The organism is Pseudomonas sp. 1928-m (assembly GCF_029269135.1).
Lineage (GTDB): Bacteria > Pseudomonadota > Gammaproteobacteria > Pseudomonadales > Pseudomonadaceae > Aquipseudomonas.
This window is the reverse complement of sequence record NZ_JARIXO010000006.1, coordinates 1-114,168: the sequence shown is the minus strand read 5'-3', so window position 1 is coordinate 114,168 and position 114,168 is coordinate 1. Positions and strand designations below refer to the sequence as shown.

General features: G+C 60.8%; 113 protein-coding genes and 6 tRNA genes (1 of these 119 only partly in view). 37 read left to right on the top strand and 82 right to left on the bottom strand.

Translation table 11 applies throughout. From position 1 onward, the window contains the following. Positions 1–1,616: the 5' portion of a phosphogluconate dehydratase gene (gene edd / locus P3C18_RS17445; RefSeq protein WP_275963221.1), read on the bottom strand. The gene continues 193 nt to the left of window position 1, outside the view; 1,616 of the gene's 1,809 nt are visible here — the first part of the coding sequence; it begins with the start codon at positions 1,614–1,616; its stop codon lies beyond the left edge, outside the window. Between the two features lie 102 nt (positions 1,617–1,718). Next, a complete protein-coding gene (locus tag P3C18_RS17440) occupies positions 1,719–2,399 on the bottom strand; it encodes a 6-phosphogluconolactonase (RefSeq protein ID WP_275963082.1) in 681 nt (226 codons plus the stop codon). Positions 2,400–2,499: 100 nt separating this feature from the next. Here P3C18_RS17440 and P3C18_RS17435 point away from each other — a divergent pair, with 100 nt between their 5' ends. Next, a complete protein-coding gene (locus P3C18_RS17435) occupies positions 2,500–4,356 on the top strand; it encodes a diguanylate cyclase (RefSeq protein ID WP_275963220.1) in 1,857 nt (618 codons plus the stop codon). Here P3C18_RS17435 and P3C18_RS17430 read toward each other — a convergent pair. The 7 genes from P3C18_RS17430 to gltX all read right to left on the bottom strand — a co-directional run bounded on the left by P3C18_RS17430 (position 4,326) and on the right by gltX (position 8,067). Beyond that, positions 4,326–5,165, bottom strand: coding sequence for an alpha/beta fold hydrolase (locus P3C18_RS17430; protein WP_275963081.1), 840 nt, complete (start codon positions 5,163–5,165; stop codon positions 4,326–4,328). The genes P3C18_RS17435 and P3C18_RS17430 overlap by 31 nt on opposite strands. Positions 5,166–5,175: 10 nt before the next feature. Then, on the bottom strand, positions 5,176–5,715 hold the full coding sequence (locus P3C18_RS17425) for a TetR/AcrR family transcriptional regulator (protein ID WP_275963080.1): 540 nt from the start codon (positions 5,713–5,715) through the stop codon (positions 5,176–5,178). Positions 5,716–5,957: 242 nt separating this feature from the next. Next, positions 5,958–6,033: transfer RNA gene (locus P3C18_RS17420), tRNA-Glu, on the bottom strand. Between the two features lie 64 nt (positions 6,034–6,097). After that, positions 6,098–6,173, bottom strand: a tRNA-Ala gene (locus P3C18_RS17415). A gap of 51 nt (positions 6,174–6,224) precedes the next feature. Beyond that, positions 6,225–6,300, bottom strand: a tRNA-Glu gene (locus P3C18_RS17410). Positions 6,301–6,363: 63 nt separating this feature from the next. Continuing rightward, a tRNA-Ala gene (locus P3C18_RS17405) sits at positions 6,364–6,439 on the bottom strand. Positions 6,440–6,585: 146 nt separating this feature from the next. Beyond that, positions 6,586–8,067, bottom strand: coding sequence for a glutamate--tRNA ligase (gene gltX / locus P3C18_RS17400; protein ID WP_275963079.1), 1,482 nt, complete (start codon positions 8,065–8,067; stop codon positions 6,586–6,588). A gap of 243 nt (positions 8,068–8,310) precedes the next feature. Between gltX and P3C18_RS17395 the strand changes: the two genes are divergently transcribed. Further along, positions 8,311–9,207: an EamA family transporter gene (locus tag P3C18_RS17395; protein WP_275963078.1), complete on the top strand. Its 897-nt coding sequence runs from the start codon at positions 8,311–8,313 to the stop codon at positions 9,205–9,207. A gap of 94 nt (positions 9,208–9,301) precedes the next feature. On the opposite strand, the gene uvrB is transcribed toward P3C18_RS17395, so the two are convergent. After that, positions 9,302–11,317 carry an excinuclease ABC subunit UvrB gene (gene uvrB / locus P3C18_RS17390; protein WP_275963077.1) on the bottom strand — a complete coding sequence of 672 codons (2,016 nt, stop codon included), beginning with the start codon at positions 11,315–11,317 and terminating at the stop codon, positions 9,302–9,304. Between the two features lie 176 nt (positions 11,318–11,493). Between uvrB and P3C18_RS17385 the strand changes: the two genes are divergently transcribed. From P3C18_RS17385 to P3C18_RS17365, 5 genes are all read left to right on the top strand, one after another. Beyond that, positions 11,494–12,690 (top strand): amino acid aminotransferase, encoded by a 1,197-nt coding sequence (locus tag P3C18_RS17385; protein ID WP_275963076.1) that lies wholly within the window; start codon positions 11,494–11,496, stop codon positions 12,688–12,690. A gap of 64 nt (positions 12,691–12,754) precedes the next feature. Continuing rightward, positions 12,755–12,830 (top strand) — tRNA-Asn (locus P3C18_RS17380). 9 nt (positions 12,831–12,839) lie between these two features. Beyond that, positions 12,840–12,916: transfer RNA gene (locus P3C18_RS17375), tRNA-Pro, on the top strand. A 189-nt stretch (positions 12,917–13,105) separates the two neighbouring features. Further along, on the top strand, positions 13,106–13,330 hold the full coding sequence (locus P3C18_RS17370; RefSeq protein WP_275963075.1) for a DUF2061 domain-containing protein: 225 nt from the start codon (positions 13,106–13,108) through the stop codon (positions 13,328–13,330). 105 nt (positions 13,331–13,435) lie between these two features. Continuing rightward, the gene (locus P3C18_RS17365; protein WP_275963074.1) at positions 13,436–14,995 is read left to right on the top strand and encodes a beta (1-6) glucans synthase; all 1,560 of its coding nucleotides are present in this window, start codon (positions 13,436–13,438) and stop codon (positions 14,993–14,995) included. On the opposite strand, the gene P3C18_RS17360 is transcribed toward P3C18_RS17365, so the two are convergent. Continuing rightward, the gene (locus P3C18_RS17360; RefSeq protein WP_275963073.1) at positions 14,996–15,364 is read right to left on the bottom strand and encodes a hypothetical protein; all 369 of its coding nucleotides are present in this window, start codon (positions 15,362–15,364) and stop codon (positions 14,996–14,998) included. Between the two features lie 104 nt (positions 15,365–15,468). Here P3C18_RS17360 and P3C18_RS17355 point away from each other — a divergent pair, with 104 nt between their 5' ends. From P3C18_RS17355 to P3C18_RS17340, 4 genes are all read left to right on the top strand, one after another. Beyond that, positions 15,469–16,041, top strand: a complete 573-nt coding sequence (locus P3C18_RS17355) for a hypothetical protein (RefSeq protein WP_275963072.1) — start codon at positions 15,469–15,471, stop codon at positions 16,039–16,041. A gap of 143 nt (positions 16,042–16,184) precedes the next feature. Beyond that, positions 16,185–17,483 (top strand): serine/threonine protein kinase, encoded by a 1,299-nt coding sequence (locus P3C18_RS17350; protein ID WP_275963071.1) that lies wholly within the window; start codon positions 16,185–16,187, stop codon positions 17,481–17,483. Between the two features lie 16 nt (positions 17,484–17,499). Next, on the top strand, positions 17,500–18,252 hold the full coding sequence (locus tag P3C18_RS17345; RefSeq protein ID WP_275963219.1) for a VacJ family lipoprotein: 753 nt from the start codon (positions 17,500–17,502) through the stop codon (positions 18,250–18,252). A 76-nt stretch (positions 18,253–18,328) separates the two neighbouring features. Continuing rightward, complete coding sequence (locus P3C18_RS17340; RefSeq protein ID WP_275963070.1) at positions 18,329–18,772, top strand: MerR family DNA-binding protein; 444 nt, start codon at positions 18,329–18,331, stop codon at positions 18,770–18,772. Positions 18,773–18,910: 138 nt separating this feature from the next. Here the strand turns inward: P3C18_RS17340 and P3C18_RS17335 are convergent, their stop codons facing one another. The 10 genes from P3C18_RS17335 to ccmA all read right to left on the bottom strand — a co-directional run bounded on the left by P3C18_RS17335 (position 18,911) and on the right by ccmA (position 26,211). Next, positions 18,911–19,237, bottom strand: a complete 327-nt coding sequence (locus tag P3C18_RS17335; protein WP_275963069.1) for a hypothetical protein — start codon at positions 19,235–19,237, stop codon at positions 18,911–18,913. Continuing rightward, positions 19,234–20,436, bottom strand: a complete 1,203-nt coding sequence (ccmI, locus tag P3C18_RS17330) for a c-type cytochrome biogenesis protein CcmI (protein ID WP_275963068.1) — start codon at positions 20,434–20,436, stop codon at positions 19,234–19,236. The genes P3C18_RS17335 and ccmI overlap by 4 nt, the downstream gene beginning before the upstream one ends. Further along, a complete protein-coding gene (locus tag P3C18_RS17325; RefSeq protein WP_275963067.1) occupies positions 20,436–20,918 on the bottom strand; it encodes a cytochrome c-type biogenesis protein in 483 nt (160 codons plus the stop codon). The genes ccmI and P3C18_RS17325 overlap by 1 nt, the downstream gene beginning before the upstream one ends. Continuing rightward, positions 20,915–21,451 carry a DsbE family thiol:disulfide interchange protein gene (locus P3C18_RS17320; protein WP_275963066.1) on the bottom strand — a complete coding sequence of 179 codons (537 nt, stop codon included), beginning with the start codon at positions 21,449–21,451 and terminating at the stop codon, positions 20,915–20,917. The genes P3C18_RS17325 and P3C18_RS17320 overlap by 4 nt, the downstream gene beginning before the upstream one ends. Further along, complete coding sequence (locus P3C18_RS17315) at positions 21,448–23,421, bottom strand: heme lyase CcmF/NrfE family subunit (protein WP_275963065.1); 1,974 nt, start codon at positions 23,419–23,421, stop codon at positions 21,448–21,450. The genes P3C18_RS17320 and P3C18_RS17315 overlap by 4 nt, the downstream gene beginning before the upstream one ends. Beyond that, on the bottom strand, positions 23,418–23,906 hold the full coding sequence (ccmE, locus tag P3C18_RS17310; protein WP_275963064.1) for a cytochrome c maturation protein CcmE: 489 nt from the start codon (positions 23,904–23,906) through the stop codon (positions 23,418–23,420). Before ccmE ends, P3C18_RS17315 begins: the two co-directional genes overlap by 4 nt. Beyond that, a complete protein-coding gene (ccmD, locus tag P3C18_RS17305) occupies positions 23,903–24,079 on the bottom strand; it encodes a heme exporter protein CcmD (protein ID WP_275963063.1) in 177 nt (58 codons plus the stop codon). Before ccmD ends, ccmE begins: the two co-directional genes overlap by 4 nt. Then, positions 24,076–24,834, bottom strand: coding sequence for a heme ABC transporter permease (locus tag P3C18_RS17300; RefSeq protein WP_275963218.1), 759 nt, complete (start codon positions 24,832–24,834; stop codon positions 24,076–24,078). The genes ccmD and P3C18_RS17300 overlap by 4 nt, the downstream gene beginning before the upstream one ends. 73 nt (positions 24,835–24,907) lie before the next feature. Next, entirely contained in the window at positions 24,908–25,579 is a 672-nt protein-coding gene (gene ccmB, locus P3C18_RS17295; RefSeq protein ID WP_090252142.1) for a heme exporter protein CcmB, read from the bottom strand. Then, positions 25,576–26,211: a cytochrome c biogenesis heme-transporting ATPase CcmA gene (gene ccmA, locus P3C18_RS17290; protein WP_275963062.1), complete on the bottom strand. Its 636-nt coding sequence runs from the start codon at positions 26,209–26,211 to the stop codon at positions 25,576–25,578. Before ccmA ends, ccmB begins: the two co-directional genes overlap by 4 nt. 307 nt (positions 26,212–26,518) lie before the next feature. Here ccmA and P3C18_RS17285 point away from each other — a divergent pair, with 307 nt between their 5' ends. Both P3C18_RS17285 and P3C18_RS17280 read left to right on the top strand, forming a co-directional pair. Beyond that, positions 26,519–28,063 carry a flagellar hook-length control protein FliK gene (locus tag P3C18_RS17285; RefSeq protein WP_275963061.1) on the top strand — a complete coding sequence of 515 codons (1,545 nt, stop codon included), beginning with the start codon at positions 26,519–26,521 and terminating at the stop codon, positions 28,061–28,063. Continuing rightward, the gene (locus P3C18_RS17280; protein WP_275963060.1) at positions 28,060–28,386 is read left to right on the top strand and encodes an EscU/YscU/HrcU family type III secretion system export apparatus switch protein; all 327 of its coding nucleotides are present in this window, start codon (positions 28,060–28,062) and stop codon (positions 28,384–28,386) included. The genes P3C18_RS17285 and P3C18_RS17280 overlap by 4 nt, the downstream gene beginning before the upstream one ends. Before the next feature lie 23 nt (positions 28,387–28,409). Here the strand turns inward: P3C18_RS17280 and P3C18_RS17275 are convergent, their stop codons facing one another. From P3C18_RS17275 to putP, 34 genes are all read right to left on the bottom strand, one after another. Next, positions 28,410–28,814: a DUF2802 domain-containing protein gene (locus P3C18_RS17275; protein WP_275963059.1), complete on the bottom strand. Its 405-nt coding sequence runs from the start codon at positions 28,812–28,814 to the stop codon at positions 28,410–28,412. Between the two features lie 3 nt (positions 28,815–28,817). Then, complete coding sequence (locus P3C18_RS17270) at positions 28,818–29,297, bottom strand: chemotaxis protein CheW (protein WP_090252131.1); 480 nt, start codon at positions 29,295–29,297, stop codon at positions 28,818–28,820. Between the two features lie 105 nt (positions 29,298–29,402). Beyond that, positions 29,403–30,242, bottom strand: coding sequence for a CheW domain-containing protein (locus P3C18_RS17265; RefSeq protein WP_275963058.1), 840 nt, complete (start codon positions 30,240–30,242; stop codon positions 29,403–29,405). Between the two features lie 87 nt (positions 30,243–30,329). Next, positions 30,330–31,118 carry a ParA family protein gene (locus tag P3C18_RS17260; protein ID WP_275963057.1) on the bottom strand — a complete coding sequence of 263 codons (789 nt, stop codon included), beginning with the start codon at positions 31,116–31,118 and terminating at the stop codon, positions 30,330–30,332. Positions 31,119–31,169: 51 nt separating this feature from the next. After that, positions 31,170–32,039 carry a flagellar motor protein MotD gene (gene motD, locus P3C18_RS17255; protein WP_275963056.1) on the bottom strand — a complete coding sequence of 290 codons (870 nt, stop codon included), beginning with the start codon at positions 32,037–32,039 and terminating at the stop codon, positions 31,170–31,172. A 12-nt stretch (positions 32,040–32,051) separates the two neighbouring features. Then, positions 32,052–32,792 carry a flagellar motor protein gene (locus tag P3C18_RS17250; protein ID WP_275963055.1) on the bottom strand — a complete coding sequence of 247 codons (741 nt, stop codon included), beginning with the start codon at positions 32,790–32,792 and terminating at the stop codon, positions 32,052–32,054. Continuing rightward, positions 32,792–33,907, bottom strand: coding sequence for a chemotaxis response regulator protein-glutamate methylesterase (locus tag P3C18_RS17245; protein ID WP_275963054.1), 1,116 nt, complete (start codon positions 33,905–33,907; stop codon positions 32,792–32,794). Before P3C18_RS17245 ends, P3C18_RS17250 begins: the two co-directional genes overlap by 1 nt. 43 nt (positions 33,908–33,950) lie before the next feature. Next, positions 33,951–36,164, bottom strand: coding sequence for a chemotaxis protein CheA (locus P3C18_RS17240; protein ID WP_275963053.1), 2,214 nt, complete (start codon positions 36,162–36,164; stop codon positions 33,951–33,953). A gap of 11 nt (positions 36,165–36,175) precedes the next feature. Then, positions 36,176–36,964: a protein phosphatase CheZ gene (locus P3C18_RS17235; protein ID WP_275963052.1), complete on the bottom strand. Its 789-nt coding sequence runs from the start codon at positions 36,962–36,964 to the stop codon at positions 36,176–36,178. 19 nt (positions 36,965–36,983) lie between these two features. After that, on the bottom strand, positions 36,984–37,358 hold the full coding sequence (locus P3C18_RS17230) for a chemotaxis response regulator CheY (RefSeq protein WP_178091816.1): 375 nt from the start codon (positions 37,356–37,358) through the stop codon (positions 36,984–36,986). A gap of 97 nt (positions 37,359–37,455) precedes the next feature. Beyond that, on the bottom strand, positions 37,456–38,202 hold the full coding sequence (fliA, locus tag P3C18_RS17225) for an RNA polymerase sigma factor FliA (RefSeq protein ID WP_167145311.1): 747 nt from the start codon (positions 38,200–38,202) through the stop codon (positions 37,456–37,458). Beyond that, positions 38,199–39,029 (bottom strand): flagellar synthesis regulator FleN, encoded by an 831-nt coding sequence (fleN, locus tag P3C18_RS17220; RefSeq protein WP_090252106.1) that lies wholly within the window; start codon positions 39,027–39,029, stop codon positions 38,199–38,201. Before fleN ends, fliA begins: the two co-directional genes overlap by 4 nt. Before the next feature lie 77 nt (positions 39,030–39,106). Beyond that, complete coding sequence (gene flhF, locus P3C18_RS17215) at positions 39,107–40,408, bottom strand: flagellar biosynthesis protein FlhF (protein WP_275963051.1); 1,302 nt, start codon at positions 40,406–40,408, stop codon at positions 39,107–39,109. Between the two features lie 15 nt (positions 40,409–40,423). Continuing rightward, positions 40,424–42,547, bottom strand: coding sequence for a flagellar biosynthesis protein FlhA (flhA, locus tag P3C18_RS17210; protein WP_275963217.1), 2,124 nt, complete (start codon positions 42,545–42,547; stop codon positions 40,424–40,426). Positions 42,548–42,679: 132 nt separating this feature from the next. Continuing rightward, positions 42,680–43,816 (bottom strand): flagellar biosynthesis protein FlhB, encoded by a 1,137-nt coding sequence (flhB, locus tag P3C18_RS17205; protein ID WP_275963050.1) that lies wholly within the window; start codon positions 43,814–43,816, stop codon positions 42,680–42,682. Positions 43,817–43,819: 3 nt separating this feature from the next. Then, positions 43,820–44,596: a flagellar biosynthetic protein FliR gene (gene fliR / locus P3C18_RS17200; protein WP_275963049.1), complete on the bottom strand. Its 777-nt coding sequence runs from the start codon at positions 44,594–44,596 to the stop codon at positions 43,820–43,822. A gap of 1 nt (position 44,597) precedes the next feature. Next, a complete protein-coding gene (gene fliQ, locus P3C18_RS17195) occupies positions 44,598–44,867 on the bottom strand; it encodes a flagellar biosynthesis protein FliQ (protein WP_275963048.1) in 270 nt (89 codons plus the stop codon). Positions 44,868–44,869: 2 nt separating this feature from the next. After that, positions 44,870–45,655, bottom strand: coding sequence for a flagellar type III secretion system pore protein FliP (gene fliP / locus P3C18_RS17190; RefSeq protein WP_275963047.1), 786 nt, complete (start codon positions 45,653–45,655; stop codon positions 44,870–44,872). Next, positions 45,655–46,086: a flagellar biosynthetic protein FliO gene (gene fliO, locus P3C18_RS17185; protein WP_275963046.1), complete on the bottom strand. Its 432-nt coding sequence runs from the start codon at positions 46,084–46,086 to the stop codon at positions 45,655–45,657. Before fliO ends, fliP begins: the two co-directional genes overlap by 1 nt. Before the next feature lie 2 nt (positions 46,087–46,088). Then, positions 46,089–46,559 (bottom strand): flagellar motor switch protein FliN, encoded by a 471-nt coding sequence (gene fliN / locus P3C18_RS17180; protein WP_275963045.1) that lies wholly within the window; start codon positions 46,557–46,559, stop codon positions 46,089–46,091. Positions 46,560–46,591: 32 nt separating this feature from the next. Next, positions 46,592–47,563 (bottom strand): flagellar motor switch protein FliM, encoded by a 972-nt coding sequence (gene fliM / locus P3C18_RS17175; RefSeq protein WP_275963044.1) that lies wholly within the window; start codon positions 47,561–47,563, stop codon positions 46,592–46,594. A gap of 13 nt (positions 47,564–47,576) precedes the next feature. Beyond that, the gene (fliL, locus tag P3C18_RS17170) at positions 47,577–48,104 is read right to left on the bottom strand and encodes a flagellar basal body-associated protein FliL (RefSeq protein ID WP_275963043.1); all 528 of its coding nucleotides are present in this window, start codon (positions 48,102–48,104) and stop codon (positions 47,577–47,579) included. 375 nt (positions 48,105–48,479) lie between these two features. Next, positions 48,480–49,727 (bottom strand): flagellar hook-length control protein FliK, encoded by a 1,248-nt coding sequence (locus P3C18_RS17165; RefSeq protein ID WP_275963042.1) that lies wholly within the window; start codon positions 49,725–49,727, stop codon positions 48,480–48,482. A 115-nt stretch (positions 49,728–49,842) separates the two neighbouring features. Then, positions 49,843–50,196, bottom strand: coding sequence for an Hpt domain-containing protein (locus tag P3C18_RS17160; RefSeq protein WP_275963041.1), 354 nt, complete (start codon positions 50,194–50,196; stop codon positions 49,843–49,845). Positions 50,197–50,226: 30 nt separating this feature from the next. After that, on the bottom strand, positions 50,227–51,921 hold the full coding sequence (locus tag P3C18_RS17155; protein WP_275963040.1) for a fused response regulator/phosphatase: 1,695 nt from the start codon (positions 51,919–51,921) through the stop codon (positions 50,227–50,229). Positions 51,922–51,935: 14 nt separating this feature from the next. Further along, complete coding sequence (locus tag P3C18_RS17150) at positions 51,936–52,241, bottom strand: STAS domain-containing protein (protein WP_090252075.1); 306 nt, start codon at positions 52,239–52,241, stop codon at positions 51,936–51,938. Positions 52,242–52,397: 156 nt separating this feature from the next. Next, on the bottom strand, positions 52,398–52,850 hold the full coding sequence (fliJ, locus tag P3C18_RS17145; protein WP_275963039.1) for a flagellar export protein FliJ: 453 nt from the start codon (positions 52,848–52,850) through the stop codon (positions 52,398–52,400). A gap of 3 nt (positions 52,851–52,853) precedes the next feature. Further along, a complete protein-coding gene (fliI, locus tag P3C18_RS17140; protein WP_275963038.1) occupies positions 52,854–54,215 on the bottom strand; it encodes a flagellar protein export ATPase FliI in 1,362 nt (453 codons plus the stop codon). Beyond that, positions 54,205–55,038, bottom strand: coding sequence for a flagellar assembly protein FliH (gene fliH, locus P3C18_RS17135; RefSeq protein ID WP_275963037.1), 834 nt, complete (start codon positions 55,036–55,038; stop codon positions 54,205–54,207). Before fliH ends, fliI begins: the two co-directional genes overlap by 11 nt. A 25-nt stretch (positions 55,039–55,063) precedes the next feature. Then, positions 55,064–56,080: a flagellar motor switch protein FliG gene (gene fliG / locus P3C18_RS17130; protein ID WP_275963036.1), complete on the bottom strand. Its 1,017-nt coding sequence runs from the start codon at positions 56,078–56,080 to the stop codon at positions 55,064–55,066. Next, positions 56,073–57,857: a flagellar basal-body MS-ring/collar protein FliF gene (gene fliF, locus P3C18_RS17125; protein WP_275963035.1), complete on the bottom strand. Its 1,785-nt coding sequence runs from the start codon at positions 57,855–57,857 to the stop codon at positions 56,073–56,075. Before fliF ends, fliG begins: the two co-directional genes overlap by 8 nt. Positions 57,858–57,872: 15 nt before the next feature. Next, positions 57,873–58,202 (bottom strand): flagellar hook-basal body complex protein FliE, encoded by a 330-nt coding sequence (fliE, locus tag P3C18_RS17120; protein WP_136666327.1) that lies wholly within the window; start codon positions 58,200–58,202, stop codon positions 57,873–57,875. A 94-nt stretch (positions 58,203–58,296) separates the two neighbouring features. Beyond that, positions 58,297–58,518, bottom strand: coding sequence for a VF530 family protein (locus P3C18_RS17115; RefSeq protein ID WP_275963034.1), 222 nt, complete (start codon positions 58,516–58,518; stop codon positions 58,297–58,299). A gap of 378 nt (positions 58,519–58,896) precedes the next feature. Further along, positions 58,897–60,384, bottom strand: a complete 1,488-nt coding sequence (putP, locus tag P3C18_RS17110; protein ID WP_275963033.1) for a sodium/proline symporter PutP — start codon at positions 60,382–60,384, stop codon at positions 58,897–58,899. 556 nt (positions 60,385–60,940) lie between these two features. Between putP and P3C18_RS17105 the strand changes: the two genes are divergently transcribed. After that, on the top strand, positions 60,941–61,798 hold the full coding sequence (locus P3C18_RS17105; RefSeq protein ID WP_275963032.1) for an HDOD domain-containing protein: 858 nt from the start codon (positions 60,941–60,943) through the stop codon (positions 61,796–61,798). On the opposite strand, the gene P3C18_RS17100 is transcribed toward P3C18_RS17105, so the two are convergent. The 5 genes from P3C18_RS17100 to P3C18_RS17080 form a co-directional block, all read right to left on the bottom strand. Beyond that, positions 61,795–62,214: a group 1 truncated hemoglobin gene (locus P3C18_RS17100; protein WP_275963031.1), complete on the bottom strand. Its 420-nt coding sequence runs from the start codon at positions 62,212–62,214 to the stop codon at positions 61,795–61,797. The genes P3C18_RS17105 and P3C18_RS17100 overlap by 4 nt on opposite strands. Positions 62,215–62,216: 2 nt before the next feature. Further along, positions 62,217–63,074 carry a DUF3034 family protein gene (locus P3C18_RS17095; protein ID WP_275963030.1) on the bottom strand — a complete coding sequence of 286 codons (858 nt, stop codon included), beginning with the start codon at positions 63,072–63,074 and terminating at the stop codon, positions 62,217–62,219. 2 nt (positions 63,075–63,076) lie between these two features. Then, complete coding sequence (locus tag P3C18_RS17090; protein ID WP_275963029.1) at positions 63,077–65,413, bottom strand: bifunctional diguanylate cyclase/phosphodiesterase; 2,337 nt, start codon at positions 65,411–65,413, stop codon at positions 63,077–63,079. Then, positions 65,400–66,086, bottom strand: a complete 687-nt coding sequence (locus P3C18_RS17085) for a methylamine utilization protein (protein ID WP_275963028.1) — start codon at positions 66,084–66,086, stop codon at positions 65,400–65,402. The genes P3C18_RS17090 and P3C18_RS17085 overlap by 14 nt, the downstream gene beginning before the upstream one ends. A 166-nt stretch (positions 66,087–66,252) precedes the next feature. Further along, the gene (locus P3C18_RS17080; RefSeq protein WP_275963027.1) at positions 66,253–67,005 is read right to left on the bottom strand and encodes an AraC family transcriptional regulator; all 753 of its coding nucleotides are present in this window, start codon (positions 67,003–67,005) and stop codon (positions 66,253–66,255) included. 250 nt (positions 67,006–67,255) lie between these two features. On the opposite strand from P3C18_RS17080, the gene P3C18_RS17075 reads away from it, so the two are divergent. The 5 genes from P3C18_RS17075 (at position 67,256) to cmoB (ending at position 70,969) form a co-directional block, all read left to right on the top strand. Continuing rightward, positions 67,256–67,990 (top strand): hypothetical protein, encoded by a 735-nt coding sequence (locus P3C18_RS17075; protein WP_275963026.1) that lies wholly within the window; start codon positions 67,256–67,258, stop codon positions 67,988–67,990. A gap of 40 nt (positions 67,991–68,030) precedes the next feature. Continuing rightward, the gene (locus tag P3C18_RS17070) at positions 68,031–68,426 is read left to right on the top strand and encodes a protease inhibitor I42 family protein (RefSeq protein ID WP_275963025.1); all 396 of its coding nucleotides are present in this window, start codon (positions 68,031–68,033) and stop codon (positions 68,424–68,426) included. A gap of 96 nt (positions 68,427–68,522) precedes the next feature. Then, positions 68,523–69,188 (top strand): lysoplasmalogenase, encoded by a 666-nt coding sequence (locus tag P3C18_RS17065; RefSeq protein ID WP_275963024.1) that lies wholly within the window; start codon positions 68,523–68,525, stop codon positions 69,186–69,188. A gap of 39 nt (positions 69,189–69,227) precedes the next feature. Beyond that, positions 69,228–70,004 carry a carboxy-S-adenosyl-L-methionine synthase CmoA gene (cmoA, locus tag P3C18_RS17060; RefSeq protein ID WP_275963216.1) on the top strand — a complete coding sequence of 259 codons (777 nt, stop codon included), beginning with the start codon at positions 69,228–69,230 and terminating at the stop codon, positions 70,002–70,004. Then, the gene (gene cmoB / locus P3C18_RS17055) at positions 70,001–70,969 is read left to right on the top strand and encodes a tRNA 5-methoxyuridine(34)/uridine 5-oxyacetic acid(34) synthase CmoB (RefSeq protein WP_275963023.1); all 969 of its coding nucleotides are present in this window, start codon (positions 70,001–70,003) and stop codon (positions 70,967–70,969) included. The genes cmoA and cmoB overlap by 4 nt, the downstream gene beginning before the upstream one ends. Before the next feature lie 103 nt (positions 70,970–71,072). Here the strand turns inward: cmoB and pdxJ are convergent, their stop codons facing one another. From pdxJ to rpoE, 12 genes are all read right to left on the bottom strand, one after another. Then, positions 71,073–71,819, bottom strand: a complete 747-nt coding sequence (gene pdxJ / locus P3C18_RS17050; protein ID WP_275963022.1) for a pyridoxine 5'-phosphate synthase — start codon at positions 71,817–71,819, stop codon at positions 71,073–71,075. Then, the gene (gene recO / locus P3C18_RS17045; RefSeq protein ID WP_275963021.1) at positions 71,812–72,510 is read right to left on the bottom strand and encodes a DNA repair protein RecO; all 699 of its coding nucleotides are present in this window, start codon (positions 72,508–72,510) and stop codon (positions 71,812–71,814) included. The genes pdxJ and recO overlap by 8 nt, the downstream gene beginning before the upstream one ends. Before the next feature lie 45 nt (positions 72,511–72,555). Then, positions 72,556–73,458: a GTPase Era gene (gene era / locus P3C18_RS17040; RefSeq protein WP_275963020.1), complete on the bottom strand. Its 903-nt coding sequence runs from the start codon at positions 73,456–73,458 to the stop codon at positions 72,556–72,558. Further along, positions 73,451–74,140 carry a ribonuclease III gene (gene rnc / locus P3C18_RS17035; RefSeq protein ID WP_275963019.1) on the bottom strand — a complete coding sequence of 230 codons (690 nt, stop codon included), beginning with the start codon at positions 74,138–74,140 and terminating at the stop codon, positions 73,451–73,453. The genes era and rnc overlap by 8 nt, the downstream gene beginning before the upstream one ends. Then, the gene (locus P3C18_RS17030) at positions 74,137–74,514 is read right to left on the bottom strand and encodes a DUF4845 domain-containing protein (protein ID WP_275963018.1); all 378 of its coding nucleotides are present in this window, start codon (positions 74,512–74,514) and stop codon (positions 74,137–74,139) included. Before P3C18_RS17030 ends, rnc begins: the two co-directional genes overlap by 4 nt. 104 nt (positions 74,515–74,618) lie before the next feature. After that, entirely contained in the window at positions 74,619–75,473 is an 855-nt protein-coding gene (gene lepB / locus P3C18_RS17025; RefSeq protein WP_275963017.1) for a signal peptidase I, read from the bottom strand. Between the two features lie 6 nt (positions 75,474–75,479). Beyond that, the gene (gene lepA, locus P3C18_RS17020; RefSeq protein WP_275963016.1) at positions 75,480–77,279 is read right to left on the bottom strand and encodes a translation elongation factor 4; all 1,800 of its coding nucleotides are present in this window, start codon (positions 77,277–77,279) and stop codon (positions 75,480–75,482) included. Between the two features lie 147 nt (positions 77,280–77,426). After that, a complete protein-coding gene (locus P3C18_RS17015; protein WP_275963015.1) occupies positions 77,427–78,863 on the bottom strand; it encodes a DegQ family serine endoprotease in 1,437 nt (478 codons plus the stop codon). Between the two features lie 28 nt (positions 78,864–78,891). Then, positions 78,892–79,347: a SoxR reducing system RseC family protein gene (locus tag P3C18_RS17010; RefSeq protein WP_275963014.1), complete on the bottom strand. Its 456-nt coding sequence runs from the start codon at positions 79,345–79,347 to the stop codon at positions 78,892–78,894. Then, on the bottom strand, positions 79,344–80,291 hold the full coding sequence (locus P3C18_RS17005) for a MucB/RseB C-terminal domain-containing protein (RefSeq protein WP_275963013.1): 948 nt from the start codon (positions 80,289–80,291) through the stop codon (positions 79,344–79,346). Before P3C18_RS17005 ends, P3C18_RS17010 begins: the two co-directional genes overlap by 4 nt. Before the next feature lie 21 nt (positions 80,292–80,312). Next, a complete protein-coding gene (locus P3C18_RS17000; RefSeq protein ID WP_275963012.1) occupies positions 80,313–80,906 on the bottom strand; it encodes an anti sigma-E factor RseA C-terminal domain-containing protein in 594 nt (197 codons plus the stop codon). Between the two features lie 31 nt (positions 80,907–80,937). Beyond that, on the bottom strand, positions 80,938–81,519 hold the full coding sequence (rpoE, locus tag P3C18_RS16995; RefSeq protein WP_090252003.1) for an RNA polymerase sigma factor RpoE: 582 nt from the start codon (positions 81,517–81,519) through the stop codon (positions 80,938–80,940). A gap of 369 nt (positions 81,520–81,888) precedes the next feature. On the opposite strand from rpoE, the gene nadB reads away from it, so the two are divergent. Continuing rightward, a complete protein-coding gene (gene nadB, locus P3C18_RS16990) occupies positions 81,889–83,505 on the top strand; it encodes an L-aspartate oxidase (RefSeq protein ID WP_275963011.1) in 1,617 nt (538 codons plus the stop codon). Here nadB and P3C18_RS16985 read toward each other — a convergent pair. Continuing rightward, complete coding sequence (locus P3C18_RS16985; protein WP_275963010.1) at positions 83,474–83,926, bottom strand: protein YgfX; 453 nt, start codon at positions 83,924–83,926, stop codon at positions 83,474–83,476. The two genes, nadB and P3C18_RS16985, sit on opposite strands and share 32 nt — an antisense overlap. Continuing rightward, a complete protein-coding gene (locus tag P3C18_RS16980) occupies positions 83,910–84,164 on the bottom strand; it encodes a succinate dehydrogenase assembly factor 2 (protein ID WP_275963009.1) in 255 nt (84 codons plus the stop codon). Before P3C18_RS16980 ends, P3C18_RS16985 begins: the two co-directional genes overlap by 17 nt. A 250-nt stretch (positions 84,165–84,414) precedes the next feature. On the opposite strand from P3C18_RS16980, the gene P3C18_RS16975 reads away from it, so the two are divergent. The 3 genes from P3C18_RS16975 to P3C18_RS16965 all read left to right on the top strand — a co-directional run bounded on the left by P3C18_RS16975 (position 84,415) and on the right by P3C18_RS16965 (position 87,072). Next, positions 84,415–85,356: a folate-binding protein YgfZ gene (locus P3C18_RS16975; protein WP_275963008.1), complete on the top strand. Its 942-nt coding sequence runs from the start codon at positions 84,415–84,417 to the stop codon at positions 85,354–85,356. Positions 85,357–85,406: 50 nt separating this feature from the next. Next, positions 85,407–86,243 (top strand): HDOD domain-containing protein, encoded by an 837-nt coding sequence (locus tag P3C18_RS16970; RefSeq protein ID WP_275963007.1) that lies wholly within the window; start codon positions 85,407–85,409, stop codon positions 86,241–86,243. Between the two features lie 67 nt (positions 86,244–86,310). Beyond that, positions 86,311–87,072: a transporter substrate-binding domain-containing protein gene (locus tag P3C18_RS16965; protein WP_275963006.1), complete on the top strand. Its 762-nt coding sequence runs from the start codon at positions 86,311–86,313 to the stop codon at positions 87,070–87,072. Position 87,073: 1 nt separating this feature from the next. Here the strand turns inward: P3C18_RS16965 and P3C18_RS16960 are convergent, their stop codons facing one another. Both P3C18_RS16960 and P3C18_RS16955 read right to left on the bottom strand, forming a co-directional pair. Then, positions 87,074–88,468, bottom strand: a complete 1,395-nt coding sequence (locus P3C18_RS16960; protein WP_275963215.1) for a sensor histidine kinase — start codon at positions 88,466–88,468, stop codon at positions 87,074–87,076. Between the two features lie 13 nt (positions 88,469–88,481). Continuing rightward, positions 88,482–89,153 (bottom strand): response regulator, encoded by a 672-nt coding sequence (locus P3C18_RS16955; protein WP_275963005.1) that lies wholly within the window; start codon positions 89,151–89,153, stop codon positions 88,482–88,484. A gap of 371 nt (positions 89,154–89,524) precedes the next feature. Here P3C18_RS16955 and P3C18_RS16950 point away from each other — a divergent pair, with 371 nt between their 5' ends. From P3C18_RS16950 to P3C18_RS16925, 6 genes are all read left to right on the top strand, one after another. Next, positions 89,525–90,796 (top strand): OprD family porin, encoded by a 1,272-nt coding sequence (locus P3C18_RS16950; RefSeq protein ID WP_275963004.1) that lies wholly within the window; start codon positions 89,525–89,527, stop codon positions 90,794–90,796. A gap of 171 nt (positions 90,797–90,967) precedes the next feature. Further along, entirely contained in the window at positions 90,968–91,945 is a 978-nt protein-coding gene (locus tag P3C18_RS16945; protein ID WP_275963003.1) for a tripartite tricarboxylate transporter substrate binding protein, read from the top strand. Positions 91,946–92,097: 152 nt separating this feature from the next. After that, on the top strand, positions 92,098–92,541 hold the full coding sequence (locus P3C18_RS16940) for a tripartite tricarboxylate transporter TctB family protein (protein ID WP_275963002.1): 444 nt from the start codon (positions 92,098–92,100) through the stop codon (positions 92,539–92,541). 2 nt (positions 92,542–92,543) lie between these two features. After that, complete coding sequence (locus tag P3C18_RS16935) at positions 92,544–94,052, top strand: tripartite tricarboxylate transporter permease (protein ID WP_275963001.1); 1,509 nt, start codon at positions 92,544–92,546, stop codon at positions 94,050–94,052. After that, positions 94,045–95,079 (top strand): AbrB family transcriptional regulator, encoded by a 1,035-nt coding sequence (locus P3C18_RS16930; protein ID WP_275963000.1) that lies wholly within the window; start codon positions 94,045–94,047, stop codon positions 95,077–95,079. Before P3C18_RS16935 ends, P3C18_RS16930 begins: the two co-directional genes overlap by 8 nt. Positions 95,080–95,436: 357 nt before the next feature. Continuing rightward, positions 95,437–96,303: a DUF6279 family lipoprotein gene (locus P3C18_RS16925; protein WP_275962999.1), complete on the top strand. Its 867-nt coding sequence runs from the start codon at positions 95,437–95,439 to the stop codon at positions 96,301–96,303. 138 nt (positions 96,304–96,441) lie between these two features. On the opposite strand, the gene ung is transcribed toward P3C18_RS16925, so the two are convergent. Next, positions 96,442–97,140 (bottom strand): uracil-DNA glycosylase, encoded by a 699-nt coding sequence (ung, locus tag P3C18_RS16920; RefSeq protein ID WP_275962998.1) that lies wholly within the window; start codon positions 97,138–97,140, stop codon positions 96,442–96,444. A gap of 258 nt (positions 97,141–97,398) precedes the next feature. On the opposite strand from ung, the gene P3C18_RS16915 reads away from it, so the two are divergent. Then, the gene (locus P3C18_RS16915; RefSeq protein ID WP_275962997.1) at positions 97,399–98,484 is read left to right on the top strand and encodes a PIN domain-containing protein; all 1,086 of its coding nucleotides are present in this window, start codon (positions 97,399–97,401) and stop codon (positions 98,482–98,484) included. 177 nt (positions 98,485–98,661) lie between these two features. Here the strand turns inward: P3C18_RS16915 and P3C18_RS16910 are convergent, their stop codons facing one another. Then, positions 98,662–99,543: an AraC family transcriptional regulator gene (locus P3C18_RS16910; RefSeq protein WP_275962996.1), complete on the bottom strand. Its 882-nt coding sequence runs from the start codon at positions 99,541–99,543 to the stop codon at positions 98,662–98,664. Between the two features lie 185 nt (positions 99,544–99,728). Here P3C18_RS16910 and P3C18_RS16905 point away from each other — a divergent pair, with 185 nt between their 5' ends. The 6 genes from P3C18_RS16905 (at position 99,729) to mmsB (ending at position 106,872) form a co-directional block, all read left to right on the top strand. Continuing rightward, positions 99,729–101,222: a CoA-acylating methylmalonate-semialdehyde dehydrogenase gene (locus tag P3C18_RS16905; RefSeq protein ID WP_275962995.1), complete on the top strand. Its 1,494-nt coding sequence runs from the start codon at positions 99,729–99,731 to the stop codon at positions 101,220–101,222. Between the two features lie 244 nt (positions 101,223–101,466). Further along, on the top strand, positions 101,467–102,714 hold the full coding sequence (locus P3C18_RS16900) for an ABC transporter substrate-binding protein (RefSeq protein ID WP_275962994.1): 1,248 nt from the start codon (positions 101,467–101,469) through the stop codon (positions 102,712–102,714). A gap of 6 nt (positions 102,715–102,720) precedes the next feature. Further along, entirely contained in the window at positions 102,721–103,887 is a 1,167-nt protein-coding gene (locus tag P3C18_RS16895; RefSeq protein WP_275962993.1) for an isobutyryl-CoA dehydrogenase, read from the top strand. Positions 103,888–104,003: 116 nt separating this feature from the next. Continuing rightward, positions 104,004–104,822: an enoyl-CoA hydratase gene (locus P3C18_RS16890; RefSeq protein WP_275962992.1), complete on the top strand. Its 819-nt coding sequence runs from the start codon at positions 104,004–104,006 to the stop codon at positions 104,820–104,822. Positions 104,823–104,842: 20 nt separating this feature from the next. Next, the gene (locus P3C18_RS16885; protein WP_275962991.1) at positions 104,843–105,946 is read left to right on the top strand and encodes an enoyl-CoA hydratase/isomerase family protein; all 1,104 of its coding nucleotides are present in this window, start codon (positions 104,843–104,845) and stop codon (positions 105,944–105,946) included. A gap of 35 nt (positions 105,947–105,981) precedes the next feature. After that, on the top strand, positions 105,982–106,872 hold the full coding sequence (gene mmsB / locus P3C18_RS16880) for a 3-hydroxyisobutyrate dehydrogenase (protein WP_346015637.1): 891 nt from the start codon (positions 105,982–105,984) through the stop codon (positions 106,870–106,872). Between the two features lie 60 nt (positions 106,873–106,932). Here the strand turns inward: mmsB and P3C18_RS16875 are convergent, their stop codons facing one another. The 4 genes from P3C18_RS16875 to P3C18_RS16860 form a co-directional block, all read right to left on the bottom strand. After that, positions 106,933–108,279 carry an HlyD family type I secretion periplasmic adaptor subunit gene (locus tag P3C18_RS16875; protein WP_275963214.1) on the bottom strand — a complete coding sequence of 449 codons (1,347 nt, stop codon included), beginning with the start codon at positions 108,277–108,279 and terminating at the stop codon, positions 106,933–106,935. 19 nt (positions 108,280–108,298) lie between these two features. Then, positions 108,299–110,434, bottom strand: coding sequence for a type I secretion system permease/ATPase (locus tag P3C18_RS16870; protein WP_275962989.1), 2,136 nt, complete (start codon positions 110,432–110,434; stop codon positions 108,299–108,301). A gap of 47 nt (positions 110,435–110,481) precedes the next feature. Continuing rightward, positions 110,482–111,825 (bottom strand): TolC family outer membrane protein, encoded by a 1,344-nt coding sequence (locus tag P3C18_RS16865; RefSeq protein ID WP_275962988.1) that lies wholly within the window; start codon positions 111,823–111,825, stop codon positions 110,482–110,484. Positions 111,826–112,401: 576 nt separating this feature from the next. Beyond that, the gene (locus P3C18_RS16860) at positions 112,402–112,608 is read right to left on the bottom strand and encodes a hypothetical protein (protein WP_275963229.1); all 207 of its coding nucleotides are present in this window, start codon (positions 112,606–112,608) and stop codon (positions 112,402–112,404) included. On the opposite strand from P3C18_RS16860, the gene P3C18_RS16855 reads away from it, so the two are divergent. Then, on the top strand, positions 112,519–114,168 hold a 1,650-nt coding region (locus P3C18_RS16855), incomplete at its 3' end, for a tandem-95 repeat protein (protein WP_275963213.1). The genes P3C18_RS16860 and P3C18_RS16855 overlap by 90 nt on opposite strands.

Sequence of the window (114,168 nt, the reverse complement as noted above, 5' to 3'; positions counted from 1 at the left end):
TCCTGCAACCGCGCCAAGGCGCCTCCTGCCGCCGCCTCCGGGGTGACGTGCAAGGCGGTGGAAACCTGCCCGGATGCGCCGGACATGCGCCCATCGGTAATCAGTGCGACACGCTGGCCGGCTTGCTGCAGATTGGCCAACAGCGGCATCAGTTTGTGCAGCTCAGGCATGCCATTGGCTTGTGGGCCTTGGAAGCGCACCACCAACACCAGGTCACCTTGCAGCTCGCCAGCGCTGTAGGCGGCCTGCACGCCCGCTTCCGAATCGAAAATGCGCGCCTGGGCGCGGATTTGCCAGAACGCCGGGTCCACCGCCGAGGTTTTCAGGATGGCGCGGCCCAGGTTGCCGGTCAGCAGCACCAGCCCGCCCTCCTCGGCAAACGGCTCGGCGACCGGCCGGACAATATCGGGCGCTGGGCTCTGCGCCGGCAGCTCGCGCCAGGCCAAGCGCTCGCCATCCAGCCAGGGTTCGCGGGTGTAAGCACGCAAGCCATGCCCAGCGGCGGTGGCAACATCGTCATGCAGCAAGCCGGCGCCGAGCAGCTCACGCAGCAACCAGGCCGGCCCACCGGCGGCCTGAAACTGATTCACATCCGCCGCACCATTGGGATAAACCCGCGCCAACAGCGGTACGACCCTGGACAGTTCGGCGAAATCATCCCAGCTCAATTCATAACCAGCCGCCCGGGCAATGGCCGGCAGGTGCAGGGTGTGGTTGGTCGAGCCGCCGCTGGCGAGCAAGGCCACCACCGCATTGATCAGCGCCCGCGCATCAATCTGTTGACCGACCGGTAAGTAACGTTCGCCCTGGCGGCTGTTATGCGCCACCAGGCGCGCGGCTTCATCGGTCAGCGCATCGCGCAGCGGCGTGTAGGGATGGATAAAGGCGCTGCCCGGCACGTGCAGGCCCATGGCCTCCATCAGCAACTGATTGGTATTGGCGGTGCCGTAAAAGGTGCAGGTGCCGGCCTGGTGATAAGCAGCCAGCTCGGCAGCCAGCAGCTCATCACGGCTGGCTTCGCCACGGGCGTAACGCTGGCGGACGGCGGCTTTCTCCTTGTTTGGCAGGCCCGACTGCATGGGCCCGGCCGGGACGAATACCGCCGGCAGGTGGCCGAAATGCAGCGCACCGATCAGCAGGCCGGGAACGATCTTGTCGCACACGCCGAGATACAGCGCGCCGTCAAAAATGCCGTGGGTCAAACCAATGGCGGCGGCCTGGGCAATCAGGTCACGGGAGAACAGCGACAGCTGCATGCCAGCCTCACCCTGGGTGATGCCATCACACATGGCCGGCACCCCGGCGGCGAACTGCGAGGTCGCGCCGGCCTTGGCCAGCGCCACTTTCAGGCGTTCGGGATACTCCCTGAGCGGTGCATGGGCCGAAAGCAGATCGTTGTAGCTGGAGATGATCGCGACATGCGGTGAGCCGCCCTGCTTCATGATCAGCCGCGCATCCTCAGGCTGCGCAGCCAGGGCATGGGCCAGATTGGAGCAGCCCAGGGCCTGATGCGCGGTGCGCCCGGCCGCCAGGGCCAGGCGCTGCAAATAACGCTCGCGGCGCTTGGCCGAACGCGTTTCCAGTGCGGCGGTAACCTGCTCAACAACCGGATGCAACATGACGAGTCCCTTTATCGGCGAGGTACAGGCTTACAGTGTAACGGCTTAGCCACTGCTCTAACGCAGCAGCGCCTATGTGCAGCAGACCTCAACATGCTCTCAGGGTGCCCAGTAGATATTTACCGGCAACGGGCTGCGCTGCAGCCAAGCATACAGCGGTAACTCGCGAGCCGAAGGTTGATCCGCCAGCACGGCATCAATCAGCTCGCGCTTGCGCTCGCCGAACGCCAGCAAGCCCAACCACTTCCCGCGCTGCAACATCGCCAAATTTAGTGATAACCGCTCACGCGGCTCTTGCGGCGCCAGCGCTGGCAAGGCTGCAGGCTCGGCTTGCGGATCGAGCGCAGCCGCCAGGCCAGGCATACCGGGAAACAGCGAGGCGATATGGCCGTCTTCCCCCATCCCCAGCAGCACCGCGCTAAACGGCGACCACTGCGCCAGTTGCTCGCCCCAGCTGTCCGCCGACTGGGGCAACGTCGCGCCCTGGCGTGGGTCCAGGCAGTTAGCCTGTGGCAATCCCCGATGCAGCAGCTGCCAATTGCTTTCGGCGGCCTGCGCTGCCACCCAGCGCTCATCACTGGGGCTGAGGTCGATACGCTGACTGTCCAGCTGCTGCGCCAGCAAAGGCAACAAGGCCCGCGGGCTACTGCCGCCAGGCAGGATCAGCCCAGCGCGAGGCTGTTGCGCCAGCGTGGCCTGAATCTGCGCCAGCAGATCGGCGGCCAGCGCATGCAGGCAAGCGTCGCGCTGAGCATGGCAATGCAGCAAATTTTGGCTCATAAGCAACCCCGGCTAAGCTATCGGTATGTCATAAGGCCGCGCAATAATGCACCTTTGTCGTGTCCGCCAACATCCTTGCTAGGGAAAGCCTCTTTTGATCGTGTTGCTGCGCGTACTTCTACTGCTGTTGTTGCCGGCACTGGCGCAGGCCACCAGCCTGCCGCTGCTGGCCAGCGATACGTCACTGCTGCCTGGCCCCGCCATGCACGTCTGGGCAGACCCCGAAGGCCTGGCGGACATCCACAGCGTTCGTCAGTTGCCTGCATCCGCCTGGCAACCGGTGGCCCGTCGCGATGCCAGTTTCGGCTACAGCACCCACGCCTACTGGCTGCGTTTCAGCCTGCACAACCCGGCGGATAACGCCATCAACTGGGTGCTGTTGATCGGTAATCCACTGCTCGACACCCTGGACGCCTACGGCCTGGACGACGGCCGGGTGTATCAGGCCGGCGACCAGCGGCCATTCCACCAACGCTGGGTTAATCACCGCCAACTGGTGCTGCCATTCAGCCTGGCAGCCGGAGAAGAACGCGAGCTGATCCTGCGCATGCAGACCGACGGCTCGGCCAACCTCAGCGCCAGCCTGATGAGCGCCCAGGCCTTCAACCAGCACGAACAACGCATGCTGCTGTTACAGGGTCTGTTTTTCGGCGCCCTACTGGTGATGATGATCTACAACCTGTCGATCTTTATCATCACCCGCGACCGCAACTACCTGTGGTACAGCCTGTTTGTCGCCAGTTTCAGCCTCTACCAGTTCATCCAGCTGGGTTTTGCCCTGCAATGGTTCTGGCCCGAGTCACTGGCCTGGCAGCAAATGAGTTTCCCGTTCAGCTCGGCACTGGCAACCCTGTTCGGCGTGCTGTTCACCTATGGCGTACTCGACCTCAAGAACCAACACCCGGCGTACCGTTCGATCTGCCGCGGCCTGATTGGCAGCAGCCTGCTGGTGATGGCGCTGGCATTGGTTGCTCCCTATCTCGTCGCACTGATCGGCAGTTTCGTGCTGCTACTGGTTTGCGCAATTTTCGGCTGCATCTTCACAGTGCTGCGCTGGCGCGATGGCTACCCGCCGGCCAAGCTGTTCGCCCTCGGCTGGTCAGCGCTGATTATCGCCAGCCTGTTCAGCGTGCTCAGCGGCACCGGCCTGATCGCCAATTCGCTGCTAACCCTGCACGCCCAGCAGATCGGCAGCCTGCTTGAGCTGGTGATTTTCTCGATTGCCCTCGGCTCACGCATCCGCCTGGCGCAAAGCGCCCAGCAACAGGCCCAGGCCCAGCTGTTTGCCAACGAGCACGAACTGCGCATGGAACAGGCCAAGAGTCTGGATCTGCAGCAGCAGATCAACGAAGGCCTGGAAGCCCGCGTAGAGGAGCGCACCGCCTCCTTGCAACAGGCCCTGCAGGAGCTTTCCACCGCCAACCGACAGCTGGCCGAACTCAGCCGTCGCGACAGCCTGACCGGGCTGTTCAACCGCCAGGTGCTCAACGAAGAACTGGAGCGCATGCTCGCCCAGGCCAACCGCAGCCAGCAGCCAATCGCCATGCTGATGATGGACCTGGATCACTTCAAGAAGGTCAACGACCAGCACGGCCATCTGGTTGGCGACGCCTGCCTGCAGCACGCTGCCCTGCGCATGCAACAGCGCATGCGCAGTAATGACCTACTGGTACGTTTTGGCGGCGAAGAGTTTGCCGCCGTGCTCTGCGACACCGATCAGTCCGGCGCCATGGACCTGGCCGAACAACTGCGTGCCGACCTGGCCAGCCACCCTTGCATGCACCAGGGCCTGAGTATCGACCTGAGCTTGAGCATCGGCGTGTATGCGCTGATTCCAGATGCCGGCAGCGATCGCGAACAGTTGCTACGCCACGCCGACCAGGCGCTATACCAAGCCAAGGCCGCCGGGCGTAACAAGGTTATCGGTTACGAGGCCAGCGCCTTGGACGATGTCTGATTCAGCGACGCCAACAGTTCCAGCACCGCCTGCACCACCCGCGGGTCGGCCAATACCCGCTGATGCCCGCCGTTTTCCAGGCGTAGCAGGCGGCTGTCGAACCAGCTCTGATGAATCGCCTCCGCCTCGCTGAACGGCACCATCGGGTCGTCCTCTGCATGCACGACCAATCCGGGGAAATCCAGCTGGTAGTGCGCGCTATCAAGCTGCCCAGCAGGAATCCCAGCTTTCTCTTCGACCAACCGGACAAAGTGCGCGCGCGCCTGACGCGGCAAGCCCATATAGCGCGAGAAGCGCCGCAGCATGGTCAGAATCCGGCTGGGCGCGGCAATGCTCACCAGCGCCTCAGTACGCAAGCCCAGCTGGGTGGCCAGCAAGGCACTGGCGCCACCCATGGAATGGCCAATTACCGCTTTTAGCGGCGGCAGCTCGCTGGCGGCCTCTAGTAAGGCGCGGGCAAACAGCACCACATTGGCTTCACGCCCAGGCGAACGACCGTGGGCCGGGGCATCCAGCGCCACCACACCGTAGCCGGCATTGACCAGGGCCTTGATCAGCTCAGCGAACTGCGTCGGCCGGCCTTCCCAACCATGCATCAGCAACACGGCCGGTCCGCTGCCCCAACGCAGCGCTGACAAACCGAAGCGCAGGGTGATGCGCTCGGCCTGCGCCAGCAATGGCAACTCCCAATCCCGCGGCGGCGAGGTGTGCGGCGTCATAAACTCCCGGCGCAACTTGCTGGCCAGGGCATGCGGTGCCAGCAGACCAATCGATGTGTTGAAACCACGAACCCAGCTCATGCTATTCATTGCCATATCCTCAGACGATTGCCGATTTAGCAGCACGCAAGACTCGATCAGACAACTCGCCAGGACCCAGCGCGCGTGCCAGAGCCAGCCCTCCGACCATCAAGGCGATATCGGCCAGCGCCTGATCAGCCTCTTCAGGACTGCCCGCCAGCTGCGCCGTCATCAGCTCGATATGCTCCGCCAGCACCGCGCGAAAACCATCCGGCATACGCGCCAGCTCACCTACTGAACTGGGCAGCGGACAACCCTGCTCACCGGCATCGCGGTGCTTGCGCGACAGATAGAAGGCCGCCAGCAGCACCCGGCGTTCGTGAGCAGGCAAAGCCGGATCAAGCTGCATGACCCGCTCTCGACGCTGGCAGAGCATCTGCTGGAACACTTCCAGCATCAGCGCATCCTTGCTCTCGAAATGCGCGTAGAAGCCGCCGACCGTCAGACCAGCCGCCCCCATCACCTCGCCCACGCTGGGCTCAGCCGGACCACGCTGCAACAACGCCGCGCAGGCAGCAGCCAGGATGCGTTCGCGGGTGTGCGCCTTCTTCTCGCTCATGCTCGACTCCTTAATATTACGACTGCAATATTATAGGCGTAATACAATTAAGCAAGCCTGAGCGGCAACCACTGATCGGCTAGAGAAATAATCTTCAGGAGGTAGAAGAAACTGCCTGGAGCAATGTTTAACGTCGCGCAGTGACGCGCCCGGAGGGTGGCCACCACGGATAGCAGGCCATAAAAACAAAAGGGCCATTCAATAATGAATGACCCTTCAAAATCCCGCAGAGCGGGCAAAAATGGCGTCCCCTAGGGGACTCGAACCCCTGTTACCGCCGTGAAAGGGCGGTGTCCTAGGCCACTAGACGAAGGGGACGAAACCTTCGAAGAACAAGGCCAGCTTTACGCTGGCCCCGTGGCAGTTGTTACTACTGCAAAATTGGTGGAGATAAACGGGATCGAACCGTTGACCTCTTGCATGCCATGCAAGCGCTCTCCCAGCTGAGCTATACCCCCAGATTTATCGCCTCTCGGCTCACAGTCCAAACCGGCACTGCTTTTTGAAACTGGCGTCCCCTAGGGGACTCGAACCCCTGTTACCGCCGTGAAAGGGCGGTGTCCTAGGCCACTAGACGAAGGGGACGTAACCCTTCTACAACCAACCAGCTGCAAGAGCTGATTGTGGCAAGCCTTGCGGCTTTGAAGATGGTGGAGCTAAACGGGATCGAACCGTTGACCTCTTGCATGCCATGCAAGCGCTCTCCCAGCTGAGCTATAGCCCCATCTCAAGGACGGGGCGCATGTTAAGAGCACGCCCCACACCTGTCAACAAAATTTTTACCTGCATCAGCATTCTTTATGCTGACAGAACAACCACTTACCCCATACCGGCACGCCAAAACGACGGCCGGACGGGGCATTCAGCTGCTTAGCCAATGGCTGCCAGCAGCTTCTCCCACTCTTTGTTTTCTTTCTTCGACACGCCGCCGAGCAGTTCGATGGCCTGACGCAGACGGAAGCGAGTGAGGTCCGGACCAATAATTTCCATGGCATCGAGCACCGACACCGAGCTGGCCTGGCCGGTGACAGCAGCAAACATCAGCGGCATGGCGTCGCGCAGTTTCAGCTCAAGGTGCTCGACCACCGCCTGGATGCAGCCAGTGATCTTGTCCTTTTCCCACTGACGCAGCGCTTCGAGCTTCCACAGAATCAACTGCATCAACTGACGCACCTGCTCGGCCGAGAGCTTCTTGTGCTCGAACAACGCGGCATCCGGAGCCACGCCGCCGGCAAAGAAGAAGCTGGCCAATGGCGCGATCTGGCTAAAAGTTTCCACTCGACCCTGCACATGCGGTGCGATCTGCATCAGGTAGTCGCTGTTGAACGCCCACTTCTGCGCGCCAGCGGCGAATTCTTCGACGCTCAGTTCGCGCATCCACTGGCCGTTGAGCCAGGACAGCTTCTCCAGATCGAAGATCGGCCCGCCGAGGGAAACTCGATTGATATCGAAGTGCTCAACCATCTCGTCGAGGCTGAACTTCTCGCGCTCGTCCGGCATCGACCAACCCATGCGGCCCAAGTAGTTGAGCATCGCCTGCGGCAGGAAACCCATGCGCTCGTAGAAGGTGATCGAGGTCGGATTCTTGCGCTTGGACAGCTTGCTCTTGTCTGGGTTACGCAGCAGCGGCATATAGCACAGCTGCGGCTTGTCCCAACCGAAGTATTCGTAGAGCAGAATCAGCTTAGGCGCCGACGGCAGCCATTCTTCCCCGCGCAGCACGTGGGTGATGCCCATCAGGTGGTCATCGACCACGTTGGCCAGGAAGTAGGTCGGCAGGCCATCGGTCTTCATCAGCACCTGCATGTCCATGCGATCCCAGGGGATCTCCACTTCGCCACGCAGCATATCCGGCACCACGCACACGCCTTCAGTCGGCACCTTCATACGCACTATGTTCGGCTCGCCGGCAGCCAGGCGCTGCTGCACCTCTTCACCGGAGAGTTGCATACAGTGGCCGTCATAACGCGGCGTCTGCTTGGCTTCCATCTGCTCGGCGCGCAGCTTGTCCAGGCGCTCGGCGCTGCAGAAGCAGTGGAAGGCATGGCCCTTCTCCACCAGCTCGGCGCTGTACTTCTGGTAGATATGCCCACGCTCGCTCTGCCGATACGGGCCGTGCGGGCCACCGACGTCSGGGCCTTCGCTCCACTCGATACCCAGCCAGCGCAGGGCGTCGTAAATCTGCTGTTCCGACTCGCGGGTCGAGCGCACTTGATCGGTATCTTCGATACGCAGGATAAATTCGCCACCGTGCTGACGGGCAAAGCACAGGTTGAACAGGGCGATATAGGCGGTGCCTACGTGCGGATCACCAGTGGGCGACGGCGCGATACGGGTACGAACGGTGGTCATGGCGGCTCTCAGAGAATGTGCAACGGGCAATCTTTCAAGGGCGCGATATTAACAGGCTGGCCGCCGCCGGCTCCAGCCAGCGCGGCTATTTCAGCGACGCCAGCGCCTGCGGCGGGTTAACGCTTTGTCTTGTAGCGCGTAGCAGGCTGGACAACAACGCCAGCCCGCTTAGACTGACGCCCTCTACTGCGGGCCTTGCCACTTTTCCAGGCACCCGCCCTGCCCTCGTCAACTCAGATCGCCATGCCTACCCCATCACGCACCCGCAGCCTGCTGCTGATTGTCGCCTTTGCCACTATTTATATCGGCTGGGGCACCACCTACCTGGCCAACCACTTCCTCCTGCTGGAGCTGCCGCCGTTCGTCATCGGCAGCCTGCGCTTCTCGATTGCTGGCCTGCTCGCCCTGGCCTGGGTGGTGCTCAGCGGTCAACTGCGCATGCAGCGCAGCGACTGGGGCGGCGTGCTGATCGGCAGCCTGGCGCTGATTGCAGTCGGCCAGGGCGCGCTGATCTACGCCAACCAGTATTTGCCGACCGGCATGCTGGCGATGCTCTACACCACCCTGCCGCTGTGGAGCGTGGCGCTGGAATGGCTGCTCGGTGAGCGCCCGCCGTTGTGGGTGATGTGTGGGCTGGCGCTGGCCTGCAGCGGGATTGTGCTGCTGATGAACAACGGCCTGGATCACAGCGCCTCTATCGAACAGTGGTTCGCCGGCCTGYTGGTGGTGTTCGCCACCCTGCTCTGGGCTGGCGGCGCCTGGCTGATGCGTCAGCGCCCGCCGTTTCGCTCCAGCTGGCTTGGGCTGAGCCTGCAGATGCTAATCGGTGCACTGCTGCTGGCGCTGTTCGGCCTGTGGCACGGCGACTGGCAGGCGTTGGACCTGCACACCATAAGCGGCAATGCCTGGCTGTGGCTGGCCTACCTGGTGCTACCGGTCAGCCTCGGCGTGTATCCGGCGTATTTCTGGCTGCTGCGCGAGGTGCGACCGAGCCTGGTGTCGACCTTCGCCTTCGTCAACCCGGTAGTAGCGCTGTTGCTGGGCTACCTGCTGCTGGGCGAACGCCTCAGCCTGATGGCGATGGTGGCTTGCGGCATCACCCTCGGCGGCGTGGTGCTGATTATCTTCGGCCGACGCTGAACAGCATTTGTGGGAGGGGCTGGGCGGCACTCCGCTTTAGCCGCGAAGCAGCAGTCGCCTTGTCGCGGCTAAAGCCGCTCCCACATTCGCTCAATCAAACCTGCAGCAATCGATCGCGCAGCTTCTGAATTTCGTCGCGCAACTGCGCCGCGGCCTCGAACTCCAGATCGCGGGCCAGGGCATACATCTTCTCTTCCAGCTGGCGAATGCGCTTGCTGATCTCGCTCGGTGAACGCAGCTCGTTCTCGTAACGCGCGCTTTCTTCGGCGGCCTGGGCCATGCCCTTGCGCTTCTTGCTGCGCGAGCCGGGCACGGTGGCGCCTTCGAGGATGTCCTGAACATCCTTGAACACGCCCTTGGGGGTGATGCCGTTGGCTTCGTTGAAGGCGATCTGCTTGTTACGCCGGCGCTCGGTTTCGCCGATGGCGCGCTCCATCGAGCCGGTCATGCGGTCGGCATACAGAATCGCCCGGCCGTTGAGGTTACGCGCGGCGCGGCCGATGGTCTGGATCAGTGAGCGCTCGCTGCGCAGAAAGCCTTCCTTGTCGGCATCGAGAATCGCCACCAGCGACACCTCCGGCATATCCAGGCCTTCGCGCAGCAGGTTGATGCCCACCAGCACATCGAAGGCGCCGATGCGCAGGTCACGGATGATCTCGACCCGCTCTACCGTGTCGATATCCGAGTGCAGGTAGCGCACCTTAACGCCGTGATCGCCCAGGTAATCCGTCAGGTCTTCAGCCATGCGCTTGGTCAGCGTGGTAACCAGCACACGCTCCTCAATGGCCACGCGCTTGTGGATTTCCGAGAGCAGATCATCGACCTGAGTCAGAGCCGGGCGCACCTCGATCTGTGGATCGACCAGGCCGGTCGGCCGCACCACCTGTTCGATCACTCGCCCGGCATGCTCGGCCTCGTAGTTGCCCGGCGTGGCGGAAACGAAGATGGTTTGCGGGCTGGCAGCCTCCCATTCTTCGAAACGCATCGGCCGGTTATCCAGCGCCGACGGCAGGCGGAAGCCGTATTCCACCAGGGTTTCCTTGCGTGAGCGGTCGCCCTTGTACATCGCGCCGACCTGCGGCACCGAGACGTGGGACTCGTCGATCACCAACAGCGCCTCGTCCGGCAGGTAGTCGTACAGCGTCGGTGGCGGTTCGCCAGGGCCGCGCCCGGACAGGTAGCGCGAGTAGTTTTCGATGCCGTTGCAGTAACCCAGCTCGATGATCATCTCCAGGTCGAAACGGGTGCGCTGCTCCAGGCGCTGCGCTTCCACCAGCTTGTTGGTGCTGCGCAGGTACTCCAGGCGTTCGGCCAGCTCGACCTTGATTTTCTCCACCGCCTCCAGCAGCACCTCGCGCGGGGTGACGTAGTGGCTCTTGGGGTAGAAGGTAAAGCGCGGCAGCTTGCGGATCACCTCACCAGTCAGTGGATCGAAGGCCGAGATGCTTTCCACTTCATCGTCGAACAGCTCGATGCGAATGGCTTCCAAATCCGATTCTGCCGGGAAAATGTCGATCACGTCGCCACGCACACGGAAGGTGGCGCGGGCGAAATCCATGTCGTTACGCGTGTATTGCAGGTCGGCCAGGCGGCGCAACAAGGCGCGCTGATCCATTTTGTCGCCGCGATCGACGTGCAGCACCATCTTCAGGTACGACTCGGGGCTGCCCAGGCCGTAGATGCACGACACGGTGGTGACGATAATTGCGTCCGGCCGCTCCAGCAGCGCCTTGGTCGCCGACAGGCGCATCTGCTCGATATGGTCGTTGATCGAGGCGTCCTTCTCGATAAAGGTATCGGAGGACGGCACATAGGCCTCGGGCTGGTAGTAGTCGTAGTAGGAAACGAAATACTCCACCGCATTGTTCGGGAAGAAGCTCTTGAACTCGCCGTACAGCTGCGCGGCCAGGGTCTTGTTCGGTGCCAGCACCAGGGTCGGACGCTGGATCTGCGCGATCACGTTGGCGATGGAAAAGGTCTTGCCCGAGCCCGTTACGCCAAGCAATGTCTGGTGCGAAAGGCCTGCTTCCAGGCCTTCGACCATCTGCCGAATCGCCTCGGGTTGATCGCCGGCCGGCTGGAAACGGGTGACCAATTGAAACTCGGACATGATGGACCTCGACAAGCGGCTGTGACGCGGCCTGAAAGCCTACGTCAAAACCGGTGAAAAGCGTGTGCCTGCTGTCGCAGCACAGGTTATGCGTCGGTATACTACCGGCCCACTTACGCAACCCCTAGCCGGGTGTTGCCTGATACTCACCTCTCCTCTTCAGAGCTGCCGCATCCATGAGTCTGTTCTCTGCCGTCGAAATGGCTCCGCGCGATCCCATCCTGGGCCTCAATGAAGCATTCAACGCCGATACCCGTGCGACCAAGGTCAACCTGGGCGTGGGCGTTTACTACAACGAGGAAGGCCGCATCCCATTGCTGCGCGCCGTAGCCGAAGCCGAGAAAGCCCGCATTGAAGCCCACGCCCCGCGTGGTTACCTGCCGATTGAAGGCATTGCAGCCTATGACAGCGCGGTGCAGAAACTGTTGCTGGGTGCCGATTCCGAGCTGATCGCCGCTGGTCGGGTGATTACTACTCAGGCCGTGGGCGGCACGGGCGCACTGAAAACCGGCGCCGACTTCCTCAAGCGCCTACTGCCCAACACCGTGGTCGCCATCAGCGACCCGAGCTGGGAAAACCACCGCGCGCTGTTCGAGTCCGCAGGTTTCGCGGTGCACAACTACCGCTATTACGACGCAGCCAGCCACGGCATCAACCGCGCCGGCATGCTCGAAGACCTGAGAAATCTGCCAGCGCGCTCGGTTGTCGTGCTGCACGCCTGCTGCCACAACCCGACTGGCGTCGACCTGTCGCTGGACGACTGGAAAGCTGTGCTGGAAGTACTGCGCGAACGCGAGCATGTACCCTTCCTCGACATCGCCTACCAGGGCTTTGGCGACGGTATCGAGCAGGACGCCTTTGCTGTGCGCCTGTTTGCCGCCTCCGGCATCCCGTTCTTTGTCTCCAGTTCGTTCTCCAAGTCCTTCTCGCTGTACGGCGAACGCGTCGGCGCACTGTCGATCATCGCCGGCAGCCAGGAAGAAGCCAGCCGCGTGCTGTCGCAAGCCAAACGAGTGATCCGCACCAACTACTCCAACCCGCCAACCCACGGCGCCACCGTGGTAGCCAGCGTGCTGAACAGCCCTGAGCTGCGCGCCCTGTGGGAAGAAGAGTTGGCCGGCATGCGCGAACGTATTCGCGGTATGCGCATGGCCATGGTCGAGCAGTTGGCGGCGCTGAATTGCAAACGCGACTTCAGCTTCGTCGCCCAGCAGCGCGGTATGTTCTCCTACTCGGGCCTCACCGCCGAGCAGGTCGAGCGGCTGAAAACCGAGTTCGGCATCTACGCCGTCAGCACCGGGCGCATTTGCGTCGCCGCGCTGAACCAGCGCAACCTGCCTGCCGTTACTCAGGCGATTGCTGCGGTTCTCTGAATCACTGGGGAAGTCGATCAGGTATTGACTTCCCCTTTCTAATCAGTAGGATACGCGCCATTGTTCCGCGATAGCTCAGTCGGTAGAGCAAATGACTGTTAATCATTGGGTCCCTGGTTCGAGTCCAGGTCGCGGAGCCAGTAGTTCATCGGGGTATAGCGCAGTCCGGTAGCGCGCCTGCTTTGGGAGCAGGATGTCGGGAGTTCGAATCCCCCTACCCCGACCATTTATGAAAGTAAAAAACCCGCCTAGTGCGGGTTTTTTATTGGCTATTTACTGGCTCACGGCCACATGGGTCAGCCAGCGCATCAATCGTCAAAAACTATTAAAGCCATTCAAGTACAGCATTTCCCCAATCGAACTTGAGCAACTAGGCTGCACCTCAATAGAGAACAATTCTCACTCGAGGTGCGCCATGCTCAAGACAGTAACCTTCACCCTGATGCACTTCTGCATCGCCTTCGGCGTCACTTATGCGTTGACCGGCAGCATCGCGGCCAGCGGCCTAGTGGCCGCCATCGAACCGCTGTGCAACTCGGTGGGCTTCTACTTTCACGAGAAGGTCTGGCAGCGCATCGAAGGCCGCTCAACAGGTGCCGCTGCTCGCCCCAAGCATGCCTGGCTGCATCATCAGGCATAAGGTTTGCTGCCACGGCAACCCCCTTGAGCAGGGCGTAAAAACAGCCAGCGGGATGCTGGTTCAATCCGCTACTATGCGCGGCTCAGCCACCATACGCGCCCGATCATGCCTGCTACTTCTCGCTTCCCTGCTGCTCCCTACGTGTTTGCCTGCCTGCTTGGCCTGCTGGCGCTCTTCGGTCTGTGGTTTGGCATTGGCCAACCGCTCGAACTGGCGGATGCCGCAACGCCCACACACAAACTGCAGTGCGCGTCCTACACGCCGTTCGACAAAGACCAATCGCCCTTCGATCAGCCTATGCAGCTGCGCCCCGAGCGCATGGAAGCGGATCTGGCGTTGCTGGCCGAGCGCTTCGAGTGCCTGCGCACCTATTCGGTGACCGGCCTGGAAGAGCTGCCGAATATGGCGCGCAAACATGGCCTGAAACTGATCGTCGGCGCCTGGGTCAGCCGTAACCCAGCCGACACGGCAGTTGAGATCGCCGGCCTGGTGAAAATTGCCAATGCCCACCCGGACGTGGTCCAGGCGGTGATCGTCGGTAACGAGGCGTTGCTGCGCAAGGAAGTCACCCCGCAGCAACTGGTAGCGTTGATCGAACAGGTCAAGGTGCAGATCGAACAGCCGGTAACCTATGCCGATGTCTGGGAGTTCTGGCTCAAGCACCCGGAAATCGCCCCTGCGGTGGACTTCATCACCATCCACCTATTGCCCTACTGGGAAGACAACCCCGCCGGCATCGAAAGCGCGCTGCATGAAGTCGCCGAGGTGCGCCAGACCTTTGGCAACGCCTATGCACCCAAGGACATCCTGATCGGCGAAACCGGCTGGCCCAGCGAAGGCCGCCAGCGCGAAACCGCCGTGCCCAGCCTGGTCAATCAGGCCAAGTTTATCCGTGGTTTTGTCACCATGGCCGAGCAGAACGGCTGGCGCTACAACCTGATCGAGGCATTTGATCAGCCCTGGAAGCGCGTCAGCGAAGGCGCCGTAGGTGGTTACTGGGGCCTGTATGACGCTGATCGCCAGGACAAATCGATCCTTGCCGGCGCCGTATCCAACCTGCCCACCTGGCCGACCTGGCTGGCGTTGAGCCTGATCCTTGCAGCCGCCACTCTGCTGCTGGCAGGCCGCCCCCACTCGCCCCGCGCAGCATTGTTGTTGCCGCTGCTGGCGGCACTCGGCGCTGGCTGTATCGGTCTATTTGCCGAATTGACACTGGTTACCAGCCGCTACCTCGGCGAATGGCTCTGGGCCGGCGCGCTGATTGTGCTGAACCTGCTGGTGCTGGCCCACGCCGCCCTGCTGCTCAGCCAGCAGACGGGCTGGCGCGCGCGGCTATTCAACTGGCTGCATAGCAAGGGCGCGCTGTGGCTGGCACTAAGCGGCTTTGCCGGGGCGGTGATGATGCTCGCGCTGGTAGCGGATGCGCGCTACCGCAGCTTCCCCAGCGCCGCGCTGTTGCTGCCGGCACTGGTCTATCTATGCCGTCCGGTGGGCGGCTATCGCCGTGAGGTCGCCCTGCTCGCCCTGCTGATCGGCGCCTGCATTGCGCCGCAGCTGTACCAGGAAACCCTGAGCAACTGGCAGGCCCTGGGCTGGGCCATGACTTGCGTGCTATTGGTGGCCGCGCTATGGCGCAGCCTGCGAGTTAACGCGCAGACCGCCTGATCAGGCGGTTTGCGGCGCGCGCACCCAGCGCAGCAGCGCCAGCACCACGGCAAATACCGCCAAGCTAGCGCTGTACAACACCAAAGCCGGCAGAGCGAGCAGCAATGCCGGCACCGCCAAACGCTTGCTCCAGGCGCCCGGCAGGACAAACGCCAGCACAGCAATAATCAGCGCAGCCCAGGCCAAGATCCGGAAGTGGATCAACCAGCCAAGGCTCGCACGTACCTGGCAGGCCAACTGCTGCGGGGCGTCGACGCACAGGCCGACCCACTGCGCGCCTTCCATCAGCTGGTAACGCAGCACAAAGCTCAAAGCCAAACACAGAGCTGCAGCGATCAGCAGAGCAATCAGGGGCAGATAACGGGACATGGGCAACTCAGGCAGATAATTAGGCTGCGTAGGATAAGCCGCCGTGACACGGATAACACCCCCCGAGATCGCCTACTCACAGCCTCAGCGGCTAGAATTCAGCCATGCTGATACGTCGCCTGATACTGATCGCCGCAAGCCTGCTCGGCCTCTGGATGCTGTGGGTCATGCTGTTGCCCACGCCCAGCAGCCTGCCGCCCAGCACACCGCTGTCCAGCGGCAGCTGGCGCGTGGCGGAGCACACGGTCAGCAGGCTAGAAAGCTTCCAGCTGGAAGCACGCATTCTCGGCCGTGAAGACTACTACCTCGACCGCGGCGCCAAGCTCTCGCCGACTGACCTGGCGCTCGGCTGGGGGCCGATGGCCGACCCCGAGGTGCTGCGCCATATCAACATCAGCCAGCGCAATCGCTGGTACTTCTGGCGCGCCGAACAACTGCCAATCGAACGCCGGCAGATCGAGATCCACAGCGCCAATATGCACCTGATACCCGCCAACCCTGAAGTAGCCAGCACTCTGGCCGGGCTCAAAACAGGCCAGCAGATTCGCCTGAGCGGGCAACTGGTGCGAATCGACGGTGACGATGGCTATCGCTGGGTCAGCTCGCTCAGCCGCGAAGACACTGGCGACGGCGCCTGCGAGCTGATCTGGGTCGAGCAGTTGGCGGTGCTGCCGTAGCAAATTGGCTTTTTACATGGCGCTTTTGCCTGAAAAACGACAGTTCTATAACTAAACGGCACTTAGCCTGACTTATGTGGTCAAATCGTTCCGCACCTGACCCGCTCCATCAGCATCAGCCCTAGCTCTCAAGAGATTTAGCCATGTCGCATGTCCCTCGTCTGCTTGCCCTTCTCAGTTGCCTAGCCCTGATTGCCCCCGTCAGCGCAGCCGATATCGATGCCAGCAGTTATGGCTACCCCATCAGCAATGCATTCGAAGCCACCCTGGCGACCACCCCGCCCGAGCTGCGCCCGGAGCTTCCGGCTGACGCCGACATCAACCAGAGTGACTACCAGATCAAACTGCGCCCAGAACGCGAGTTTGAGCTTCCAGAAAATTTCTGGCCGGTCACCAAGATGCGCTACCGCATGGCCAAACAGTCGGGTGAAGCGCCGCTGATCTTTATCATCGCCGGCACGGGCGCGCATTACGCCAGCAGCACCCCGGAATACCTGAAGAAGCTGTTTTACGGCGCTGGTTATCACGTGGTGCAACTGTCGTCGCCGACCAGCTATGACTTTATGACCTCGGCCTCGCGTTTTGCCACACCCGGCATTACCCGCGAAGACGCCGACGACCTCTACCGCACCATGCAGGCCGTACGTGCGCAGCATCCGCGCCTGAAAGTCAGTGAATACCACCTCACCGGCTACAGCCTGGGCGCGCTGCAAGCGGCCTTTGTCAGCGAGCTGGATGAAACCCGCCGTAGCTTCAACTTCAAGCGCGTGCTGCTGCTCAACCCGCCGGTCAACCTCTACACCTCGATCACCAACCTCGACCGCATGGTGCAAACCAAGGTTGAGGGCATCGACAACAGCACCACCTTCTATGAACTGGTGCTGGGCAAGCTGACCCGCTATTTCCAGAACAAAGGCTACGTCGACATCAACGACGCCCTGCTCTATGACTTCCAGAACTCCGGCGAGCAGCTCAGCGACGAGCAGATGGCCATGCTGATCGGCGCAGCCTTCCGCTTCTCCTCGGCCGATATCGCCTTTACCTCGGACCTGATCAACCGCCGTGGTCTGATTACCCCAATCGACTACCCGATCAGCGAGGGCACCAGCCTCACGCCGTTCTTCCGCCGTGCCCTGCAGTGCGATTTCGACTGTTACCTGACCGAACAGCTGATCCCCATGTGGCGCGCGCGCACCGATGGCGGCAGCGTGGCGCAGCTGATCGACCAGGTCAGTCTATATGCCGTGGCCGACTACCTGAAAAACAGCAGCAAGATCGCCGTCATGCACAACGCCGATGATGTGATCCTCGGCCCTGGCGACCTGGGCTTTCTGCGCCGCACCCTGGGCGAGCGCCTGACCGTTTACCCGCTGGGTGGCCATTGCGGCAACCTCAACTACCGCGTCAATAGCGACGCCATGCTGGAGTTCTTCCGTGGCTAAGCCAACCTTCCTTGCCGTGTTTTTCACCCTGTTGCTCGGCAGCAACCTGGCGCACGCCCAGCACGCGGTTGATGACGACGGTTTCAAGCAGCCGTTGCAGCACCTGCAGTTCAACCCAGGGCTGGATCAGCGCGAGTTCGAGCGCTCGACCCTCAGCGCGCTGCAAGTCTATGACCCGCTGGAGTCGTGGAACCGCCGCGTCTATCACTTCAACTACCGCTTCGATGAGTGGCTGTTCCTGCCGATTGTCGATGGCTACCGCTATATCACCCCCAACCTGGTGCAGAGCGGCGTCAGCAACTTCTTCAGCAACCTGGGGGATGTGCCCAGCCTGCTCAACAGCGCGCTGCAGCTCAAAGGCAAGCGCGCCATGCAGACCACCGGCCGCCTGCTGCTCAACACCACCCTGGGCGTCGCCGGCCTGTGGGACCCAGCCACGCGCATGGGCCTGCCCAAGCAGCGCGAAGACTTCGGCCAGACCCTCGGCTATTACGGCACACCAGCCGGGCCTTACCTGATTCTGCCGCTGCTGGGGCCGTCGAACCTGCGCGACACCGGCGGCCTGGTGGCGGATTTTGCGGCAAAAAGCCAGGTCAACTGGCTGAACGTCGCCGAAGCCAGCGTCAGCCACCCGGAAATCACCCTGCTGGAAGTCGTCGACCAGCGCTCCACGGTGAACTTCCGCTACGGCCAGCTCAACTCGCCGTTCGAGTACGAGAAGATTCGCTTCTTCTACCACGAGGCGCGCAAGCTGCAGATCGCCGAATAAACCTGCGAGCTTGACCCAAGGGCCGCCCCCAGGTTTTAACCTGGCGCGGCCTTTGTCTTTTCCGGAGTCTTTATCTATGCGCGTAGCCCAACTGGCCAAAGCCGCCGCAGTCAGCAGCGAGACCGTGCGCCACTACACCGATCTTGGCCTGCTCCGGCCCACACGCAACCCGGACAACGGCTATCAGGCGTATTCCAACAGCGACCTGCAACGCCTGCGCTTTATCGCCCGCGCCCGTCGTCTGGGCTTTAGCCTGAAAGACACGCAACAAATCCTCGCCAGCGCCGATAACGGCCAGGCGCCCTGTTCTGAAGTGCGCGACCTGCTGAGTGAACGCCTGGCGGCGCTACAGGCACATATCGAGGAATGCCAGCGCCTGGCGCTGGTGATGCAAAACGCCTTCGACGACTGGGCCGACAAGGGCGAATGCGCCCCCGATGGTCAGGCCATCTGCCGTTTGATCGAAGATTTCGAGCCGGATATCGAACGCCGCCCAGCGACGCCCTGCCCCGCGCACTAACCAAGCTGCCTGAGATCTCGCGAGCTAGAGTCCTGCAAGGCAAAAACAAGCGAGGAAGCGGAGTGTACTTTTGTACATGAGCATTCCGAGCTTGTTTTTAACGCAGCAGGGCCGACGCGCAGCAGATCGTAACCCTAGTTACTGGGCGTAGCGGCGATGCAGGCCCGGCGGCACACCACTGCTGTCGGTCGGCAACCACGGACCCTGCGGGTTACTGGCCCAGCTCCAGCCGGAGTTCCAGCGGTAATAGGTGCGCTCACGGTAGTACAGGTGAGGCGCGCCGCCGACCACGTACACGCCTAATTGCCCATCCCACTGGCTGTCCACCCCTGGTGGTGGGGCAAAGCGTGGATGGTTGCTGCTGCCACTCGGGGTGGTAACCGGCGCTGTGGCAAGCGGGGTCTGCACGCAGGCACCGAGCCCCAGCAGGCCAATCAGCAGCGCACCACGCAGTAACAGCCTCATGGCGCTTTGCTGTCGGCGCTGTCGATCAACAGTTGCTGCAGCTCGGTGGTATTACTGGCCAACGGCTGACTGCTGCCGATCCACTCGCCGGCCGTGGCGTTGCCGCTGCGCGAGATCCGCGCGACCAGCTGCACCTGCTCAAAACCGGAGATCTTTAGCTGCGGCATCATCGCATCGCTGTCCGACAGGCTGACTTCAGCCGGCAGGTCCGCCACGCTCAGGCGCTTGACCGCCAGCGGCATCGGCGGCCCGGAGACCGCACGAGCGAAGATAAACACCGCATCACCCGGTTGCACCTTGGCTTGCAGCTCGGCGGCCAAGGCAACACGTACGGTCAGGCCCTGGCTGGCTGCAGGCGCAGCATCGGCCGCAGGCGCGCCAAGCTGCTCACGGGCGCGGTCAATCCCGCCCTGAATCGCCACGCGTGAAGGGTCCTCAGCAGGCAGCACCGCCACCAGCTGTTGCCAGCGCTCAATCGCCTGCTGGAACTGCCCGGCTTCATAGGCGGCAATACCGAGCAGGCCAAGGCTGGTGACTTCCGCCGGATCGCCTTTCAGCGCCTCATCAGTGAGTGCCTGCAGCTGTTCGGTCCACTGCTTGTTGCCGGAAAAATACAGCGCCTGCGCCCACTGCCCGAGCAGCTCCGGCTCACGCCCGGCTACATCTATGGCGCGCTCGAAGGCCACGGCAGCATCAGCGGCACGCTCTTGAGCCATATAGGTACGGCCGAGGAAGTACCAACTTTCAGCGGACTTGGGATCGTTCTGCACCGCAGCTTCCAGGCGTGCAGTCATTTCCTCGATGGTCTTTGGCTGCGCGGCAAAGGTTTGCGCACGCTCGACATCATCGACGGCGCCCCACTGCTGGTACAGGCCATACCCCAGCAGCGGCATCAGCAGCGCGGCAATCAGCGGAATCTTGCCGCCCAGCGCGCGCTGAGTCGGCTGCACTTGCGCACCCTCGGTATCGGCGAGCAACTCCCGGGCTGCCTCATCACGACCATTGGCCAGTTGCTCGGCATTCAGCGCGCCCGCGTCGTGCTGGCCTTGTAAGTCCAGCAAACGTTCCTGATACAGGGTCACGTTAAGGGCAGTACGGTCTTCTTCGGCCTGAACCTTGCGCGCACGCAGCACCGGGATCAGCAGAAACGCCAGGGCCGTCAGCAACAGCAGACCGGCGCATAACCAGAATTCAATCATCAGTCTTTCTTATCCACAGGCGTTTGATTAAGCAGAGCAGCCAGACGCTGCTGTTCATCGGCAGACAGGCCACTGGCGGCGGCGCCCGGCTTGCTGCGACGACGCACCAGGATGACCCCGAGCAGGACGAAACCACCGACCAGCAGACCGGCCGGGCCGTACCACAGCAGCAACGTGCGCGCGGTTACCGGCGGCTTGTAGAGGACGAAATCGCCATAGCGGCTGACCAGAAAGTCGATGATCTGCTCATTGCTCTGGCCCTCCTCCAGCATGCGGAAGATCTGCGCACGCAGGTCCATGGCGATCGGCGCATCGGAGTCGGCGATGTTCTGGTTCTGGCACTTGGGGCAGCGCAACTCTTCCACCAGATTGCGGTAACGCTCGCGCTCAGCCTCAGTGGCAAATTCGTAGGTGTCGATAGCGGCCTGGGCGGTTCCCAGCAGCGCCAGCCCCAGGACGGCGGCGGTCAGCAAGCGCTTCATGGAGTAACCTCGTCGACCAATTCCTGATAGAGCGGAGCCAGCTGTTCACGCCAGACACGCTCATCGATCACCCCGACAAACTTGTGGCGGATGATGCCGTCCTTGTCGATCAGGAAGGTCTCAGGCGCACCGTACACGCCCAGGTCCAGGCCCAGGGTGCCGCGCACATCATTGATATTCAGCTGGTAAGGATCATGGAACTCCACCAGCCACTTCTGCGCGGCGGCGTTGTCATCCTTGTAGTTGACCCCATAGATCGTCACACCCAGCTCGGCCAGCTTGTTAAGTACAGGGTGCTCAACCCGGCAGGCCACACACCAGGTGGCCCAGACGTTGACCAGCGCCGGCTTGCCCTTGAGGTCGGCCTCGCTAAGCGTCTTGCCATCCTGCACGGCAGGCAGGGAGAACGCCGGGAACGGCTTGCCAATCAACGCCGAAGGCAGCTCGGTGGGGTCGAGGAACAGGCCGCGGTAGAGAAACACCGCCACGCCAAGAAAGACCAACAGCGGCAACAGCAGCAGTAAACGCTTCATGCCTGCGCCCCCGCCATGCCCAGTGCATCACGCACGCGGGTGCGCACCTTCATCCGGTAGCGCTTGTCGGCGGCCGCCAGGAAGCCGCCAAAGCCCATCAACAACGCGCCGAACCAGATCCAGCGAACGAACGGTTTGATATGCACGCGCACCGCCCAGGCGCCGTTTTCCAGCGGCTCACCCAGAGCGACGAACAAATCACGGGTGATCCCGGCGTCGATGCCGGCCTCGGTCATCACCGACTGCTGCACGGTGTACAGGCGCTTCTCAGGGTGCAACACGGCAATCTGCTTGCCGTCTTCGAGGATGCGCACCGTGCCTTTGTCAGAGGTAAAGTTCGGCCCTTCAAAATGCTCGGCACCTTCGAAAATAAACTGGTAGCCACCAATCTCCACCGACTCACCCGGCGCCATACGCATATCGCGCTCGAAGCTGCCCATGCTGGTCAGCACCACGCCTATGGCGCAGACCGCCATGCCCAGGTGCGCAGTCTGCATGCCCCAGTAACTACGGGTCAGGCTTGGCAAACCGCGGAAAAAGCCCTTGTGGCGGGTTTTCTCAATAATGTCGCGCAGCCCGGCCAACACTACCCAGGCGGCCAGCAGGCAAACACCGAGCACTGCCCAGTTGAAGTCGCCGACCAGGAAGGTGGCGATCACTGCCAACACCACACTGCCGATTAGCACAGGCGCAAGCATGCTCAGTAGCCACTGCAGCGGCGTGTCTTTCCAGCGCACCAGCACGCCGACCGCGATCATCGCCATCAGCAGGCCCATCAGCGGTACGAACAGCGCGTTGAAGTACGGCGGGCCGACCGACAGCTTGGCCCCGGTCATGGCATCCAGCACCAACGGGTAAAGGGTGCCGAGCAGAATCATCGCCGCGGCCACCACCAGTATCAGGTTATTCACCAGCAGCAGGGTTTCTCGCGACCACAGGGCAAAGCCGACCTGGCTTTTCACCACCGGCGCACGCACGGCGAACAGCGCCAAGGAGCTGCCCACCACCAACAGCAGGAAGGCCAGGATAAACACGCCGCGCTCAGGGTCGCTGGCGAAGGCATGCACCGAGGTCAGTACGCCGGAACGCACCAGGAAGGTCCCCAGCAGGCTAAGGGAGAATGCAGCGATGGCCAACAACACGGTCCAGCTCTTGAACACGCCGCGTTTTTCCGTCACGGCCAGGGAGTGGATCAGCGCGGTGCCGACCAGCCAGGGCATAAAGGAGGCGTTTTCCACCGGGTCCCAGAACCACCAGCCGCCCCAGCCCAGCTCGTAATAGGCCCACCAGGAGCCCAGGGCGATACCGATGCCGAGGAAGGCCCAGGCCACGATGGTCCACGGCCGCGACCAGCGCGCCCAGGCGGCGTCCAGCTTGCCGCCGAGCAAGGCGGCAATGGCGAAAGCAAAGGCCACAGAGAAGCCGACATAGCCCATATAGAGCATCGGCGGGTGAATGATCAGGCCGAAGTCCTGCAGCAGCGGGTTGAGGTCGCGGCCATCAACCGGGGTATTGAACAGCAGGCGCTCGAACGGGTTGGAGGTGATGATCAAAAACAGCAGAAAACCGATGCTGATAATCCCCATCACCGCGAGCACGCGGGCAAGCATCTCTTCCGGCAGCTGGCGCGAGAAGATCGATACGGCAAAGGTCCAGCCGGCGAGGATCAGGCCCCAGAGCAGCAGCGAACCTTCGTGCGCGCCCCACACGGCGCTGAATTTGTAATACCAGGGCAATGCACTGTTGGAGTTGTTGGCCACGTAGGCGACGCTGAAATCGTCGACCATAAAGGCGTAGGTCAGGCAGATAAAGGCAAACAGCATAAAGCTGAACTGCCCCCAGGCAGCCGGCTGCGCCAGGCTCATCCACTGCCGATCACCACGCCAGGCACCGATCAACGGCAGCGTTGCCTGCACCAGCGCCATGCACAGCGCGAGAATCATCGCCAAATGGCCAAGCTCGGGGATCATTGCGCGTACTCCGATTGAGATGCCTGCTTGGCCGCTTTGGCCGCGTCATGTTTCTGCTGCATGCCGCTCTGCTCAAGAGCCTGCATGACTTCTGGCGGCATATAGTTCTCATCGTGTTTGGCCAGCACTTCGTCGGCAATCAGCACACCATTGGCGTCGAGCTTGCCCATGGCGACGATGCCCTGCCCTTCGCGGAACAGGTCCGGGAGGATGCCGGTAAAGCGAATGGTCACATTCTTGGCGCCGTCGGTGACGACGAAATCGGTGTCCAGCGAATCGCTGGAGCGCTTCACCGAGCCCTCTTCGACCAGGCCACCGGCACGGATGCGGGTGTCCTGCGGGGCCTCGCCGTTGGCGATCTGGGTGGGGGTGTAAAACAGGTTGATGTTCTGCTGCAACGCACTGAGGGCCAGGGCCACGGCGATGCCGACACCGGCAATAATGGCCAGGACGATATACAGGCGCTTTTTACGCACGGGGTTCACTTCGACTCCTCCCGGCGCAAACGACGCGCCTCGTCTTGCAGGTAACGGCGACGCGCCAGGATTGGCAGCGCCACATTCAGCCCCAGCACAGCCAGGCTGATGGCATAACAGGACCAGACATAAGGGCCGTGGCTGCCCATGGCGATAAATTCGCTAAAGCTGGCAAAACTCATTGGCCTTTCTCCACCAGCGCCTTGACCTCGGCTTTGGCCCAACTGCTGCGCGCCTCACGCTTGAGCACTTCCAGGCGCATACGCAGCAGTAATACCGCGCCAAAGAAGCAGTAGAAGCCCAGCACCATGATCAGCAGCGGCATCCACATCTCGAACGGCATGGCCGGCTTGGATACCACGCTGAAGGTGGCAGGCTGGTGCAGGGTGTTCCACCACTCCACCGAGTATTTGATGATCGGAATATTCACTACGCCGACGATGGCCAGTACCGCACAGGCCTTGGCCGCGCTGTCGCGGTTGGTGATGGCGTTGCCCAGGGCAATCACGCCGAAGTACAGGAACAGCAGAATCAGCATCGAGGTCAGGCGGGCATCCCACACCCAGTAGGTGCCCCAGGTCGGTTTGCCCCACACCGCGCCGGTCACCAGGGCGATCACGGTCATCCAGGCACCAATGGGCGCGGCCTGCTGCAGGGCGACATCGGCCAACTTCATCTTCCACACCAGGCCGACGATGCCGGCCACCGCCAGCATCACGTAAATCGACTGAGCCAGAAACGCCGCCGGCACATGGATATAGATGATGCGAAAGCTGTTGCCCTGCTGGTAATCCGGCGGTGCAAAGGCCAGCCCCCAGACCAGTCCGACCACCAGCAGCACGGCTGCGGCCAGAACCAACCAGGGCAACCAACGGCTGCTGATTTCATAGAACCATTTAGGCGAGCCGAGCTTGTGAAACCACGTCCAGTTCATCAGGTTACTCATCAGTGCTAGGGCTGATCAGGGCGCAGGCAGGCACCCGGTTCAACCGGCCATTCAGGCTTATTGTCTACTCAGCGACACTGATCGTCAGACCAGCGGCGATGGCAAAAGGTGTCAAGGTCACCGCCAATGCGGTGAGGCTGGCCAGCCACAACAGGTGGCCGACCGCCGGCAATCCTTGCAGGCTGGCTTGTAGCGCACCGCTGCCGAGAATCAGCACCGGGATGTACAACGGCAAAATCAGCAGCGCGAGCAGCAGACCACCACGCTTGAGGCCCACCGTCAGCGCGGCGCCGACTGCACCGAGCAGGCTCAGCACCGGCGTGCCGAGCAGCAGCGAGATCAGCAATACCGGCAGGCAGCGCCCCGGCAAACCGAGCATCAACGCCAGCAGCGGCGCCAACAGCACCAGCGCCAGGCCAGAGAACAGCCAGTGTGCCAGCACCTTGGCCAGAACCAGAAGAGCCAGGGGGTGCGGCGAAAGGACCCACTGTTCCAGCGAGCCGTCCTCGAAATCACTGCGGAACAGCCCGTCCAGCGAGAGCAGCACGGCCAATAAGGCCGCTACCCATACCAGCCCAGGCGAAAGGCTTTGTAACAACTGCGTCTGCGGCCCCACCGCCAGCGGGAACAATGCAATCACGATGGCGAAGAACACCAGCGGGTTGGCCAGCTCAGCCGGACGACGAAATAACAGCCGCGCTTCACGGGCCAGCAACAGGCTAAAGACATTGCTCATAACGGACGTTGCCCTAAATCAAGCTCGCGGTAACCGGCCGGCTTGACCGTCAATTCATGGTGCGTGGTCAGCACCACCAGGCCGCCCTGCTGACAATGCGCGGCCAAATGATGCTCCAGCTGCGCCACGGCTGCTTTATCCAGCGCGGTAAACGGCTCATCCAGCACCCAAAGTGGCGGGCTTGACAGGTATAGACGCGCCAGCGCGACACGGCGCTGCTGCCCAGCGGACAGCGTATGGCAAGGCACATCCTCAAATCCACGCAGCCCCACCGCTGCCAACGCCTGCCAGATGGCCTCGCGCTCGGCGGGCTGATGCAGGGCGCAGAGCCAGGTGAGGTTCTCCTCGGCAGTGAGCAAGCCTTTGATGCCCGCGGCATGGCCGATCCACAACAGATTGCGCGCCAGCTCAGCCCGCTGCGCCGTCAACGGACGGCCATTCAGGCGAATCTCACCGGCAGTCGGTTGCATCAATCCGGCCAGCAAACGCAGCAGACTGGTCTTGCCGCTGCCGTTGGGGCCAGCCACCTGCAACATCTCACCGGGAACCAGACGCAGCTCCAAACGCTCGAAGAGCATGCGCCAGTCCCGCTCACAGGCGAGCGCCACGGCTTCGAGAAGAGGACTGGTCAAGGCATCGGTACCTAAGATGGCTGGCAAAAGCTGTTCAAGTCGGCAGAGTCTTGGCCGCTATACTGACGCAAGTGGAATGCGCAGCTGAGCGCAGAGGGTGCTTACAAAAGTAGCGAGCGATGGCAAGGCAAGGCGAAATCAGTCGAGAAAGCGCAGTGTACGAGTAGTACATGAGCATTTTGAGACTGATTTCAACGCAGCATGGCCGAGCGCAGTAATTTGTAAGCACCCTCTCAGACGGGGCGCGATTATACATGCCATGCCTCGCCTCCCGCAGTGGGCATTTTCGACAGGGTGTAACCCGCCAATGAGCGAAATCAGCAGTCCACGGCCTATTGCGCCAACGCCCCCCAGCACTCGCCCCAACGCCATAGCGGCGGACCTGGCGGTGAAACTGCTGCAGCCCATGCAAGGCCTGCTGGCCAGCGGTGAAACCGCCAAGGCCGAAGTCATCGCCCTCAAGGAAGTGGCGCAGAGCTTTCAGATGCTGCTCAAGCTGACCCTGAATAACGGCAGCCAGACCACCCTGGAAGCTAGCAGCCCGCGCCCACTGGCCCAGGGCACATCCCTGGCCGTAACCGCCCTGTCGGAAACCCGCCTGGCGCTGTCTGTGCTAATGGGCGCTGACAAGCCCCTGACCAGCCTGGACCTCGATCAGTTGCCGGTTGGCACCCTGCTGCAGGGCAAGGTGGTGGCGCGCGAGCAGTTGCTGCAAACCCGCTCGCAGCAGGTGATCTACAAGGTGCTGGTCAGCCTGCTCAACACGCCGCTGGCTGGCAGCAAGCTATCCCTGGAAACCCCCTTGGCACTCCCGCTGGGCAGCCTACTCAGCGCCCAGGTACAAGGCAGCCAGGCGTTGAACTTTCTGCCGCTAAGCGGCCGCCTTGATCAACTCGCCCTGAGCCAGCAACTGGGCAGCCAAAGCAATCGCCAAGGCTCCCTGGAAGGCCTGTTCAGCGCCCTGCAAGGGCTGCGCGGCAATGCCGAAATGAGTGAAGGCCTGCGCACCAGCATCGACAAACTCTTCGGTGCCCTGCCCGACGCCGCTCAATTGAGCAGCCCCAAAGGCCTGGCCATGGCCCTTGAAAACAGCGGCATCCTGCTGGAAAGCAAATTGCTCGGTGGCCAGGGCCAGGCGCTGCCGACCGATCTGAAAGCCAACCTGCTGCGCCTGATCACCCAATTGCTGCCCAACCTGTCAGCCGGCACACCACTGGCCGCGGCCAATGCTGGCTCAGCCCTGGCTCAGGCGATGCCCGCCCTGGCCCGTGACCTGCTCGGCAGCCTTGGCAAAGCCACCAGCCGCCAGCAAGCGCTGAACTTCCCTCTGCCCTCGCGCCTGCTACAGGCGATGGAAGGCGAGGCCGATCTGGAAACCTTGCTGAAGCTCGCCGCTGCAGCCATCTCGCGCCTGCAGACCCATCAGCTCTCCAGCCTGGCGCAGAGCCAGGTCGGCCCGGACGGCAACCTGCTCACCACCTGGCAATTGGAACTGCCCATGCGTAACCAGCAGGAACTGGTGCCCTTGCAGGTAAAAATCCAGCGCGACGAAAGCAACCCGCAAGGTAAGCCCGAGAAAAAAGAAACTCTGTGGAAGGTCGAACTGGCATTCGACCTCGATCCGCTGGGGCCTCTGCAAGTGCAGGCGCAACTGGCACACGGCCGGCTATCCAGCCAGCTTTGGGCCGAACGCAGCAGTACCGTCAGCCTGATCGATGCGGAGCTGGACAACCTGCGCCAACGCCTGAGCGCCGCCGGCGTGCAGGTTGGCGAACTGGCGTGCAGCCAGGGCGTGCCACCGCGCGGCCCGCGCACAACGCTGGAACAACGCTGGGTGGATGAAACCGCATGAAGAAGACCGCACCCCGCCAAGCCATCGCCCTCACCTACGACGGCCAGAATGCGCCCGTGCTCAGCGCCAAAGGCGATGACGAGCTGGCCGAAGCCATTCTCGCCATCGCCCGCGAATACGAAGTGCCGATCTACGAAAATGCCGAACTGGTGCGCCTGTTGGCGCGACTGGAACTGGGCGATGCAATTCCCGAGCAGCTGTATCGCTGTATCGCGGAAATCATCGCCTTTGCCTGGTATCTGAAGGGCAAAGCGCCGGCCGGCAGTGAGCGTGATAGCGATATCACGCCGCCGCTGCGCCTATTGCAAGGGCCGGCACATTGAGGGCTATTTGAGAATGGGAAAAATCAGGAACGCTGCAGTTTGGCCTGCTGCATCTTGCTCACCAACTCAGCCTCAGCCTTGCTCAGGCCGCAGGACTGGGTCAGATCATCCACACTGGCGCCCATGCCAGCCAGACGCGCAGCCTGGGTAAACGACAGGCTGCTGGGATCACGCTGCTCAATCTGATTGAGCTTGTCCGGTAACGGCGCAACCACCCTGCGCAACTCATGCAACTCCTCACCCATCTGCACGCTGCCGGTCAGGTAGGCATCCAGCCGCCGGCTAAGCTCCTTGAGCCGCCGGTCACGCACCGCATCACGCTCGCCTTGCAGTTTTATGCTGTCGCGCAGCTGCCGGGTCAGCCAGACGCATGCGCCTATCAGCCCCAGACAGACCAGGGCCAGCGCGATCAGCAGCGCATCGAGCATGGCTTAGATGCTCTCCAGATCGGACCACTCTTCTTCGCTCATCATCTTGTCCAGCTCGACCAGAATCAGCAGTTCGCCGTTCTTGTTGCACACGCCCTGGATAAACTTGGCGGATTCGTCGTTGCCAACGTTCGGCGCGGTCTCCACCTCGGATTGGCGCAGGTAAACCACCTCAGCCACGCTGTCGACCAGGATGCCAACCACTTGTTTGTCAGCTTCGATAATCACGATACGGGTGTTATCGGTCACCTCAGTGGAGTCCAAACCAAAACGCTGACGCGTGTCGATCACGGTTACCACGTTGCCGCGTAGGTTGATGATGCCCAGCACATAGCTCGGAGCACCCGGCACAGGGGCAATCTCGGTATAACGCAGGACTTCCTGGACCTGCATCACATTGATGCCATAGGTCTCGTTGTCCAGGCGGAACGTTACCCACTGCAGAATCGGATCATCAGAACCTTGTGCAGAACTTTTCTTCATGTCCCTAGCCTCGTCATGAACCGCTCGCGGCGGCAATCGCGGGTGTATACCCCGCTGTGATTACTATAGATGCAAAGCTGCGCACATCGCACAGCCCGGCGTTATTCAATGTATCTGKCTGGCGGCCATGCGCTTGGCCGCACCACTGGCAATCAATTCCGCCAGGGATGCGACATCAAGCAAGGCGCACATGTGTTCGATAACCGTACCCGCCAACCACGGACGCTGCGTGCGCTGGCTGCGCCATTTGACCTCGTTAGGGTCGAGACGAATCGAGCGGCTGACCTGATGCACCGCCAGCCCCCACTCATAGCCCTCAACGGAAATCACATACTGCAAACCTTCACGGAAATCATCGCGGTAACGATCAGGCATCACCCAGCGTGCGGTATCCAGCACCTTCAGGTTGCCGGCCTGGCACGGCAGTATGCCGAGAAACCAGTCAGGCTGGCCAAATAATGGCGTGAGCTCCTGACCTTCCAGAGGATAAATCGAACCCAGGCACACCAGCGGCACTGCCAGGGTCAGCCCGGCAACGTCAAACAGCAGGCATTCGAACGGCCCTTGAGCCCACTCAGGGCGGCCCTGCAACACAGGTTCAGGCACCACCAGCACCTGCGGGGTCTGCTGCACAGCTTCAACCACCACAGCAGCCTCAACCACCTCCTGCGGCGGCTCGACGCGGACTTCAATTTCCGGCGCGGGCATCTCGATGGTCGGCAGCACCAACGGCCGCGGCGCCAGTTCAACCACAGGTTTGGCCGTCACGGTTTGTACTTGCGGCATTGTGCGCGCATCGCGCACCTGCTCTTCCAGCACCGCTGCTTCGAACTCATCCAGAGTGATGCTTTCGGCAAACTCGACCGCAGCCTCTTGCAGCAAGCCGTCCAGATAGGACTGCAAGGCCAGTTGCGAACGTGTAGCGGTGGCTAGGGGACGACTCATGAATACAACCCGCAATAACAATCTGTACAGACTATCGGCCGCGCTAGCGGCAGACTTGAGCCTATATCTTCAGCATAGCCGTTCATCTCAGGCGACCTGTGCGGCAATCTGCTGCGACAGCAGGTGCTTGAGCAACGCGCGGTAGGCGATTACGCCACGGCTATTGTTGTCAAACTTGGACGGTGTAAGCCCTGCTCGGCTGGCATCACGCAGACGCGTATCCACCGGAATATAAGCCGGCCACAGGTGCTCGGGGTAGGTGTTGCGCAACACCCGCAACGTGCCCATGGAAGCCTGGGTGCGCCGATCGAACAGGGTCGGCACGATGGTGTAGGGCAACGCCTGCTGACGCGAACGGTTGATCATCGCCAGGGTATTGACCATCCGCTCCAGGCCTTTGACGGCTAGAAACTCAGTCTGCACCGGAATCACCAGTTGCTGACTGGCAGCCAGGGCGTTGACCATCAGCACGCCGAGCAAGGGCGGGCTGTCGATCACCGCATGATCGAAGTCCTGCCAGAGCTGCGCCAGGCTCTTGGCAATCACCAGGCCCAAGCCGCTCTGCCCGGGCGACTGACGCTCCAGCGTGGCCAGCGCCGTGCTCGACGGTAGCAGGGAAATACGCTCATCACTGGTAGGCAGCAGCAATTGCTGCGGCAAACCGCGCGGCACACTGCCTTTATGCTGAAACAGATCGAAGCTGCTGTGCTCCAGGCTGTCCGGGTCATGCCCGAAATAGCTGGTCATCGATCCATGGGGATCGAGATCGACGATCACCACACGCTTGCCGGCATCGGCCAACAGGCCTGCCAGAGCGATTGATGTGGTGGTCTTGCCGACTCCACCTTTTTGATTGGCTACTGCCCAGACTCTCATCGTTATCATCCTCCCGGTACAGCTGCAGCCTGACCGAGAACGGGGCCACCCTTATGGGGCCGGCGACGGGGGATTGACGGCACCCGCTTGCGGGGCCGGCGCTGCCGGGGCTGGTGCAGATTGCGTGCCAGCCCGTTGCAAGGCCGCATCGGGCTTGGCATTGGCGCTGCCGACACCACTCACGCTACGGCGCACATCTAGATTGCGCGAGATTACCAACACTACCCGCCGATTACGCCCACGCCCCTCGGCGGTGGTGTTATCCGCGACGGGCTGGAACTCGCCATAGCCGACTGCCGCCAACCGACCGGGGTTGACCCCATCCATAGTCAGCATACGCACGATACTCGCGGCCCGCGCAGTAGACAGTTCCCAGTTGGTCGGGAACTGCGCCGTCTGAATCGGCAGGTTGTCGGTAAAGCCTTCCACATGAATCGGGTTTTCATAGGGTGCCAGAATTTTGGCTACTTTTTCGATAATGTCGAAAGCCGCATTGTTGGGAATGGCATCCCCGCTGGTAAACAGCAGGCTGGAGCTAAGCTCGATCTCGATCCATAACTCATTGCCACTGACCTTGAGCTGCTCGGACTGAATCAAGTCGCCAAAGGCCTCACGCACGCTGCTGGCGATATTCTGCAGATCATCGGCAGATGACTGCGCGTTTTCCTCATCCACCAGCGAACGATCTGGCTCAGTGGTGCGCGGCCGCTCCTCACCCACCGGAATCGGCTTGATCGCCCGATCAGGCTGATTGAACACCCCGGTCAGGCTGTCGGAAAGAATCTTGTACTTGCCTTCGTTGATCGAGGAAATCGAATACATAACCACAAAAAACGCGAACAACAAGGTGATGAAGTCGGCATAGGAGACCAGCCAACGTTCATGGTTTTCATGTTCTTCTTGATGACGCCTGCGGGCCATAAGGTGTCCCCATCAATCCATAAAGCCTTGCAGCTTCAATTCGATGGAGCGCGGGTTTTCACCCTCGGCAATCGACAGGATGCCTTCGAGCAGCATCTCGCGATAACGCGACTGACGCTGGGCGATGGCCTTGAGCTTGTTGCCAATCGGCAGCAGCAGCAGGTTSGCAAACCCCACGCCGTAGATGGTTGCCACAAAAGCCACGGCAATCCCAGCACCCAGCTTGCTCGGGTCAGCCAGGTTACCCATCACATGGATCAGGCCCATCACGGCGCCGATAATGCCAATGGTCGGCGCGTAACCGCCCATGCTTTCGTACACCTTGGCGGCCTGAATATCGCGGCCTTCCTGGGTGTACAGATCGACTTCGAGAATGCTGCGAATAGCCTCAGGCTCCGCGCCGTCAACCAACAGCTGCAAACCTTTGCGGGCGTAAGGGTCGGCTTCGACATCAGCCACCGCTTCGAGGCCGAGCAGGCCTTCCTTGCGCGCCGTCATGCTCCAGCCAACCACCCGGTTGATACCGCCAGCCAGGTCCACCCGCGGTGGAAAGAAGATCCAGCCGATGATTGCCAGAGCCCGCTTGAACACGTTCATCGGCGCCTGCAAAAACGCCGCGCCCAGGGTGCCGCCGATCACGATCAGCGCAGCCGGCCCATTAAGCAAAGCGCCGGCGTGGCCACCTTCAAGGTAGTTGCCGCCGAGGATGGCGACAAAGGCCAGGATGACCCCGATAAGGCTCAGTACATCCATTAAATGCAGGTCTCCGCCAGGTGCCTGCCAATATCATCCAGCGGGTAGATGGCGTCGGCCAGGTTGGCTTTGACGATGGCCATGGGCATGCCGTAAATCACGCAGCTGGCTTCATCCTGCGCCCACACCTGGCTGCCACCCTGCTTGAGCAGGCGTGCACCTTCACGACCGTCCGCGCCCATGCCGGTCAGCACCACCGCCAGCACCTTGTCACCATAGGACTTGGCCACCGAGCCGAAGGTGATATCGACGCAAGGCTTGTAGTTCAGGCGCTCATCACCGGGAAGGATTTTCACCACACCGCGGGCGTCGACCATCATCTGCTTACCGCCAGGCGCCAGCAGCGCCAGGCCGGGGCGCAATACATCACCGTCCTCGGCTTCCTTGACACTGATACGGCACAGTTTGTCGAGGCGCTCGGCAAAGGCCTTGGTGAAGGCGGCCGGCATATGCTGGATCAGCACGATCGGCGCCGGAAAAGTAGCCGGCAACTGGGTCAGCACACGCTGCAGCGCCACCGGCCCACCTGTCGAGGTGCCAATCGCAACCAGCTTGTAGGATTTACGCTTAGGCGCGGCACTGACAACAGCCGGCGCGGGAGCCGCAGCTGGACGACCCGGCGTGCTGGTGGTGGTTACAGGGCGTGCCCCTGGCTTGGTTTGCGCTGCAGGTGTCGTGCTAGGCGCTGCCACGGGAGGCGGGCTCAGGCTACGGCGGTTACTGCGGGCAATGGTATGAATTTTCTCGCAGAGCAGCTGCTTGACCCGCTCTGGATTGCGCGAAATATCCTCGAAATTCTTCGGCAGGAAATCCACCGCACCGGCTTCCAGCGCATCCAGCGTAACGCGCGCGCCTTCATGAGTCAGCGAAGAGAACATCAGCACCGGCGTCGGACAGCGCTGCATGATGTTACGCACGGCCGTGATGCCATCCATCATCGGCATCTCGTAATCCATGGTAATCACATCGGGCTTGAGCGCTTGTGCCTGCTCGATGGCTTCACGGCCGTTAGTGGCTGTGCCGATCACCTGAATATTCGGATCGGCTGAAAGAATTTCCGACACACGCCGACGAAAAAAGCCGGAGTCATCAACCACCAACACCTTAACAGCCATAAACACTCCTAAACGGCGCGACAGATAGCTGCGCCGCTAACAATCAGATACGCCGGGCGTAACGTTTAAGCATGCTCGGCACGTCAAGAATCAGGGCAATACGTCCATCACCGGTGATGGTCGCGCCCGACATGCCTGGAGTGCCCTGCAGCATTTTGCCCAGCGGCTTGATCACCACTTCTTCCTGACCGACCAGTTGATCGACCACGAAACCGATGCGCTGGCTGCCAACGGTGAGAATCACCACATGGCCCTCGCCCTGCTCCACATGAGCAGCACTGCCGATCAACCAGCGCTTGAGGTAAAACAGCGGCAAAGCCTTATCGCGCACGATCACCACTTCCTGGCCGTCGACCACATTGGTTCGCGACAAATCCAGGTGGAAAATCTCGTTGACGTTGACCAGCGGGAAGGCGAACGCCTGATTGGCCAGCATCACCATCAGCGTCGGCATGATCGCCAGGGTCAGCGGCACCTTAATGACGATCTTCGAGCCCTGGCCCTTGACCGAAAACACGTTGACCGTGCCATTGAGCTGGGAAATCTTGGTTTTCACCACGTCCATGCCCACACCGCGACCGGACACATCGGAAATCTCGGTCTTGGTCGAAAAGCCCGGCGCGAAGATCAGGTTGTAGCATTCGAATTCATTGAGGCGGTCGGCAGCGTCCTTATCCAGCAGACCTTTCTCCACGGCCTTGGCACGCAGCTGATCGGCATCCATACCTTTACCGTCATCGGAGATCGACAGCAGGATATGGTCGCCCTCCTGCTCGGCGGACAGGATCACCTTGCCGCCGCGTGGCTTGCCCGAGGCTTCGCGCTCTTCCGGGGTTTCAATGCCGTGGTCGACCGCGTTACGCACCAAGTGGACCAATGGATCGGCCAGGGCTTCAACCAGGTTCTTGTCGAGGTCGGTTTCTTCACCGACCAGCTCCAGGTTGATCTCTTTTTTCAGGTTGCGCGCCAGATCGCGGACCAGACGCGGGAAGCGCCCGAAGACCTTCTTGATCGGCTGCATGCGGGTTTTCATCACCGCCGTTTGCAGATCAGCCGTTACCACATCCAGGTTGGACACTGCCTTGGACATGGCTTCATCACCACTACTGGCACCCAGACGCACCAGGCGGTTCCGCACCAGCACCAGTTCGCCGACCATGTTCATGATTTCATCCAGCCGCGCGGTATCAACCCGCACAGTGGTTTCCGCCTCGCTAGGTGGCGCAGCCTTCTCGGCTGCAGGTGCGGCAGCCGGAGCAGCAGGTGCCTTGGCCGGTTCCGCCTTGGCAGCAGGTTTTGCAGCGGGTTTAGCGGCGGCCTTGGCAGGTTCAGCAGGTTTGGCAGCCGGAGCTGGCGCAACGGGCTTGATCGCTTCAGGCTCGACAAACTTGCCTTTGCCATGCAGTTGATCAAGCAGTGCTTCGAACTCATCGTCGGTGATATCACCGCTCGGCGCGGCAGCAGGCTCAGCTTTGGCCGCAGGTGCGGCAGGCGCAGATACAGCAGGCGGGACAAACTGGCCTTTGCCATGCAACTGATCGAGCAGCGATTCGAACTCATCATCAGTGATCTCATCACCGGCCGCGGCTGTTGCCGCTGGCGCAGCAGCAACTGGCGCGGCGGGTGCAACAGCAACGTCAGGAGCTACAAACTGCCCCTTGCCGTGCAGCTGATCGAGCAAGGATTCAAATTCATCATCGGTAATTTCATCGCTGCTGGCAGCACTGGGAGCTTGCGCCGGAGACTCGTCCAAGGAGCCCAGCAACTGCTCAAATTCACTGTCGGTGATATCGCCAGCGGCCTCTGCAATCTCGATTTCAGGCTCGGGCTCAGCCTGCGCTTCAACTGGCGCGACTTCCTCTGCACCTGCTGGCTCAGCCAGGCGTGCCAAGGCGGCAAGCAGCTCAGGGGTAGCGGGAGTCAGATCAGTACGCTCACGTACTTCGGTAAACATGCTGTTGACGGCATCCAGTGCTTCCAGCACCACATCCATCAACGCGGAGTCGACGCGCCGCTCACCCTTACGCAGGATGTCGAAGACGTTTTCTGCGATATGGCAGCATTCCACCAGCTCGTTGAGCTGGAGAAAACCGGCACCACCTTTGACGGTATGAAACCCGCGAAAAATAGCGTTGAGCAGATTCATGTCGTCCGGGCGACTTTCCAGCTCAACGAGCTGTTCGGACAGTAGTTCAAGAATCTCGCCGGCCTCTACCAGGAAGTCCTGGAGGATTTCTTCATCGGCGCCGAAGCTCATAAGACGTGCTCCTAAAATCCCAGGCTGGAAAGCAGGTCGTCGACATCATCCTGATTGGATGCGACGTCTTCACGCTTATCGGCATGAATCTGCGGACCTTCACCATGCGAAGGCTCTTTTTGTTTTTCTTGTTCGGCGCGGAGCAACTCATGGTTGTGCTCAATGCCAGCAAATTGATCCACCTGACTGGCCATCAGCACCAGTTTCAGCAGATTACTTTCAACCTCGGTCACCAACTGGGTTACACGCTTGATCACCTGCCCGGTCAGATCCTGGTAGTCCTGAGCCAAGAGAATATCGTTGAGGTGACCAGATATCTTGGCGCCGTCACGCTCGCTGCGCGCCAAAAACAGCTCAACGCGCTTGGCCAGTTCACGGAAACCATCGGCGCTCATCTCGCGGCGCATAAAGCGCCCCCAGTCAGCGCTCAGGCTTTGCGCCTCATCACTGAGGTCATTAACCAGTGGTGCGCTCTGCTCAACCAGATCCATGGTGCGGTTGGCCGCTTTCTCGGTCATCGTCACCACGTAATTCAGCCGCTCGGTGGCATCGGTGATTTGCGAGACCTCAGTGGCATGCGGCACGCGAGGGTCGAGCTGGAAATTGACAATGGCGTTATGCAGCTCACGGGTCAGCTTGCCGACCTCGTGATACAGGCCGCGATCACGCGCCTTGTTGAGCTCATGTATCAGCTGTACCGCTTCACCAAAGTTGCCTTGTTCCAGGCTGTCTACCAGTTGGCGAGCGTTGTGTTTCAGGGACGACTCAAGGTCACCCTGAACGGAATCTTTATGTTCCATAGCACCCTCATGGCAAACATCAGCCGTTGACCCGCTCGAAGATCTTTTCAATCTTCTCTTTCAGTACCTGGGCAGTGAACGGTTTGACTACGTAACCGTTAACCCCAGCCTGGGCTGCTTCGATGATCTGATCGCGCTTGGCTTCTGCGGTAACCATCAACACCGGCAGGGTTTTCAGGCGCTCATCGGCACGCACCGCGCGTAGCAGGTCGATACCCGTCATGCCGGGCATGTTCCAGTCAGTCACCAGAAAATCGAAACTGCCGCTCTGCAGCATGGGCAGCGCGGTGACGCCATCATCGGCTTCCGCTGTGTTGGTGAACCCCAAGTCACGCAGGAGGTTCTTGATGATCCGTCGCATCGTTGAAAAGTCATCAACGATGAGGATTTTCATGTTCTTGTCCAAGTCGACCTCCGTACAGTCCCAAACGCACCCAGCAACCTGTATGCGCTTTTAATCGTGAAACCGGCCCAGCGTTAGCGAATGCAACTCAATGTGCGCGCCACTCGCCCAGACGAGCGCGTAAACGAGCGGCACACTGACTGTGTAGTTGGCTTACACGTGATTCGCTAACCCCCAACACCTCGCCGATCTCTTTAAGATTCAATTCTTCATCGTAATATAGCGCTAACACCAGGCGCTCGCGCTCCGGCAGGTTGGCAATGGCATCTGCCAGGGCCGCCTGAAAGCGTTCATCTTCCAGATCACGAGAAGGTTCGAGGTGGTTGCTGCCAGCGTCTTCACCCAACCCACCGTGTTCACCGTCCTGCAACAGGTCGTCGAAACTGAACAGGCGGCTGCCTAAAGTGTCGCCAAGAATGCCGTAGTAATCCTCGAGACTCAATTGGAGTTCGGCCGCAACCTCTTGATCTTTAGCGTCTCTGCCGGTTCTGGCCTCAATTTTTCGAATTGCGTCGCTGACCATGCGGCTATTGCGATGCACTGAGCGGGGTGCCCAGTCACCTTTGCGCACCTCATCAAGCATCGAACCGCGAATGCGAATGCCGGCGAATGTCTCGAAACTGGCGCCTTTACTGGAGTCGTATTTTTTTGACGCTTCGAGCAGGCCGATCATCCCGGCCTGAATCAGATCGTCTACCTGCACATTGGCCGGTAGACGGGCCAGCAGGTGATAGGCAATGCGTTTGACCAGGGGCGCGTAGCGCTCGATCAACTGGTGCTGGGAATCCTGCGCCTGCGCCTTGCTATACATACGAAGTCCAGAGGCTGCTGTCATATGGCCGTGTCCGCGATCGGTTGCTGCACCAGACGCTCAACGAAAAACTCCAAATGACCGCGCGGGTTGGCCGGTAACGGCCAGGCGTCGACTTTCTGGGCTATCGCCTTGAACGCCAGCGCGCACTTCGAGCGCGGGAAGGCTTCGTAGACCGCGCGCTGCTTCTGCACGGCCTTGCGCACTGACTCGTCATACGGCACGGCGCCTACGTACTGCAGGGCAACGTCGAGAAAACGGTCGGTGACTTTAGTCAGCTTAGCAAAGAGGTTGCGACCTTCCTGCGGGCTGTGGGCCATATTGGCCAATACACGGAAACGATTCATGCCGTGGTCGCGGTTGAGCAATTTGATCAGCGCGTAGGCGTCGGTAATCGAAGTCGGTTCATCACACACCACCACCAGCACTTCCTGGGCGGCGCGCACGAAGCTGACCACGCCATCACCGATACCGGCAGCGGTGTCGATGATCAGCACATCGAGGTTGTCACTGATATCGCTGAATGCCTGAATCAGCCCGGCATGCTGCATGGGTGACAGCTGCACCATGCTCTGAATGCCAGACGCCGCCGGCACGATACGAATGCCCCCCGGCCCCTGCAGCAGTACATCGCGCAGCTCACATTCGCCGCTGATAACGTCTTCCAGGGTGCGTTTGGCGCTCAGGCCAAGCAGCACATCGACGTTGGCCAAGCCCAGGTCGGCGTCCATCAACATCACCCGACGGCCGAGATCAGCCAGGGCCAACGCCAGGTTCACCGAGACGTTGGTCTTACCGACGCCACCTTTGCCGCCGGTCACCGCAATCACCTGTACGGGATGCATACCCATATTTCTACACACCTTGTCTAACTTCGACTGGAGCCACTTGGCCGGCTAAGCGCGGTTCAATTCCAACAGCCTGACGCTTAACTGACGCGTCGTGCGGGTTGCTGGTAAAGGCCGGCAAACATCTCCGCCATCGTATCCTCGCTTGGATCCTGGGTCGCCTGCAGCCCTACGGCCCGGCTAACCAGTTGATGACTGCGGGGAATCTGCAAGTCATCGGGAATGCGTGGCCCATCAGTGAGATAGGCTACCGGTAGACGCTGGCTAATAGCCAGTCCTAAAACCTCACCCAGGCTGGTGGCTTCATCCGCCTTGGTCAGGATGCAGCCAGACAAGCCGCAGCGCTTATAACTATGGTAGGCGGCTTTCAGCACTTGGCCCTGGCTGGTAGCGGCCATTACCAGATAATTTTTTGCATTGACGCCACGGCTGGCCAGGGTTTCCAGCTGCATACGCAGGGCTGGGTCGTTGGCTGGCAGGCCGGCAGTGTCGATCAGCACCACACGCTTGCGCGCCAGCGGAGCCAGGGCCTGGGTCAGCGACTGACCCGGATCAACCAGAGTTACCGGGACATTGAGAATGCGCCCCAGAGTCTTGAGTTGTTCTTGAGCACCAATGCGGTAGCTGTCCAGACTGACCAAGGCAATATGCTGCGCGCCGTACTTGAGCACGTAACGCGCCGCCAGCTTGGCCAGGGTGGTGGTCTTGCCCATGCCCGCCGGGCCCACCAGGGCGATTACACCGCCCTCTTCCATCGGTTCCTGCTTCGGCGTTTTGATTGCGTGAGCCAGATGCGCCAGCAGCATGCGCCAGGCCTGACGCGGTTCGGTCACGGTGCTGACACGCTCCAGCAGCGCTTTCGACAATTCGGCCGACAGGCCCATGCGCTGCAGGCGGCGCCACAGATTGGCTTGCTGCGGACGACGGTTCTGCAGCTGGCCCCAGGCAATCGAGCCCAGCTGCACTTCAATCAGCTCACGCAAGCCGTGCAGTTCAAAACGCATGGCATCCAGGGCGCGTTGGTCGGTTGCTGCAGCAGGTGCTGCCTGAGATTTGCGCATCACGGCAGCCAGGCTGTCAGCAGGCAGGCTATCGGCGGCGCCAAACAGCTGGCGGTCCTTGCCGGCATCGACTTGGGTGCGGGTGGTCAGCTCGGCCTGGGCCGTGGCGATTTTTGCCTGGGTCTTGCGCAGCTCGGCTTCCAGCGCCGGGTTGGGCTGACGGGCCGGTGCGGCAGGCACCTGATAATMCAGCGCGGCGGTCAGTTCGACACCGCCGGCTACCCGGCGATTGCCAATGATCGAGGCATCGGCACCCAGCTCATCACGCACCAGCTTCATGGCGGTACGCATATCGGCGGCGAAAAAGCGTTTGACCTGCATGGCCTGTAACCTCGGTTAGTTCTGCCCCACCGTCGCAACGATGGTGACCTGCTTGTTATCCGGAATTTCCTGGTATGCCAGTACATGGATACTCGGAACCGCCAGCCGCGCGAATCGCGAGAGCATCGCCCGGACCGGACCGGCTACCAGCAGAATCACTGGCTTGCCGAGCATTTCCTGGCGCTGCGCCGCTTCCACCAGGGAACGCTGCAGCTTCTCGGCCATGCCCGGCTCCAGGAGGATGCCCTCCTCGGAGCCTTGACCGGCCTTCTGGATACTGTTGAGCAATATCTGTTCCAACCTGGGTTCCAGGGTGATCACAGGCAGCTCCAGCTCTAGTCCCACAATGCTTTGCACGATTGCGCGGGCCAACGCGACACGCACGGCGGCGACCATCGCGGCGGGATCTTGACTCTTCACCGCGACATTGGCGATGGCCTCGGCAATGGTGCGGATATCGCGCACCGGCACTTGCTCCTGGAGCAAGGTCTGCAGCACCTTGAGCAGGGTCGACAGGGAAATCATCCCCGGCACCAGCTCCTCGGCCAGCTTGGGCGAGCTCTTGGCCAGCAACTGCATCAGTTGCTGCACTTCTTCGTGACCGAGCAGCTCGTGGGCATGCTTGTGCAGCACTTGGTTGAGATGGGTGGCGACCACGGTGCTGGCGTYCACCACGGTGTAGCCGAGCGACTGCGCCTGATCACGCTGAGCCGGGTCGATCCACACTGCCTCCAGGCCAAATGCCGGGTCTTTGGCGGCGATACCGTTGAGTGGGCCGAACACCTGACCGGGGTTGATCGCCAGTTCACGATCCGGATACACCTCGGCCTCGGCCACGCTGACGCCCATCAGGGTCAGGCGATAAGCATTGGGCTGCAGGTCAAGATTGTCGCGGATATGCACCGAAGGCATGAGAAAGCCCATCTCCTGGGAAAGCTTCTTGCGCACGCCCTTGATCCGCGCCAGCAGCTGCCCCCCCTGATTACGGTCCACCAGTGGAATCAGGCGATAGCCCACCTCCAGGCCGACCATATCCACCGGGGTTACATCATCCCAGCCTAGCTCTTTGACCTCCTGGGACTTCTGCGCCGGCAGCAGCTCCTGCTGACGCTGCACCTCCTTGATCTCGTTTTCCTTGGTCGCACGCTGCTTGTTGGCAATCCAGTACGCCGCACCGGCAGCCACCAGGCCCAGGCTGATAAAGGAAAAATGCGGCATGCCGGGGACCAGGCCCATGGTGATCATCACCGCAGCGGTCACCGCCAGCGCACGCGGCGAGGCGAACATCTGCCGGTTGACCTGGGCGCCCATGTCTTCCGAACTGGAAACCCGGGTCACCATAATCGCCGCAGCTGTCGACAGCAGCAGCGAAGGGATCTGCGCCACCAGACCATCACCGATGGTCAGCAAGGTGTAGATGCGCCCAGCGTCAACAAAACTCAGAGAGTGCTGGAACATGCCGATGGCAATGCCACCGATCAGGTTGATAAACAGAATCAGCAGACCGGCAATCGCATCGCCGCGAACAAACTTGCTGGCACCGTCCATAGAACCGTAGAAGTCAGCCTCCTGAGACACTTCACTGCGCCGCTTCTTGGCCTCAGCCTGGTCGATCAAACCGGCATTTAGATCAGCGTCGATGGCCATCTGCTTGCCGGGCATAGCATCCAGGGTGAAACGTGCGCTGACTTCGGAGATACGTCCAGCGCCCTTGGTGACCACCACGAAGTTGATGATCATCAGAATGGCGAACACCACGATACCGACCACGTAGTTGCCGCCGATCACCACTTCACCGAAGGCTTGGATCACCTTACCGGCAGCGTCGTGACCGTCCTGGCCATTGAGCAGCACCACCCGCGTGGAGGCGACGTTTAGCGCCAGGCGCAGCAAGGTGGCCGCCAGCAGAATGGTCGGGAATACCGCGAAATCCAGCGGACGCAGGGCGTAGATCGCCACCAGCAGGACGACAATCGACAGGGCAATACTGAAGGTGAACAGCACATCGAGGAGAAACGGTGGAATCGGCAGCATGACCATGCCGAGCATGACCAGCAGCATCAGCGGTATGCCCAGGTTGCCCTGCTTCAACCCCGACAGGTTGCTGCGCACATCACCGATCATTTGCGAGCGATCTATTGCCACACCACTACCCCAGCCAATTCAATCTTTTGACGCGAGCCGCGCCTTTGGGGAGGGTTTTGCAAGAAGCTGTCCAACTTTGCCAGAGCCAGGTAACAACCGCCAAGCCTGCTGCAATGGGGCTAAGCGTCACTCGTCGCGGCGTAAATCCGGCGGGATTGGCATCTCCGGCAGCGGCCCTGGGCGCTTGCCCTTGCCGGCCTGGTACTGGCGCAGCTGGTAGACGTAAGCCAGCACCTGGGCGATGGCCAGGTACAGGCCGGCCGGGATTTCCTGATCCAGTTCGGTGGAATAGAACACCGCCCGCGCCAAGGCCGGCGACTCCAGCACCATGACCTTGTGCTCATTGGCGATTTCGCGAATCTTCAGGGCGGTGAAGTCACCCCCCTTGGCCAGCAGCACTGGGGCGCTGCCCTTGGTTGGGTCGTACTTCAAGGCCACGGCAAAGTGCGTCGGGTTGGTGATGACCACGTCGGCGTCGGGCACCGACTGCATCATGCGCCGCTCGGCCATTTCCCGCTGCAGCTGGCGAATACGCTGCTTGACCTCGGGCTTACCCTCGCTGTCCTTGTACTCGTCACGTACTTCCTGCTTGGTCATCATCAGCTTCTGTTTGCTGCTCCAGAGCTGAAATGGCACATCCACGGCGGCAATCAGAATCAGCCCGCAGGACATCCACAGCGCGCTCCAGCCCACTACAGTGGCAGAGTGCAGAATGGCCGACTCAATCGGCTCATGGACAATCGCCAACAAGTCGTCCTGCCAGGCCGACAACACAGCCATACCTACCAGCAGAATCAGAATGAACTTGGCCAGAGCCTTGAGCAATTCGACCAGAGCACTGGTCGAAAACATGCGTTTAAGCCCCGCCAAGGGGTCCATCCGACTGAGCTTGGGCGCCATGGCTTCGGCAGAAAACAGCCAGCCACCGAGAGAAATCGGCCCCACAATCGACACGATCAGCAACAGCACGAACAGCGGGAACAAGGCCTCCATCGCAATTTGCCCAGATGCCGCAAGCCACAGGGCCATACTGCGCTCATCCATGATCACATCACGGGGTAGCGAGAAGTTGCCACGCATGATGTCGAGCATGGCATTGGCCATACTGCCGCCGAAAGCCAACATGCCGCCAAAGCCGCCGAGGGTTACGGCCAGGGTATTAAGCTCTTTGGAACGGGCAATCTGGCCCTTCTCACGGGATTCGCGCAGGCGTTTCTCCGTGGGTTCCTCGCTTTTATCGGCGCCACTCTCGGATTCGGCCATGACTTAGCTCGCCCCCGCCATTTCACGCAAGAATTGCAACGCCTCGGTGGCAAATACCTGGTACTGCGCAAGGATATCGGTCATGCCGATCCAGACGATCACCATGCCCAACACCAGGGTCAGCGGGAAACCGATGGAGAAGATATTCAACTGCGGCGCAGCGCGGGTCATGACCCCGAACGCCAGGTTGATCACCAACAGCGCGGTTATCGCCGGCAATACCAGAAGCAGGGCGGCACCCAACACCCAGCCCAGTTTGTTGGCAATTTCCCAGTAGTTTTCCACCAGAAAGCCACCGCCAACCGGCAGGGTGAAAAAGCTCTCGGTCAGCACTTCGAACACCACCAGATGGGCGTTCATGGCGAGAAACAGCAAGGTCACCAGAATCATGAACAACTGACCAATCACCGGCACCGAAATACCGTTAGCCGGGTCAATCATGGAGGCAAAACCCAATCCCATCTGCATGGCGACGATCTGCCCGGCAATCACGAAAACCTGGAAGAACAACTGCAGAACAAAGCCCAGCATCATGCCAATCAGAATCTCCTGGGCGATCCATATAAACGCCTGCACGCTGATCGCATCAATCACCGGCATCGGCGGCAGGGTCGGCATGATCACCAGACAGATAGCCAAGGACAGATACAGGCGCACTCGCGCCGAAACCAGCTGAGTACCGATGATCGGCATAAACATCAGCAGCGCAGCAATGCGAAACAGCGGCAGCAGAAAACTGCCCACCCAGGCGCCGATCTGCTCGTTGCTTAGCTCGAACATATCAGCCAATCAACAGCGGAATGTTCATGATCAGGTTCTCGGTGTATTCCATCAGCTCACGCACCAGCCAAGGCCCGGCAATGATCAGAACCACCAGAATCACCAACAGACGCGGTAGAAAGCTCAAGGTTTGTTCGTTGATCTGGGTCGCGGCCTGGAACATGGCCACCAGCAAACCGACGATCAGGCTGGGAACCACAATGATCGCCACGATGCTGGCGGTCAGCCACAGAGCCCCGCGCACCAGATCTACTGCCACTTCAGGGGTCATGCCTAAAACCCTCCAAAGCTAGCGGCCAGGGTGCCCATAATCAGCGCCCAACCATCAATCAACACAAACAGCATGATCTTGAACGGCAGGGAAATAATCAGCGGCGAGAGCATCATCATCCCCATCGCCATCAGAATACTGGCGACCACCATGTCGATGATCAGGAACGGGATAAAGATCATAAAGCCGATCTGGAAAGCGGTTTTCAGTTCGGAGGTAACGAACGCCGGCACCAGAATGGTCAGCGGCGCATCTTCCGGGCTGGCGATGTCGGTACGCTTGGACAGGCGCACAAACAGCTCCAGATCACTTTCGCGGGTCTGCGCCAGCATAAAGTTCTTGATCGGCCCTTCGGCCTTGACGATGGCATCCTGCGCTGTCATCTGCTCGTTCAGGTAGGGCTGCAACGCTTCGCGGTTAATCTGATCAAACACCGGCGCCATGATAAACATGGTCAGAAACAGCGCCAGACCGACCAGAATCTGGTTCGACGGCGTCTGCTGCAAGCCCAGGGCCTGACGCAGAATCGAGAAGACGATGATGATCCGGGTAAAGCTGGTCATCAGCATGACAAACGCTGGAATAAAGCTCAGCGCCGTCATGATCAGCAAGATCTGCAGGCTGACCGAATATTCCTGCTGCCCGGCCGTGTCGGTACTCAGGGTGATTGCCGGGATCGACAGCGGGTTGCTGCCCGACTGAATCAAGGTACTGGCAGTCGGCGGATCTGCGGCGAACGCCAGTGAAGCCCCCAGGCTAAAAACCAACACCAGCAACAAACGCAGCATCAGGACTTGTCCTTCTGATCCTTGCCCAACAGCTCCATCAGACGCTGGGCAAACTCGGTAGAGGCCGGCTCGGCAGCCGGTAAATGCACCGGCTCTTTCAGTACATGCAGCGAGGTGATGTTGCCTGGCGTCAACCCTAGCAACACCTGCTCGCTGCCCACCTGCACCAGCACCAGGCGATCACGCGGCCCCAGGGCCTGGGTTGCCAATACCTTGATCACCTGACCGCCACGCGGCACGATCTGCTGCACCCTACGCATCAGCCAGGCCAGCAGAAAGATCAGACCTATAACCAACAGCAGGCCCAGCAACAGCTGCACAAGCTGCCCGCCCATGCCCGCTCCGGCAAGGGGTACAGCCGTTTGCGTGGCGGGTTCTGCAGCAATCGCTGCAAAGGGTAAAGCCAGGCCCAGCAGAAGGAGTCTATGCATGGTTAGCGCAGCTTCTTGATGCGTTCGCTTGGGCTGATCACGTCGGTCAGGCGGATGCCAAACTTTTCGTTAACCACCACCACTTCGCCGTGGGCAATCAGGGTGCCGTTGACCAGTACATCCAGCGGCTCACCGGCCAGGCGATCCAGCTCAATCACCGACCCCTGGTTTAGCTGCAGCAGGTTGCGAATGGTGATATCGGTGTTGCCGACTTCCATGGAGATCGACACCGGGATATCCAGAATCACATCCAGATTCGGCCCGTCCAGATTAACCGGCAGATTGATCTTCGGCGCACTGTCGAACTCTTCCATCGGCGCACGCGGCGCCGCTGGCCCCGGGTCGCTGGCGGCAAGCATGGCGTCGATATCGTCCTGCCCGGCATCGCCGGCCTCGGACAATGCAGCCGCCCACTCATCGGCAAGTGCCTGTTCCTCGGGGGAGCTGGCTTCGTTTTCGTTTTCGTCTGCCATCGTTTTTCCTCGGCTGGCGTTGAATAGGGGGATTAGCGGTTACGCTCAATGGGGCCGAGCACCTGCAAAGCCAGTTTGCCCTTGTGCGCCCCCATCTTGACCTTGAATGAGGGCACGCCGTTGGCACAGAGCACTACGCTTTCCGGCAACTCCACCGGTATCACGTCACCGGGCTGCATATGCAGAATGTCGCGCAGCTTGAGCTGGCGGCGGGCAACAGTTGCGCCCAGCGGCACACTGACGCCGAGAATGTCTTCGCGTAGCGCCTTGATCCAGCGCTCGTCCTGATCGTCGACATCGGACTGGAAGCCGGCATCGAGCATCTCGCGGATCGGCTCGATCATCGAATAAGGCATGGTGATATGCAGATCGCCGCCACCGCCGTCCAGCTCGATATGGAAGGTGGACACCACAATCACTTCACTGGGGCTGACGATGTTGGCCAACGCCGGGTTCACTTCCGAGTTAACGTACTCGAAGTTGATATCCATCACCGCGTGCCAGGCTTCCTTGAGGTCGATAAAGGCCTRATCCAGCACCATGCGCACCACGCGCAACTCGGTGGGGGTGAATTCGCGACCTTCGATCTTGGCATGACGGCCGTCGCCGCCAAAGAAATTATCCACCAGCTTGAACACCAGCTTGGCGTCAAGAATAAACAAGCCAGTGCCGCGCAGCGGCTTCATCTTTACCAGGTTGAGGCTGGTCGGCACGTACAGCGAGTGCACGTACTCGCCGAATTTCATCACCTGCACGCCACCCACCGCCACATCGGCGGAGCGGCGTAGCAGGTTGAACATGCTGATACGGGTATAGCGGGCGAAACGCTCGTTGATCATCTCAAGCGTCGGCATGCGCCCACGGACAATCCGGTCCTGGCTGGTCAGGTCATATTGTTTGACGCTTCCCGGTTCGGCTTCGTCCTCGGTTTCAACCAAGCCGTCATCGACGCCATGCAGCAGGGCATCGATTTCATCCTGGGAAAGCAGGTCTTGCACAGCCATATACGGCTCCTGATTACTGCAACACGAGGTTGGTGAACAACACTTGCTCGACCGTAACCTTGCCGGTCTCTTTCTCGGCCAGCTCCTGCACGCTGGCGGTCGCCTGCTGGCGCAGCATTTCCTTGCCCACCGGGGTAATCAGGGAAGCAAAGTCCTGACCGGAAAACAGCATCACCAGGCGGTTACGTAACACCGGCATATGCACCTTGAGCGCATCCAGGGCCGCCTGATCACGGGTCATCAGAGCCACGCTGACCTGCATATAACGGGCACGCCCCTGATGGTTGAAGTTCACCACAAAGGCCGGCGACAACTCTTCATAGATCGCCGCCTGCTTGACCGGCACCGCAGGCTCGGCGCTGGCTTCTGCCTTGGCCTCATCAGCGCCTGTATCCTTCTTGTTCAGAAAGAACAAGGTTCCCCCCACGGAAAGGCCCACAGCCAGCAGCACAGCAATAACGATGATAATGATCAGCTTCATTTTGCCGGCTGGTTTCGCCTCGGCATTTGCCGCTGCGGGTGCTGCTTCTTTCTTAGCCATGCCAATAATCCGTCGTTATTCGGAGTTCTATCCGTTTTCAAAGGGTTAAGAGCAAGTGTTATGCCAGTCTGTTAACAAACCTGCTCAGTACGGGTGGCCCAGCACCTGCGGGTGATATGACCAAGGCATTAGATAAACCCACGCCCCAAAAAAATCGCCCGGCTTCCACACAATGGGAGCCGGGCGAAATGCAGTTTAGATCAGTGGGGCATGCAACTACAGCAGCAAGCGCTTTAGAACCCAATCAAAGCCAGCTGCGCGTCGGCCCTGCTGCGTTAAAAGCAGGCTCAGAGTGCTCGTGTACAGCCGTACACTCCGCCTCCTCACCTGCTTTTGCCTTGCATAGCTCTAGCTCGCTAGCCTTTGAATGGATTCTTAGGCGTAGTAATCGACCAAGCCACGGGCACTCACAGATGTCGTGCGAGCCGCTTCGGCAGCGTTCGAATGCAGTTCCTCATCCGCGCCGAGCAATTCACTGGAGGCGCCACCGCGACCTTTGCCGCCATCGCCCTCCTGCCCTTGCCAGCCACGGCTGAGCGACTGATCGGAGACGTTCACGTCCAGCTGGTTCATGCCCTGCTGGGCGAACAGCTCACGCAGGCGGTGCATCTGCGAATCCAGCGCCTCACGCACCCCGGCATGCGGGCTGGCGAAGGTGACCTGGCTCTGCTCCTGGTTGACGCTGATGCGCACTTCCAGACGGCCCAGCTCAGCTGGATCGAGCTGAATTTCGGCGGATTTGAGATTCTGGCTGGACATCACCATCACCCGATCCACCACCGCTTCGCTCCAGCCGCCCTGCTGCATGGGCACCGGCTGCCCAACCACCACCGGCGCGCGGGCGGACAGCGGGGTCTGTTGAGCAATGGCCTGGCTCAGCGCATTCAGCTTGCTGACAAAGTTTTCCGGCGTATTGTTCGCCGTACCCTCCTTCAGCGCTTCAAGACCTTTGCCGGTAAGGGCTTCGAGCTTTAATTCCGGCAGCTCCAGGGCATCGTCTTCTACTGGTACTTCATCCTGTACAACCTGACTGGCCAGCAAACTCTGGCTGACGCTTTGCGCCTGCGCTGAGGGGGTCGCTGCCTGGTCGGACTGTAGCTTTTCCTTAGCACCCATCTCCAAAGCCATACGAACGGCCGGCAACTGGTTAAGTGCATCCAGCTCAGGATCAAAGCTGGCCTCGGTCATGCTCGCCGTGCCCGAGCCGGTCAGGCTGGTCGTAGCCACGGGCAGCATGTCGCTGACGGTTGTCAGCTCTTCGCTTTCCTCGGGGGGCAACTCACCGGTAATGCCCAACAACAGCAACGGATCAAGCACAACACCTTCAACAGTCGGCTCGCTCGGCAAAGGCTTGCCGCTATCGGCAAGCCCGCTCTGCCCAGCAGCGGCAAGGGCCTGTGCATCCTCACTTGGTTTTTCCGCCGGTTTACTCTCCCGTGCGGGCTTAGCAGATGCATCGCTGCGCTCGGAGGCCTTGGCCTGACGCTCTCTGGCATACACCTGAGAGAAGCTGGAAGCCTCATTTCTATTGGGCTGCGCGGGTTTTTCCGGCGGTTTTGATGCAGCAGCCCTGGGCTTTACTTCAGGTGCCGACTTGAGCAGCAGATCGGGGGCAACGGACATGGATACTCTCCGTTCGGGGTTGGTCGTGCGGAGAGTTTTGCAAGGCGCGGGCCAACTTGTTGACCGGCAGATTCAGCAGGGGGAAATGCAGCAACTGGGGACACAAGCAGCAAGACTAGTGCCGATAACGCTGACGTTCGGATTTAAGCAGGATGCGCACAATGGCAAATTCACGCTCAATCTGCTCGACCAGCTCAGGGGCCTGTTCCAGCTGCTCGCGCCGCCCGGCCTCCTCCAGCTGCTTGCACAGCCCAGCCAGCATCAGCGCGCCCATATTGCTGCAGCTGCCTTTAAAGCTGTGCGCCGCCAGGCGCAAGCTCTGCGCATCGGCCGCCCGCTCAGCCTGACGCAGCACCAACAGGCGCTCTTCGGAGTCGATCAGGAAGGTATCCAGCAGCACCGGGTATTCATCTTCCATGACGTCCTGCAAAGCCGCCAATACTGCGCTATCAAGGTGAATATCGGACAACTGCTCGCTCCCCTGGCGTGTTGCCTTGGATTATGCCCCAGGCAACCAGGAAAACTCCACGCGCACCCCCGGTTCGCCGTCGCCCCAACTGCAACGCTCACTCAGTTGCCTGACCAACGCCAGCCCGCGACCGCTCAAGCTATGGGCATCGCGGGGTTCCACCGGTAATTGCTGGGCATCGAAGCCCGAACCGCTGTCTTCGACCCGGACGATCAAGCGCCCGCCCGCGCCTTCCGGCAATAATTGCAGATGAAAGCGCACAAAGCCGTCGGTCAGCGCAGCCAGCCTTACGCTGCGCTGGCGATAATACTCGGCAAACCCTTCGGCATTCGCCTTGAGCGCCGAATCAAGGCCCAGCACGCCATGTTCCAGCGCATTCGAATACAGCTCGGCCAGCACACTGAACAAGGCGCCGCCCTGGGGGCGCAGCCCCTGCACCTCCAGCAGCAACTGCAAGAGGAACGGCAAGGGATTGAAATGACGCAGGGTTTCCCCGCGAAACTCGAAGCTGGCCGACCAGTCCAGCGAATGGCTCTGGCCATTATCGGCGAAGGCCAGCGGCGGCCGACTCAGCTCGGCGTCATCGACCAGGCTGACTTCAAGCAGGCTAACGTCATCCTGCTGCTCGCCACTGAAATGGGTCAGCGCCCGCTGGATCTCAGAGAACAGCGCCGTAGGCTGCTGATTGGCAGCGAACACCTCAAGCAACCGCCCTTCACCAAACAACTCGCCCTGTTTGTTACAGGCCTCCAACACGCCATCGGAAAGCAGGAAAACCCGATCTCCCAGCGCCAGCGGGTAAACCTCGTATTTGTCATTGAATGCGGTCGGCTCCAGCACTCCCAACGGCAAATGCCGCGACACCAGCGGCAAACGCTGGCCACTGCCGCGCAGCAGATAGCCATCCGGCAGACCGCCGTTCCACACTTCGACCACCTGGCGCTGGAAGCTGATATTCAGCACCGTAGCGCAGCAGAACACCCCGACCGGGAGAATACGTTTGAGCTTGGCGTTGATCTCGCGCAGCACTTCGGCCAGCGAATAGCCCTTGGCCGTCATGCCGTAGAACACCTCGGCCAGCGGCATCGCGCCAATTGCCGCAGGCAAACCGTGGCCGGTGAAGTCACCCAGCAGCACATGCATGCCGCCTGACGGCTTGAACGCAGCCAGCAGCAGATCGCCGTTAAACACCGCGTAGGGCGATTGCAGATAACGAATGTTCGGTGCATCCAGGCAACCGGAGTGAGTCACCTTGTCGAACACCGCCTTGGCCACGCGCTGCTCGTTGAGCAGGTGTTCGTTGTGCATGGCAATCAGGTCGCGCTGCTGCAGCACGGTGTCCTGCAGGCGGCGCAGGCGGTCCATGGCCTTGATCTTGGCTTCGAGAATCACCCGGTTATAGGGTTTGGCAAGAAAGTCGTCACCGCCGGCTTCCAGGCAGCGCACCAGGGCTTCGCCTTCGGTCAATGAGGTAAGAAAGATGATCGGCACCAGCTCCTCGCCGGCCACCTGCTTGATCCGCCGCGCGGCTTCAAAGCCATCCATAACGGGCATCAAGGCATCCATCAGTACCAACTGCGGACGCTCCTGCTCGAACAGGGCCACCGCCTCCAGACCATTGCTGGCGGTCAGCACCCGGTGCCCCTGGCGGCTGACGATGGTCGACAGCAGCATGCGATCAGCCGCGTTGTCCTCGGCGATCAGAATGGACAGACGCTCTGGCATGGCATGCGCCCCGATCAGGCGATTTTGAACAGCTGCTCGAAATTCGAGATAGCGAGGATCTTGCGCACATCCGGGTTGCAGTTGAGCAGACGGATCTGCGCGCTGTCGCCGCCGGCGTGATCACGCAACAGCAACAGCATGCCCAGCGCCGAGCTGTCCAGGTAGGTGGTGTCCTTGAGGTCTACGACGTAACGCTGCGGGGTACTGTTGACGCGTTCGTAGGCATTGCGAAATTCCTGATGCGCACCGAAATCGAAGCGTCCCTGAATCAGAATGGTCAGCTCTTGCCCATCGGATGAGGGCAGCGAGGTGATGGCCATGAATTACTCCTATAAACGAAAAGACCAGGCCGCACGTTCAGGTGGGCCAGACTGCAGGTTATGCATGATCAAGATGTAGCATCGCAATGCCCATGCGGCAACTGTTTAGGCTGGTTGATGTGTCGCCTTCAGTTTCAAGTAAACGGCAATTCGCGCTCAAGACTGCGAATCACGGGCGGATATGCGCTGCGAGAGCTCATCGAGCAATTTCTGCTCACGCTTGTCTTCAGCCAGGCGCGCTTCGTCCTGATAGCGTTTGACCAGTTTGCGCAAACCTTCCAGGCGCGCGTAGCGCTGCTGCCAGACCTCGCGCACCTTTTCCATATTGCCGCGGTGCCAGTCGACGCTGTTGCGCTGCTGGCCGATGGCGGTTTCCAGCTGGGTAAGAAAGCGCTGATAGTTCATCAGCCACTGCCCGGAGACGCCGCGCTGGCCTTCAGTAATCCACTGCTGCTGGTAATCACCGCGGTAGCGCTCCAGGTCACCCAACTGCACTTCGGCCTGGCGCAGCAGCCCCTGGCAATGGCCCAGCTGCAAAGCAGCTTCACGCTCGGCACGCTCGGCCATGTCGACCACCGGGGCCAGCCGCGCGGCGCGGCTTTGCGCCATGGCTTACGCGCCTGCTGCGGCAGGGTTGAAGGTCGCGGCCAGCTGTGCACTGCTGTTTTCCAGGCTTTCGTTGTCCTGCAGGTTCTGCCGCAGGTACTTGACCATGGCCGGCTGGCGCGCGATGGCCAGGTCGGTGTCAGCATCACCGCCGGGCACATAGGCGCCGACGCTGATCAGGTCGCGACTCTGCTGATAACGCGACCACAGCTGCTTGAAGCGCTGTGACAGGCGCAGGTGCTCGGCGCTGACCACCTGTGGCATCACCCGGCTGATCGACGCCTCGATATCGATGGCCGGGTAATGCCCCTCCTCAGCCAACCGCCGCGACAGCACGATATGACCATCGAGCACACCACGGGCGGCATCGGCAATCGGGTCCTGCTGGTCGTCGCCCTCACTGAGCACGGTGTAGAAGGCGGTAATCGAACCGCCGCCCTTCTCCGCATTGCCGGCGCGCTCCACCAACTTGGGCAGGCGGGCAAATACCGAAGGCGGATAACCCTTGGTTGCCGGCGGCTCGCCAATGGCCAGGGCGATCTCGCGCTGGGCCTGGGCGAAACGGGTCAGCGAATCCATCAGCAGCAGGACGTTCTTGCCCTTATCGCGGAAGTACTCAGCAATTCGCGTGCAATACATCGCCGCGCGCAGGCGCATCAGCGGCGCATCATCGGCCGGCGAGGCCACTACCACCGAGCGTTTGAGGCCCTCGTGACCGAGAATCTCGTCGATAAATTCTTTAACTTCGCGGCCCCGCTCACCGATCAGCCCGACCACAATAATGTCGGCCTCGGTAAAGCGCGTCATCATGCCGAGCAGCACCGACTTACCCACACCGGTACCGGCAAACAGGCCGAGACGCTGGCCGCGGCCCACAGTCAGCAAGCCGTTGATCGAGCGGATACCGACATCCAGCGGTTCGCTGATCGGGTGGCGGTTTAGCGGATTGATCGCCGGGCCGTCCATCGGCACCCAGTCTTCGGCTTTCATGCCGCCCTTGCCATCAAGGGCGCGGCCGGTGCCATCGAGAACCCGACCAAGCATCGACATGCCCATGGGCAAACGCCCGGTATCCGGCAGCGGCACCACGCGGGCACCCGGGGCGATGCCGGCCAGGCTGCCGACCGGCATAAGGAAGATTTTGCCGTTGGAAAAACCCATCACCTCGGCTTCAACCTGCACCGGGTGATAGCTGTCATCGTTGATCACCAGGCAGCGGCTGCCCAGGGCGGCGCGCAGGCCTTCGGCTTCYAGGGTAAGGCCGACCATGCGCAGCAATCGGCCTTCGACCTGCGGCTGGGTCGGCAGCGCCACGGCTTCGCTGTAACCGGCCAGGCGCTTGGCGAAACTCACCCGATCAAGGCGCATCCGGGCTCGCCTGGCTATATATCTGAGGCGCCTCTGCCGGCAGGGCATCCAAGTCGGTATGCAGATCGGCCTCCAACGGGTGCGCCGCCTGTTCGCGCTGCTGCTCAAACAGCTGCTTGATCGCCTGACTCAGACGGGTTTCCACCGTGGCGTCGATACGGCTGAGTTCACTTTCCACCCGACAACCACCAGGCAGCAAGGAAGCGTCCTCGAGAATCCGCCAGCTCTCTTCGTGGCGCTCACGCAGGGCTTTGATCATCTCGAAATCTTGCGGATTGACGTGAATGCGGATGTTGCCAGTGCCCATCGGCAGCAGCTTGAGCGCCTCGCTGAGCACCTGGCGAATCTGACTGGAGTCGCTGACCAGCTCACGCTGAATCACCTGACGCACCATCTGCCCGAGCAGGCTGACCATGGCCTCTTCAAGCTGCTGGTCTTGCTCGGCAATCGGCTCGAACAGTTGGGTCATCAACTGCTCCAGCCCAGCCAGTTTGGCGGCCAGGGCGATATCGGCTTCCTGCTTGGCTTTCAGCTGGCCGGCATGGAAGCCGTCTTTCTCGCCGGTGGCAAAACCTTCGTTGTAGGCGTCCTGGCGGATCGCCTCCAGCTCGTCCAACGTCAAGGGTTTGACGTCTTCCAGGGCAACCTCTTCACTCTCAGCCTGTGCCTGCTCGCCCGCTTCAACCGGCTGCTCGGACGCTTGCTCCTCTTCGCTGGTCTCAGGCGTTTCCACTTCCGGGTCAAAGCTGGGCAGCGCCCACAGGTCAACGCCCTTGAGGTCCTTGGCGCGAATCAGCTCGCTGGGCGGTTCTTTACTGGACATGTGTTAAACCATTACTGGCCATGTGTTAAACCATTTCCTCGCCGCCTTTGCCGCCCAGGACAATTTCCCCGGCTTCGGCCATACGCCTGGCGATGGTGAGGATTTCCTTCTGCGCGGTTTCCACGTCGCTGACGCGCACCGGACCTTTGGCTTCCAAATCGTCGCGCAGCAGTTCGGCGGCACGTTTGGACATGTTCTTGAAGACCTTCTCCTTGATTGCCTCGTCGGCGCCCTTGAGCGCCAGCACCAGCACGTCGGAGGACACCTCGCGCAGCAGCGCCTGGATGCCACGGTCGTCGACATCGGCCAGGTTGTCGAAGACGAACATCAGGTCCTCGATCTGGCTGGAGAGGTCTTCGTCGACTTCGCGGATCGAGTCCATCAGCTGGCCTTCGACCGAGCTGTCGAGGAAGTTCATGATATCGGCGGCGCGCTTGACCCCGCCGAGCGCGGCGCGGGTGGTGTTGGAGCTGCCGGAGAACTGCTTCTCGAGAATCTGGTTGAGTTCTTTCAGCGCCGCTGGCTGCACGGTATTCAGCGACGATACGCGCAGGACGATATCCAGGCGCACCTTGTGGTCGAAGTGGCCAAGCACTTCGCCAGCCTGATCGGGATCGAGGTAGGCCACCACGATGGCCTGGATCTGCGGGTGCTCGTAGCGGATCACGTCGGCTACGGCGCGCGGTTCCATCCATTTCAGGCTGTCTAGGCCACTGGTGCTGCCACCGAGGAGGATGCGGTCGATCAGGTTGCCGGCTTTGTCTTCGCCTAGCGCCTGCGTGAGCATCTTGCGGATATAGCCGTCGGCACCAACACCCAGGCTGGTCTGATCGCCGACGATGTCGACAAATTCGCCCATCACCTGCTCAACCTGCTCGCGCTGGATATTGCGCATGCCGGCCATGGCCACGCCGACCCGCTGCACTTCCTTCGGCCCGAGGTGGCGCAGCACCTGAGCCGCGTCGGTTTCACCCAGCGACAGCAGCAGAATCGCAGCCTTGTCGACCTTGCTCAATTTAGTGGCGGTTCGATTTTCACTCATCGGCGTTAATCCACTCTTTCACAACCTGGGCTACGCGGCCTGGGTCTTCTGCGACCAGGCTCTTGATGGCGTTTAATTGTGCATCATACCCCTCACTCGGGCTCGGCAGGAGGATGCTTTGTGGGCCGCCCAGGCTTACGCGGTCCTCGGCCAGATCACCACCCAGCGCGCCCATTTCGCCCAGTTCGACATCGCCATCGCGGCCATCGCCCTGGCCCTTGCCGCCACCTGTGATGTTGTTGAGCACCGGCCGCAGCACACCGAACACCAAGATGAGGATAAACAGCACGCCGAGCACTTGCTTGACCACATCCCAGAACCACGGCTGGGTGTAGAACGGAATTTCAATCATCTCCTCACCCAGCTGGGCGGAGAACGGCGTATTGATCACGCTGACACTGTCACCACGGGTGGCATCGAAGCCTACCGAGTCCTGCACCAAGCGGGTAAAGCGCGCCAGATCATCACTGCTCCACGGCACCCGAGTGGTTTCACCGCTGGCCGCATCGATCTTCACCTGATCATCCACAACCACCGCCACCGACAGCCGGCGCAAGCGGCCCTGCTGCTGCTTGGTGTAGCTGATCGAGCGATCCAGCTCGAAGTTGCGCGTGGATTGCTCGCGCTTGTCCGCCGGATACGGCGCCAGCATGGCCAGCCCAGTGGCCGGGTCGATGATCTGCGCGCCGTTGGCATCCAGCAGCGGCTGCCCTGCGGCAATCGGGCCAGGCACCGCGGCAGCGCCGCCAGCTTGCTCAGGGGCTGCCGCCGCACCCGGCGGCTGGTTGGCCAGGGCGCCCGGCACACCCTGCGGCGGCAGGCTGCTGGTACGTTGTTCGTTGACCGACTGCTCACTGCGCAGCGCCGGTTGATCGGGGTTGAACATTTCCGAGGTGGATTCCACCGCACTGAAATCCACATCCGCCGACACTTCGGCCTTGTAGCGGCCCGAGCCCAGCACCGGCTGCAGAATATTGTGAACGCGCTGGGTGAACAGGCTTTCCATGCGGCGGCTGTAATCGAACTGCTTGCCGGCCATGGTCAGTTCGGACATTTCCTGAATATCCGAAAGCAGATTGCCCTTCTGGTCGACCACGGTGACCTGGGCCTTGTCCATTTCCGGCACGCTGCTGGCGACCAGATTGACGATGGCCATCACCTGGCTTGGCTCCAGGCCGCGCCCGGAATACAGCTCCACCAGCACCGAGGCGCTTGGCTTGCGCTCATCGCGCACAAACACCGAACTCTTCGGAATGGCCAGGTGCACACGAGCGGCCTTGACGTTGTTCAAGCTGGAAACGGTACGTGCCAACTCGCCTTCCAGGCCGCGACGATAGCGGGTGGCCTCCATAAACTGACTGGTACCCAGGCCTTGTTCCTTGTCGAGAATTTCAAAGCCGACGCTATTGTCCTTCGGCGCAACGCCAGCAGCCGCAAGGCGCATGCGAGCGCGAGCCAGGTCATCAGACTTGACCAGCAGCGCGCCGGAGTTGGGTTCCACGGTGTATTTGATGGCGGCGGCGTCCAACGTCTCCATTACTTGGGACGCATCCATACCGTCGAGACTGCCATACAGCGGACGGTAATCGGGCTGCTGCGACCACAGCACCACGGCAAAACCGATAGCCACGCTGGCAGCCAGACCGACCAGCAGGCCGATCTGGCGCAGCATCGACATATCGGCGAGGTTTTCCAGAAAGGTCAGGCCGAACAGCGGTTTCTTCGGCTCATCACCACCGGTGGTGGCAGGTACGTTTGCAGCGACGGCTTCAGCCATGATTCAGCCCTACCCTTAAACCGGCATCTGCATAATGTCTTGATAAGCCTGAACCAGCTTGTTGCGCACCTGGGTCATGGCTTGAAAGGAAACGCTGGCTTTCTGCGACGCGATCATCACGTCCGTCAAATCCACGCCGCTGGTGCCCATCTCAAAGGCGGTTGCCAGCTTATTGGAGGCCTGCTGGGTTTCGTTGACCTTACCCACGGCCTGCCCGAGCATCTCGGAAAAGCTCGGCGCGCCAGGTTCAGGCGTGCTGGTGACAGGCTTCTGACGCGCCATGGCGTCGGCCTGCATGGAACGCATCTCCAGCATCAAGCGATTGAATTCAACACCCTGGCTCATCACTACCTCCACTGGCCGCGGTTTTTTGACGCTTCGCGGCGTTTGCTGAGGTATTGCAACAAGGGTGCCAGATTATCGAACCCGCTCTCCGCTCCTATTTACGCGCTTGCGAACGTATATACAGCGCCTCGACCTTCTCCCGCGCCCAAGGAGTTTTGCGCAGGAAGGTCAAGCTCGACTTGATGCTCGGGTCGCTTTTGAAACAGCGGATATCGATGCGCTCGGCCAGGCCGTCCCAACCGTACTGGGCAACCAGGGCGGTGAGAATGGCTTCGAGGGTCACGCCATGCAGCGGGTCTTTCGGTGATTGAGTCATGCAGAACCTGTACGAACAGCTCGATTAAGGCAAACCCCGCCACCTTAGCCAAACCAGCGGCCAATCGAAAGCGCAGCGCGGCTGCCTGAAGCTTATTGCGGGCATAAAAAATGGCCGGTAACCATTTTTAACGTCGCGTAAAGACGCCGCCCGCTGGGTGCGACCTTAATGGCAAGCCATAAAAAATTGTCTGGAACAATTTTTAACGTCGCGTAGCGACGGCCCGAAGGGTGGCGGCCATGGATGGCCAGCCATAAAAAAGCCGGCCCACACCAAAGGTGTGGGCCGGCGAAGCACTATCGGGTCGCACGCACATCGCCGCGAAGCGAATCCGCGGGGCAACTGAGCGACCAGTCAGTTGCCAGGTATCTCAAGCCATCAAACCGATTGGTATTCCTTCTCAGCTTCGTCGAAGCGCTTGATCATGCTGGCCGATGGGCCGTTGCCGATCTTGCTGAACACCAGAATGGCGATGGTGGCGAAGATAAAGCCTGGGATGATTTCGTACAGGCCCAGGTGGCCGAGGAAGTTCTTCCACAGGATTACGGTCATGGCACCGACCAGCATGCCGGCCAACGCGCCGTTGCGGGTCATCTGCTTCCAGACCAGCGAGAGGATCACCACCGGACCGAACGCAGCACCGAAGCCTGCCCAGGCGTAGGACACCAGGCCCAGCACGCGGTTTTCCGGGTTGGCAGCCAGCATGATGGCAACGATGGCAATCAGCAGCACCATGCCACGGCCGACCCATACCAGCTCGGTCTGCGAAGCATCTTTACGCAGGAAGGCTTTGTAGAAGTCTTCGGTCAGGGCGCTGGAGCACACCAGCAACTGGCAGCTCAGGGTGCTCATTACGGCAGCGAGAATGGCAGACAGCAGGATGCCGGCGATCCACGGGTTGAACAGCAGCTTGGCCAGCTCGATAAATACGCGCTCTGGGTTCTCGGTCACCGGGCCTGCGAGGTCCGGGTTGGCGGAGAAGTACGCAATACCGAAGAAGCCCACAGCCACGGCGCCTGCCAGAGTCAGAATCATCCAGGTCATGGAGATACGACGGGCTGCTGGAATCGACTTCACCGAGTCAGCGGCCATGAAGCGCGCGAGGATATGCGGCTGGCCGAAGTAGCCCAGGCCCCAGGCCATCAGCGAGATCACGCCAACAAAGGTCGCACCTTTGAGCATGTCGAAGCTGGTAGCGTCTTTCAGTTCGATCGCCGCAAAGGTGGCATCGGCACCGCCGGTGGCAATCAGCACCACGATCGGGGTGAGGATCAGGGCGAAGATCATCAGTGTGGCCTGCACAGTGTCAGTCCAGCTAACCGCCAGGAAACCACCGATAAAGGTGTAGGCGATGGTCGCCGCAGCACCGGCCCACAGCGCAGTCTCGTAGGACATGCCGAAGGTGCTTTCAAACAGGCGGGCACCGGCCACAACGCCCGAGGCGCAGTAGATGGTGAAGAACACCAGAATCACCAGGGCAGAGAAGATGCGCAGCACGCGACTGCTGTCTTCGAAGCGGTGGGTAAAGTAATCCGGCAAGGTCAGGGCATTGCCGTTGTGCTCGGTCTGCACACGCAGACGACCAGCCACGAACAACCAGTTCAGGTAAGCACCGACAATCAGGCCGATGGCGATCCAGCCTTCAGACAGACCGGACAGGTATACCGCGCCCGGCAAGCCCATCAGCAGCCAGCCGCTCATGTCCGATGCACCCGCCGACAAGGCGGTAACAAAACTACCCAGGCTGCGACCGCCCAGGATGTAATCGGAAAGGTTCTTGGTGCGCATGTACGCGAACAGGCCAATCAGCACCATGAGCGCGATGTACACCACGAAGGTGACGAGCATCGGAGTATTTGCAGTCATTGGGGAGCTCCCCTCTTGATTGTTGTTATTTCAGCAACAGGGAGTAGCCCCCATTGCCAACGTGGCATTGCACGCCTGCCTATGCAGGTGAAGCCGCTTACCGCAACCGAGGCACAAAGGCCCCAATACAACAACGGGCGCATGCCGCAAGACAGTCGCCCGTAAAAATCCTTTTAAATACCCGCCAGCGCCTTACACCCGGCCAGGCTCGGCACGCACTCAACGCTTTGGTAAACGCTGCACGCCGGTAAAAATTCAGCATCAATCGCCACGGCCTGTATTAGGTCTAGCCCAACTGCAGCGGCTTGCCGGGGCAAGCCTGTGGGCAGAAACCTGCGCACCGCGTAAATCGAGCACGGAATTTAGTGGCAGAGGCATGACCGCTTCTTACAAAAAGCTCTGGAGTTTTTGCAAAAAACTCCAGGCACAGGAACTTCTTGCAAACAGCTGTTTAAAGCGCAAGGCCAAAGATTTCGCCGATCACGGCCATCCATCGCTACTTATACCAGGCGTGTAACGGCCATCTAGACTGCATCCATAAGGCTGGAGGTGTGCGTTGCAGAGCGAAGCATCCGATTACTCAATCTACCGGCGCGTAGTCTCGCAGTTGATGCAGGGCGAAGAGCAATTGCCCAGCCTGCCGACCATTACCCTGGATATCCGCCGAGCCCTGGGTGACCCGAATATTTCGTTAAATACCCTGGTGCGCCTGATCAGTCGCGACCCGGCCCTCAGCGCTCTGCTGATGAAACATGCCTCCAGCGCGCTGTATCGCCACACCTTGGCGCCCAAGACGCTGCACGAAGTAATCGGTCTGCTCGGTATGACGGAAGTCGACCGAATCACCATGGTGCACAGCATCAAAAGCCTGTTCACCCTGCACAGCCCGGGGCATAAGCGGCTATTTGTTGATGCCTGGGAGCGCCTGGTGATCAAGGCCAGCACCAGCGCCATGCTGGCCCGTCTGCTGGGCCATGTGACCGCAGAACACGCGCTGCTGGCCAGCCTACTTAGCGAAGTGGGCACCCTCGCCGTGCTCTCGGCGTTCAGAAATGAAAGCGTTACGCCCTCCAGCGAGCTGTATTACAAGCTGTGCCGCGAATACAGCAAATCGCTCGGCATCATCGTGCTGAAGAAATGGTCGGTGCATAACGAATATATCGAGATCATCCGCGACACCGGCAACTGGCAACGCAGCCCCGGGCATAGCCTGCAATTGCTGGATCTGGTCAACCTGGCGCTCTACCACGCCATCAAGGAACGCACCCCCGACGCCGAGCTACCAACACTGCAAGAGCTAGCCGCCTACCAAAAACTGATGCCGCCGCAGGACTTTATCGGGGAGAACGGCGAACTCAGCCTGGTGATCAGCCACCGCGCCGATATTCTGGCGATTGCGCAGACCTTGCGTTAGCGATCAATCACCTGCGCACGCATCGGCGCAAGCCGCGCCAGCAGGCGGTTTTGCGCCGGCATGGGCACGCCCTGGGTGCTCATTGCATCCTGCAGGTTTTCCACCAGAGCGTTGAAGTCGCTGGGGGTGAGGTTCTGGCCCTTGTGGCTTTCTTCCATGCTGTCGCCGGTGTAGGTGCACGGGCCGCCGGCTTCGACACAGATCTGCTCCACCAGCTTGTCGCGCAGGCGCACGATGTCGATATTCTCGAAATGTCGGACGATGCGCGGGTCTGCGGCAATATTCAGCAGCATGCCTTCGACGATACGGGTAATCCCGGCCTGCTCACCCAGGTCACGGTACAGGCTGTCGTCTTGCGGCGCTTGCTGGGCACAGGCCGCCAGACTCAGAACAACCACCAGCAGCAGACTGCGCATGCTTAGAAACTCCCCTGAACGGACAGATAAACCCCGTCCTGATTATCCAGCGTGGCGATTTCACCGAGGCGCGCATAGGCCAGCACCACGGCCAGGCTCTTGTTGGGGAAGTAACCGAGAAACAGATCAGCCCAGTCACTTTCGCCGGCAAAGCTTAAGTTGTCCGGCTTCTCGCGATACTCCACGCCCAGCGCCCAGCGCGGGTTGAACAGCACGGTGACGGAGCCTTCCTTGAGCACCGAGTGACGATCACGGCGGTCGCCACCAAAACCCAGCAGGCCCAGCTCGTTGGCCCGGCTGTAACGAATGCCGCCGTTAAGCAGCAGGTTGTAACCAAAGGCGCCGCCGAGGATCAGCCGGCTGGCGCTGATATAGCCCTCGGTGTCTTCGYTGCGTTGCGCGCCCACCAGGCTGGGAATCAGGAAATCCTTCTGGCGTTTGTGCTGAATACCCAATGACACCTGCGGCAGCTGGTCATAAATCAGGTCACCAAACAGGCGCACCTTGAGGCCGAAGATATCCTGGCTCAGGCTGTTTTCCGGCAGATTCAGGTTGCGCGCCAAGTTGCCCAGATCAAAGCGCTGGCGGGCGTAGGACAGCTCAATACGGTTATCGAACGCAACGCCAATACCGGCCACATCCAGACGGTAATCGCCGGTTTCCACTCGCGTGGCAAATACATCCGCGCCCCATTCACCGCGCTCGCCATAACCGGAAAGCACCGCCCAGGGCGTAATCCCGCCACCCGCCGCGCCTTCAATGCTGCTGGCGCCACCCGTGGCCAGCAAGCGGCCGTCGGCCCAGGCCAAGTTGGCCAGCAAGCCGAACAACAGGGCAATGCAGCGAGGCAGTTGGGTCATGGTCAATGCACCAGGGTCGGGGAGGCATGAGTGTATTGCGCCATCCAGGTTTCAAAGGCTTTCGCCGCCAATGGTCGGCTGATCAGGTAGCCCTGGGCGGTATCGCACTGCCAGCGACCGAGCAGTTGCAGGCTGCGCTCGAACTCGACGCCCTCGGCCACGACCTTGAGGCCCAGGCTGTGGCTCATCTCGATGGTCGAACGCACGATCACAGAGTCCTCGCTGGCATCGTCCAGGTCGCGGATAAACGACTGGTCGATCTTCAACTCCTGCACCGGCATGCGTTTGAGCTGCGTAAGGGATGAGTAACCCGTGCCAAAGTCGTCCACCGACAGGCTGATGCCGCACGCACGCAGGCCGTGCAGTACCTGCAGGGCGAGCTCGGGGTTGAGCATCACCCCGCTTTCGGTGATTTCAAAAATCAGCTGTTCAGCCGGCACCTGGTACTCGGCCAACAGTTTGCTGACCCGCGCCGGCAACTGTGGATCGATCAGGTCTTCGGTGGAGATATTCAGCGACACCTGCACGCGCAGGCCGCGACCGGCCCACTCGCGCAACTGGCGCATGACTTCCTCGATCACCCAGGCGGTCAACAGCTGAATGCTGCCGGTGCGCTCGGCCAGCGGAATAAACTCCCCCGGCGAAACCATGCCCAGCACCGGATGCTGCCAACGCAGCAAGGCCTCGGCCTGACGCACCTGGCCGGCGGCAATATCCAGTTTCGGTTGATAGTGCAACAGCAACTCGGCCTTGCTCGGCGCATGGCGTAGATCGCGAATCAAGCGGATCTGCCGCTGCTGGGCATCATCGCGACCGCGTTGATAAACCTGCAGATGGCTGGGCATACCAGCAGCATCCTGCATGGCGATGCTCGCCCGGCGCAGCAGCTCTTCCGGGGCATTGCCATCGACTGGGTAGCTGGCAATGCCGATGCGGCAATCCAGGGCGAAGTCATGGGTGGCGACGCGCAGCGGCTTGAGCAGCAGTTGCTGCACCTTGTCGGCGATGCCCACGGCGCTGTCACTGTCGGTGTTCTCCAGCAGCAGGAGAAACTCATCGCCAATAATCCGCGCCACGCTATCGCCGGGGCGCAGAATCGCCTGCAGGCGCCTACTCAGCTGCTGCAGCGCCAGGTCACCGCCCTCCGCCCCCAGACTTTCATTAACCGCCCTAAAGTTGGCCACGCCCAGGTAGAGCAACGCCGTTGACCGCCCGGCAGTGATCGCACTGCCCAGACGCTCCAGCGCCAGGGTACGGTTGGGCAGGCCAGTCAGCGCATCATGCAGCGCGTTGTGCGCCAGCTGCCGCTCACGCTCGGCGATACCTTGCTGCATAGCCTTGAAGGCGGTGGCCAAACGCCCTAGCTCATCACCGCGCTGCAAGTCCAGGCTGGCCTGGTAATCGCCCTGGCGCACGCGCTCGGCGACGGCCGCCAATTGCTGAACAGGCTGCGATACCGAACGCGCCAGCAACAAGGCGCCAACCAGGGAAGCGGTCAGCGCCACCAGGGCAATCAGCAGAATATTCTGATCAAGCGGGGCAAATGCCTGCTGCGCCTGACTCAAGGACTTGTGCAGCAGCGCGCGTACTTCAAAGCCGTCACCACTGGCCAGTACCAGGGTCTGATTGAGGTAGGACTCGTTGCCGATCAGGCTTATCGCATCATTGGCCAGCTCGGCCATGCTGCCCTGCAGCTGCTCACGCTGCGCCGGCTGCAGGGTGCTGATCCAGATATCGGCCACACCGTCCTGGGTCGCGCGCAGGGTCAGGTCCAGGTGGGTCAACTCACGCAATTCGGCGGCAAATACATCGTCAACCTGAAAGCCCATCATCACCCGAGCAATCGGCAACGGCGCAGTCACCGTGGCCTGCACCAACAGATAGATCTTGTCGGCAATCGGCATCAGAAAAATCTGCACGCCCTCACGCTGACGCTGCATCACCTGGGTACTCAGGCGCTTGGCCGTGTCACCGCTGATCTGCCGATCACTGCTGACCTCCAGGTTGCCATCGAGGCCCAGCATCATCACCGCGCTGGCGTTGATCCGGGCGCCATGGTTAAGCAGGGCCGAGCGAATGGTCTCGCTGTCACCGCTGGCCACCGCATCCTTGAAGCCAAAATCGGCAGCCAGCACCTGCACCGCATCGTGCAACTGGCGGCCGCGCACCTCGAGCAATTGCTGAAACACCAGGCTACCCACATCCAACTGCTCACGGGCCTGGCTGCGTACGGCGGCATTGGTGGCAGTTTGCACGGCCGCATAGAGCGCGCCGACCACCACCAACAGCAGCAGTACCAGTACGCCGGCAATCCGTGCCTGAAAACTATTGCGCAGCATCGCGAGCCTTCTTGAAGGCATCGCCAAAGGCGCTGGCCGGCGCACTTGGAGCTGCTTGGCTGGCGGGGGCCTGCATGGTCAGGGTAAAGCGCTGCTGGCTACCGGCCTCGGTTAGCTGCACCTGGCCAGCAGCCTGCGGCAACATATCTGGCGCTTGCGGGTGCCACAGGCTGGCCGTGTAGGTGCCGGCTGGCAACTGCTCCAGATTCAGCTTGCCCTGCGCATCACTGACGGCAAACCAGGGGTCGTCGGTGACATAGACATAACCCACCATCCAGTCATGGATATTGCAGCCCAGCACCACTACGCCGGGCTTGTCGAAAATCACCGGCTCGCTCGGCGTGCCCTGATACAGACGCAGTTCAAAGCGTTTGGCGAGTGAGAACGAATAAACGTGATGGCGAATATTGTCGCTATTGGGGAACGACACCGAGGTGCCGCTGCGCACGGCCAGCACATTGGGCGCAAACTGCTGCGAGCGCTGATCCATCACTGCGGTAGCAGGTGCAACCACCGGTGCAACCTCGCTACGCAAACTGAGTACGGCATTGGCCAAGGGCTGGCCCTGGCTGTCCACCAGCTCGGCTTGCAGGCTGGCGGCGTGCAAAGGCGTACTGAGCAGCAAGATGCCGAGCAGCGAAAAGGTGAACGATGGGTGCAGGTGCTTGCTCATCAAGACTACTCGTACTTTAGGGGCACACTTGAAGTGGACAGCATCCTTGCCCAGGCACAGTAAATGTCTCTGTGCGCCACAGCTTAGTCGGCAGCGTGAAGAAGTTCACGTTTGATCGGCAGCGCCCGCCTGCTGAGCACCGCCACCTAAGGTAGTCAGCGTGCGTTTATGCGGCGCTGCGCAGGCGTTTCGGGGTCAGGCCCAGGTAGCGACGCATGGCAGTGGTCAGTGCGCTTTGGCTGGAGAAGCCGCACTCTTCGGCGATGCGAATCAGTGGCATGCCGCTCTCGCGCAACAGCCGCACGGCGCGATCCAGACGGGTTTTCAGCAGGTACTGGTGCGGCGTCAGGCCGACACTATCCTTGAACTGCGCATGGAAATGACTGGGGCTCAGGCAAGCCACCTGCGCCAGTTCAGCGACGCTGATACGCCGCGCCAGGTGCTCGATGATGTAACTGTCGAGCCGCTCCAGATTCAGCGCCCCCACAGCCCGCGTGTGGGGTTCACCGAACAGGCGCAGGTGCAGGGCGCGCAGCAGCACGCCGCCCAACGCGCGCGGCAACAGTGGATCAGAGCCATAACGCTCCAGCTCAGCGCCGGCATAGCTCAGCAGGTTCTGGAAATCGGCATCCAGCTGCGGGTAACGCGGGGTTTCGAACAGACGGGTCAACAGTTGCAGGTCTTCGCTGGAGGTGCCCTGCTCATCCAGGTCGATGATCAGCATACGGTTATCGCCCATGCCCGCGAACTGGTGATCGGCATCCCCCGGCACCAGGCAGGCGCGCATGCGGCACACCTCGCCACCCCGGCCGTTCACCTCAAATTCGGCACGCCCGGCCAGCGACAGCACCAGTTGATGGTGGTCGTGGGTGTGCTCATGGGCCTGGTCATCAAGACGCATCAAACGCGCGTTGAACATGAAAAGTGCAACCCTGAAAAACAGAGGTGCAACTTTAACCCTTTGCCCGGTAAAACTGCAGCCCGCACGACAAATGGGCAGCGCCCGCACCAAAAACTGCCGGAACGATTAAAAGCGCCCAAATACAGGGCGAATAGACTGCAAACAGTGGATTGAAAACGCCTTAAACCGGGCCTTTGCGCGCTCTGGCAAGGGATTTGCTCAGTTTGCCTGCCCCCTTGCGCACCGTTCGGGTTCAGGAAACCAGCTTATGGCCCTCAGCATTGCTCTCGCCCTGGCATTGGCGCTGTTACTCGCCGGCCACTTCCTCAGCCAGCTCGCCGGCAAACGCCACCAGCAGCATCTCAATGAGCTGCAAGCTGCGTTGCTGCAACGCGCCATCGACCTGCTGCAGAACCTGCAAAAACACCGTGGCCTGGGCGCCCAGCAAGACCTGCCCAGCACCAGCCAGCGCAACGCCCTGGCCCGCCAACTCGACCAACTCTGGCTGAACTGGCCCGGCCCCAGCCTGGGGCTTGCACCACTGCAGCAGGACTGGCCACGCCTGCGGCGCAACCCGGCGGACTTTGCCGCCCACTGCCAGGTTATCGACGGCTTACTGGCGGTGATCGCAACACTCGAAACCCGCCTGCATGAGGCTGGTAACGCACACCTAGAGGGCATCGCCCAGGCCTGCCATGGCCTGGAAAACCTTGCCCGCCTGCGCGGCCTGAGCGTGCGGGCGGCCAATTACAGTCAATGCCCGCCAAACCTGAAACAGCAGATTCAGCAGCTCTGCCTGCAACTGGAGCAATCGCCCGTCGGCGCGTCCTTACAACAGGTGCTGCAGCGCCTGGAGCATGAACTGATCGACAGCCACGACGTACGCCTGGCACCTCACGAATGCTTTGCCCTGCTCACACCGCTGATCGACGAGTATGCCCAGCACTTGCGCGCGCCACTGCAGGCGACGTTCGCTGCACGGGCTCCCACGCAGCAGCCCTAGCAGCTATGCTGGCAGCCTCGACATTCGCCAGGAGCTCACCATGCTTGCCCCCCGCCTGACAGTGGCACTCAGCCTTGCACTGCTCGCCGCCTGCGCGCAAAAACCCAGCAGCGTCACCCTGGAGCAAAGCCAGCAGAGCAAATGCCCGCTGTCGCTGCACGTCGGCCAGCAATTCAATCTGCGCCTGCCGAGCAACCCCACCACGGGTTTTCGCTGGCTGCTGCGTGACTCTGCGCCACAGGTGCTGAAAAGCCTCGGCCCCGAGGTCTACAGCAACCCGGAAGACGCCGGCCTGGTCGGCAGTGCCGGGGTTTCCACCTGGCGCTTCGAAGTTGCCCAAGCAGGCGAGGGCCAATTGGCCCTGACCTACGAACGCCCCTGGGAAGTCGGCGTAGTACCGGCACAGCGCTTCACCTGCACGATCAAGGCGCGCTAACTGGCGCGAAATGCTGACCTGACTGGCACCCACGGCGTGGCCAGTTAATCCGCGACACGCCATAGTGCTGGCCTTTCGAGCATCAAGGACAAGGCCATGCGTTATCTGCTGCTGGGTTTGCTGGGCGCTGCAGTATTTCTCTATGCGCGGCTCAGCGGCCTGAGTGAACTGGGCTTGCTCAGCAAGGGCATCCCGGTCGTCGCTCTACTGCTATGGCTGAGAACGGCACCCAGCGGTCTGTATCGACGCTGGATCAGCCTCGGCCTGCTTGCCTCATTGGCGGGCGATATCCTGCTCGACTGGCCCGGTGATCTGTTTGTTTTCGGCCTCGGCGCCTTCCTGCTGGCGCACCTGGCCTATCTGCGCGCCTACCTGAGCGACTGCAAGCAACCCGCCTGGCTCGCCTTGCTGCTGGCCCTGGCCACGGGCGGCACGATGTTCGCCATCCTCGCCAGCGCCAATCTGGGCCCACTGCTGATCCCCGTAGCCTGTTACGCCCTGGCGATCAGCGCCATGCTCTGGCGCGCCCTCGCCCGTCTCGGTCAACCAGGACTGCCCAATACCTCAACGCGCCTGGCCGCCGCAGGTGCTGCGCTGTTTGTGCTGTCCGACAGCCTGATCGGCATCAACCGCTTTGTCGCGCCCTTCGAGACCGCGCCATTGGCGATCATGCTCAGCTACTGGCTGGGACAATGGGCCATTGCGGCCTCGGCCTTCAAACAGTCCGCCAAGCCATCGCCCATGCAGATTTGCGACCAATAGCGGCAATCAAAGTTTGGCTATACCGCGCACTTGGCTAAAATGCCCGGCTTTATCGACCAGTGCGTAGCCATCGTGAGCAAACAGCCCGACCGTCTTTTCGCCCAACCCCTGGCCCAGGTGCCGGACTTCGTGTTCAACGAAGATGTGGTGCGGGTCTTCCCCGATATGATCAAGCGCTCGGTGCCGGGCTACCCGACCATTGTCGAGAATATCGGCGTGCTCGCTGGCCAGTTCGCCCAGCCGCACAGCGTGCTGTATGACCTCGGCAGCTCCCTGGGCGCCGTGACCCAGGCGCTGCGCCGGCATGTGCAGATCGACGATTGCCGGGTGATCGCGGTGGATAACTCCAGCGCCATGGTCGAGCGCTGCCGCGAATACCTGCACGCGCAGGACTCGATGTTTCAGGAGTTGCTGCCAGTCGAGGTGCTTGAGGCCGACATTCTCAGCCTCACTTTTCAGCCAACCTCGCTGGTGGCGCTGAACTTCACCCTGCAATTTATCCAGCCTGAACAACGCCTCGAATTACTCACGCGGATTCGCCAGGCCTTGCTGCCCGGCGGCGCGTTGATCCTCTCGGAAAAACTGCAATTCGAAGATGCCGAGCAGCACGCCCTGCTGGGCGAGTTGCATATCGCCTTTAAACGGGCCAACGGCTACAGCGAGCTGGAAATCGCCCAGAAACGCAGCGCGATTGAAAAGGTCATGCTGCCCGATAGCCTGGAGCAGCACCGCGAACGCCTGCTCGCCGCCGGCTTCAGCCAGGTGGTGCCGTGGTTCCAGTGCCTTAATTTCGCCTCCTTGATTGCCCTGCCATGATCAGTCGCCTCGACCTCGATGCCCTGCAAGCTGCGCTTGCCGGCACACCCCTGCAGGACTGGGCAGCCGACCTGCCCGGGCAGATCGACGCCAAACTGGCGGTCGGCCATGGCGATCTGCCGCGCTGGTACGGCGCGGTACAGGCGCTGCCGGAACTGCACGTCGAACAGCTGGAGCTGATGCACAGCTTCACCTTCAACGGCCCCTGTGATGAACCCACCCGCACCGCGCTAAAAAGCGCCCTGCAGGGCCTGATTCCCTGGCGCAAAGGGCCATTTCACCTGTTTGGTGTGCATGTCGACACCGAATGGCGCTCGGACTGGAAGTGGCAACGAGTTGCCCCCTACCTTGATCTAAAGGGCAAGCGGGTGCTGGATGTCGGCTGCGGCAACGGCTATTACATGTGGCGTATGCTTGGCGCCGGCGCGGACAGCGTGGTCGGCATCGACCCCAACTGGCTGTTCCTTTGCCAATTCCTGGCGATGAAGAACTACCTGCCCGACCTGCCCGCCTGGCACCTGCCGCTGGCCTTCGAGGAATTACCCGGCAAGCTGCAGGGCTTCGACACGGTGTTTTCCATGGGCGTGCTGTATCACCGCCGCTCGCCCATCGATCATCTGATCGACCTCAAGGATTGCCTGGTCAAGGACGGCGAACTGGTGCTGGAGACCCTGGTGGTAGAAGGCGATGCGCAGCAGGTACTGGTCCCCGAGGACCGCTACGCGCAAATGCGCAACGTCTGGTTCCTACCCTCGGTGCCGGCACTGGAGCTGTGGCTGCGCCGCGCCGGCTTTGTCGATGTGCGCTGCGTGGATGTCAGCACCACTTCGCTCGACGAACAACGCTCGACCGAGTGGATGCGCTTTCAATCACTGCCAGAGTTCCTCGATCCCGCCGACCACAGCCGCACGGTCGAAGGCTTGCCGGCGCCCAGCCGCGCCGTATTGATTGCACGCAAGCCCTAACGTAGCAGGACGTAGGATGGGGCGGGCCGCGTAGGTTGAGCGCAGCAATACCCATCACCGGATCGATGGGTTACACCGCTGCGCGGCTAACCCATCCTACGTTTCAGCCGCGACCTGACGCCGCTACGATCAGCTGCTTCATCTCCACCACCGCCTGTTTGAAACCGACAAACAGCGCGTGTGCCACCAGGGCATGGCCGATATTCAGCTCGTTGATCCCGGCAATCGCCGCCACCGGCTCGACGTTGTGGTAATGCAAACCGTGGCCGGCATTGACGATCAGCCCGTGCTGCAGGCCGCAAGCCACTCCGTCGCGAATCCGCGCCAGCTCGCGCGCTGCCTCCTCTGGCGTGTGGGCATCGGCATAACGGCCGGTGTGCAATTCGATAGCCGGCGCGCCGACACGCTTAGACGCCTCAATCTGCTGAGGGTCCGGGTCGATAAACAGCGACACTTCGCAGCCGATTTTGCTCAGGCGCTCCACCACTGCGCGAATCCGCGCTTCCTGCCCGGCCACATCCAGGCCACCTTCGGTGGTCAGCTCCTGACGGGTTTCCGGCACCAGGCAGACGTGCTCGGGACGAATGCTTTCGGCGAAGGCGAGCATTTCCTCGGTCACGCCCATTTCGAAGTTCATCCGCGTCTGCATGACTTCCTTGAGCAAGCGCACATCGCGCTCCTGAATGTGCCGACGGTCTTCACGCAGGTGCACGGTAATGCCGTCGGCACCGGCCTCCTCGGCGTCCAGCGCGGCCTTGACCGGATCGGGATAACGGGTGCCACGGGCCTGGCGCAAGGTGGCCACATGGTCGATGTTCACACCCAGCAGAATACGATTGGCATCAGTCACGGCTTGGCTCCTTGAGCGTCATAAATAATTCGCGGCTGACCAGCGGCCTGCCGCCTAAATGGGGGGCCAGGGCCTGGCGCATCAGGCGTTTGGCGGCGGCCAGGGCACCGGGCGCAGTCCAGTCCGCTTCGGCCATGGCTAACAGCTCGGCCCCTTGAAAAGCTCCGGGTTGCAGCTGGCCAATCGGCACCAGCCCGGTTTCGGTCTGCAGTCGATATAGACCCGCCTCGGCTATAGGCTGACCTTCGCTGTCCAGATCCAGGGCGAAACCATAGCCCAGCTGATCCAGCAGACGCCATTCAAAAGAGCGCAGCAAGGGCTCCAGGGCGCGGCCCTGGGCCAGCGCCAGCACCGTCATGGCGTAGTGCTCGAACACGGCGGGGTGCGGGTCATCGGCGGGCAACAGGCGGATCAACAGTTCGTTGAGGTACAGGCCGCTGAACAGTGCCTCGCCCACCAGCAGATTGGGAATGCCTGCGGGGTCGAGGCGGCCGACGTTTTTCAGCTCGCCACGCCCGCGAAACTCGGCTTCCAGCGGAATAAACGGTCGCGCCAGGCTGCCAGCCTTGCCCCGCGCACCGCGCAACACAGCGCGCAAACGGCCTTGGGGGGTGAGAAAGTCCACCAGCGCGCTGCTTTCACGGTAAGCGCGGCTGTGCAGAACATAGGCAGGCTGACCAAGGGCAAGCATGGGGCTTACTCACAAAAGCGGGCGCAGGACGCGCCCGAGGGCGACTCAGATGTTGTCGTAACCCAGAGAGCGCAACGCGCGCTCATCGTCAGACCAGCCACTTTTGACCTTGACCCAGAGGTTGAGCATGATCTTGGAGTCGAACATCACTTCCATGTCCTTGCGCGCTTCCTGGCCAATGCGTTTGATCCGCTCACCCTTGTCGCCAATGATGATTTTCTTCTGGCCGTCGCGCTCTACCAGGATCAGCGCGTGGATATGCAGGATGCGCCCGTCGCGCTTGAACTCCTCAATTTCCACGGTGATCTGGTACGGCAGCTCAGCGCCGAGCTGACGCATGATCTTCTCACGCACCAGTTCGGCGGCGAAGAAGCGGCTGGAGCGGTCGGTGACCTGATCTTCGGGGAAGAAGTGCACGCCTTCCGGCAAACGCTCGCCCACCAGTTTTTCCAGGGTATCGAGGTTATGCCCATGCTGGGCGGAGACCGGCACGATCTCGGCATTCGGCAACTGGGTGGCCAGCCACTCCAGATGCGGCATCAGCTCAGCTTTGTCTTCAATGCGATCAGTCTTGTTGATCGCCAGGATTACCGGGCCTTCGACGTATTGAATACGCTCCAGCACCATCTGGTCTTCGTCGGTCCAGCGGGTGCGATCGACCACAAAGATCACCACGTCGACATCTTTCAGCGCCGACGAAGCGTTCTTGTTCATATAGCGGTTCAGCGCTTTTTCGTTGTTCTTGTGCAGGCCGGGGGTGTCGACATAGATCGCCTGCACCTCACCCTCGGTCTTGATCCCGAGCATGTTGTGCCGCGTGGTCTGCGGCTTGCGCGAGGTGATCGCCAGCTTCTGCCCGAGGATGTGGTTAAGCAGCGTCGACTTGCCCACGTTGGGCCGGCCGACGATGGCGACATAGCCACAGCGTGTAACAGGTGAATCAGTCATTGCCATTCTCCACACCCAGGGCGATCAGCGCAGCCGCAGCGGCCACCTGCTCGGCGATACGCCGGCTGGCACCCTGCCCCAGGGTTTTATCATTCAGTAAGGTAATCTGACATTCGACCACGAATGTCCGGCAGTGCGGCTCGCCCTGAATATCCACCACTTCGTAACGTGGCAACTCACAGCCGCGCGACTGCAGAAACTCCTGCAGACGGGTTTTCGGGTCCTTGTTGGTGTCGACCAGGGTCAGGCTGTCCAACTCAGTGGTCAGCCAGGCCAACACCCGCTCACGGGCCGCATCCATACCAGTGTCCAGATAGATGGCGCCAATAAGCGCTTCCAGGGCGTCGGCGAGAATCGACTCACGGCGAAAACCGCCACTTTTCAGCTCACCGGAGCCCAGGCGCAGGTACTCGCCCAGATCGAAACCACGAGCCAGAATGGCCAGGGTCTCGCCCTTGACCAGACGCGCGCGCAGACGTGACAGCTGCCCTTCACGGGCCAATGGAAAGCGCTGAAACAGCGCCTCACCAGCGACAAAGTTGAGGATCGCATCGCCAAGAAACTCCAGACGCTCGTTATTGCGCCCGGCGAAACTACGATGGGTCAGGGCCAGGATCATCAGCTCCTGGTCCTTGAAGGTATAACCGAGCTGCCGCTCGAGACGAACTAACGACGCACTCACGGCATACGCACGCGGAATTCTTTGTCGAAACGCACGACCAGATCGATATTCTCGATCAAAGGCTCGCGCTTCTCGTACTTAAGGTGCGCATGGAACTCGTTGTTCTCCACTTTTATCTTCAACGCTTCTTGCATATCCAAGTCACGGATGCTGTTGACCTGCATACCCTTGCTGACATGGCTGTAGAAGTCATTAATGCTACGAATCTCAGCAGCTTTATCGGTCTCAACCGAAGTAATGATCTTCTCCAACGACATATAGTCGAAGTAATGCGGCAACACCTTGAACGCCGCGCTGGCCAAAAAAGCGACCACAGCCAGCACCATCAACCAACTAAGAATCGACATTCCCTTTTGCGAATGCGCAGATTTCATATTTGTCCCCAAATTCGAGTTATGTGAAAGCCATTACGGCTGGAGGCAAGACTATATATAGCCTGCGACGCTGCATTTAACAGCGTCGCAAATTCGGCAGCAGGTCAGTGAATCAGACCTACGCGAGAGAAATTAGGCAGGTTGCTCGACTTCGGGTCCGGCCAGCTCATCCAGATGGCAAATGCTTTGCCGACGATATTCTGGTCCGGCACCATGCCCAGCAACGGCTTGGGGATGGCAGGGTCGTTCCAGTAACGGCTGTCATTGGAGTTGTCGCGGTTGTCGCCCATCATAAAGTAATGCCCTTGCGGCACCACCCACTCACGACCAGGCTCAACCCGATAACGCTGCATTTCCTTACGGATCTGGTGCTCTGCTTCACCGAGTTTCTCGTTATACAACGTCGCACTGCCCAGACTGCCGGGCTCATCGCCAATCAACTGCTGTGCTACAAGCTCACCATTGATGGTCAGACGCTTGTCGCTGCTGTAGGCAATCCGGTCGCCGGCCAAGCCCACCACGCGCTTGATGTAGTTGATGTTCGGATCGCTTGGGTAGCGAAACACCATCACATCACCGCGCTGCGGATCGCCTACTTCAATCACCTTGGTGTCCAGCACCGGCAGGCGGATGCCATAGGCGAATTTGTTAACCAGAATAAAATCACCCACTTCCAGGGTCGGCTTCATCGAGCCGGATGGAATCTGGAAGGGTTCGACCAGAAATGAGCGCAGTACCAGCACAATCGCCAGCACCGGGAAGAACGACTTGCCGTACTCAACCAGCAAAGGCTCTTTGTTCAAGCGCTCCAACACGGCCTCATCAGGCTCGCTGACCTGGCCATGATAGGTACTGATAGCTGCTCGCCGGCGCGGGGCCAGAAAGATCAGGTCGAACAACGCCAGCGCGCCACAAACGGCAACGGCGATAACCAGTAACAGCGGGAAATTGATCGACATAGGACCTTAACTATCCAACCTGAGCACAGCGAGGAAGGCTTCCTGTGGAATCTCCACGTTACCAACCTGCTTCATGCGTTTCTTACCGGCCTTCTGCTTTTCCAGCAGTTTGCGTTTACGGCTGACGTCACCACCGTAGCATTTGGCCAATACGTTCTTGCGCAGCGCCTTGACCGTAGTCCGCGCAACGATCTGCCCACCAATGGCAGCCTGGATCGCCACGTCGAACATCTGCCGTGGAATCAGCTCTTTCATCTTCTCGGTCAACGCACGTCCTTTGTAATGGGCGTTGTCCTTATGCACGATCAAGGCTAGGGCATCTACCTTGTCACCATTGATCAACACATCCAGCTTGACCAGGTTGGCCGACTGATAGCGATCGAAATGGTAATCCAGCGAGGCATAACCACGGCTGGTGGATTTCAGACGGTCAAAGAAGTCGAGTACCACTTCGTTCATCGGCAGGTCGTAGCGAACCTGAACCTGAGAGCCGAGGAACTGCATATCGCGCTGCACACCGCGTTTCTCGATACACAGGGTGATGACGTTACCCAGGTGCTCTTGCGGCACCAGGATGGTGGCCTGCACGATCGGTTCGCGGAAGTCCTCGACCGAGGAGATATCCGGCAGCTTCGACGGGTTATCGACGTAGATGGTTTCGCCGGTCTTGAGCACCACTTCGAAGATTACGCTCGGCGCCGTGGTGATCAGATCCAGGTCGTATTCGCGCTCCAGGCGCTCCTGAATGATTTCCATGTGCAGCATGCCAAGGAAGCCACAACGGAAACCGAAGCCCAATGCATCGGAGCTTTCTGGCGAATATTGCAGCGACGAATCGTTCAAGGTCAGCTTCTGCAACGCATCGCGGAAATCTTCGAAATCGTCGGAGCTGACCGGGAACAGGCCGGCATACACCTGCGGCTGGATACGCTTGAAGCCGGGCAGCACTTCGACGTTCGGCGTGGCGGCCAGGGTCAGGGTGTCGCCCACTGGCGCGCCGTGAATGTCCTTGATGCTGGCGATGATAAAGCCCACTTCACCGGCCTTGAGGTCGACCGTGGCAGTGTGTTTGGGGTTGAACACGCCGACGCTGTCGACCAGGTGGATCTTGCCGGTGGATTTGACCAGTACCTTGTCGCCTTTCTTAATCCGACCGTGGCGTACACGCACCAGGGAGACCACACCCAGGTAGTTATCGAACCAGGAGTCGATGATCAGCGCCTGCAGCGGCGCCTCAATATCACCGGTCGGCGCCGGAATCGTGTGCACCAATCGCTCAAGCACTTCATCGACGCCCAGGCCAGTCTTGGCACTGCAGGTCACCGCATCGGTGGCATCGATGCCGATAATCTTCTCGATCTCTTCCTTGACCCGATCCGGATCGGCCTGGGGCAGGTCGATCTTGTTCAGTACCGGCATGACCTCAAGGCCCTGCTCAATGGCGGTGTAGCAGTTGGCCACCGATTGCGCTTCCACGCCCTGACCGGCATCGACCACCAGCAGCGCACCTTCACAGGCCGCCAGGGAACGGCTGACTTCATAGGTGAAGTCGACGTGGCCTGGGGTATCAATAAAGTTCAGCTGATAGGTGATGCCGTCTTTAGCCTTGTAATACAGGGTGACGCTGTGCGCCTTGATGGTGATCCCGCGCTCGCGCTCCAGATCCATGGAGTCCAGTACCTGGGCTTCCATTTCACGATCGGCCAAGCCGCCACACATCTGGATAAACCGGTCGGCCAGGGTCGACTTGCCGTGGTCAATGTGGGCGATGATGGAGAAATTGCGGATATGACTCAAATCACTCACGGATCAACACTCAAAAAGGGCGCAGGCGACTGCCCGCTGAAAATAGCCGCGAAGTGTACCCGAAAGCCACCTTGCACGTCATCAAGGCCACACGGCAGCACTATGTAAAAGGGCGACCGAAGTCGCCCTTTTAGCCTACCTGCGCCGTTAATCGGCCAGTTTGAAGGTGATAAAGCTGGCGCGCCCCTGACGCAGCACGCGCATCGACACCGAACGATTCTTCGGCAGCGCCTGCGCCACTTCGGTAAAGGTCTTGGCCGAATTGATCGCCTGATTGTTCAGATGAGTGATCACATCACCCGGACGCAGGCCAATCAGCGCCGCCGGACCATCCTGCACCTCAGAGATAACCACACCGCCTTTCAGGTCGAGGCTCTTCTTCTGCTCGGCAGTCAGCTCAACCACCTTGACCCCAAGACGATTGCTGCTGCGTTCAACCCCAGGCGCAGCAGTCCCGGCCAAAGCCTCGCCGTCTTCAGGCAGCGCACCGATGCTCAACTTCAGCTTCTTGCGCGCACCATCGCGCACCACATCCAGCTCGGCACTGGTACCCGGCTTGAGCGCACCGACCAGATGCGGCAGGTCGGCAGACATGACAATCGGCTTACCATCCAGACTGAGGATCACATCGCCTACCTGCAAGCCGCCTTTGGCAGCCGGCCCTTCTTCCAACACCTGCGCCACCAGCGCACCGGCTGGTTTATCCAGGCCAAACGACTCAGCCAGATCCTTGTTTACTTCCTGAATCACCACACCCAGCCAGCCGCGACTGACCTTGCCTTCCGCCTTGAGCTGATCGGCCACATCCATGGCCACACTCATCGGGATGGCGAACGACAGGCCCATAAAGCCGCCGGAGCGGGTAAAAATCTGCGAATTGATACCGACCACTTCACCAGCCAGATTGAACAGCGGACCGCCGGAGTTACCTGGGTTGATCGCCACGTCAGTCTGAATAAACGGCACATAGCTCTCGTTCGGCAGGCTACGGCCTTTGGCACTGACGATCCCGGCGGTCACCGAGTGATCGAAGCCGAATGGCGAGCCGATTGCCAGCACCCACTCACCAACTTTAAGGTCTTCCGACTTGCCCAACTTGACGGTTGGCAGGCCAGCACCCTCAACCTTGAGCAGCGCAACATCGCTGCGCGGGTCAGTACCGACCAGTTTAGCTTCCAGCTCACTGCGATCCGACAGACGCACAATGATTTCATCGGCGTCAGCGATCACATGGTTATTGGTCAGCACATAACCATCAGCGGAAATGATAAAGCCCGAGCCCAGCGACTGGGCCTCACGCTGGCGCCCCCCGCCAGGTGCACGTGGCATCTGCGGAATATTGCGTTCGAAGAACTCGCGAAACATCGGCGGCAGGCCTTCCAGATCAGGCACATTAAGCTGACCGCTGCCAGCCACCGCGCGATCCGGCATCTTCTGCCGGGTGCTGATATTGACGACCGCCGGTGACGCCTGCTCAACCAGCTCGGTGAAATCCGGCAGGCTCGCCTGAGCAAACAGCGCCTGCCCCATCAGCAGCACGGCAAATAACGCAGTAAATGAAGATTTCAGACCAAGCTTCGACATACAACTCCCCATCAGGCCAGCAAAAGTCTTAAAACGCTGCTGCGGCACCACCAAGCAATGCACGCAACACCACAGGCTGCAACGCCGGATCACCGGCCGTAACGCGGCTGCGCCAGCGCACCGCGCAGCAGGCAAACAGAAACCCCAACAGCGCACTGAATATTACCCAGGGCTCGCTCAAGCCCGCCTGCTCAGCCAATACAGCCGCAGCAAACAAACCGAGCAAGGGCAGCAGATAAACCAGCAGCGAGCCGCGCACCAGCAGATCCTCGCGCACACCGATAATGACTGTATCACCCACATTCAGCTGCAGATCCGACAGTGCACGCACGTAACCACGACGGCCGCTCGCCCCGAGCTGATCAAGCAAGCCTTGGCCGCAGCCGGCTTTGACAGAGCAACTGGAGCAGGTGCTTTTACGCAGGGTTTCAACCCAGACAGCGCCAGGCTCAACAGCTACGACTCGCCCCTGCTCCTCGATCACTGCGCCACCTCAGCCACCGAACGCATGGATAAGGCCACTCGCTCAGCCGTACCTAGAGGAATTTCGCCAACCACGGTGACCATCACGTCGCCATCTTCGGTCTTCAATCGACGTGAAACCGCCACAGTCGGCCCCAGCTGAGTACGCACATCCTCAACGGCAGCGCCGCGCAGCGGCTCCATAAACACAGAGAAACGCGCCAGGCCATCTTCATACACCTGGCAGGCGACTGGCTCATCCGATGCGGGGCTGCGGCGCTGAGTAACCGAGCGCAGGCTAAAGCCTGGCGGCAGCCAATCCGAACGCCAGGCTTCTACCGCATCCACCTGGGCGGTAGACAAACGCACCGGACGGCAGCCTGCACCAGGCTCAAGGTTAGAGGCAGCGGGAGCTGCAGTTTGTAGTTGGGTAAACTGGAAACGCTCAAGCAACTGCCCCTTGTCATTGACCAGCAAGGACTTGAGCGGCAAGCCAGTTTGCTGATCAAGGTGCAGCTCGATGCCATAACGATGCTGATCGCGCGGCACCAGGGCCAATACGCTGGTAGCTCGCCCCGCCACGCGGGACTTGCCGAGCACACGCAGCTCATACCACTCACTCAACTGCTCGGCATTCAGCGCCCGGGCGGGCCACAGCTGGCTATCGATCAGCTGGTCAGCCAATGCACCACTGGCGCACTGCACCTGACCATCGACGCGCAACACCTCCTGCGCGGAACCATCCAGCTGTAGCAGGCGCTCTCGTAGCGCACCGCCCTCACCCACCCGATGCCAGATGCTGTGCGTCGAAAAGCTGCCATTACGCTCGTATACAAAGGTGCCCTGAAAACTTTGTGTGCGCTCGGCATCCGCCAGACGCTGCAACAAGGCACGACCTTCATCGGCAACCGCCGGCAACACCAGCCAGCTGCCCAGCAACAGAACGCTTAAAGGAATAAAGCGCATGCGATTCCTTAACAACGACCGTTAACGGTTTTCCAGACTGGCTGCGCGCGCGTAAGGCAGCGCACCTTCACTCGTACTCATGGCTGCCTGCTGCGCATGCTGGCGCAGATAGGCCGGCAAACGCTGCTCATGCCAGCCAGGCTGGCCCTGACCCACGGCACTGGCCGCAGGAGCAGACTGCTCTTCAGACGTATTGAAACCTGCCAGCATGGCCGGCCCGCTGACCTGAGGGATATTCAGCACCGGCTGATTGGACTGTTGCGCCAACTGCACACCGGTGATGTCGTCCTGGTTGTACATACGCACACCCGCCAGCACTGCAACGGTAACCGAAGCGGCAACAGCCAGACGACCGACGGTACGCCAAGGACCGCGCTGCACTGGCTGCGCAACCGGGGCAACATCGTCGGCCAGGGCGACGGACACAGCAGCGGCAATATCCAGGCGCGGCTCAAGCAACTCTTTGTGCATGACCGCCCGAGCAATCTGGTAACGCGACCAGGTTGCGCGCAGCTCAGGGTCATCACTGGCCGCCAGCACTCGCCTTAGTTCAAGTTCATCCGCTTGGTTATCCATCACCGCGGACAGCGATTCCTGCAGGGTTTCACGACTCATGGCGGTTCCTCTCTTGGCTGACGCCGCTGTCTCAGGTTTCCTGCAGCAACGGCTGCAGGGATCGATCAATAGCCTCACGCGCCCGGAAAATTCGCGAACGCACGGTGCCAACTGGACACTGCATGACGCTGGCAATGTCCTCGTAACTCAGACCATCAAATTCACGCAAGGTTAGCGCTGTGCGTAAATCTTCCGGCAACTGCTCGATACTGCGGTGCACGGTGGCCTCGATCTCGTCGCGCAACAGCGCGCGCTCCGGCGACTCGATGTCCTTGAGGGCATGGTCACCGTCATAGAACTCGGCATCCTCAGCACTTACATCACTGTCTGGCGGGCGCCGACCACGCGACACCAGGTGGTTCTTCGCCGTATTGATGGCGATGCGATACAGCCAAGTGTAGAACGCACTGTCACCACGAAAATTACCCAACGCCCGATACGCCTTGACGAAGGCTTCCTGCGCCACATCCTGTGCCTCATGGGTGTCATGCACAAAACGCACGATCAACCCGAGAATCTTGTGCTGATACTTGAGCACCAATAGATCAAATGCACGCTTGTCGCCGCGCTGTACGCGCTCGACCAGTTGCTGATCATCTTCCTGGGTTAGCATGAAAACTCCTCATAAGGTTTGAAGGAGCGCAACGCCAACCCTTTACTCGGTCTGCCAAAGTAGACTTGGGCATTGCGCAAAAGTTCTCTCCTTCAAACAAGCTTCCTGCAGAACACTTAAAAGTCCTGCACGGAACAGCGCAGCAAAGGGACTCCACTGCTGCGCTTGTAGTCTGGATCGCCCGCCGGCTAGGCAAAAACCGCAGGCCCGTTGCAAAGCCGACTGACCCAGGCGAATTCCCACTTAAACAACCGCCTATGGAACCCGAAACACTTAAAAAGTTCCCGAGTAACGCACTTGGTCATAAGCTGGCTATTGTGCCGTCCACCCCCTCTATATACTAGGGGCCGCTTTTCGCGGAATTCGGACATGAGCCAACATTACCAACACGACGTTCTGGTTATCGGTAGCGGTGCCGCCGGCCTGACCCTGGCCCTCACGCTGCCTGAGCACCTGCGCATTGCCGTCCTGAGCAAGGGCAACCTGTCCAACGGCTCGACCTACTGGGCGCAAGGCGGCGTGGCGGCGGTGCTGGACGACACCGACACCATCGAGTCGCATGTCGAAGACACCCTCAATGCCGGTGGCGGCCTGTGCCGTGAGGACGCCGTGCGCTTTACCGTCGAGCACAGCCGCGAAGCCATCCAGTGGTTGATCGACCAGGGCGTGCCCTTTACCCGTGACGATGAACACGCCCGCGAAGACGGCGGTTTCGAATTTCACCTGACCCGTGAAGGCGGCCACAGTCACCGGCGCATCATCCATGCCGCCGATGCCACCGGCGCGGCGATCTTCAACACCTTGCTCGAACAGACCCGCCAGCGCAGCAATATCGAATTGCTGGAGCAGCGCGTCGCCGTTGATCTGATCACCGAACGCAAACTCGGCTTGGAAGGCCAGCGCTGCCTGGGCGCTTACGTGCTCAACCGCGCCAGCGGCGAGGTCGACACCTTTAGCGCGCGCTTTGTAATTCTCGCCACCGGCGGCGCGGCCAAGGTTTATCTCTACACCAGCAACCCGGACGGCGCCTGCGGCGACGGTATCGCCATGGCCTGGCGCGCCGGCTGTCGGGTCGGCAACCTGGAGTTCAACCAATTCCACCCGACCTGCCTGTACCACCCGAAAGCCAAGAGCTTTCTGGTCACCGAGGCACTGCGCGGCGAAGGTGCACTGCTCAAGCTGCCCAACGGCGAGCGTTTTATGCCGCGCTTCGATGAGCGCGCCGAACTGGCGCCACGGGATATCGTCGCCCGCGCCATCGACCATGAGATGAAGCGTTTGGGGATTGACTGCGTGTTCCTCGATATCAGCCATAAACCGGCTGACTTTGTGAAATCGCACTTCCCTACCGTGTATGAACGCTGCCTGGACTTCGGCATCGACATCACCAAAGAACCGATTCCGGTGGTGCCAGCTGCGCATTACACCTGCGGCGGTGTAGTGGTCGACCAAAGCGGCTGCACCGATGTGCCCGGCCTGTATGCCATCGGCGAAACCAGCTTTACCGGCCTGCACGGGGCCAACCGCATGGCCAGCAACTCACTGCTGGAGTGCTTCGTTTATGCCCGCTCGGCGGCGGAGAACATCCTCGCCCAGCTGGAGCAGATCAGCATGCCCAGCGACCTTCCCAGCTGGGACGCCAGTCAGGTGACTGACTCGGATGAAGACGTGATCATTGCGCACAACTGGGACGAACTGCGGCGTTTTATGTGGGACTACGTCGGCATCGTGCGCACCAACAAGCGCCTGCAGCGCGCCGAGCACCGGGTGCGCCTGCTGCTCGACGAAATTCACGAGTTCTACAGTAACTACAAGGTCAGCCGCGACCTGATCGAACTGCGCAACTTGGCCCAGGTCGCCGAGCTGATGATCCGTTCAGCCATGCTGCGCCATGAAAGCCGCGGCCTGCATTACACCCTGGACTACCCGCAGCAGTTGGCCGAAGCCAAGGACACTATTCTGCTGCCGCCCACCTATGGCGACTGAACTTCAGCCGCACCCGTAAGCGCCGGTGCTGATCACGGGCCAAGCTGTCGCGGGCGATGCAGACCGAGCGCACGCGGCGCTGCCCAGCCAAACGAAAGCGCAGCAGCACAATCAACGGCAAAGCCAGACTATCGGGGTGCAACTCGATGGCCTGCCAGCCCTGCGCCGTGCTGTGCACCTGCCAACCATCGGCCGTGTAGCGCAGCGCTCGGTAGGCCTGCGGCGAACTCAACAGCAGATGGCGTGGCAGCACCCAAGCGGCATGGGCGACACAGAAGCCAATACCGAGCAAACGCGCCCAGAGTGGAATGTCTACCAGCGCCAGGCTAAGCAGCGCCAACCCCTGAATCAGGGCATAGCAATCCAGCAGCTGCCGTGAAGGCTGCCACCGGCATTCGAAGCCGTCACTGGGGCTGAACACGATCCAGAATCATCCGAACCATACGCTTGAGATCGGCGTCTTCCGGCTCGCCGCGCTGCATAAACCAGCCGAACATATCCTGATCTTCACATTCGAGCAGCTTGCGATAACGCTCGCGGTCAGCCTCGTCGAGGTGCGGATACACCTCTCTGACAAACGGCACCAGCAGCACATCCAGCTCCAGCATGCCGCGGCGGCTGTGCCAAAAAAGACGATTGAGTTCAACCGAGTCGACCATGGAAATGCTCCTTGAAAAAATGGTACGGAACCATTTTTAACGTCGCTCAGCGACGGCCCGAAGGGTGGCTGCCACGGATGGCAGGCCATAAATAAGGCGCGCAGTATACCGATGAAAAGCCCCCCTGTTGACCGCGCACATCACCCGACCAGGCAATGCCCTCAAGCGAAGCTGCGGCAAGCGCTGACAAGCCGCGAGGCGCGCTCTATGATGAGCCCCCTAACTTTTATCCAGCGATACCTAATCCACCATGGCCGATACCGCGTTTTACTGCACCCTCAGCCACGAAGGCATCCTCGCCGTGCGCGGCCCGGACGCCAACAAGTTTCTCCAGGGCCAAGTCACCTGCAACCTCAATTACCTCAACGACAGCCACTCCAGCCTAGGTGCGCGCTGCACCCCCAAGGGCCGCATGCAGTCGAGCTTTCGCATCCTTAGCGTGAGTGACGGCTACCTGCTGGCAATGGCCAGCGACTTGCTGGAAGCGCAACTGACTGACCTGAAGAAATACGCTGTTTTCAGCAAATCCAAACTCACCGACGAAAGCCAGGACTGGCTGCGCATCGGCCTGAGCGGCGGCGATGAAGCCCTGCGCAGCCTCAGCCTGGAGCTTGCAGAAACCGCCGACAGCGTCGCGCGCAGCAATGAGTTGCTGGCCCTGCGCCTGAGTGATGGCCGCGCCGAACTCTGGATACCCGCCAGCCAAGCCGCAGCCGTACAGGCGCAATTGGCCAGCCAACTGCCGCAAGCACCGCTGAATGACTGGTTACTGGCGCAAGTGCGCGCTGGGATTGGCCAGGTCATGGGCAGCACCCGTGAGCTGTTTATTCCGCAGATGATCAACCTGCAGGCCGTGGGCGGCGTGAGCTTCAAGAAAGGCTGCTACACCGGCCAGGAAATCGTCGCGCGCATGCAGTACCTGGGCAAACTCAAGCGTCGCCTGTATCGCCTCGAGCTGCATGACAATCAGCTGCCAGAGCCCGCCACGGCGCTGTTTTCGCCCAGCCACACCTCCAGCGTTGGGGAAGTGGTGCTGGCCGCGCGCAGCCCGGCCGGCGTCGAACTGCTGGCCGTGCTGCAGGACGAAGCCGCCCTGAATGGCGTGATTCACCTGGGTTCTGCCGAAGGCAGCACGCTGAGCGTGCTCGATTTGCCGTATACACTGGACGCAGACCGCGAAATACAGCGCTAAGCACTTACTACACTGATTACTATTGCCTGACCGCCTAAAGAGAATTGCCCATGAGCAAGCTTGCCGAGAAAGTCCAAAAGGAACTGATCCAGGCCATCGACAGCGATGAACTGGTACTGCCGACCCTGCCAGAGGTCGCGCTGAAAGTCCGCGAGGCAGCAGAAGACCCGGACATCGGCATCCCGCAACTGAGCAAGGTGATCGGCAACGACGCCGCCCTGACCGCGCGCATCATCAAGGTGGTCAACAGCCCACTGCTGCGCACCAACAAGGAAATCACCGACCTGCAGATGGCCGTCGGTCGCCTCGGCATCAATTACACCTGCAACCTGGCCACGGGCCTGGCCATGGAACAGATGTTCCAGGCCACCAGCGATGTGGTTGACCGCAAAATGCGCGAAGTGTGGAACAAAAGCACGGAAATCGCCGGCATCTGCCACGTTCTGTGCAAACACTACACCCGCCTGCTGCCGGACCAAGCCACCCTCGCCGGCCTGGTGCATCAGATCGGCGTACTGCCGATCCTCACCTACGCCGAAGAGCACAGCGAGCTGCTGGCCGATTCGATCAGCCTTAACCACGTGATCGAGCAGATCCACCCGATCATCGGCGACAAGATCCTGCGTACCTGGGAATTCCCCGAGCTGATCGCCATGGTGCCCGGCCAATACCTGGACTTCACCCGCGACAGCGCCAAGGTCGATTATGTCGATATCGTCCAGGTCGCCACACTGCAGAGCTACATTGGCAGCGAACACCCCTACACCAAACTGGACTGGAGCCAGATTCCAGCGTTCGCCAAGCTCGGTCTTGACCCAAACCAGAACCTCAACGAAGACGAAGACCTCTCCGCCGCCATGGAAGCAGCCATGAGCATGCTCCAGTAAAGCCCTCACGCGCATGCAGCCGAATGCAACTAGACTGAATACAGTCCCCGCAATCGGCATACGGCTCATGCGCACTCTGCTGTTATCTGCCCTCTTCAGCCTGTTTTGCGGCGGTCTCGCGGCTGCCGACTCAGTGCGCCTGACCAACGGTGAATGGCCGCCTTATCTGGGCGAACAACTGCCGCACAAGGGCGTCGCTTCACGCATCGTCGCCGAAGCCTTTGCCCTGCAAGGCATCAACGTGGACTGGGAATTCCACCCCTGGGCACGTTCCCTGCAACTGGCCGAGCGCGGCAAACGCGACGGCAGCGCAGTATGGCTGCACAGCAGCGAACGGGAGGAAAAGTTCTTTATCAGCGAGCCGGTGGTGGAAAGCGGTTACTACCTGTTCCACCGCAAGGGCTACAACTTTGACTGGCAGCAGGTCAGCGACCTGCAAGGCCGGCGCCTGGCTGGCACGCGCGGCTATGACTACGGCGAAGCCTTTCAGCAGGCTGAAGCCAGCGGGCAACTGCGGGTCAATCGGGTGACCAGTGATGAAACTGCGTTTCGCCAACTGATTGCCGGCCGCGTCGATCTGTTCCCCATGGACAAGGTGGTCGGCTTCGACATGCTGCATCAGCACTTCAGCGCCGCCGAACGTGCGCAGCTGAGCTTTCACCCCAAGCCGTTGCGCAGCGACAGCCTGCACCTGCTGCTCTCGCGGGAAGTGCCCGGCAATGCCGAGCTGATCGCCCGCTTCAACCAGGGCTTGGCGCAACTGCGCGAAAGCGGCAAGGTCGCCCAGTACCTATTGGAAATCCAGCAACCGCTTAGCCTGGCGCCCTGACTCAGGCTTGCGCACTGGCGAATGCGACACGCACCAACAAACCGTGCGGCTGCGCCTGATGCAGGCTGATTTCAGCCTGATGCGCGCGGCATATCTCACCGACAATCGCCAAGCCCAAGCCTGCCCCAGAGCCCTTGTTGCTGCGCCGATAGAAGCGCGCAAACACCCGCTCATGCTCTTCTGGCGGAATCCCTGGGCCGTCGTCTTCGACCTCCAGCACCCCAGCCGGCAGTACCCGCAGAATTACATTGCCGCCGGCTGCGGTATGCGCCAGGGCGTTATCCAGCAAATTGCACAGCAGCTCGTTGAGCAAGGTTGGCTCACCGCTGACCCACACCGGTTGCTCGGCCTCCAGAGCCAGGGAAATACCCCGCGCATGGGCCAGTGGCGCCAGCGCCATACCCAATTCGCGTGCCAGCTGGCTGAGATCCAGACGCTGCGCGCCGCCCTCGGCAATCGCCCGTGCGCCGCTTTCGATACGCGCCAGCGAGAGCAATTGATTGGCCAGATGGGTGAGTTTGTCGGTGTTCTGCGCGGCTTCCTCCAAGGTACTGCGCCAGATCGACGGTTCCTGCGCACGTAAGCCCAGCTCGACCCGCGCCTTGAGCGCCGCCAGGGGCGTGCGCAGCTCGTGGGAGGCATCGGCGATAAATTGCGACTGGCGCTCGAACAGATTACGCAGACGGTCATTGAACTGGTTCAGCGCATCGATCAACGGGCGCAGTTCACGCGGCATGCCGAGATCCGACAGCGGCTGCAGATCGTCGCTGGTACGCGCCGCCACGCTGCGACGCAAGGCTTCCAGCGGGCGCAACGCGGCGCTTACCGCCAGCCACACCAGCAGCAAGGCACTCAGCGACAGCACACCCATGCGCAGCAAGGTGCCAAGCAACAGCTCGCGGGCCATGCGTTCACGCGCGCCCTGGGTTTCCGCCACGCGGATTTCTGCCACGCCATTGACCCCCGGATCGCTGACCGGCTGCAGCAGGCTGACCACCCGCACGCCCTGGTTGCGGTATTCGGCATCGTAGAAATGCGCCAGCGCCGGGTAATCCTCGGTGCGTTTGGTGCCGGGCGGTGCCGGCGGCAGGTCTGCGTAACCGGACACCAGCGCGCCCTGCACATCCAGCACCTGGTAGTAGATGCGCCCGGCACTGTCATAGGCAAAGGTGTCCAGCGCCACATAGGGCACATTGGCATTCAGCCGTTCGGCGGTGGTGTACAGGCCATCGGCAATCGCCCGCGCCGAGGCCAACAGGGTGCGATCGTAGGCGGTATCCGCAGCATGCCGCGCGCTCCAGTAGGCGCTCAGGCTGCTGACCAGCAGAATCAGCGCCAGCAGCACCGCTAATCGGCGGATCAACCGCCCGCGCAGGCTGCCCGGCTGGTTTCCCATGGGTTTGCCGCGCTCAGTCACCAACGGCCTCCAATAAATAGCCCAGACCACGGAAGGTGACGATTCGCACCCCGCCGCCTTCGAGCTTTTTGCGCAGGCGATGGACGTAAATTTCGATAGCGTCGCTGCTGGCATCCTCATCCAGACCAAACACCTGGGCGGCCAGTTGCTCCTTGCTCATCACCCGTCCGGGCCTGGCGATCATCGCCTCCAGCACCGCCTGCTCACGGGAGGTAAGGGTCAGCAGGCCATCGGCCAGGGTAAAGCGCCGGGTATCCAGGTCATACAGCAAATTGCCGCAGCGTTGCTGGCGTTCGCCACCGAGCACGGTGCGACGCAGCAGCGCCTTGACCCGCGCCTCCAGCTCGCTCAGTTCAAAGGGTTTGGCCAGGTAATCATCGGCGCCCAGGTTAAGGCCATGCACACGGTCCTTGACCTCGCCACGGGCGGTGAGCATCAGCACCGGTAGGGTATTGCCGCGCTCACGCAAGCGCGCCAGCACCTGAAATCCGTCCAGGCGCGGCAGGCCAATATCGAGAATCGCCAGGGCGTAATCCTCAGTGCTCAGGGCCATATCGGCGGCCACGCCGTCATGCAGCATGTCCACGGTCAACCCAGTGCCACGCAGGGCCTGAGCCACGCTTTCAGCCAGGGGCAGATGGTCCTCGACCAGCAGGATTCGCACGGTAATGGCACTCCACAAACTTGTTGTTATGCGCCCAGTGTAACGGCGCACCCCGGGGGCCGTCGCAAGCGATGTGAAAAAACGCTCCAGGCGTTTCTTTGTGGCCTGCCATCCCTGGCGGCCACCCTGCAGGCCGTCGCAAGCGACGTCAAAAAACGCTCCAGGCGTTTTTTTGTGGCCTGCCATCCCTGGCGGCCACCCTGCAGGCCGTCGCAAGCGACGTCAAAAAACGCTCCAGGCGTTTTTTTCAAGCTGAAAGCCTGGTGAAAGCTTGACCCCCTAGCATCGGTTTCAGGTGGCTCGATCCACCGACCTGAACGACTGACGCAGTGGTGCGCAGCCGTGACAAAAACAACAATGGAGACCACAGGATGCCGACTGCATCTCATCAGGCGCTTGCGCCTGCTCACCTGCTTAGCCTGGCAATCGCCGCCGCGCTGCTTGCCCCCGCTGCCCATGCCGATTTTATCGCTGACAGCAAAGCCAGCCTGACCACCACCAATATCTACCTCAACCGTGATTTCCGCGAAGGCACAAGCAGCCAGCAGAACAAGCGTGAAGAATGGGGCCAGAGTTTCTGGCTCGACGTTCAGTCTGGCTACACCGAAGGCACCGTGGGTTTCGGCCTTGATGCCCTGGGCCTGGTTGGGGTCAAACTGGATTCCGGCGGCGGCCGCACCGGCACGGATCTGCTGCCGGTGCAGGACGATGGCGGCACTCCAGATCAGTTCGGCCGCCTGGGCCTGACTGCCAAGGTCAAGGTCTCCAATACCGAGCTGCGCTATGGCTCGCACGTTCCAGAACTGCCCGTGGTCAAGGCCAGCGACAGCCGCCTACTGCCGCAGGTGTTCGAAGGCGGCCTGCTGACCTCCAGCGAACTCGACGGCCTGACCTTTACCGGCGGGCGCCTGGACAAGGTGATCGACCGCGCCTCGACCAACTCCGAGGAGCTGATCCTCAACGCCAAGAACAAGCGCTTCGCTGCCGGCATCAGCGCTGACCATCTGGACCTGATGGGCTTCGACTACAGCTTCAACGAGCAACTCAAAGGCCGCTACTACTTCGCCGATCTCGACGATATCTATCGCCAGCACTTCTTCGGCCTGCTCGCCAGCCAACCGCTGGGCAGCGGCACCCTCAGCGCTGATGTACGCCTGATGCTGAGCAAGGACAGCGGCGCAGCCAATGCCGGCAAGATCGATAACCGCGCCTTCAACGCCATGCTCAGCTACGCCATCGACGGCCACAAACTGGGCCTGGGCTTTCAAGACATGAGCGGCGACACCGGTTACGCCTATATCGATGGCAGCGACCCATTCCTGGTCAACTTCGTGCAGATCAACGACTTCGCCAACGCCGACGAGCGCTCCTGGCAGGCCCGTTACGACTACGACTTCGGCAAGCTCGGCGTACCCGGCCTGAGCTTTATGACCCGCTACATCAAAGGCAGCGACGCGCAAATCGCTGGCACTGATGACACCGGCGGCGAGTGGGAGCGCGACATCGAGGTCAAGTACGTGGTGCAAAGCGGGCCGCTGAAAGATGTCTACGTGCGCCTGCGCAATGCCAGCTTCAAATCCGACTTCGCCCGCGATGCGGACGAGAACCGCGTCATCGTCGGCTATACGCTGCCGATCTGGTAACCCACAATAATCGGGTGTTAACAAACTGCTGCGCTCGGCCATGCCGCGTTGAAATCAGCCTCAAAATGCTCATGTACTACTCGTACACTCCGCTTTTTCGGCTAATTTCGCCTTGCCTGACCTTCGCTCGCGACGTTTGTAAACACCCTCTAGCGCCAAGAGGAATACCCCATGAAAACTGCCTTTACCCGCATCGCCCTGGCCACCGCCTGCATGGCCTTTGCCGGCCAACTGCTGGCTGCCGAACCCAAGCGCCCGGAATGCATCGCACCGGCCAAGCCAGGCGGTGGTTTCGACCTGACCTGCAAACTGGCGCAAAGCGGCCTGAAAGACAGCGGCCTGCTGAAAGCACCAATGCGCGTCACCTATATGCCCGGCGGTGTCGGCGCGGTGGCCTACAACGCAGTAATCGCCCAGCGCGCGGCTGATCCCGGCACCATCACCGCGTTCTCCAGCGGATCCTTGCTCAACCTGGCGCAAGGCAAGTTCGGCCGCTACGACGAAACCGGCGTGCGCTGGCTGGCAGCAGTAGGCACCGACTACGGCGCGATCACCGTGCGTGCCGACTCGCCGTACCAGAATCTGGATGACCTGGTGCAGGCGCTGAAGAAGGACCCAACCAGCATCGTCTTCGGCGCTGGCGCCACCATCGGCGGCCAAGACTGGATGCAGACTGCGCTGATCGCCCGCCTGGCCGGCATCGACCCGAAAAACCTGCGCTACGTGGCCTTTGAAGGCGGCGGTGAAACCCTCACCGCTATGCTCGGCGGCCATGTGCAGGTCACCTCCAGCGGTCTGGGCGAAGTCACCCCGCAGCTGGCGGCGAAGAAAGTGCGCATCCTCGCCGTGCTCTCCGATGAGCGTCTGCCGGGCAAACTGGCCGATATCCCCACCGCCAAGGAGCAGGGCTACGACATCGTCTGGCCGGTGATCCGCGGCTTCTACATGGGCCCAGAGGTGACAGACGAGCAGTACAACTGGTGGAAACAACAGTTCGACAGCCTGCTCGCCCGTGAAGACTTCGCCACCCTGCGTGAACAGCGCGACCTGCTGCCGTTGTCAGTTACCGGCGACGAGCTGAAAGCCTTGGTCTTCAAGCAAGTTGAGGAATACAAGGCATTGGCTGGCGAGTTCGGCCTGATGCAATAAGGAAGCTACTGCGCTCGGTAATGCGGCGTTGGAAAGCGGCTCGAAATGCTCATTTACACCAGTAAACTGCGCTTTCTCGCCGCTTTCCGCCTTGCCTTCCCTTCGCTCGTAACGCTTCCGCCTCTTTGGTTTTATCAACTAGGTAATCCGCCATGTACGTTCGCCTGTTCGCCGCGAGCTGGCTGCTGTTTTGCGCCGTTCTCGCCGTCATCGCCTGGGGCTTCCAGGCACCCTTCGCCTATGACCCGGTCGGGCCGCGCGCCTATCCCTTGCTGCTGCTTAGCCTGATGGCCGCTGGCAGCCTGTGGTTGATATTCAAGCCTGGCCTGCTGGAGCAGCGGCTGAATACCCGCGCGGCCGTGCGCGCCGTGCTCTGTGTACTGGCGCTGCTGGCCTATGCGCTGCTGTTCGAAGTGCTCGGCTTCGTCATCAGTACCACGCTGGCCACCTTCGCCCTTGGCCTGCTGTTTACCGGTCGCCCACTGCCCTGCGCCATCAGCGCCGTACTAATGGGCGTGCTGCTGTACGGCCTGTTTGATTACCTGCTGGATGTGCCGCTGCCCCTCGGCCTGTTCGAAGCCTTTGTGGAGAGCTGAAAATGGAAACCCTGAATTTCTTGATGCAAGGCTTCGAAGTCGCCACGCGACCGGAAAACCTGCTGGTGGCCTTGTTCGGTGCCTTTGTCGGCACCATCGTCGGCCTGTTGCCGGGCCTGGGCCCAATCAATGGCGTGGCGCTGCTGCTGCCGCTGGCCTTCGCCCTCGGCCTGTCGCCGGAAACTGCACTGATCCTGCTCGCCGCCGTGTACCTGGGCTGTGAATACGGCGGGCGTATCTCGGCCATTCTGCTCAACGTACCGGGCGACGCCGCAGCGGTGATGACCACCCTCGACGGCTATCCGCTGGCCCGACAGGGCAAGGCCGGGATCGCCCTGTCGCTGTCGGCCGTCAGCTCGTTTATTGGCAGCATGATTGCCACCTGCGGTGTGGTGCTGTTCGCGCCAATCCTGGCCAACTGGGCGGTGGCCTTCGGCCCTGCCGAATACTTTGTGCTGATGATTTTCGCCATTGCCTGCCTCGGCGGCATGGTCGGCGACAAGCCGGTTAAAACCCTGATGGCTGCCCTGATCGGCCTGGCCCTGGCCACCGTTGGCGTGGACTCGACCACTGGGGTGTACCGCTTCACCTTCGGCAGCGTCAGCCTGTCGGACGGCATCCAGTTCGTTATCGTGGTCATCGGCTTCTTCAGTGTCAGTGAAGTGCTGCTGATGCTGGAAAAAACCCACAACGGCCAGAAAGCCGTGAAGGCCAGCGGCCGTCTGCTGTTCAACTTCAAAGAGTTCTGCTTCACCTTCTGGACCATGGTGCGCAGCGCTGTGGCCGGTTTCGTTATCGGCGTCCTGCCCGGTGCCGGCGCGACCATCGCCAGTGCCATGACCTATATGACCGAGAAGCGCATGGCTGGCCCGAACGGCAAGTTCGGCGACGGCGATCTGCGCGGCCTGGCGGCGCCGGAAGCGGCGAACAACGCCTCGGCCTGCGGCTCGCTGATCCCCATGTTGACCCTCGGCGTACCGGGCTCGGGCACCACGGCGGTGATGATCGGCGCACTGACGCTGTACAACATCACCCCCGGCCCGCTGTTGTTCGAACAGCAACCGGATGTGGTCTGGGGCCTGATCGCCTCGCTGTTTATCGGCAACGTGATACTGCTGGTGATGAACATTCCGCTGGTCGGCCTGTTCTCGCGCATGCTCAGCGTGCCCAACTGGGTGCTGGTGCCGGCGATCACCGTAATCAGCATGGTCGGCGTCTACGCGGTGCACAGCACCACCTTCGACCTGGTGCTGATGATCGGCCTCGGCGTCTTCGGCTATATCCTGCGCAAGCTGGACTTCCCGCTGTCGGCGCTGATCCTCGGCTTCGTTCTCGGCGAGTTGATGGAAGACAACCTGCGCCGCGCCCTGTCGATCTCCGCCGGCGACCTGAGCATCCTCTGGAACAGCCCGATCAGCCTGTGCCTGTGGGCACTCACCGCGCTGATGCTGGCCCTGCCCGGCCTGCGTTGGTGGCGTGCGCGCCGTGCGGCGCAACTGGCCAATGCCTAAGTTGCCCGTGCTCACCGGCTGGCAAAGCTGGTGGGCCACCCCGCTGGTGGGGCTGGCCGGTGGCGCCCTGGCCAGCCTGATCGGCTGGCCTTTACCGTGGATCATCGGCTCGCTGCTAGCGGTTATCGCCGCCCGCTGCAGCGGCTGGCTGATCAGCGAGCTGCCGGGCGGTCGCAAGACCGGCCAGTGGCTGGTGTCCAGCGCCATCGGCCTGCACTTCACCAGTGAAGTATTCGGTCAACTGCTCAGCCACTTCGGCGTGATCCTGCTCGGCGCCCTGCTCACCCTCCTGCTCAGCCTGATCGGCATTGTCGTGCTGCGCCGCGCCGGCCTGGATCGCGCCACCGCGTTCTTCGCCAGCATGCCAGGCGGCGCCAGTGAGATGGTCAACCTGGCCCAGCGGCACAACGCCGAAACCGCCAAGGTGGCAGCCGCCCATAGCCTGCGTCTGCTGCTGGTGGTGCTGCTGATTCCGGCGATCTTCACCTGGAGCCTGCCGCCCATCGCGCCACCCATACCGGCGCCGGTAAGCTGGCCCTGGCTGGCGGTGTTGCTACCGGCTGGCGCGCTTTTGGCTTGGTTGTGGGGGCGCTTGGGCCAACCCAACCCGTGGATGCTTGGCCCGCTAACGGTCTGCGCAGTGGCCAGTGTCAGCTTCGATCTGCATCTGGGTTTGCCCGATGGTCTCGGCCAGGTCGGCCAATGGCTGATCGGTTGCGCCCTGGGTTGCCACTTCGACCGCAACTTCTTTCGCAGCGCACCGGGCTTTCTCGCACGCATCCTGCTGTTCTGCCTGCTCGCCATGCTCGCCGCTGCGGCGCTTGGCCAAGGCCTGGGCTGGCTGGCCGGGGAAAACCAGAATGCGCTGATGCTCGGCATGATGCCCGGCGGCATCACCGAACTGTGCCTGACCGCAGAAGCCCTGCAGCTCTCGGTGGCGCTGGTAACGGCCTTGCAGGTGCTGCGCCTGTTTCTGGTGATGTTTCTCGCCGAGCCGTTATTCAGGCTTTGGCAACGCAACGCATAACGCTTTTGACGACCACGTTTAGCCCGCCTTGTGCGGGCTCTTTTTTGCCTGCAGGCGATCCCCGCATTACGCAATGCCAGAGCTATGTAGGGTGGATGACGCTGTTTTCATCCACCATCGCAGTAGAACCGTAGGATGGGTGGTAACCCATCAATTGGCTGATGGGTTACCACCCATCCTACTGTCTGGACCGTCATCCAAGGCCGTCACGATAAAGATTTCAAACCCTCCGCCCAGCCCTTGTGCTCGCTCATCTTTGTCCGCAACGCAGCAGTTTTTGTTTAACAGATATGTCCGCTGCCACTCAGGCGCAGGCGACGGCGGTACTCTCAGGCCTTCACCACCGAGGCATCCTCAATGAGCGTACTGCGCTGGCCCGCCGTGAAAACCCTGCTGCTAGTGCTCTGCCTGAGCCTGTTGGTTAGCGCCTGCAGCCGTATCGGCCTGGCGTACCGCAACCTGGACTGGCTGGTGCCCTGGCGGCTGAACGATTACCTGAATCTCAACAGTCAGCAGCAGGCCTGGCTCAAACCCCGTTTGCAGACGCATCTGCAATGGCATTGCAGCGCCGAGCTGCCGCGTTATATCGACTGGCTGCAGACCACCGAAAGCATCCTGGCCCAGCCGCAACCGGACAGCGCTCAACTGCTTGAGCAATTCACCCAGTTCGATGCCGCGCTCAAACGCATCAGCGTCGAGATCACCCCCACCGCCATCGAGCTGCTACAGGGACTGAGCGAGCAACAAGTCAGCGAACTCTACGCAGCGCTGGATGAAGACAACCTGGAAGACCGCCAGGACTTTCTCGACCCACCCCTGGCCACCCAGCTCAGCGAACGCCAGACACGTATGCAAGAACGCCTGCGGCCCTGGTTCGGCCGCCTGAACACTGCGCAGACAGAACATATCGCCACCTGGGCCAATGGCCTCGGCGAACAAAACCGCCTGTGGCTGGAGAATCGGCAACTGTGGCAGGCCGAGCTGCGCAAGGTGGTTGCCGAACGCGACAGCGCGGACTTTGCCGAACGGCTGCCCCGCCTGCTGCAACAACGCGAGAGCTTTTATAGCGACGAGTACCGCGCCAACTATGGCCGCTCACGCAAGGCGCTGGCCACGCTGTTCAGTCAGCTGCTGAGCAGCAGCGATGAGGCGCAACGCGAGCGCCTCAATCACCGTTTGCGCGACCTGCGCAGGGATCTTGCCGAGCAGCAGTGCAGCGCCTAAGAACCTGCTTACGATCTGCTGCGCGTCAGTCCTGCTGCGTTAAAAACACGCTCGGAATGCTCATTTACACCAGTAAACTCCGCTTCCTCGCCTGTTTTTGCCTTGCATGACTCTAGCTCGCGAGATCATAAACAGGCTCTAGAAAGCCGACTCGGGGAGGCGCCAGTCAATCGGGCTTAGCCCATGCTGTTGGAGGAACTTGTTGGTGCGGCTGAAATGGCCGTTGCCGATAAAGCCACGGTGCGCCGACAGCGGCGAAGGGTGCACGGATTTCAGCACCAGGTGCTTACTGGTATCGATCAGCTTTTCCTTGCTCTGCGCATGGGCGCCCCAGAGCAGAAACACCAGACGCTCCTGCTGCTGACTGACCACCTCAATCACCTTGTCAGTAAAGGTCTGCCAGCCGATCTTTGCGTGGGAGCCAGCGATGCCGTGCTCCACCGTCAATGAAGTGTTGAGCAGCAGCACACCCTGCTCCGCCCAATGCTGCAGGTGGCCGTGGTCGGGAATGTCGATATTCAGGTCGCGCTTAAGCTCTTTATAGATATTCACCAGCGACGGCGGCGTCTTCACCCCAGGCTGCACCGAGAAGCACAGGCCATGGGCCTGCCCCTCGCCGTGGTAAGGGTCCTGACCGATCACTACCACCTTGGTCTGCGCCAACGGCGTGGAGTTGAGCGCATTGAAGATCAGCGAGCCAGGCGGATAAATCTGCTTGCCTGCGGCCTTCTCGCTACGCAGAAAATCGCCCAGCTCACGCATATAGGGCTTCTCGAATTCTGCATGCAGCGCGGCCTTCCAGCCGGCTTCGAGTTTGACGTTATCGGCGGCGCTCATGCCTGAATCCTGCGTAAACAAACGGAAGCGGCACGCTAAGGAAGGCACCGAGGCAAGTCAAGGCTGGCGGCGCGTGGCCGCGTAGGTTGTGGTTGAGCGCAGCGAAGCCCAACAATGGGGTTGAGCGGACTTGTGAAGAAAACAGGAGACAGGCCACGATTAAATCTCGCGAAAACCGTGGCCTGTCCCTTATTGTTTTAAGTGGCTTGACTATGGCGCACAATAGTTCGTATCTAATTGACAGTTAAGGAACATCAAGTGGAACTGAAATCTAGAATTGTCTTTCTTGACACAAACATATACGAAGGAAAGAACTTTCAATTCTCAACGCATGCTTTAAAAGCATTCAAGCAACTAGTGGAAGAAGATGAAATCCACCTCTTGATTACCGACCCGACTATTGGCGAGGTAAGGGCGCATATAAAAGAAAAAGCAGAAAGTGCCGTAAGGGAAATTAAAAAAATCAAGAAGAATGCGATGATTCTTCGCAACACTCCAAACCTCCCAGCTCATGGAATATTTTCAGACATCAACACTTCAGAAATTGAGGGTGTGCTAAATAAAAACTTTGACGAATTCATCACTGGTGAAAATGTTGAACACGTCTCGATAGAAACAGTAAGTGCGACCCAGGTATTTGATAGATACTTCAATCTTAAACCACCTTTCGCTATAGGGGAGAAGAGAAAGGAATTTGCAGACGCATACGTTCTTTTGGCAATAAATTCATTGTCCAAAGGTCGGAATTGGCCAGTGCACATCTTAACAAACGACAGGGATATGCATAGGTTCTCTGAGGAATATCCAAATTTGATTTGTAGTGAGTCTCTTGACGAGCTTATGGATGCGGTAAATAAGGCGAAGGCGATTGAGCCTGCAGAGTTCGCAGAAACCGCTTACTCGAAAGTTTCTGATCAGGTTCTAGGCTTGGCTAGAGAGTCTCTTGAAGGCATGGATGTAGATATCGTTGACTCTGACGGGGTGGAGATTGATCTCGACTTCGTAGAGTATTCTGAGCTAGCGTTTGTTAGCAAAAACCTGCTATCTGTTGATAGTCAATATTGCGTATATGACATTGCATTTTCGGTGAGAGTGGACACCCTTGAATCGATCAAGGATTACGATAGAAGTCCTTTTGATCATGAGGACGGAAGGTACGTATTTGTTTTGGAAACGATTGCATCCAAGACTTTTAGAACACAGTTTTCCGCCGAGCTTGTTATCGGCTACTCTGATCGAATTATAGACTCTATTTATATAGAAGAATTTAACACCCCCGACGATCTTGTTCTTAGCAACCCAATAGAGGCGACATATCGACAATTGGATATTAATGGTGAGTAATCGGAATGACTACTACCCCTGAATTCCCCATAAGCGTGACCATGAACTACGTGATCGCTTACTTATACAATGAGGCCTGCAGCCCATCCGACGAATTAGAAAGGAGACTGATTTATTTTCCGACGCCACCAGCAGCCTCTGACCGAAATCAGCCACCTCCCCCTGCAAACCTCTAACTCACCCCTGATGCAGCGCCCGGTAATGACTGGGCGCCATACCGACAACTTTGCGAAACAGCCGCGAGAAGTAATACACGTCGTCATAGCCCAGCTGCTCGGCGACCTGGCGGATGCCCTGCTCGCCTTCATCGAGCAGGCGGCAGGCGTGGGCCATTTTCAGTTGGATAAAGTCCTGAATCGGCGCATGCCCGGTCAGGGCGCGGTAGGTTTTGGCGAAGTGAAAGCGCGACAGCTTGAACTGCGCGGCCAGCTCATCGAGATTTAGCGAGTCGTGCAAATGGGCGCGCATCACCGCCTGTACCGCGTCCACATCCAGCACCCGCCCGGACTTCAGGGTGGTGCGTGCCGGCAGCACGGCCAGGGAGGTCAGTAGCACCTGCAACTGGTGCGCGGCATGAACGAAGTGCGCCAGGTTCAAGCCCTGTTTGCGCAGGTTAAGCAGCGCATCGAACTCGGCCAGCAGGCGCGGCTGCACGCCGATGCGCCACAGCGGCCCCTTGCCCAGGGGCTTGAGAAAGTCCGCCACCAGCTCACCGTCAAAATGCACCCAGTACAGCGTCCAGGGCTTGTCCACGTCCGCGCCGTAGGCGTGCATCACGCCTTTTGGCAACAGCAGCAGATCGCCACCACTAACAGCTAATCGTCCATCCGCTGTCTCCAGCCAGCCCTGCCCGGCGCGGCAGTAGATCAGCAAATGGTCCTCCGGCTGCGGGCGATGCATGCGGTGCCCCTGGGCTTCGGGATAGTACCCCAGGGCCAGGGGATAACAGCCCTGCCCTAAGGGATGCTTTGCCAGCAGGCGGCGCAGCCTGGGCGGCGTGATAAAGCGCACGCCGTTGGCCGGCAGTGGCCAGTTGGATGTATCAACAAAAGTGCGCATTGGGGGACTCAAGTAGCCCGGATGCAATCCGGGAGAAATGTTCCCGGATTGCATCCGGGCTACAGATTAAATCCCAAGATAGTCCATCTGCAGGCCAAGATCGTCAATCCACAAAGCCGAGCAAGGCGGCTATAACACTGACAAAACAACAATCGAGCCCACCCTGAGGTTCGCAGGAGGAAGGCATGGCCAAGGCAATCCCACAGTTGATCGACGGTGAATGGCGCGAAAGCCGCGCCCGCGAATTTATCGAAGTCACCGACCCGGCGACCCAGGAAGTCCTGGCGCTGGCACCCAAGGCCACCGCCGAGGAAATCGAAGCGGCGATCGCCAGTGCCAAGGCTGCCTTCCTGACCTGGCGCGAAGTGCCAGTCTCCGACCGTGCGCGGGTGATGCTGCGCTACCAGCATCTGCTCAAGGAACACCACGACGAACTGGCGGAAATTCTCGCTGGCGAAACCGGCAAGACCCTGGCCGATGCCAAGGGCGATGTCTGGCGCGGCATCGAGGTGGTCGAGCAAGCCTGCAATATCGCCAGCCTGATGATGGGCGAGACCATGGAGAACGTGGCCCGCGACATCGACACCGCCAGCTGGATTCAGCCGCTGGGCGTATGCGTCGGCGTCACCCCGTTCAACTTCCCGGCGATGATTCCGCTGTGGATGTTTCCCCTGGCCATCGCCGCCGGCAACACCTTTATTCTCAAGCCATCCGAACAGGACCCACTGACGCCTAACCGCCTGGCCGAGCTGTTTATCGAAGCCGGCGCGCCCAAGGGTGTGTTGCAGGTGCTGCACGGTGCCCGCGAGGTGGTCGACAGCCTGCTCACCCACCCGGATATCCGCGCCATTTCCTTCGTCGGTTCGGTGCCGGTTGGCCAGCACATCTACCGTACTGGCACCGCACACCTGAAGCGCGTGCAGGCGTTTGCCGGGGCGAAGAACCATATGGTGATCATGCCCGACGCCAACAAGCAGCAGGTGCTGAGCAATCTGGTCGGCGCCAGTTGCGGCGCGGCCGGGCAGCGTTGCATGGCAATCAGCGTGGCGGTGTTTGTCGGTGAATCTAAGCAATGGATCGACGAGTTGCAGACGCAGATGGCCGACCTACAACCAGGTTACTGGACCGATGGCCACGCGGCCTTCGGCCCGCTGATCAGCCAGCAGGCCAAGCAGCGCGTGCTGCGCCTGATCGCCGAAGGTAAAGCCGAAGGCGCCGAATGCCTGCTGGACGGCTCGCACTGCGCGGTCGAGGGCTACCCCAACGGCAACTGGATCGGCGCCACGCTGTTTCGCGGCGTAACCAGCAAGATGAGCCTGTACCGCGAAGAAATCTTCGGCCCGGTGCTGGTGTGCATGGAAGTCGATACGCTGGAACAAGCCATCGAACTGGTCAACGCCAGCCCCTACGGCAACGGCACCTCGATCTTCACCCGCTCCGGCGGCGCAGCGCGGCATTACCAGCACGCGGTGGAGGTCGGCCAGGTGGGCATYAACGTACCGGTGCCGGTACCGCTGCCGTTCTTCTCCTTCACCGGCTGGAAGGGTTCGTTCTACGGCGACCTGCACGCCTACGGCAAACAGGGCGTGCGCTTCTTCACCGAAACCAAGACGGTCACCAGCCGCTGGTTCGATGAAGACTCCGTAGCCGGCGCAAATATGACCATTCAGTTGAAATAAGAACGGTATAACAACGTCGACAGGCAGCTGAAAAAGGTAGCGAGCGATGGCAAGGCAAGGCGAAATCTGGCGGGGCTGCGGAGTGTACGAGCTGTACATGAGCAGGCCGAGCCTGATTTCAACGCAGCATGGCCGAGCGCAGTAGTTTTTCAGCGATCTGTTAGACCAATAGACGATCTCAACAATAAGTCCAATGGCGTAAAAAGTTCTCCGAGTTCCAACAACAAGAACAAGGAGAACTGCCATGCAACGATTGACCACCGCCCTGGCCCTATGGGCCGGGCTTACTGCCTGTGCACAGGCGGCTGAGCCGATTACCCTCGGCCTCAACTACCCACGTACCGGCCCATATAAGGAAGAAGGATTGGCACAGATGCGCGGAGCCTTGCTGGCCATCGACGAGCTCAACGCCCAGGGCGGTGTGCTCGGGCGTCCGCTGCGTCTGTCCAGCAAGGACACCGCATCGCGTCCGGCCAAGGCGGTGAAGAACGTCGACAAGCTGGCCAGCGAAGGCGCGGCCATGCTGTTTGGCGGCTCATCCAGCGCGGTGGCCATCGCCTCCGGCAAGCGTGCGGCGCAGCATGGGCTGCTGTATTTCGGCACCCTCACCTACTCCAACGACACCACCGGCAAGGACGGCCACCGCTATATGTTCCGCGAGTGCAACAACGCCTGGATGAGCGCGCGGGTGCTGGGCCAATACCTGAGCAAGAACCTGCCGAACAAACGCTACTTCTATATCACCTCCGACTACACCTGGGGCCACACCACGGAAAGCTCGTTGCGCCAGACCACCGGCAGCGAAGACAGCGGCCAGCATCCGGGGCTCAAGGTGAGCTTCCCCGGCGCCCGCCTGGCCGACTATCAGGATGCCCTGACCCAGGCCGCATCGAGCAATGCCGAAGTGCTGGCCCTGGTGCTGTTCGGTGAAGACCTAGTGCGCGCCATGCGCATCGCCAAGGATCTGGGCCTGACCGAACGCATGCAGATCGTTGCGCCCAACCTGACCCAGAGCATGGTCGAGCAAGGCGGCCCCGGTTTGATGGAAGGCGTGATCGGCACTGAACCCTGGACCTGGCGCGTACCAGCGCTGGAGAAATCTGTGCGCGGCGAAGCCTTCGTCAAAACCTTCAGCGAACGCTACGCGATGTACCCATCCAGCTCTGCCGCGTCGGCCTACAGCATCGTCTATCAGTGGGCCGATGCCGCCAAACGAGCGAACAGCCTGGACAGCGAAGCGCTGATCAAGGCCCTGGAAGGCCACAGCTATCAGCTGCTCAAAGATCAACAAACCTGGCGCACCCTCGACCACCAGAACCTGCAGACGGTGTATGCCGTCAAAGTCAAAGCGCGCGCCGAAGTGCTGAAAGACCCGCTCAAACAAGACTACTTTGAAATCGTCGATCGCCTCGACGCCACCCAAGCGGCACCCAGCCTCGCCGAATGGCAGGCCGAACGACGCGCCGCCGGGCAACCCCTGACCCTGCAATGAGGACTTATGGATTTCGAACTCAGCGATGAACAACGCCTGCTGGTAGACAGCGCCCGCCAATTCGCCAGCCGTGAACTGGCCCCGCATGCCGCCGATTGGGACCGCGACCACCACTTCCCGGTGGATGTGATCAAGCGCGCCGCCGAGCAGGGCTACCTGGCGCTGTATATCAAGGAAGACGATGGCGGCCTTGGCCTGTCCCGCCTGTCCGCATCGCTGATTTTCGAGCAGCTATCGGCCGGTTGCATCGCCACCACGGCGTTTCTGACCATCCACAATATGGCCTCGTGGATGCTCGCCTCCTTCGCCGATCAGGCGCTGAAGGATGCCTGGCTGCCGCGCCTGGTCAGCGGCGAGTTGCTCGCCTCCTACTGCCTGACCGAGCCGGATGCCGGCTCCGACGCCGCGCACCTGCGCACCCGCGCCAAACGCGATGGCGATGACTACGTGCTGGACGGTAGCAAGTGCTTTATCTCCGGCGCAGGCTCCACCGATGTGCTGATCGTGATGGCGCGCACCGGCGAAGAAAGCGGCGCCAAGGGCGTGTCCTGCTTCCTGGTACCGGCCGACGCCGAGGGCGTCAAATACGGGCGCAACGAACTGAAGATGGGCTGGCGCGCCCAGCCGACCCGCACCATCACCTTTGAAGGCGTGCGTATTCCGGCGGGCAACCGCATCGGGCCCGAGGGCCAGGGCTTTGTCTACGCGATGAAGGGCCTGGATGGCGGGCGCATCAATATCGCCAGCTGCTCGCTGGGCGCGGCACAAGCGGCGCTGGAACAATCGCTGCGCTACGTCGAGGAGCGCAAGCAGTTCGGCAAGCCGCTGAGTGACTTCCAGTCACTGCAATTCAAGCTCGCCGATATGCTTACCGATCTGACCGCCAGCCGGCAGATGGTGCGCCTGGCCGCACACAAGCTGGACCACGGCCACAGCGAAGCCAGCCTGTATTGCGCCATGGCCAAGCGTTTCGCCACCGATCACTGCTTCACCCTGTGCAACGAAGCCCTGCAATTGCACGGCGGCTACGGTTACCTCAACGACTACCCGCTGGAACGCTGGGTGCGCGACAGCCGCGTGCACCAGATACTCGAAGGCACCAACGAGATCATGCGGGTGATCATCGCTCGCCGCCTGCTGGATCAGGGCGGCATGCTCGATCGCTTGCTGTAGCTTTTAATTCCCTCTCCCCTCGGGGAGAGGGTTAGGGAGAGGGTCGGCGTCGCCCGCAGCCCTCTCCCCCAGCCCCTCTCCCAAAGGGCGAGGGGAGCAACCTGACGAGGACCGTTATGAGCAACGCCATCGAAGCCTACAACCCAGGCGTGTTTGACCTGACCCACAAGCTCACCGTGGAAAAGCACGGCCATACCGCGCTGATCACCATCAACCAGCCGCCGGCTAACACCTGGGATCGCGACTCGCTGATCGGCCTCAAGCTGCTGGTTGAACACCTCAACCGCGACGATGACATCTACGCCCTGGTGATTACCGGCCAGGGCGGTAAGTTCTTCAGCGCCGGCGCCGACCTCAAGCTGTTCGCCGATGGCGACAAGGCCCGTGCCCGCGAGATGGCCCGACGCTTCGGCGAAGCCTTCGAGGCGCTGCGCGATTTCCGTGGCGTATCGATTGCCGCGATCAACGGCTACGCCATGGGCGGCGGCCTGGAATGCGCCCTGGCCTGCGATATCCGCATCGCCGAACGCCAGGCGCAAATGGCCCTGCCGGAAGCCACGGTAGGCCTGCTGCCCTGCGCCGGCGGCACCCAGCACCTGAGCTGGCTGATCGGCGAGGGCTGGGCAAAACGGATGATTCTGTGCGGCGAACGCGTCGATGCGGAAACTGCCCTGCGCATCGGTCTGGTCGAGCAAGTAGTCGACAGCGGCGAAGCCCKTGGTCATGCCCTGCTGCTGGCGGCCAAGGTTGCGCGGCAAAGCCCAGTGGCAGTGCGCACCATCAAGCCGCTGATTCAGGGCGCCCGCGAACGCAGCCCGAACACCTGGCTAAGTGAAGAGCGCGAGCGCTTTGTCGACCTGTTCGACGCCGACGACACCCGCGAAGGGGTCAACGCCTTCCTGGAAAAACGCGACCCGCAGTGGCGCAATAAATAATCCGCAGGGTGACAACCACGATGAATGTGCAATTCGAAGAACGCCCCGCCCAACACGGTTACCGCATCGGCATCGCCAGCCTGGATGCCGAGAAGAGCCTGAACGCCCTGTCGCTGCCGATGATCGAAGCGCTGGATGCCAAGCTCAAGGCCTGGGCGGACGACCCGAGCATCGCCTGCGTGATGCTGCGCGGCAACGGCCCTAAAGCCTTCTGCGCCGGCGGCGACGTGGTGCAGCTGGTGCATCAGTGCCGCGAGCACCCGGGCGAAATCCCGCCGCTGGCGCGACGCTTCTTTGCTGACGAATACCGCCTCGACCACCGCATCCACACCTACCCGAAACCCTTTATCTGCTGGGCCCACGGCCATGTGCTGGGCGGCGGCATGGGCCTGATGCAGGGCGCCGCAATCCGCATCGTCACCCCAGGCAGCCGCCTGGGCATGCCGGAAGTGAATATAGGTTTGTACCCAGATGTCGGCGGCAGCTGGTTCCTCGCGCGCCTGCCGGGCAAGCTCGGCCTGTTTCTCGGCCTGACCGCCAGCAGTATCAACGCTAAAGATGCGCTGGATCTGGACCTGGCCGACCGCGTGCTGCTCGACAGCCAGCAGGACGACTTGCTCGATGGCCTGGCCCAGCTCAACTGGCAGGAGCAGAGCCCGCAACAACTGCACAGCCTGCTCAAGGCCCTGGAAAATCAGGCCCTCGCCGAGCTGCCGGAAGCCCAATGGCTGCCGCGCCGCGCGCGCATCGATGAGCTGCTCGACAGCGCCGACCTGCCCCACGCCTGGAATGCCATCAGCGCCTTGCACAGCGACAGCGACCTGCTGCTGGCCCGCGCAGCCAAGACCCTGGCCGGCGGCTGCCCGCTGACCGGGCACCTGGTATGGGAGCAGATCAAGCGGGCCAAGCATCAGTCCCTGGCCGAAGTATTCCAGATGGAATACGCCATTAGCCTGAACTGCTGCCGTCACCCGGAATTCCCCGAAGGCGTGCGCTCGCGGCTGATCGACAAGGACCACGCGCCACGCTGGCACTGGCCGGATGTGGCGAGTATTCCGCAGCAGGTGATCGACGCGCACTTCGCCCCAGCCTGGGACGGCGCCCATCCACTGGCAGACCTGTAACCCGGCAACGGTCACTTATTCAGCGCGACAGGAGCATAACAATGACAACAATCGCTTTTATCGGCCTCGGCCATATGGGCCTGCCCATGGCGCGCAACCTGCTCAAGGCCGGCTTCAACCTAAGGGTCTTCGACCTGCTGCAAGCAGCCGTCGAAGACCTGGCCAAAGACGGCGCGCAAGCGGCCAGCAGCGCGCTGGATGCGGTGCAGGATGCCGATGTGGTGGTCAGCATGCTGCCGGCCAGCCGCCATGTCGAAGGCCTGTACCTGGGTGATAACGGCCTGCTAGCCGCGCTCAAACCCGGCAGTCTGGTACTGGAATGCTCGACCATCGCCCCGGAAGCGGCGCGCAAGGTGCATCAAGCGGCGGCCGCGCGCGGTATCGAACTGCTCGACGCGCCCGTGTCCGGCGGCACAGCCGGCGCAGCAGCGGGCACCCTGACTTTTATGATCGGCGGCGCAGCAACCACGCTGGAAAAAGCCCGGGCGATCTTCGAGGCCATGGGCAAGAATATCTTCCACGCCGGCCCGGATGGCGCAGGGCAAGTGGCCAAGGTGTGTAACAACCAGGTGCTGGCAGTGCAGATGATTGCCACCGCCGAAGCCATGGCCATGGGCGTAGCCAACGGCCTGGAGCCGGCAGTACTGGCCGAGATCATGCGCCAGAGCTCGGGCGGCAACTGGACGCTGGAGAAGTACAACCCCTGGCCCGGCGTGATGGAAAACGCCCCGGCCTCCAAAGGCTACAGCGGCGGCTTTATGGCCGAACTGATGGCCAAGGACCTGGGCCTGGCCCAGGAAGCCGCCCAAGCCAGCGGCAGCAGCACGCCCATGGGCGCCCTGGCGTTGCAGCTGTATCGCCTGCTGCTCAAGCAAGGCAAGGGCAAGCAGGACTTCTCGGTGGTGCAACAACTGTTTGTCGAGTAACCCCGCAGACAGCAAAAAGCCGCAGCTAGCTGCGGCTTTTTTGTGGGCAGAATCTGCAACCTAGCGCTCGCGCAACGCCTCGCTGCGGGCGCGAATAATCGGTTTGAGCAGGTAACTGAGCACACTTTTCTTGCCGGTGATGATGTCCACCGACGCGACCATGCCGGGAATGATCAACAACGGATTTTCCTCGGTGCCCAGGTGGCTCTTGTTGGTGCGCAGCTTGATCACATAAAAGCTATTGCCATCATCGTCGGTCACGGTGTCGGCGCCGATCTGTTCCAGCTCGGCCTTGAGACCGCCATAAATGGTGTAGTCATAAGCAGTGAACTTGACCATCGCCTCCTGACCCGGATGCAGGAAGGCAATGTCCTGCGGACGAATCCGCGCTTCGACCAATAGGTTTTCCCCCAGCGGCACGATTTCCACCAGGTCGCTACCTGGCTGTATCACCCCGCCGATGGTGGTGACCAGCAGCTGTTTGACGATGCCGCGCACCGGTGAAATCACCAGAGTGCGGTTGACCCGATCTTCCAGCGCCTTGCCTGTTGACTGGATTTTGCTCAGCTCGGTGCGCGCCTCGTTGAGCTCGGTCAGCGCCTCGCTACGAAAACGCCCGCGGGTTTCATCGATCTTGCGCTCGACTTCCTTGATCGCCGACTCGGCGCGCGGTATCGCCAGAGTAGTGGCCTCCAGCTGGCCGCGCGCTTCTACTTCGGCGCGTTTGAGACGCAGCACTTCCACCTGGGAAATCGCGCCATCGGCCACCAACGGCTCGGACATCTGGATTTCCTGGCGCAGCAGGCTAAGGCTGTTGCGGAACTGCCCCTGCTTGGAGGCAAACTCGCGCAGCTCCTGCTGCCGTTGAATCAACTGTTCTTCCAGGCCGGCCACTTCATCAAGCAATTGCTGCTTGCGGCTGTTGAACAGCTGGATTTCGTTATCCGCCTGGCCGCCGGCCTTCTCGCGCACCTCATCGGTCACCACCAGTTCGCGGTCTTGCACTTCGGCGCTAAGGCGCTCCACGCGCAGCAACAAGGCCAGGCGATCCGCCTCGGTTTCGCCGACGTTGGAGGCAAAACGGGTGTCGTCCAGGCGCAGCAGTGGATCGCCAACGTCGACAATCTGCCCTTCGCGGACAAACAGCTCGGCGACGATGCCGCCTTCCAGGTTCTGGATTTTCTGCAGCCGCGAGGACGGAATCGCCTTGCCGTCGCCTCGGGTCACTTCATCGACCACGGCGAAATTGGCCCACAACAGGCAGAACACCACAAAGGCGATCAAGCCCCAGATGGTCAGGCGCACCACCCGTGGCGCATCCTCGATCAACGCTTTGTTGACCTCTGGCAGCGGCTCATCGCCCAGCTCATCGTGGCTGCCGAAATAAGCCGCAACGGCCTGACGCAGGCTCCTTTTCTCAGGCGCGTTAGCTGACACTGATCTGCCCCTTCTTCAGCGCTTCCATCACGCTACCTTTCGGCCCGTCGGCGATGATCTGCCCTCGGTCAACAATGATCAGCCGGTCGACCAGGCTGAGCATCGAGGCACGGTGGGTGACCAGCAACAGGGTCTTGGTGCCGATCACCGCAGACAAGCGCTGCTTGAGGCGTTCTTCACCGGTGTTGTCCATGGCGCTGGTCGGCTCATCGAGCAGCAGAATCGGCGGGTCGAGCAATAGCGCGCGCGCCAGGGCGACGTTCTGCCGCTGACCGCCGGAGAGGTTCTGGCCACGTTCGCCAACCTGCAGTTCATAGCCTTTCGGATGCAACCGGGCGAATTCGTGCACGCCAGCCAATTCGGCGGCCTGCAACACCAGCTCGTCTTCGACATAGCGCGCGCCGGACACCAGGTTGTCGCGCAGGGTGCCGCTAAACAGCTGAATATCCTGCGGCACATAGCCGATGTTATGCCGCAGATCACTGACATCCAGCTGGCGCACATCGATGCCATCGACCAGTAGGCTGCCGCCATCGGGCTGATACAGGCCGACAATCAGCTTGGCCAGCGAGCTTTTGCCCGAACCGCTGCGGCCGATGATGCCGATCTTCTCGCCGGGGCGAACCACCAGATTGATGCCCAGCAGAGCAGCCTGTTGCTGATCCGGGTAATGGAACTCCAGCTGGCGGAACTCGATGGCGCCTTGCAGCGACTGGCGCTTGAGCGGGCGTTCATCGGCGTGGCGTTCCTGCGGCAGCTCCATCATCTGGTTAACCGATTCAAGGGTCACCCGCGCCTGTTGATAGCGCGTGAGCAAACCTGATATCTGCGTCAACGGCCCCAGCGCGCGGCTGCTGAGCATGTAGCAGGCAATCAGCCCGCCCATGCTCAGATTGCCATCGATGATCTGGTACACACCGAGCACGATCACCACCACACCCGCCAGTTGCTGCAGCAGCATGGTGGCGTTCATCGCCAGGCTGGAAAGCATGCGCGCGCGCAGCTCCAAACGGCTGAGGGTGCCGATGGTCTGTTCCCACAGGTACTGGCGCTCGCTTTCGGCGTTATTGACCTTGACCGCATCCAGCCCGGCCAGGCTCTCGATCAGGCTCGACTGACGCTCACCGGCCAGGGCCATGGTGCGCTGCATGGTCTCGGCCAGCGGGCGCTGCAAGGCCCAGCCGATCAAGGCCACCAGCGGGAAGGCGAGCACTGGGATCCACACCAGATGGCCGCCGATCATAGCGATCACCGCGAGAATCAACAGGGTAAACGGCAGGTCGATGACGCTGGCCAAGGTCAGCGAGGCGAGGAAGTCGCGCAGGCTCTGAAACTCGTGGATGTTCTGCGCGAAGCTGCCAACCCGCGCCGGGCGGAACTTCATGGCCATGCCGACGATGCGCTCGAACAGCGTGGCGGAGATGATCAGGTCGGTCTTCTTGCCTGCCAGATCCAGGCATAGGCCGCGTAGGGTCTTCAGCAGCAGGTCGAAGAAGAACACCCCGGTGATGCCAATCGCTAGCACCCACAGGGTGGCTTCGGCCTGGTTGGGCACCACGCGGTCGTACACGTTCATTACGAACAGCGGCGTGGCCAGGCCGATCAGGTTGATCAGAAAACTTGCTGCGATGGCATCGATATACAGCCAGCGCGAGCGTTTGAGGGTGTCGCGAAACCAGGAGGTGGCACGCGGGATCAGCTCGCCACGGTTGAAATCGAACTTGTGCTGCGGCTGAGCAAAGAACACCCGACCGCTGTAATCCTCGGCCAGCGCCTCGGCACTGACGCGCACCTCGCCGCCCTCGCTTTCGCTGGGCATGATGCGCGCCCGACCCACATCATCCCAACCCAACAGAATGGCGCTGCGGCCATCGTGCAAAAGCAACAGGGCCGGCATCGCCAGGGCCGGAATCTTCTCCAGGCCACGACGCAACCAGCGCCCCTGCAAACCCGCACGCGCCGCCGCACGCGGCAGCAACTCGGCACTCAGGCGCTGCTCAGGCAGCGGCAGGCCTGCGGTGAGCATGGCGCGGCTGACCGACTTCTGGTGCAGGCCGCACAGCGACAACAGGCTGTCGAGCAGAGGGTCGTCGTAGCGATCACGGGGATCGCTACGGGTTTGCATCGGGCTTGGGTCTACTGCCACTGGGTTTTACTCATCAACGACTGGGCTCAGTTCAGACCCGGCAAGTTGGCCTGGGCCTTGATCTCGTCCAGTGGTGCGGCGGCCATCGGCGCGACTACACCCTGGCTCTTGAGCAGGGAGCCCATGGTGGCCTTGATCCGGTATTGAGTAAACAGCTCGGTGTAACGCACTTCCTCAAGACGACGCGAGGCGGTGAACAGCTCGTTTTCACTGTCGAGCAAATCCAGCAGGGTGCGGTCGCCGAGACTGAACTGCTTCTGGTAGGACTCGCGCACGCGGCTGCTGTAGTCAACGTACTGCTGGGCAATCGGCAACTGTTGGCGAGCGTTTTCCAGAGCATTCCAGGCCAGACCGAGGTCTTCATTCAACACGCGCAAGGCGTTGTTGCGGATATCCATGGCCTGGTTGGTCTGATAGGCCTTGGACTGCAGGTCGGCCTTGTTGCTGCCGCCGGCAAACAGGTTGTAGCGCATGTTCAACATCGCACGCCATTCATTACTATGGCCGCTGACCCCATCGATATTGTTGTCCATACCGCGCGACAGCTCGGCATCCAGGCGCGGGTAGAAACTCGACTTGGCCGCCTCATATTGCTGCTCGCTGGCCTGCACATCGGCCTCGGCCGAACTCAGGTACGGGTTGTTGGCGAGCATTTCCTGGCGCGCCGCCTGCAGGCTTTCCGGCAGGTGACCAGCCAAACCAGACGGCGGGCTCAGCTCGCTGGCATCACGGCCAACCACGCTGAAATAGTTGACCAGCGCATCCGCCAGGTTGGTCTGCTCGGTGATCAGGTTGTTGCGGGCCTGAGCCAGACGCGCTTCGGCCTGATCGAGATCAGCAGTACGCCCTACCCCGCTCTGGCTGCGCAGGGTGATCTGGTCATAAATACGTTCGTGGCTGGCCAGGTTGCTCTCGGCCAGACGCACCAGTTCCTGACGGGTCAGCACATCCAGATAAACCTGCGCCACCGTCAGCGCAGTGCGCTCGGAAGTACCCAGCAGCTCATAAGCACGGGCATTCACCGTAGCGCGCTGGCGGCCGACTTCACTGCTGGTGGCAAAACCGTCGAACAGCATCTGTTGCAGACGCAGGCTGGATTCACCGCGAGTCAGGGTCTCGGTGTTGTGGTTCTGCCCGCGGGTACCCGGGCTGTCAGTGCCTTCACGGCCATAACCGGCCAACAGGTCAACTCGCGGCAGGTAACCGCCCTTGGCGGCCTTCATCTGTTCTTCAACCGACAAGCGCGCATTAATCCCCGCCTGAATCTCCGGATGCACCTCGAGGGCACTTTGCATGGCTTGATTAAGCGTTTGGCCATGGGCAGCCATCGATACCGCAAGAGCAAGAGGGAACAGTGCAAAAAAACGCATTAAATGAAATTCCTTTCAGGCTGGGCTAGTGACTTAGAACAACGAAGAGGCGACGCGCTTGACGCAAAGTGGCGAGGGATACGAGGCCAGGCATACGCTCAGCACACACCATTTACCCGCCGATCAATATCAAAGTGACATCAGGCGCGGCATTGTTTATCATCGCGAGCAGATGGTCAATACTTTGGCATATATTCAATTCCAAAAAGGAATAAGCCAAAAACATGACACGGTATTAAGTCAAAACGCTGTCGCAACGAAACCACAGCACTGACTGCTTCAATCTCCCTATTAACAACGCGTGCCATTTTCGGAGCTTCATCCATGAGCAATATCGTCGCCATTGTCAAAAGCCTCGTAGGCCAAGTGTTTGCTGTATCTCTTGACGGTCTCAAGCGACAGATCTTTGAAGGCGAACGCCTGCTCATGGGTGAACAGGTTCTGACCGGGCTGGGCGGTGAAGTGACACTACAGCTGACGAGCGGCGAAGTGATTAATGTGTCGCAGAACAGCAACTGGCAGGCGGCTTCCACTGAGGTTCAGGTAGAAGAAAACACAGTCAAGCAGAACCCGGAGTTAGAGCAGGCATTGGCCGCAGGCTTTGACCCCACTGCTGATCTTGAAGCCCCGGCAGCAGGCCCCAGCACGAGTGGTGGCACTGGTGGGGGAGCAGGTGGTGGGCATGGTTTTGTGATGCTCGGGGAAACCGGTCAACGCCTTGACCCGACGATTGGATTCGAAACACAAGGCTTGGGCTTCGCGGGCAACGGACAAGATGAACAACTGGGGGCCCTGACTGACGCCCAGAACCCTACAGATGGCAATGCCCTAGGCGGAAATACCCCTCAAGCCAATAGGGCTCCCAGCGCTGTTGCCGATACATTTACTGTTAACGAAGATGGCAGCGTCAGCATTGACGTTCTGAATAATGACAACGACCTGGACGGCGATACGCTGACAATCAGTGCTGTTGATGGCCAGGCAATCACTGAAGGTGGCACAGTCATCGTCAGCAATGGCTCGGTCACCTTAACCGGCGGCCAACTGATATTCACTCCGGATGCGAACTACAACGGCCCAATAAGCTTCACTTATACGATTACTGATGGTGCGCTAAGCAGCTCTGCAGTAGTCAATGGCTCGATCACGCCTATAAATGATGCTCCGATAGCTGTGGATGATTCCCTGTCGGCCAGCGAAGACACCCCGATCACCTACACAGCCAATGACCTGCTGGGTAATGACAGCGATGTCGATGGCGACACCCTGACCATCGCCAGTGTCACCAGCGGCAATGGCGGTACAGCCGTGCTCAACCCTGACGGCACCGTCACCTTCACCCCGAATGCCAACTTCAATGGCGTCGCTGACTTCACCTACACCGTGACCGATGGTGCGCTGACCTCCAACACCGCCACCGTGACCGTCAACGTCGCGCCAGTGAACGATGCACCGGTTGCCGTCAACGACAGCCTGGTCGCCAGCGAAGACACACCGATCACCTACACAGCCAATGACCTGCTGGGTAATGACAGTGATGTCGATGGCGATACCCTGACCATCGCCAGTGTCACCAGCGGTAATGGCGGTACAGCCGTGCTTAACCCTGACGGCACAGTGACTTTCACCCCGAATGCCAACTTCAATGGCGTCGCTGACTTCACCTACACCGTGACCGATGGTGCGCTGACCTCCAACACCGCCACCGTGACCGTCAACGTCGCGCCAGTGAACGATGCACCGGTTGCCGTCGACGACAGCCTGGTCGCCAGCGAAGACACCCCGATCACCTACACAGCTAATGACCTGCTGAGTAATGACAGCGATGTCGATGGCGACACCCTGACCATCGCCAGTGTCACCAGCGGTAATGGCGGTACAGCCGTGCTTAACCCTGACGGCACCGTCACCTTCACCCCGAAYGCCAAYTTCAATGGCGTCGCTGACTTCACCTACACCGTGACCGATGGKGCGCTGACCTCCAACACCGCCACCGTGACCGTCAACGTCGCGCCGGTAAATGATGCACCGGTTGCCGTCAACGACAGCCTGGTCGCCAGCGAAGACACYCCGATCACCTACACAGCMAATGACCTGCTGAGTAATGACAGCGATGTCGATGGCGACACCCTGACCATCGCCAGTGTCACCAGCGGCAATGGCGGTACGGCTGTGCTCAACCCTGATGGCACCGTCACCTTTACCCCTAACGCCAACTTCAATGGCGTCGCTGACTTCACCTACACCGTGACCGATGGGGCGCTGACCTCCAACACCGCCACCGTGACCGTCAACGTCGCGCCGGTAAATGATGCACCGGTTGCCGTCAACGACAGCCTGGTC

Excerpts from the sequence above, each read along its gene's own strand:
- cmoB (WP_275963023.1), top strand. The coding sequence starts at position 70,001 with ATGATCAGTCGCCTCGACCTCGATGCCCTGCAAGCTGCGCTTGCCGGC.
- P3C18_RS17285 (WP_275963061.1), top strand. The coding sequence starts at position 26,519 with ATGAGCGAAATCAGCAGTCCACGGCCTATTGCGCCAACGCCCCCCAGC.
- P3C18_RS17325 (WP_275963067.1), bottom strand. The coding sequence starts at position 20,918 with ATGAAGCGCTTGCTGACCGCCGCCGTCCTGGGGCTGGCGCTGCTGGGA.
- ung (WP_275962998.1), bottom strand. The coding sequence starts at position 97,140 with ATGAGCGCCGCCGATAACGTCAAACTCGAAGCCGGCTGGAAGGCCGCG.
- P3C18_RS17165 (WP_275963042.1), bottom strand. The coding sequence starts at position 49,727 with ATGTCCGTTGCCCCCGATCTGCTGCTCAAGTCGGCACCTGAAGTAAAG.
- fliO (WP_275963046.1), bottom strand. The coding sequence starts at position 46,086 with ATGCATAGACTCCTTCTGCTGGGCCTGGCTTTACCCTTTGCAGCGATT.
- fliQ (WP_275963048.1), bottom strand. The coding sequence starts at position 44,867 with ATGACCCCTGAAGTGGCAGTAGATCTGGTGCGCGGGGCTCTGTGGCTG.
- P3C18_RS16930 (WP_275963000.1), top strand. The coding sequence starts at position 94,045 with ATGCCTAAGTTGCCCGTGCTCACCGGCTGGCAAAGCTGGTGGGCCACC.
- P3C18_RS17080 (WP_275963027.1), bottom strand. The coding sequence starts at position 67,005 with ATGTTCAACGCGCGTTTGATGCGTCTTGATGACCAGGCCCATGAGCAC.
- P3C18_RS16870 (WP_275962989.1), bottom strand. The coding sequence starts at position 110,434 with ATGCAAACCCGTAGCGATCCCCGTGATCGCTACGACGACCCTCTGCTC.
- P3C18_RS17440 (WP_275963082.1), bottom strand. The coding sequence starts at position 2,399 with ATGAGCCAAAATTTGCTGCATTGCCATGCTCAGCGCGACGCTTGCCTG.
- flhB (WP_275963050.1), bottom strand. The coding sequence starts at position 43,816 with ATGGCCGAATCCGAGAGTGGCGCCGATAAAAGCGAGGAACCCACGGAG.
- P3C18_RS17275 (WP_275963059.1), bottom strand. The coding sequence starts at position 28,814 with ATGCTCGATGCGCTGCTGATCGCGCTGGCCCTGGTCTGTCTGGGGCTG.
- P3C18_RS17235 (WP_275963052.1), bottom strand. The coding sequence starts at position 36,964 with ATGGAACATAAAGATTCCGTTCAGGGTGACCTTGAGTCGTCCCTGAAA.
- P3C18_RS16885 (WP_275962991.1), top strand. The coding sequence starts at position 104,843 with ATGAATGTGCAATTCGAAGAACGCCCCGCCCAACACGGTTACCGCATC.
- P3C18_RS16945 (WP_275963003.1), top strand. The coding sequence starts at position 90,968 with ATGAAAACTGCCTTTACCCGCATCGCCCTGGCCACCGCCTGCATGGCC.
- fliE (WP_136666327.1), bottom strand. The coding sequence starts at position 58,202 with ATGAGCCAGGGTGTTGAATTCAATCGCTTGATGCTGGAGATGCGTTCC.
- P3C18_RS17085 (WP_275963028.1), bottom strand. The coding sequence starts at position 66,086 with ATGAGCAAGCACCTGCACCCATCGTTCACCTTTTCGCTGCTCGGCATC.
- fliG (WP_275963036.1), bottom strand. The coding sequence starts at position 56,080 with ATGAGTGAAAATCGAACCGCCACTAAATTGAGCAAGGTCGACAAGGCT.
- P3C18_RS17230 (WP_178091816.1), bottom strand. The coding sequence starts at position 37,358 with ATGAAAATCCTCATCGTTGATGACTTTTCAACGATGCGACGGATCATC.
- P3C18_RS17430 (WP_275963081.1), bottom strand. The coding sequence starts at position 5,165 with ATGAATAGCATGAGCTGGGTTCGTGGTTTCAACACATCGATTGGTCTG.
- era (WP_275963020.1), bottom strand. The coding sequence starts at position 73,458 with ATGACTGATTCACCTGTTACACGCTGTGGCTATGTCGCCATCGTCGGC.
- P3C18_RS16965 (WP_275963006.1), top strand. The coding sequence starts at position 86,311 with ATGCGCACTCTGCTGTTATCTGCCCTCTTCAGCCTGTTTTGCGGCGGT.
- P3C18_RS17100 (WP_275963031.1), bottom strand. The coding sequence starts at position 62,214 with ATGCGCAGTCTGCTGCTGGTGGTTGTTCTGAGTCTGGCGGCCTGTGCC.
- fliR (WP_275963049.1), bottom strand. The coding sequence starts at position 44,596 with ATGTTCGAGCTAAGCAACGAGCAGATCGGCGCCTGGGTGGGCAGTTTT.
- P3C18_RS16935 (WP_275963001.1), top strand. The coding sequence starts at position 92,544 with ATGGAAACCCTGAATTTCTTGATGCAAGGCTTCGAAGTCGCCACGCGA.
- putP (WP_275963033.1), bottom strand. The coding sequence starts at position 60,384 with ATGACTGCAAATACTCCGATGCTCGTCACCTTCGTGGTGTACATCGCG.
- P3C18_RS17090 (WP_275963029.1), bottom strand. The coding sequence starts at position 65,413 with ATGCTGCGCAATAGTTTTCAGGCACGGATTGCCGGCGTACTGGTACTG.
- P3C18_RS17075 (WP_275963026.1), top strand. The coding sequence starts at position 67,256 with ATGGCCCTCAGCATTGCTCTCGCCCTGGCATTGGCGCTGTTACTCGCC.
- P3C18_RS16910 (WP_275962996.1), bottom strand. The coding sequence starts at position 99,543 with ATGCGCACTTTTGTTGATACATCCAACTGGCCACTGCCGGCCAACGGC.
- P3C18_RS17425 (WP_275963080.1), bottom strand. The coding sequence starts at position 5,715 with ATGAGCGAGAAGAAGGCGCACACCCGCGAACGCATCCTGGCTGCTGCC.
- P3C18_RS17240 (WP_275963053.1), bottom strand. The coding sequence starts at position 36,164 with ATGAGCTTCGGCGCCGATGAAGAAATCCTCCAGGACTTCCTGGTAGAG.
- motD (WP_275963056.1), bottom strand. The coding sequence starts at position 32,039 with ATGGCCCGCAGGCGTCATCAAGAAGAACATGAAAACCATGAACGTTGG.
- P3C18_RS17270 (WP_090252131.1), bottom strand. The coding sequence starts at position 29,297 with ATGAAGAAAAGTTCTGCACAAGGTTCTGATGATCCGATTCTGCAGTGG.
- P3C18_RS17155 (WP_275963040.1), bottom strand. The coding sequence starts at position 51,921 with ATGCCAGAGCGTCTGTCCATTCTGATCGCCGAGGACAACGCGGCTGAT.
- P3C18_RS17030 (WP_275963018.1), bottom strand. The coding sequence starts at position 74,514 with ATGAAATCTGCGCATTCGCAAAAGGGAATGTCGATTCTTAGTTGGTTG.
- ccmD (WP_275963063.1), bottom strand. The coding sequence starts at position 24,079 with ATGAGTTTTGCCAGCTTTAGCGAATTTATCGCCATGGGCAGCCACGGC.
- lepB (WP_275963017.1), bottom strand. The coding sequence starts at position 75,473 with ATGTCGATCAATTTCCCGCTGTTACTGGTTATCGCCGTTGCCGTTTGT.
- P3C18_RS17065 (WP_275963024.1), top strand. The coding sequence starts at position 68,523 with ATGCGTTATCTGCTGCTGGGTTTGCTGGGCGCTGCAGTATTTCTCTAT.
- P3C18_RS17335 (WP_275963069.1), bottom strand. The coding sequence starts at position 19,237 with ATGAGGCTGTTACTGCGTGGTGCGCTGCTGATTGGCCTGCTGGGGCTC.
- fliF (WP_275963035.1), bottom strand. The coding sequence starts at position 57,857 with ATGGCTGAAGCCGTCGCTGCAAACGTACCTGCCACCACCGGTGGTGAT.
- fliH (WP_275963037.1), bottom strand. The coding sequence starts at position 55,038 with ATGTCCAGTAAAGAACCGCCCAGCGAGCTGATTCGCGCCAAGGACCTC.
- ccmI (WP_275963068.1), bottom strand. The coding sequence starts at position 20,436 with ATGATTGAATTCTGGTTATGCGCCGGTCTGCTGTTGCTGACGGCCCTG.
- fleN (WP_090252106.1), bottom strand. The coding sequence starts at position 39,029 with ATGGGTATGCATCCCGTACAGGTGATTGCGGTGACCGGCGGCAAAGGT.
- P3C18_RS17320 (WP_275963066.1), bottom strand. The coding sequence starts at position 21,451 with ATGAAGCGTTTACTGCTGCTGTTGCCGCTGTTGGTCTTTCTTGGCGTG.
- P3C18_RS16975 (WP_275963008.1), top strand. The coding sequence starts at position 84,415 with ATGGCCGATACCGCGTTTTACTGCACCCTCAGCCACGAAGGCATCCTC.
- P3C18_RS17350 (WP_275963071.1), top strand. The coding sequence starts at position 16,185 with ATGTCGCATGTCCCTCGTCTGCTTGCCCTTCTCAGTTGCCTAGCCCTG.
- fliA (WP_167145311.1), bottom strand. The coding sequence starts at position 38,202 with ATGACAGCAGCCTCTGGACTTCGTATGTATAGCAAGGCGCAGGCGCAG.
- fliJ (WP_275963039.1), bottom strand. The coding sequence starts at position 52,850 with ATGGCGCAAAGCCGCGCCGCGCGGCTGGCCCCGGTGGTCGACATGGCC.
- P3C18_RS17245 (WP_275963054.1), bottom strand. The coding sequence starts at position 33,907 with ATGGCTGTTAAGGTGTTGGTGGTTGATGACTCCGGCTTTTTTCGTCGG.
- P3C18_RS17070 (WP_275963025.1), top strand. The coding sequence starts at position 68,031 with ATGCTTGCCCCCCGCCTGACAGTGGCACTCAGCCTTGCACTGCTCGCC.
- fliP (WP_275963047.1), bottom strand. The coding sequence starts at position 45,655 with ATGCTGCGTTTGTTGCTGGTGTTGGTTTTTAGCCTGGGGGCTTCACTG.
- P3C18_RS16940 (WP_275963002.1), top strand. The coding sequence starts at position 92,098 with ATGTACGTTCGCCTGTTCGCCGCGAGCTGGCTGCTGTTTTGCGCCGTT.
- P3C18_RS16960 (WP_275963215.1), bottom strand. The coding sequence starts at position 88,468 with ATGGGAAACCAGCCGGGCAGCCTGCGCGGGCGGTTGATCCGCCGATTA.
- fliN (WP_275963045.1), bottom strand. The coding sequence starts at position 46,559 with ATGGCAGACGAAAACGAAAACGAAGCCAGCTCCCCCGAGGAACAGGCA.
- rpoE (WP_090252003.1), bottom strand. The coding sequence starts at position 81,519 with ATGCTAACCCAGGAAGATGATCAGCAACTGGTCGAGCGCGTACAGCGC.
- P3C18_RS16865 (WP_275962988.1), bottom strand. The coding sequence starts at position 111,825 with ATGCGTTTTTTTGCACTGTTCCCTCTTGCTCTTGCGGTATCGATGGCT.
- P3C18_RS17385 (WP_275963076.1), top strand. The coding sequence starts at position 11,494 with ATGAGTCTGTTCTCTGCCGTCGAAATGGCTCCGCGCGATCCCATCCTG.
- P3C18_RS16950 (WP_275963004.1), top strand. The coding sequence starts at position 89,525 with ATGCCGACTGCATCTCATCAGGCGCTTGCGCCTGCTCACCTGCTTAGC.
- P3C18_RS17115 (WP_275963034.1), bottom strand. The coding sequence starts at position 58,518 with ATGACTCAATCACCGAAAGACCCGCTGCATGGCGTGACCCTCGAAGCC.
- P3C18_RS17315 (WP_275963065.1), bottom strand. The coding sequence starts at position 23,421 with ATGATCCCCGAGCTTGGCCATTTGGCGATGATTCTCGCGCTGTGCATG.
- P3C18_RS17355 (WP_275963072.1), top strand. The coding sequence starts at position 15,469 with ATGCTGATACGTCGCCTGATACTGATCGCCGCAAGCCTGCTCGGCCTC.
- P3C18_RS17005 (WP_275963013.1), bottom strand. The coding sequence starts at position 80,291 with ATGCGCTTTATTCCTTTAAGCGTTCTGTTGCTGGGCAGCTGGCTGGTG.
- P3C18_RS17150 (WP_090252075.1), bottom strand. The coding sequence starts at position 52,241 with ATGGCCATCACCTCGCTGCCCTCATCCGATGGGCAAGAGCTGACCATT.
- P3C18_RS17000 (WP_275963012.1), bottom strand. The coding sequence starts at position 80,906 with ATGAGTCGTGAAACCCTGCAGGAATCGCTGTCCGCGGTGATGGATAAC.
- P3C18_RS17260 (WP_275963057.1), bottom strand. The coding sequence starts at position 31,118 with ATGAGAGTCTGGGCAGTAGCCAATCAAAAAGGTGGAGTCGGCAAGACC.
- P3C18_RS17370 (WP_275963075.1), top strand. The coding sequence starts at position 13,106 with ATGCTCAAGACAGTAACCTTCACCCTGATGCACTTCTGCATCGCCTTC.
- P3C18_RS16925 (WP_275962999.1), top strand. The coding sequence starts at position 95,437 with ATGAGCGTACTGCGCTGGCCCGCCGTGAAAACCCTGCTGCTAGTGCTC.
- uvrB (WP_275963077.1), bottom strand. The coding sequence starts at position 11,317 with ATGTCCGAGTTTCAATTGGTCACCCGTTTCCAGCCGGCCGGCGATCAA.
- P3C18_RS16900 (WP_275962994.1), top strand. The coding sequence starts at position 101,467 with ATGCAACGATTGACCACCGCCCTGGCCCTATGGGCCGGGCTTACTGCC.
- cmoA (WP_275963216.1), top strand. The coding sequence starts at position 69,228 with ATGCCCGGCTTTATCGACCAGTGCGTAGCCATCGTGAGCAAACAGCCC.
- ccmB (WP_090252142.1), bottom strand. The coding sequence starts at position 25,579 with ATGAGCAATGTCTTTAGCCTGTTGCTGGCCCGTGAAGCGCGGCTGTTA.
- P3C18_RS17365 (WP_275963074.1), top strand. The coding sequence starts at position 13,436 with ATGCCTGCTACTTCTCGCTTCCCTGCTGCTCCCTACGTGTTTGCCTGC.
- P3C18_RS16895 (WP_275962993.1), top strand. The coding sequence starts at position 102,721 with ATGGATTTCGAACTCAGCGATGAACAACGCCTGCTGGTAGACAGCGCC.
- P3C18_RS16970 (WP_275963007.1), top strand. The coding sequence starts at position 85,407 with ATGAGCAAGCTTGCCGAGAAAGTCCAAAAGGAACTGATCCAGGCCATC.
- P3C18_RS17340 (WP_275963070.1), top strand. The coding sequence starts at position 18,329 with ATGCGCGTAGCCCAACTGGCCAAAGCCGCCGCAGTCAGCAGCGAGACC.
- P3C18_RS17280 (WP_275963060.1), top strand. The coding sequence starts at position 28,060 with ATGAAGAAGACCGCACCCCGCCAAGCCATCGCCCTCACCTACGACGGC.
- P3C18_RS16980 (WP_275963009.1), bottom strand. The coding sequence starts at position 84,164 with ATGGTCGACTCGGTTGAACTCAATCGTCTTTTTTGGCACAGCCGCCGC.
- fliL (WP_275963043.1), bottom strand. The coding sequence starts at position 48,104 with ATGGCTAAGAAAGAAGCAGCACCCGCAGCGGCAAATGCCGAGGCGAAA.
- P3C18_RS17015 (WP_275963015.1), bottom strand. The coding sequence starts at position 78,863 with ATGTCGAAGCTTGGTCTGAAATCTTCATTTACTGCGTTATTTGCCGTG.
- nadB (WP_275963011.1), top strand. The coding sequence starts at position 81,889 with ATGAGCCAACATTACCAACACGACGTTCTGGTTATCGGTAGCGGTGCC.
- P3C18_RS17360 (WP_275963073.1), bottom strand. The coding sequence starts at position 15,364 with ATGTCCCGTTATCTGCCCCTGATTGCTCTGCTGATCGCTGCAGCTCTG.
- recO (WP_275963021.1), bottom strand. The coding sequence starts at position 72,510 with ATGCTTGCCCTTGGTCAGCCTGCCTATGTTCTGCACAGCCGCGCTTAC.